The 115,343-nt window shown below is 43.8% G+C and carries 105 protein-coding genes (2 of these 105 cut by a window edge); 28 read left to right on the top strand and 77 right to left on the bottom strand.

Annotated features, from left to right (window positions below):
- Both AC0YN7_RS21400 and map read left to right on the top strand, forming a co-directional pair.
- Nucleotides 1-82, top strand: the 3' portion of a protein-coding gene (locus tag AC0YN7_RS21400) for a TetR/AcrR family transcriptional regulator (RefSeq protein ID WP_475812061.1). The gene continues 464 nt to the left of window position 1, outside the view; the window shows 82 of its 546 coding nt (coding positions 465-546); its start codon lies off the left edge, out of view; its stop codon occupies nt 80-82.
- Nucleotides 83-89: 7 nt separating this feature from the next.
- Nucleotides 90-836, top strand: a complete 747-nt coding sequence (gene map, locus AC0YN7_RS21395; RefSeq protein ID WP_475812060.1) for a type I methionyl aminopeptidase — start codon at nt 90-92, stop codon at nt 834-836.
- A 167-nt stretch (nt 837-1,003) separates the two neighbouring features.
- On the opposite strand, the gene AC0YN7_RS21390 is transcribed toward map, so the two are convergent.
- The 7 genes from AC0YN7_RS21390 to AC0YN7_RS21360 form a co-directional block, all read right to left on the bottom strand.
- Nucleotides 1,004-1,183, bottom strand: coding sequence for a diguanylate cyclase (locus AC0YN7_RS21390; protein WP_475812059.1), 180 nt, complete (start codon nt 1,181-1,183; stop codon nt 1,004-1,006).
- A 232-nt stretch (nt 1,184-1,415) separates the two neighbouring features.
- A complete protein-coding gene (locus AC0YN7_RS21385; RefSeq protein WP_475812058.1) occupies nt 1,416-2,564 on the bottom strand; it encodes an ABC transporter permease in 1,149 nt (382 codons plus the stop codon).
- Nucleotides 2,565-2,566: 2 nt separating this feature from the next.
- Nucleotides 2,567-3,685, bottom strand: a complete 1,119-nt coding sequence (locus AC0YN7_RS21380; protein WP_475812057.1) for an ABC transporter permease — start codon at nt 3,683-3,685, stop codon at nt 2,567-2,569.
- Between the two features lie 32 nt (nt 3,686-3,717).
- On the bottom strand, nt 3,718-4,653 hold the full coding sequence (locus tag AC0YN7_RS21375; protein WP_475812056.1) for an ABC transporter ATP-binding protein: 936 nt from the start codon (nt 4,651-4,653) through the stop codon (nt 3,718-3,720).
- A 125-nt stretch (nt 4,654-4,778) separates the two neighbouring features.
- Nucleotides 4,779-5,912, bottom strand: a complete 1,134-nt coding sequence (locus AC0YN7_RS21370) for a sensor histidine kinase (RefSeq protein ID WP_475812055.1) — start codon at nt 5,910-5,912, stop codon at nt 4,779-4,781.
- Nucleotides 5,913-6,569: a response regulator gene (locus tag AC0YN7_RS21365; RefSeq protein ID WP_475812083.1), complete on the bottom strand. Its 657-nt coding sequence runs from the start codon at nt 6,567-6,569 to the stop codon at nt 5,913-5,915.
- A 918-nt stretch (nt 6,570-7,487) separates the two neighbouring features.
- Nucleotides 7,488-7,658 (bottom strand): hypothetical protein, encoded by a 171-nt coding sequence (locus AC0YN7_RS21360; RefSeq protein WP_475812054.1) that lies wholly within the window; start codon nt 7,656-7,658, stop codon nt 7,488-7,490.
- Nucleotides 7,659-7,921: 263 nt separating this feature from the next.
- Between AC0YN7_RS21360 and AC0YN7_RS21355 the strand changes: the two genes are divergently transcribed.
- Nucleotides 7,922-8,536 (top strand): helicase-related protein, encoded by a 615-nt coding sequence (locus AC0YN7_RS21355; RefSeq protein WP_475812053.1) that lies wholly within the window; start codon nt 7,922-7,924, stop codon nt 8,534-8,536.
- Nucleotides 8,537-9,457: 921 nt separating this feature from the next.
- On the opposite strand, the gene AC0YN7_RS21350 is transcribed toward AC0YN7_RS21355, so the two are convergent.
- From AC0YN7_RS21350 to AC0YN7_RS21330, 5 genes are all read right to left on the bottom strand, one after another.
- Nucleotides 9,458-9,865, bottom strand: a complete 408-nt coding sequence (locus AC0YN7_RS21350) for a hypothetical protein (protein WP_475812052.1) — start codon at nt 9,863-9,865, stop codon at nt 9,458-9,460.
- A gap of 24 nt (nt 9,866-9,889) precedes the next feature.
- The gene (locus tag AC0YN7_RS21345) at nt 9,890-10,948 is read right to left on the bottom strand and encodes a hypothetical protein (RefSeq protein ID WP_475812051.1); all 1,059 of its coding nucleotides are present in this window, start codon (nt 10,946-10,948) and stop codon (nt 9,890-9,892) included.
- Between the two features lie 79 nt (nt 10,949-11,027).
- On the bottom strand, nt 11,028-11,957 hold the full coding sequence (locus AC0YN7_RS21340) for a HAMP domain-containing sensor histidine kinase (protein ID WP_475812050.1): 930 nt from the start codon (nt 11,955-11,957) through the stop codon (nt 11,028-11,030).
- A gap of 64 nt (nt 11,958-12,021) precedes the next feature.
- A complete protein-coding gene (locus AC0YN7_RS21335; RefSeq protein WP_475812049.1) occupies nt 12,022-12,369 on the bottom strand; it encodes a hypothetical protein in 348 nt (115 codons plus the stop codon).
- Nucleotides 12,366-13,040: a response regulator transcription factor gene (locus AC0YN7_RS21330; protein ID WP_475812048.1), complete on the bottom strand. Its 675-nt coding sequence runs from the start codon at nt 13,038-13,040 to the stop codon at nt 12,366-12,368. The genes AC0YN7_RS21335 and AC0YN7_RS21330 overlap by 4 nt, the downstream gene beginning before the upstream one ends.
- A gap of 346 nt (nt 13,041-13,386) precedes the next feature.
- On the opposite strand from AC0YN7_RS21330, the gene AC0YN7_RS21325 reads away from it, so the two are divergent.
- A complete protein-coding gene (locus AC0YN7_RS21325) occupies nt 13,387-13,689 on the top strand; it encodes a DinB family protein (RefSeq protein WP_475812047.1) in 303 nt (100 codons plus the stop codon).
- A 98-nt stretch (nt 13,690-13,787) separates the two neighbouring features.
- On the opposite strand, the gene AC0YN7_RS21320 is transcribed toward AC0YN7_RS21325, so the two are convergent.
- The 3 genes from AC0YN7_RS21320 to AC0YN7_RS21310 form a co-directional block, all read right to left on the bottom strand.
- Complete coding sequence (locus tag AC0YN7_RS21320) at nt 13,788-14,777, bottom strand: phage baseplate protein (RefSeq protein ID WP_475812046.1); 990 nt, start codon at nt 14,775-14,777, stop codon at nt 13,788-13,790.
- A 756-nt stretch (nt 14,778-15,533) separates the two neighbouring features.
- Nucleotides 15,534-16,205: a response regulator transcription factor gene (locus tag AC0YN7_RS21315; protein ID WP_475812045.1), complete on the bottom strand. Its 672-nt coding sequence runs from the start codon at nt 16,203-16,205 to the stop codon at nt 15,534-15,536.
- Nucleotides 16,165-17,379 carry a sensor histidine kinase gene (locus AC0YN7_RS21310; RefSeq protein ID WP_475812044.1) on the bottom strand — a complete coding sequence of 405 codons (1,215 nt, stop codon included), beginning with the start codon at nt 17,377-17,379 and terminating at the stop codon, nt 16,165-16,167. The genes AC0YN7_RS21315 and AC0YN7_RS21310 overlap by 41 nt, the downstream gene beginning before the upstream one ends.
- Before the next feature lie 166 nt (nt 17,380-17,545).
- Between AC0YN7_RS21310 and AC0YN7_RS21305 the strand changes: the two genes are divergently transcribed.
- Both AC0YN7_RS21305 and AC0YN7_RS21300 read left to right on the top strand, forming a co-directional pair.
- Nucleotides 17,546-17,995 carry a hypothetical protein gene (locus AC0YN7_RS21305; protein WP_475812043.1) on the top strand — a complete coding sequence of 150 codons (450 nt, stop codon included), beginning with the start codon at nt 17,546-17,548 and terminating at the stop codon, nt 17,993-17,995.
- A 91-nt stretch (nt 17,996-18,086) separates the two neighbouring features.
- Nucleotides 18,087-18,527 (top strand): FixH family protein, encoded by a 441-nt coding sequence (locus AC0YN7_RS21300; protein ID WP_475812042.1) that lies wholly within the window; start codon nt 18,087-18,089, stop codon nt 18,525-18,527.
- Between the two features lie 607 nt (nt 18,528-19,134).
- Here AC0YN7_RS21300 and AC0YN7_RS21295 read toward each other — a convergent pair.
- The 8 genes from AC0YN7_RS21295 to AC0YN7_RS21260 form a co-directional block, all read right to left on the bottom strand.
- Nucleotides 19,135-19,755 carry a carboxylesterase family protein gene (locus AC0YN7_RS21295; protein ID WP_475812041.1) on the bottom strand — a complete coding sequence of 207 codons (621 nt, stop codon included), beginning with the start codon at nt 19,753-19,755 and terminating at the stop codon, nt 19,135-19,137.
- A gap of 12 nt (nt 19,756-19,767) precedes the next feature.
- Nucleotides 19,768-19,959 carry a hypothetical protein gene (locus tag AC0YN7_RS21290; RefSeq protein ID WP_475812040.1) on the bottom strand — a complete coding sequence of 64 codons (192 nt, stop codon included), beginning with the start codon at nt 19,957-19,959 and terminating at the stop codon, nt 19,768-19,770.
- 235 nt (nt 19,960-20,194) lie between these two features.
- On the bottom strand, nt 20,195-20,710 hold the full coding sequence (locus tag AC0YN7_RS21285; protein WP_475812039.1) for a GrpB family protein: 516 nt from the start codon (nt 20,708-20,710) through the stop codon (nt 20,195-20,197).
- A 230-nt stretch (nt 20,711-20,940) separates the two neighbouring features.
- Entirely contained in the window at nt 20,941-21,726 is a 786-nt protein-coding gene (locus AC0YN7_RS21280) for a carbohydrate ABC transporter permease (RefSeq protein WP_475812082.1), read from the bottom strand.
- Nucleotides 21,727-21,770: 44 nt separating this feature from the next.
- On the bottom strand, nt 21,771-22,646 hold the full coding sequence (locus tag AC0YN7_RS21275; protein WP_475812038.1) for a carbohydrate ABC transporter permease: 876 nt from the start codon (nt 22,644-22,646) through the stop codon (nt 21,771-21,773).
- 90 nt (nt 22,647-22,736) lie between these two features.
- Nucleotides 22,737-24,026 (bottom strand): ABC transporter substrate-binding protein, encoded by a 1,290-nt coding sequence (locus tag AC0YN7_RS21270; RefSeq protein WP_475812037.1) that lies wholly within the window; start codon nt 24,024-24,026, stop codon nt 22,737-22,739.
- A gap of 102 nt (nt 24,027-24,128) precedes the next feature.
- Nucleotides 24,129-25,697, bottom strand: a complete 1,569-nt coding sequence (locus AC0YN7_RS21265; protein ID WP_475812036.1) for a response regulator transcription factor — start codon at nt 25,695-25,697, stop codon at nt 24,129-24,131.
- Between the two features lie 2 nt (nt 25,698-25,699).
- Nucleotides 25,700-27,463 carry a sensor histidine kinase gene (locus AC0YN7_RS21260; RefSeq protein WP_475812035.1) on the bottom strand — a complete coding sequence of 588 codons (1,764 nt, stop codon included), beginning with the start codon at nt 27,461-27,463 and terminating at the stop codon, nt 25,700-25,702.
- 245 nt (nt 27,464-27,708) lie between these two features.
- Here AC0YN7_RS21260 and AC0YN7_RS21255 point away from each other — a divergent pair, with 245 nt between their 5' ends.
- The gene (locus tag AC0YN7_RS21255; protein WP_475812034.1) at nt 27,709-28,086 is read left to right on the top strand and encodes a YmaF family protein; all 378 of its coding nucleotides are present in this window, start codon (nt 27,709-27,711) and stop codon (nt 28,084-28,086) included.
- Between the two features lie 295 nt (nt 28,087-28,381).
- Here AC0YN7_RS21255 and AC0YN7_RS21250 read toward each other — a convergent pair whose 3' ends face one another.
- The 3 genes from AC0YN7_RS21250 to AC0YN7_RS21240 form a co-directional block, all read right to left on the bottom strand.
- Nucleotides 28,382-29,038, bottom strand: a complete 657-nt coding sequence (locus tag AC0YN7_RS21250; protein ID WP_475812033.1) for a hypothetical protein — start codon at nt 29,036-29,038, stop codon at nt 28,382-28,384.
- A gap of 468 nt (nt 29,039-29,506) precedes the next feature.
- Nucleotides 29,507-30,370 (bottom strand): class I SAM-dependent methyltransferase, encoded by an 864-nt coding sequence (locus AC0YN7_RS21245; protein ID WP_475812081.1) that lies wholly within the window; start codon nt 30,368-30,370, stop codon nt 29,507-29,509.
- Between the two features lie 20 nt (nt 30,371-30,390).
- Nucleotides 30,391-30,819: an NUDIX hydrolase gene (locus AC0YN7_RS21240; protein WP_475812080.1), complete on the bottom strand. Its 429-nt coding sequence runs from the start codon at nt 30,817-30,819 to the stop codon at nt 30,391-30,393.
- Nucleotides 30,820-31,139: 320 nt separating this feature from the next.
- Here AC0YN7_RS21240 and trpB point away from each other — a divergent pair, with 320 nt between their 5' ends.
- Nucleotides 31,140-32,303, top strand: a complete 1,164-nt coding sequence (gene trpB / locus AC0YN7_RS21235) for a tryptophan synthase subunit beta (RefSeq protein ID WP_475812032.1) — start codon at nt 31,140-31,142, stop codon at nt 32,301-32,303.
- Between the two features lie 101 nt (nt 32,304-32,404).
- Here the strand turns inward: trpB and AC0YN7_RS21230 are convergent, their stop codons facing one another.
- Nucleotides 32,405-33,550: an MFS transporter gene (locus AC0YN7_RS21230; RefSeq protein WP_475812031.1), complete on the bottom strand. Its 1,146-nt coding sequence runs from the start codon at nt 33,548-33,550 to the stop codon at nt 32,405-32,407.
- Nucleotides 33,551-33,918: 368 nt separating this feature from the next.
- Here AC0YN7_RS21230 and AC0YN7_RS21225 point away from each other — a divergent pair, with 368 nt between their 5' ends.
- The gene (locus AC0YN7_RS21225) at nt 33,919-34,119 is read left to right on the top strand and encodes a hypothetical protein (RefSeq protein WP_475812030.1); all 201 of its coding nucleotides are present in this window, start codon (nt 33,919-33,921) and stop codon (nt 34,117-34,119) included.
- A 24-nt stretch (nt 34,120-34,143) separates the two neighbouring features.
- Nucleotides 34,144-34,638, top strand: a complete 495-nt coding sequence (locus AC0YN7_RS21220; RefSeq protein ID WP_475812029.1) for a hypothetical protein — start codon at nt 34,144-34,146, stop codon at nt 34,636-34,638.
- Nucleotides 34,639-34,729: 91 nt separating this feature from the next.
- Here AC0YN7_RS21220 and AC0YN7_RS21215 read toward each other — a convergent pair whose 3' ends face one another.
- The 5 genes from AC0YN7_RS21215 to AC0YN7_RS21195 all read right to left on the bottom strand — a co-directional run bounded on the left by AC0YN7_RS21215 (nt 34,730) and on the right by AC0YN7_RS21195 (nt 41,403).
- A complete protein-coding gene (locus tag AC0YN7_RS21215) occupies nt 34,730-36,307 on the bottom strand; it encodes a SagB family peptide dehydrogenase (protein WP_475812028.1) in 1,578 nt (525 codons plus the stop codon).
- Between the two features lie 59 nt (nt 36,308-36,366).
- On the bottom strand, nt 36,367-38,307 hold the full coding sequence (locus AC0YN7_RS21210) for a TOMM precursor leader peptide-binding protein (RefSeq protein ID WP_475812027.1): 1,941 nt from the start codon (nt 38,305-38,307) through the stop codon (nt 36,367-36,369).
- Nucleotides 38,304-40,256 (bottom strand): putative thiazole-containing bacteriocin maturation protein, encoded by a 1,953-nt coding sequence (locus tag AC0YN7_RS21205; protein ID WP_475812026.1) that lies wholly within the window; start codon nt 40,254-40,256, stop codon nt 38,304-38,306. The genes AC0YN7_RS21210 and AC0YN7_RS21205 overlap by 4 nt, the downstream gene beginning before the upstream one ends.
- Before the next feature lie 169 nt (nt 40,257-40,425).
- Nucleotides 40,426-40,677, bottom strand: a complete 252-nt coding sequence (locus AC0YN7_RS21200) for a heterocycloanthracin/sonorensin family bacteriocin (RefSeq protein WP_475812025.1) — start codon at nt 40,675-40,677, stop codon at nt 40,426-40,428.
- A gap of 264 nt (nt 40,678-40,941) precedes the next feature.
- Nucleotides 40,942-41,403, bottom strand: coding sequence for a UTRA domain-containing protein (locus AC0YN7_RS21195; RefSeq protein ID WP_475812079.1), 462 nt, complete (start codon nt 41,401-41,403; stop codon nt 40,942-40,944).
- 102 nt (nt 41,404-41,505) lie between these two features.
- Between AC0YN7_RS21195 and AC0YN7_RS21190 the strand changes: the two genes are divergently transcribed.
- Both AC0YN7_RS21190 and AC0YN7_RS21185 read left to right on the top strand, forming a co-directional pair.
- Nucleotides 41,506-42,222, top strand: coding sequence for a GntR family transcriptional regulator (locus tag AC0YN7_RS21190; RefSeq protein WP_475812024.1), 717 nt, complete (start codon nt 41,506-41,508; stop codon nt 42,220-42,222).
- A 165-nt stretch (nt 42,223-42,387) separates the two neighbouring features.
- Nucleotides 42,388-44,799 (top strand): glycoside hydrolase family 38 N-terminal domain-containing protein, encoded by a 2,412-nt coding sequence (locus tag AC0YN7_RS21185; RefSeq protein WP_475812023.1) that lies wholly within the window; start codon nt 42,388-42,390, stop codon nt 44,797-44,799.
- Nucleotides 44,800-45,006: 207 nt separating this feature from the next.
- Here the strand turns inward: AC0YN7_RS21185 and AC0YN7_RS21180 are convergent, their stop codons facing one another.
- From AC0YN7_RS21180 to AC0YN7_RS21170, 3 genes are all read right to left on the bottom strand, one after another.
- Nucleotides 45,007-45,786: a class I SAM-dependent methyltransferase gene (locus AC0YN7_RS21180; protein WP_475812022.1), complete on the bottom strand. Its 780-nt coding sequence runs from the start codon at nt 45,784-45,786 to the stop codon at nt 45,007-45,009.
- Between the two features lie 223 nt (nt 45,787-46,009).
- Nucleotides 46,010-46,717, bottom strand: a complete 708-nt coding sequence (locus AC0YN7_RS21175) for a class I SAM-dependent methyltransferase (protein ID WP_475812021.1) — start codon at nt 46,715-46,717, stop codon at nt 46,010-46,012.
- Between the two features lie 43 nt (nt 46,718-46,760).
- Nucleotides 46,761-47,222 (bottom strand): GNAT family N-acetyltransferase, encoded by a 462-nt coding sequence (locus tag AC0YN7_RS21170; RefSeq protein ID WP_475812020.1) that lies wholly within the window; start codon nt 47,220-47,222, stop codon nt 46,761-46,763.
- A gap of 725 nt (nt 47,223-47,947) precedes the next feature.
- Here AC0YN7_RS21170 and AC0YN7_RS21165 point away from each other — a divergent pair.
- From AC0YN7_RS21165 to AC0YN7_RS21155, 3 genes are read left to right on the top strand one after another with little or no spacing between them, the layout of a single operon-like run.
- A complete protein-coding gene (locus AC0YN7_RS21165) occupies nt 47,948-48,316 on the top strand; it encodes a GntR family transcriptional regulator (protein WP_475812019.1) in 369 nt (122 codons plus the stop codon).
- Nucleotides 48,316-49,209 (top strand): ABC transporter ATP-binding protein, encoded by an 894-nt coding sequence (locus AC0YN7_RS21160; protein ID WP_475812018.1) that lies wholly within the window; start codon nt 48,316-48,318, stop codon nt 49,207-49,209. The genes AC0YN7_RS21165 and AC0YN7_RS21160 overlap by 1 nt, the downstream gene beginning before the upstream one ends.
- The gene (locus AC0YN7_RS21155) at nt 49,209-49,889 is read left to right on the top strand and encodes a hypothetical protein (RefSeq protein WP_475812017.1); all 681 of its coding nucleotides are present in this window, start codon (nt 49,209-49,211) and stop codon (nt 49,887-49,889) included. The genes AC0YN7_RS21160 and AC0YN7_RS21155 overlap by 1 nt, the downstream gene beginning before the upstream one ends.
- 384 nt (nt 49,890-50,273) lie before the next feature.
- Here the strand turns inward: AC0YN7_RS21155 and AC0YN7_RS21150 are convergent, their stop codons facing one another.
- From AC0YN7_RS21150 to AC0YN7_RS21120, 7 genes are all read right to left on the bottom strand, one after another.
- Nucleotides 50,274-50,690, bottom strand: coding sequence for an immunity 22 family protein (locus AC0YN7_RS21150; protein ID WP_475812016.1), 417 nt, complete (start codon nt 50,688-50,690; stop codon nt 50,274-50,276).
- 188 nt (nt 50,691-50,878) lie between these two features.
- Nucleotides 50,879-51,325 (bottom strand): SMI1/KNR4 family protein, encoded by a 447-nt coding sequence (locus AC0YN7_RS21145; protein WP_475812015.1) that lies wholly within the window; start codon nt 51,323-51,325, stop codon nt 50,879-50,881.
- A gap of 241 nt (nt 51,326-51,566) precedes the next feature.
- On the bottom strand, nt 51,567-52,589 hold the full coding sequence (locus AC0YN7_RS21140) for a DUF2332 domain-containing protein (RefSeq protein WP_475812014.1): 1,023 nt from the start codon (nt 52,587-52,589) through the stop codon (nt 51,567-51,569).
- A 649-nt stretch (nt 52,590-53,238) separates the two neighbouring features.
- On the bottom strand, nt 53,239-54,435 hold the full coding sequence (locus tag AC0YN7_RS21135) for an oxalate decarboxylase family bicupin (RefSeq protein WP_475812013.1): 1,197 nt from the start codon (nt 54,433-54,435) through the stop codon (nt 53,239-53,241).
- Nucleotides 54,436-54,579: 144 nt separating this feature from the next.
- Nucleotides 54,580-55,143, bottom strand: a complete 564-nt coding sequence (locus AC0YN7_RS21130) for a manganese efflux pump MntP (protein ID WP_475812012.1) — start codon at nt 55,141-55,143, stop codon at nt 54,580-54,582.
- A gap of 132 nt (nt 55,144-55,275) precedes the next feature.
- Entirely contained in the window at nt 55,276-55,626 is a 351-nt protein-coding gene (locus AC0YN7_RS21125) for a hypothetical protein (RefSeq protein ID WP_475812011.1), read from the bottom strand.
- A 156-nt stretch (nt 55,627-55,782) separates the two neighbouring features.
- Nucleotides 55,783-57,036: an MFS transporter gene (locus AC0YN7_RS21120; RefSeq protein WP_475812010.1), complete on the bottom strand. Its 1,254-nt coding sequence runs from the start codon at nt 57,034-57,036 to the stop codon at nt 55,783-55,785.
- Between the two features lie 566 nt (nt 57,037-57,602).
- On the opposite strand from AC0YN7_RS21120, the gene AC0YN7_RS21115 reads away from it, so the two are divergent.
- Nucleotides 57,603-58,217: a 3'-5' exonuclease gene (locus AC0YN7_RS21115; RefSeq protein ID WP_475812009.1), complete on the top strand. Its 615-nt coding sequence runs from the start codon at nt 57,603-57,605 to the stop codon at nt 58,215-58,217.
- Between the two features lie 51 nt (nt 58,218-58,268).
- On the opposite strand, the gene AC0YN7_RS21110 is transcribed toward AC0YN7_RS21115, so the two are convergent.
- The 6 genes from AC0YN7_RS21110 to AC0YN7_RS21085 all read right to left on the bottom strand — a co-directional run bounded on the left by AC0YN7_RS21110 (nt 58,269) and on the right by AC0YN7_RS21085 (nt 64,542).
- On the bottom strand, nt 58,269-58,991 hold the full coding sequence (locus tag AC0YN7_RS21110) for a nucleoside phosphorylase (RefSeq protein WP_475812008.1): 723 nt from the start codon (nt 58,989-58,991) through the stop codon (nt 58,269-58,271).
- Between the two features lie 4 nt (nt 58,992-58,995).
- Nucleotides 58,996-59,670 carry a sulfite oxidase-like oxidoreductase gene (locus AC0YN7_RS21105; RefSeq protein WP_475812007.1) on the bottom strand — a complete coding sequence of 225 codons (675 nt, stop codon included), beginning with the start codon at nt 59,668-59,670 and terminating at the stop codon, nt 58,996-58,998.
- Between the two features lie 131 nt (nt 59,671-59,801).
- Nucleotides 59,802-60,725: an ABC transporter permease gene (locus AC0YN7_RS21100; RefSeq protein WP_475812006.1), complete on the bottom strand. Its 924-nt coding sequence runs from the start codon at nt 60,723-60,725 to the stop codon at nt 59,802-59,804.
- Nucleotides 60,709-61,776: an ABC transporter permease gene (locus AC0YN7_RS21095; protein WP_475812005.1), complete on the bottom strand. Its 1,068-nt coding sequence runs from the start codon at nt 61,774-61,776 to the stop codon at nt 60,709-60,711. Before AC0YN7_RS21095 ends, AC0YN7_RS21100 begins: the two co-directional genes overlap by 17 nt.
- Nucleotides 61,769-63,268, bottom strand: a complete 1,500-nt coding sequence (locus AC0YN7_RS21090) for an ABC transporter ATP-binding protein (RefSeq protein ID WP_475812004.1) — start codon at nt 63,266-63,268, stop codon at nt 61,769-61,771. Before AC0YN7_RS21090 ends, AC0YN7_RS21095 begins: the two co-directional genes overlap by 8 nt.
- Before the next feature lie 239 nt (nt 63,269-63,507).
- Nucleotides 63,508-64,542 (bottom strand): BMP family lipoprotein, encoded by a 1,035-nt coding sequence (locus AC0YN7_RS21085; RefSeq protein WP_475812003.1) that lies wholly within the window; start codon nt 64,540-64,542, stop codon nt 63,508-63,510.
- Between the two features lie 487 nt (nt 64,543-65,029).
- On the opposite strand from AC0YN7_RS21085, the gene AC0YN7_RS21080 reads away from it, so the two are divergent.
- Nucleotides 65,030-66,253 (top strand): MBOAT family O-acyltransferase, encoded by a 1,224-nt coding sequence (locus AC0YN7_RS21080; RefSeq protein ID WP_475812002.1) that lies wholly within the window; start codon nt 65,030-65,032, stop codon nt 66,251-66,253.
- Between the two features lie 9 nt (nt 66,254-66,262).
- Nucleotides 66,263-68,104, top strand: a complete 1,842-nt coding sequence (locus AC0YN7_RS21075) for a polysaccharide deacetylase family protein (protein ID WP_475812001.1) — start codon at nt 66,263-66,265, stop codon at nt 68,102-68,104.
- 95 nt (nt 68,105-68,199) lie between these two features.
- Here AC0YN7_RS21075 and AC0YN7_RS21070 read toward each other — a convergent pair whose 3' ends face one another.
- Nucleotides 68,200-68,658: a MarR family winged helix-turn-helix transcriptional regulator gene (locus AC0YN7_RS21070; protein ID WP_475812000.1), complete on the bottom strand. Its 459-nt coding sequence runs from the start codon at nt 68,656-68,658 to the stop codon at nt 68,200-68,202.
- Nucleotides 68,659-68,994: 336 nt separating this feature from the next.
- Here AC0YN7_RS21070 and ilvD point away from each other — a divergent pair, with 336 nt between their 5' ends.
- On the top strand, nt 68,995-70,680 hold the full coding sequence (gene ilvD, locus AC0YN7_RS21065; protein WP_475811999.1) for a dihydroxy-acid dehydratase: 1,686 nt from the start codon (nt 68,995-68,997) through the stop codon (nt 70,678-70,680).
- Between the two features lie 105 nt (nt 70,681-70,785).
- On the opposite strand, the gene AC0YN7_RS21060 is transcribed toward ilvD, so the two are convergent.
- Nucleotides 70,786-72,189, bottom strand: coding sequence for a polysaccharide deacetylase family protein (locus AC0YN7_RS21060; protein WP_475811998.1), 1,404 nt, complete (start codon nt 72,187-72,189; stop codon nt 70,786-70,788).
- 194 nt (nt 72,190-72,383) lie between these two features.
- Between AC0YN7_RS21060 and ytvI the strand changes: the two genes are divergently transcribed.
- Nucleotides 72,384-73,532: a sporulation integral membrane protein YtvI gene (ytvI, locus tag AC0YN7_RS21055; protein ID WP_475811997.1), complete on the top strand. Its 1,149-nt coding sequence runs from the start codon at nt 72,384-72,386 to the stop codon at nt 73,530-73,532.
- A 33-nt stretch (nt 73,533-73,565) separates the two neighbouring features.
- Here the strand turns inward: ytvI and AC0YN7_RS21050 are convergent, their stop codons facing one another.
- The 15 genes from AC0YN7_RS21050 to cymR form a co-directional block, all read right to left on the bottom strand.
- On the bottom strand, nt 73,566-75,518 hold the full coding sequence (locus AC0YN7_RS21050; RefSeq protein ID WP_475811996.1) for a peptidoglycan D,D-transpeptidase FtsI family protein: 1,953 nt from the start codon (nt 75,516-75,518) through the stop codon (nt 73,566-73,568).
- A 213-nt stretch (nt 75,519-75,731) separates the two neighbouring features.
- Nucleotides 75,732-77,930, bottom strand: coding sequence for a methyl-accepting chemotaxis protein (locus AC0YN7_RS21045; RefSeq protein WP_475811995.1), 2,199 nt, complete (start codon nt 77,928-77,930; stop codon nt 75,732-75,734).
- A gap of 194 nt (nt 77,931-78,124) precedes the next feature.
- On the bottom strand, nt 78,125-79,390 hold the full coding sequence (locus tag AC0YN7_RS21040; RefSeq protein ID WP_475811994.1) for a peptidase U32 family protein: 1,266 nt from the start codon (nt 79,388-79,390) through the stop codon (nt 78,125-78,127).
- Between the two features lie 97 nt (nt 79,391-79,487).
- Nucleotides 79,488-80,420 carry a peptidase U32 family protein gene (locus AC0YN7_RS21035; RefSeq protein ID WP_475811993.1) on the bottom strand — a complete coding sequence of 311 codons (933 nt, stop codon included), beginning with the start codon at nt 80,418-80,420 and terminating at the stop codon, nt 79,488-79,490.
- 51 nt (nt 80,421-80,471) lie between these two features.
- Nucleotides 80,472-81,563: an endolytic transglycosylase MltG gene (gene mltG, locus AC0YN7_RS21030; RefSeq protein ID WP_475811992.1), complete on the bottom strand. Its 1,092-nt coding sequence runs from the start codon at nt 81,561-81,563 to the stop codon at nt 80,472-80,474.
- Nucleotides 81,564-81,666: 103 nt separating this feature from the next.
- The gene (locus tag AC0YN7_RS21025) at nt 81,667-81,978 is read right to left on the bottom strand and encodes a DUF1292 domain-containing protein (RefSeq protein ID WP_475811991.1); all 312 of its coding nucleotides are present in this window, start codon (nt 81,976-81,978) and stop codon (nt 81,667-81,669) included.
- Nucleotides 81,978-82,274 (bottom strand): DUF1292 domain-containing protein, encoded by a 297-nt coding sequence (locus tag AC0YN7_RS21020; protein WP_475811990.1) that lies wholly within the window; start codon nt 82,272-82,274, stop codon nt 81,978-81,980. Before AC0YN7_RS21020 ends, AC0YN7_RS21025 begins: the two co-directional genes overlap by 1 nt.
- An 8-nt stretch (nt 82,275-82,282) precedes the next feature.
- On the bottom strand, nt 82,283-82,699 hold the full coding sequence (ruvX, locus tag AC0YN7_RS21015; protein ID WP_475811989.1) for a Holliday junction resolvase RuvX: 417 nt from the start codon (nt 82,697-82,699) through the stop codon (nt 82,283-82,285).
- Nucleotides 82,700-82,724: 25 nt separating this feature from the next.
- On the bottom strand, nt 82,725-82,988 hold the full coding sequence (locus tag AC0YN7_RS21010) for an IreB family regulatory phosphoprotein (RefSeq protein WP_475811988.1): 264 nt from the start codon (nt 82,986-82,988) through the stop codon (nt 82,725-82,727).
- Between the two features lie 51 nt (nt 82,989-83,039).
- Entirely contained in the window at nt 83,040-85,673 is a 2,634-nt protein-coding gene (alaS, locus tag AC0YN7_RS21005) for an alanine--tRNA ligase (protein ID WP_475811987.1), read from the bottom strand.
- Between the two features lie 381 nt (nt 85,674-86,054).
- Nucleotides 86,055-87,125 carry an AI-2E family transporter gene (locus AC0YN7_RS21000; RefSeq protein ID WP_475811986.1) on the bottom strand — a complete coding sequence of 357 codons (1,071 nt, stop codon included), beginning with the start codon at nt 87,123-87,125 and terminating at the stop codon, nt 86,055-86,057.
- 156 nt (nt 87,126-87,281) lie between these two features.
- Nucleotides 87,282-87,479 (bottom strand): hypothetical protein, encoded by a 198-nt coding sequence (locus tag AC0YN7_RS20995; protein WP_475811985.1) that lies wholly within the window; start codon nt 87,477-87,479, stop codon nt 87,282-87,284.
- A 13-nt stretch (nt 87,480-87,492) separates the two neighbouring features.
- Complete coding sequence (locus AC0YN7_RS20990) at nt 87,493-88,032, bottom strand: PRC-barrel domain-containing protein (RefSeq protein WP_475811984.1); 540 nt, start codon at nt 88,030-88,032, stop codon at nt 87,493-87,495.
- A 17-nt stretch (nt 88,033-88,049) separates the two neighbouring features.
- Nucleotides 88,050-89,207 (bottom strand): cysteine desulfurase family protein, encoded by a 1,158-nt coding sequence (locus tag AC0YN7_RS20985; protein ID WP_475811983.1) that lies wholly within the window; start codon nt 89,205-89,207, stop codon nt 88,050-88,052.
- Nucleotides 89,208-89,220: 13 nt separating this feature from the next.
- Nucleotides 89,221-89,640: a cysteine metabolism transcriptional regulator CymR gene (gene cymR, locus AC0YN7_RS20980; protein ID WP_475811982.1), complete on the bottom strand. Its 420-nt coding sequence runs from the start codon at nt 89,638-89,640 to the stop codon at nt 89,221-89,223.
- Nucleotides 89,641-89,861: 221 nt separating this feature from the next.
- Between cymR and mnmA the strand changes: the two genes are divergently transcribed.
- Nucleotides 89,862-90,989 carry a tRNA 2-thiouridine(34) synthase MnmA gene (gene mnmA / locus AC0YN7_RS20975; RefSeq protein ID WP_475811981.1) on the top strand — a complete coding sequence of 376 codons (1,128 nt, stop codon included), beginning with the start codon at nt 89,862-89,864 and terminating at the stop codon, nt 90,987-90,989.
- Nucleotides 90,990-91,115: 126 nt separating this feature from the next.
- On the opposite strand, the gene AC0YN7_RS20970 is transcribed toward mnmA, so the two are convergent.
- On the bottom strand, nt 91,116-92,000 hold the full coding sequence (locus AC0YN7_RS20970) for a helix-turn-helix domain-containing protein (RefSeq protein ID WP_475811980.1): 885 nt from the start codon (nt 91,998-92,000) through the stop codon (nt 91,116-91,118).
- Between the two features lie 125 nt (nt 92,001-92,125).
- Here AC0YN7_RS20970 and AC0YN7_RS20965 point away from each other — a divergent pair, with 125 nt between their 5' ends.
- The gene (locus AC0YN7_RS20965) at nt 92,126-92,914 is read left to right on the top strand and encodes a phytanoyl-CoA dioxygenase family protein (protein ID WP_475811979.1); all 789 of its coding nucleotides are present in this window, start codon (nt 92,126-92,128) and stop codon (nt 92,912-92,914) included.
- A 123-nt stretch (nt 92,915-93,037) separates the two neighbouring features.
- Here the strand turns inward: AC0YN7_RS20965 and AC0YN7_RS20960 are convergent, their stop codons facing one another.
- Nucleotides 93,038-94,378, bottom strand: coding sequence for a hemolysin family protein (locus tag AC0YN7_RS20960; RefSeq protein ID WP_475811978.1), 1,341 nt, complete (start codon nt 94,376-94,378; stop codon nt 93,038-93,040).
- Between the two features lie 261 nt (nt 94,379-94,639).
- Between AC0YN7_RS20960 and AC0YN7_RS20955 the strand changes: the two genes are divergently transcribed.
- The 6 genes from AC0YN7_RS20955 (at nt 94,640) to AC0YN7_RS20930 (ending at nt 102,577) form a co-directional block, all read left to right on the top strand.
- Complete coding sequence (locus AC0YN7_RS20955) at nt 94,640-95,215, top strand: copper resistance CopC family protein (RefSeq protein ID WP_475811977.1); 576 nt, start codon at nt 94,640-94,642, stop codon at nt 95,213-95,215.
- The gene (locus AC0YN7_RS20950) at nt 95,212-96,297 is read left to right on the top strand and encodes a copper resistance D family protein (RefSeq protein ID WP_475811976.1); all 1,086 of its coding nucleotides are present in this window, start codon (nt 95,212-95,214) and stop codon (nt 96,295-96,297) included. The genes AC0YN7_RS20955 and AC0YN7_RS20950 overlap by 4 nt, the downstream gene beginning before the upstream one ends.
- 213 nt (nt 96,298-96,510) lie before the next feature.
- A complete protein-coding gene (locus tag AC0YN7_RS20945; RefSeq protein ID WP_475811975.1) occupies nt 96,511-98,739 on the top strand; it encodes an AraC family transcriptional regulator in 2,229 nt (742 codons plus the stop codon).
- A 215-nt stretch (nt 98,740-98,954) separates the two neighbouring features.
- On the top strand, nt 98,955-99,917 hold the full coding sequence (locus AC0YN7_RS20940) for an ABC transporter permease (RefSeq protein WP_475811974.1): 963 nt from the start codon (nt 98,955-98,957) through the stop codon (nt 99,915-99,917).
- Between the two features lie 13 nt (nt 99,918-99,930).
- Entirely contained in the window at nt 99,931-100,827 is an 897-nt protein-coding gene (locus AC0YN7_RS20935; RefSeq protein WP_475811973.1) for a carbohydrate ABC transporter permease, read from the top strand.
- Between the two features lie 97 nt (nt 100,828-100,924).
- On the top strand, nt 100,925-102,577 hold the full coding sequence (locus AC0YN7_RS20930) for an extracellular solute-binding protein (protein ID WP_475811972.1): 1,653 nt from the start codon (nt 100,925-100,927) through the stop codon (nt 102,575-102,577).
- A gap of 204 nt (nt 102,578-102,781) precedes the next feature.
- Here AC0YN7_RS20930 and AC0YN7_RS20925 read toward each other — a convergent pair whose 3' ends face one another.
- From AC0YN7_RS20925 to AC0YN7_RS20880, 10 genes are all read right to left on the bottom strand, one after another.
- Nucleotides 102,782-104,098 carry a replication-associated recombination protein A gene (locus tag AC0YN7_RS20925; RefSeq protein WP_475811971.1) on the bottom strand — a complete coding sequence of 439 codons (1,317 nt, stop codon included), beginning with the start codon at nt 104,096-104,098 and terminating at the stop codon, nt 102,782-102,784.
- 548 nt (nt 104,099-104,646) lie between these two features.
- A complete protein-coding gene (locus AC0YN7_RS20920; RefSeq protein WP_475811970.1) occupies nt 104,647-105,402 on the bottom strand; it encodes a tRNA threonylcarbamoyladenosine dehydratase in 756 nt (251 codons plus the stop codon).
- A gap of 29 nt (nt 105,403-105,431) precedes the next feature.
- Entirely contained in the window at nt 105,432-107,252 is a 1,821-nt protein-coding gene (aspS, locus tag AC0YN7_RS20915; RefSeq protein ID WP_475811969.1) for an aspartate--tRNA ligase, read from the bottom strand.
- 46 nt (nt 107,253-107,298) lie between these two features.
- Nucleotides 107,299-108,546, bottom strand: a complete 1,248-nt coding sequence (gene hisS, locus AC0YN7_RS20910; RefSeq protein ID WP_475811968.1) for a histidine--tRNA ligase — start codon at nt 108,544-108,546, stop codon at nt 107,299-107,301.
- Between the two features lie 685 nt (nt 108,547-109,231).
- Complete coding sequence (locus AC0YN7_RS20905; protein ID WP_475811967.1) at nt 109,232-109,486, bottom strand: hypothetical protein; 255 nt, start codon at nt 109,484-109,486, stop codon at nt 109,232-109,234.
- An 8-nt stretch (nt 109,487-109,494) separates the two neighbouring features.
- Nucleotides 109,495-109,938, bottom strand: coding sequence for a D-aminoacyl-tRNA deacylase (gene dtd, locus AC0YN7_RS20900; RefSeq protein WP_475811966.1), 444 nt, complete (start codon nt 109,936-109,938; stop codon nt 109,495-109,497).
- 56 nt (nt 109,939-109,994) lie between these two features.
- Nucleotides 109,995-112,175, bottom strand: coding sequence for a RelA/SpoT family protein (locus tag AC0YN7_RS20895; RefSeq protein ID WP_475811965.1), 2,181 nt, complete (start codon nt 112,173-112,175; stop codon nt 109,995-109,997).
- Nucleotides 112,176-112,439: 264 nt separating this feature from the next.
- The gene (locus AC0YN7_RS20890; RefSeq protein ID WP_475811964.1) at nt 112,440-112,970 is read right to left on the bottom strand and encodes an adenine phosphoribosyltransferase; all 531 of its coding nucleotides are present in this window, start codon (nt 112,968-112,970) and stop codon (nt 112,440-112,442) included.
- A 35-nt stretch (nt 112,971-113,005) separates the two neighbouring features.
- Entirely contained in the window at nt 113,006-115,033 is a 2,028-nt protein-coding gene (gene recJ / locus AC0YN7_RS20885) for a single-stranded-DNA-specific exonuclease RecJ (RefSeq protein ID WP_475811963.1), read from the bottom strand.
- A gap of 31 nt (nt 115,034-115,064) precedes the next feature.
- A protein-coding gene (locus AC0YN7_RS20880; RefSeq protein WP_475811962.1) for a cation diffusion facilitator family transporter crosses the window boundary here: on the bottom strand, nt 115,065-115,343 show its final stretch. It continues 639 nt past the right edge of the window; only the last 279 of its 918 coding nucleotides appear in the window; the start codon falls outside the window, past its right edge; the stop codon is at nt 115,065-115,067.

Here is a 115,343-nt window from a genome sequence, read left to right as displayed (position 1 = left end):
GCACTATTATGCGAGCACTTCCGAGTTGGACGTCGATCGAATCGCCCAACTCGCGATGCAAGCTATTACGAAGGAGTCCTGATACAAACATGGTCATCTTAAAAAGCAAGCATGAAATCGAGGCCATCCGCAAGGCATGCCAAGTGGTGGCCGAATGCCATCGCACGATCGCCCCGCTCATCAAACCGGGCATCACGACGAACGAGATTGAGCGCATATTCGAGGACATTATTTTGAAGCACGGCGCCAAGCCATACACGAAGGGCTACAAGGGCTATCAATATGCGACCTGTGCCTCCGTCAACGACGTGATCGCACATGGCTTCCCTACTGATAAACCACTTGAGGAAGGCGATATCGTGACGATCGACACGGTCGCGGAGCTCGACGGCTGGCTCGGCGATTCTGCCTGGAGCTATGCGGTCGGGAAGATCTCGCCGACGGCCGAGAAGCTGATGCGCGTCACGAAGGAATGCCTTGACCTCGGCATCGCGCAGGCGCAACCCGGCAATCGGCTCGGCGACGTGACGAGCGCGATTCAGCGGCATGCCGAATCGAACGGCTTTGGCGTCGTGCGCGACCTTCTCGCCCATGGCATCGGTCGGGACCTGCACGAGGCGCCGAACTATATGCATGTCGGCAAGCCCGGCAAAGGCCTCCGCATCAAGGAAGGCATGGTGTTCACGATCGAGCCTATGATCACCGAAGGCACCTACTACATGACAATCGATCCTGACGGCTGGACCGCCCGGACGCTGGACCGCAAGCTCGCCGCCCAATACGAGCATACGATCGCCATCACCGCTGAAGGTCCACAAATCCTGACCGCGCAATAGAATAATTAGAGGCCGACCAACAAGATGGTCGACCTCTTTTTTACGTATTCGGCATAGCATCTTACTTCATCCGATACATGCGTTCATCCGCTCTCTTATAGAGCCCAAAGGAGCTGAAGCAGGTTCGCGGAAAGCGTATCCTCAAGGATCGTGATGAGGCTGTTCGCCTAGGCGCTATCACAAGCCAGTACGACGAATTCATCTCCGGTCAATCGCGCGACAAAATCGGAAACGCCGGCTGACTCGGACAATAACCGGGCCAGATGATGCAATACAAGGTCTCCCGCATGATGGCCATGGGTGTCGTTAATCGAGCAATTCTGTCCTTTATTTCGACTGCGGTCCATTGCGTTATCCTGCTCGTTAGCTTAACGAAGTGTTATGTCTCAGAGAGAGGTTTCCAGTTAGGTTCACGTTGGTCTTTATCTGTTGGTTTGCGTTTAACACGCCCAAGAATAAAGGCTTTTTGATATTGTCTTAATGACTCTGAATTGGCTCACCCCTTTATAATCTGGGTTACTTTCCTACAATATAGTAGACTGGATGTTGATAATTAGAATTTGGGATTAGATTATTTTCTTAAATATAGCTTCGAGTATCATTGTTCCTGCCAAACTTATAGACGGCTATTAAAGATAAGGCCACGAAAAAAGCAATCAAAATGATCAGGTTCAAGGTTAATTCCCCAATAGATACCCCTTGCTGTAGATTGCTAAAGGTATCCAGAAGCCAATACTGGGGAAGAAAGTGTGCGAGCTGCTGCATGGTTTCCGGCATTAATGCAAGCGGGAACATACATCCAGACAGCAAGCTGCTAGGAATAAGGATCATATTCTGCATGCCGCTGGCTCCTGAAGAGCTGCTTGAGAATGCCACGATTACAAGCGATAGACCTATTGCCACCAGAGCAAATAACACAAGAATTAGGAACATGCTCCAATAAGGAACACCCGGATCGACACGAAAAATATTTATCATGATCAAAAGTGTCACTGCAATCTGCAGCATCATCATTGTCAAATTTACGATGATATTAGATAAGACATAAGTTCTAGGATTGATCGGTGAGGACAAAAGGCGATAATAGGTTCTATTCTCTCTTTCCTTAATAAGAATTCCAGATAAATTCGAAGCAGACACCAGCATGAGGACGAGCAAGTAACCTATTGATTGATTCGTTTTGTTGTAATTTACGGACTGATCCTCTACTGACTCAGCTGATAATTCGAAGCCTGTTTTTTGAAATTCCTCATAAAGGGCATAAAATTTAGCCTCATCTCCTTTAGCCACCTTCCCAATCGAAGCCATATTGTTAATATGTTGATCCAAAGATGCCTTGACAGGTCCGGTAACCTGCGCCCCCTTAATGGATACGATCTTAACATTTGCGGGATTGCCGACAATCAAGCTCTGCGTGAAACCTGCGGGAAGGATAATTGCTGCATCTAGCTCACCAGAAGCAATCAGCTCTTTTATCTCATTCTCCTCAATCTCACTTACAAGCATGGAATCCTGTCTGCCCACCGATTCAATAACACTCTTTGTAATCGTCTGACCTCCATCATGATTAACAATGCCCATTCTCAATTCGGTTTCTCCCGAGCTTCCTTGGACTAGAGTCGCGAGCAGAATTCCCATAACAGGAAAGACGAAGTATAGAAATAGATTCAAATAATTCTTAAATGTAGAAATAAATGTTTTCCGGATCAACCATAACGTGTCTCTCATACTTACAACCCTTCCTTTTTGCGCATCATCGTTAATGCGATACTAAGCAAGACGACCGCGAAGCCGATATTTAAAAGCATGGCGTTAACCGTTGCTGAAAGACTATCTGCGTATATAATTTCAAGAAGTGCAGAATTAGACCATTGCAGCGGAGAAAAAGAAGAGAGGGTTGCCATGATTCCCGTAGCCTTCTCGACCGGGAAGTATGAACCGCCAAGAAATGCAGCCAATTGGATAATAATCATAACAACAGTGCCTGATGCATTACCCTTGATGATATAACTGAACCCGAGTCCCAAGCTCACAGCGAAAATGATTTCAGTAAAGAGCGTTAGAAACACTAGACCCAAATTTTCACCCCAATAGGCATTAAACATGTACTTACTGACGAGTACTACGACAATTGTTAGTATAAAATTCAGCACGACAAGCCCTGCTAATTTACCCGCGAAAATTTCGATTTTCGTCACCGGTGAAGCAAGCAATCGGACAACTGTGTTCCTTTTGCGTTCACCGTCTATTAATTGTGCGGCCGTCAAGGCGCTATATAAAATAATCATTGTCGTAATCGCTACAGCGAAATAGTCCATAGCACCAGGTTTTCTTGTCGCATTCAGCGACTCCTCCACCACATAGCTTTCACCGCCGCTTCCGGTCATGATCGCATCCGCTTGCTCCGAGTCTGTACCTGCTACTTCAGCCGCCAATCGGTAACGATCTGCAAAAGCTGTAAGCACACTCTTAGCAATATCGCTTTCAATCAAGCTTTGACTACTGCTGTAATACTTCAGCCCACCGTCCGAAATCTCGACGTAACCCGCATAGCGGTTGTTCTTCACTTCTATCTTCCCATCCGTCTTCTCGTCTGCCTTCTCGAGTTTAATGCCGACTTTATGCATCTGCCCCGTAAAGTCATCCCAATATTTAGAGAACTCACTCGATGTGCTATTATTCTTATAAAGTACGTTGATCTCTCCAACCGTTAAACTGCCGTTAAAAGCATTCGTAAGCGCCGTTCCCATAATAAGCATGGTTAATAGCGGCGAAACCACCAAGAACAAAAGCATCTTGGGATCGCGGATAACCTTTAACTCTTTAAGCATTATTCTGAATGCATTCATTTCCCCTTCTCCTCCTTATCCCTTCTTTCTTGTCAGTCTCGCAGGCTTCTTCCTGTCAATGTCAGGAACACCGTCTCCAAACTAGGCTCATTCTCTTCCACTGAACGTATTTCAATATCGTCCGCCATCAACTGCTGGATGATTCGGTTCAAATTATTGACCTCGGAATCAGAGGTGATCTTAACGATTCGATCCTCCACTTCAACCCGGTTTACACCAGCAATTCCCTCTAGCTTGTTCCTATCCAGATTTTCCGCCGAACGGACCTCGATACCTATATTTTTCTGATTCGTAATGATGGCCTTTAATTGACCTTTCGTTCCTTCCGCGATGATCTTGCCGTGGTCGATAATGGCGATTCTTGTACAGATCTCCTCGACCTCCTCCATGTAATGGCTGGTGTAGATGATCGTACAGCCCAATTCATTCAGTTTCTTCACTGAACCAAGAATATAGTTGCGAGATTGCGGATCAATCCCCACCGTTGGCTCATCCATGATGAGTAGCTTTGGCCGATGGGCGATTGCACAGGCTATGTTCAATCTTCGCTTCATGCCGCCTGAAAAATTTTTGGGATAGCTTTTGTGCTTGTCGCCAAGTCCCACGAATGCTAGTGCTTCAATCACCCGCTCCTTTAACTCTGCCCCTCTGAGTCCGTATAATCCGGCGAAAAAATAAACATTCTCGTAAGCTGTCATATCCTCATAAATAGCCATTTCCTGCGGCACAATCCCGATGTTCATCTTCGCGAATTTGCCATGCTTAGCGATACTCTTGCCAAGAACTTCGATTTCACCCTTGGTAACCCGGAGCAGAGAGGCAATCATGTTGATGGCCGTACTCTTACCTGCTCCATTCGCACCCAGAAATCCGAATATCTCGCCTTCCTTCACGGACATCGTGATATTGTCCACGGCAATAAAATCTCCAAATTTCTTCGTAAGTTGCTTAATTTCAAGTACGTTCATTCGTCACACTCCCGTTTCGTCTTTAGGATAATGTAATTGTAATAAAAAAGGATGCCCATGTGACAGTGCACAAGTTCATCCTTAACCCCTGAGAATCTTCCTATCTAATTAACGCAAATGTCATCTTATCCGTGAGGAATTAATGTAGTGACACTGAAGCCTCTAGAGCCATCGAAGATAATCGTACCATTTACGCTTGCTGCCCGCTCTTCCATGCCGATTATTCCCAAGCCTTTTATCACCTTCTGCTCTCCTTTACCGTTGTCCGATACTTCGACCTTGATCAAGGTTCTCAGTACCTCGATATGGATGGAGATGAAAGTAGCGTTTGAATATTTCATGGCATTGGTCAACGCTTCCTGAGTGTTCTCCTGAATGACCTTCCACTGGATCGGAGTAATGATGTCGACATTACCTTCATGAGTGAGGGAGGTCCTGACCGTATGCTTCGCTGAAAATTCATCAACAAATAATTTCATCCGATTCATTCCGAGCTGTTCTGTCGGCGGCTTCATATTCTTAAGCACAAGGCGGATGCTCTCGATCCCATCCTTGGAGATATGGATTGCATTCTGCAGCAGCTCCGCCGACTTGGTCGGATCGGAGGTGAACAAGCGCTTCGAGGCTTCCATCTGGATCAATGCACCTGTCATCGAATGTCCGATCTTATCATGAATTTCCTGGGACAGTCGGTTACGCTCCTCCAGCTTAATCGTGTAATCGGACTGTCTGATATATTCTTTATTCTCATTTAGACTTTTAGTCAACTGCTGGATATGTTCGTTACTATTTTCTATGTATTCTTTGAGGTCTGCAATTTTGCTAATGTAGGTGTTAAGCAAGAGATAGTAGAGGAAACTTAGCATCGCAACGAGACCATATGTAACCAAAATGGCTTGAGATTCTTGAGACAGCAACAAGAGTGGAACCAGCATAAGAAATAGAATAATTCCGCGTTTACGCAGGTATATAGTGAATAGTTCGTATATGTTCAGAGGAAACAGAAGTAAGAATAAGGGTTGGATGTATGACGAGGACGCTGCGGTAACCAGCATGGACAGCAGAAGCACGATCGTCGTGATACTAACCTTTTTAGCGATATGAATGGAAATATTCAAACACAGGTAGAGGAGGATGGACAGCATATACCATGGTGAAATTGAACCTACCGATACATAGGATTGAATGGCCACATAGCTTAAGAGAATCGCTTTAATGCCCATTGTCCAGAGTTCTACAGGGGTTCCCCGCTCCGTCATTTAATCCACTTCCCCGGTCAGAAAATAAATCGCGATTTGTGTACGATGCGTAAGACCCTTCTTAGCTAGGATAGAAGTAATGTGATTGGCAATGGTACCTTCTGAGATGAACAGATTCTTCGAGATTTCACGATTGGAAAGCCCCTTCGCGATAAGGGACATTATGTCGTGCTCTCTATCAGTAAATAAGCTTCTGTTGATCTTACTCCCTCTATCTTCTTTCTTATCTTTATCCTTATCCTCTAGCAAACTAGATTTCAGCTTATCCAGCACAGCATCCTGCAGAACATTATGTCCGTTGTATACAGTTATAATGGCATCCCGGATCCGCTCCGGTTCGTTATTCTTGAGCAGATATCCCTTCGCCCCGTTGCGGATCGCATCGAGAATAAATGTCTCGTCATCGAAGGTAGTCAGGATTAGCGCTTTGGTTCCTGTCTGCTCGGAGATCAGCTTGGTCGCTTCCACACCATTCATTTTGGGCATCTGCACATCGAGCAGTGCCACGTCTACTACATTCTCCCGGCAGAAATCTACGGCTTCTTGACCATCCTGAACCGTCGCCAATACTTCGAACTCATCGAAAGTGGTCAGTATGATCCTCATTCCTTCCCGGATAAAGGGATTGTCATCGGCAATAATGATCTTTATTTTCAACACTGCTCACTCTCCGTTCACCGCTATTTAGCAATAACCATCACATTGTCATATTTATCTATTAGTATAGCATTCTTCTTTTCGTTCATTAATAAATAAATTTTGACAAGATAATAGCTGGAACAGTTCAAAAAGGCTACCGTTCCATACCGGCAGCCTCGTCCTGGTGATTGTTACGCTATAGGTCGCAATAGGTAAGCGTTTGATGTAATCTCCGGCTTTTCCCCTGCTTCACACCGGACGTGCCAGTTTCCCAGCATCCGGCGTTCCCTCTAACTGAATTTACTAAATCATAAGTTCCTCGTTACTCAAGGATATTGACGGTTTGGCATCCTAGTAGCTTGCACTGTGGCATCCATTGATGTCCCCACGTTCCTACCTGATCGGTGCAATTCACGCTTGGAAAACAATTTTTCTTATTGGGGCTGTTCCTTCACTCCCATTACAGGAGATTCACCAGTCGCGCCCCTGCCCTCACAAGGATTAATGTATTTGGCATATGCCTTATAACAACCGTTTTGGGTAACAGCCCTTGTTGCAACGTCCCTTGCTTTCCAAGTCCCTTACATCCTAGCTATTCTTTCTGGACTTAGGTGCTTCCTCTAAGCCTGTGAGACCAATGCCGCCATTGTTCGGCATAGCGTATTTCATAGGAAAAATTTTTACTTTACGCCGCTCACCCCATCTTTTGATGGTGCATATGTTTCCACATGCTCTAACTTTAGACCTGTACATTCGGAAGTTCGTCAGTTCAGTCTGTTTGAACATTCTCACCATATCCAGTTTTTCAGCCGCGCGGCATATCCATTGGCATACCTTTTCTATTAGAATGGCTCCAGCCTTCGTTCTGCCGAATCTACCTGTACTTCACACCTCATGTTCCTTGTCGTACTTCCCCGTTAGCTCAATGAATACCTATTATAACGTGTTTCCTTCAACGTACCGAAGTATCCGAAAGCCTTCTCTTATGCGGTCGTGTTGTAATGGAGCCGGGTACTGTCGTCCGCGTACTGTACTAATAGCGTAGTGGCTGTTCGATGCGCGGAATGAGGAGACAGTCACACCAGTCTCGCGTATCTCCTGGATCATCCGCAGCCCCTGCCATACAAAACGATTGCGTTCCGGTCCCACACATAACCGGGTGCTTCCTCGACCAAATTCATTTTGAGGGCGTACCATGTGTTCATCAAGTACACCAGCGATGTATATTTTTCATTAGCCAGGTAATATTTCTTGCCGTCGCGTTGTAAAATTCCATTTTATGAAGCTTGCCGTTTCGTCGAGAAAACCGTATCATAAGTTACGTTGCTATTATTCAAAGAATAGGAAGAGCAGGAAGGATGACTGATATCATGAACATTACTGAAAAACAGATCGTCGTATCCTTGGAGCCCGAATATGAAACCGAATACTTGAAGCTTTTGAATAATTACTTTACGGCTTCCGAGCGAAATAGCCGGGCCTCCTCCATTCATGAAAAAAAACAGCTCATGGCGATTAAAGAGCAAATGACGCTTATGTGCAACCAGAATCCGCAAAAAATGAACATGCTGAGGTCCATCATCCGAGATGTGAGTGACAGAAGGGAAAAGGCGATCGTCATCTCCAAATCGAATGCCGTCACCGCCCTGTTATTAGACGAGCTTTCTGCGGACGAGGACATCAAGGGCGTTCTTATTATTACGACACAGCTTTCCATCCATGAGGCCAATGAGATGATTGACAGATTTAATAAAATCCCGGAATCCACCGTTCTGCTTATTACGGATTCCGTAAACACCGGTCTCGACGTTACGACGGCAAATCATCTTGTGCACTATGATTATCCGGCTCGCTACTCTGATATTCTGCAGCGCAACAACCGCATATCGAGACAAACTTCATATCATAAAGAAGCGACTATATATTATCTCCTAACGTCGGGCAAAATCGACGAATTCGAATATCGGGAATGCCGGAACCCATAGTGTAACGCTGCAGCAAGGCTGCCAATCAATTCCGCGGCAGCCTCATGCTGTTGTCTGATCCTACTCAATCTTTGTTTATACTCCTGTAAGGGAATAAGTTGACCTGCTCTCACCAGCTCCAAGGTGAAGCGATCGATATGAATACAAATTATCATTTTATTGTCGATAAGAATCGAGAACGTTTCCTCGTCTTGGTCAGGAATCCATTCAAGAACATACGCAGTCTACATATCACTAAACTGCCTAAAGAGGGATCGCCTCACGAAACGAAAATAATCGTACGCTAAGCAATTCATTGCATGAAAAAACCGGCCCCTTTACTCCTAAAAGGGAATCCGGTTTTCGTAATCGCAGCTTAATTGGAATTTAACTATAAACGAGATTTCCAAGCAAGAGGTATTTAATTATCTTTCTCTTGACTAGCCATTCTTTCGAACGTAACGCCACCCCCATGATAGATTGTACGAGAAACCATATACCCCCAAGTGGTGCTGATTCTAAACCGAAAAAATATTGTAATATCGCCGGAAAATACAACAATCCGAGAACAATGGTTATTGAACCGATACTTCGAAGATAAGTAAACTGTATAACAATCCCCTCCTATCCTTGGCATTGATATTCAACTTAACATTTTGATTTATTTCTCATTATACCCGTTTTAATCTGAACAATAGCCGTTGATGTAATCTGCCCGCTAGCGCAACGAGGTTGCCGACCCATGCCGGCAGCCTCGTTCTGGTTATTTATTGAGCTGTAATGAACCACTAATGGTGCAAGAGTTAATCATTATCATTGAAATGAGATATAATTAACAAAAAGCTGATTATTGGAGGAAAATCGTGGAAAATGAAAAATGTGACTTGATACACCCGAACGGTGTCAAGGAAAAGAAACTGGAAGTGATTGATGGCTGCACGATCAAGTACCACGCAAACGGAAAAACAATTTGGTCACAGCTCTCTGCTTTTCGGATTGACAGTAATCAGATTTGAAGAGAACTGAAATCTGATGACAAGTAAAGTTTCCAAAACTAATAAAACAAACAAAATAATGATATGAGGAGCAAGTGCAAACGTAAATAAGCAGTGAAACCAAAATCGTACACAGTATATTTGCCACATGGCAGACAACAAAAACTTTTGTCTGCCTTTGCTTGATGTTCATCAGAACATAATTTATAAAAGCAAGAAAAATAAGTGCTAAACCGAAACTCGCAAACCAAAGATCATCGATCGTATATCCCTGGTAAGTGATTGGAGTCACAACAATATGCAAGACTCCAATCATAAAAATAACGGTAGCAATTGTTAAAATTAGTTTTCTCATCCGGAAATCCTCCTATCAAAAACTTTAGATTTTATTTATGGATTTGATCTCTCCTCTACCACAGTGACCACATCGACCTCGCCGACGTAAATAGTAAGCGATGGTAGCCAAACCTAACGCAATTCCCCAAGGAATCCAGAAAAGCATCGGTCCAAATGCACCCCATTTTTGGCTCAATAAGATATTATCAGCGGATACAAGATGAAATTCGACCGCGATAAAAGATGAGGTAAAGACAAATCCGGCGCTTGTTACGGCAATGGCAACACAGGTTGCCGGGATCACTGCTAATAAAACGGGCACTCTTTTGCCGCCAATGAATGGAAACCAATAAGGGAATCTTTCGCCCCATTTTTGAATGAGGCCAAGAGTGAGGAGGCCGCCAGCTATACATAAAGATCCAAATATCCATTCGATTATATGGTGAATTGGATTTTCACTCGAAAAATCTTGTAAAAAACTCCTATTAACTCCCAATGGGATATCGAGTGCCCAGGCATATCGGGTAATTGCATAGGGCAGGGGAGCAAGAACGGCAATATAGGTAATCGATTTGCCCCATCGAACGAGAAAAAACGGTTTCTCATTTTCGGTTCGTCCGCAGTATTCGCAAGCATTTCGCATTTTTCTTTGGAAAGCTACGGCGGCAAAACCAAAAGAAAGTGCACCAATGATACATAGGATCTGATTCACCATCTGCCCACTAAAATCAAATTTAAACAGAAATGCATAAGCCATGGAAGCAATCAGACTTGTGTCTGGTACGAAGAGAATCAATGCAACTGCGGTTCCCCATAAATAGGTGAAGATAAACCATCTTGGAATCGCTCTTGTAGGTCTCCTTATTTCCACACCAACTAATAAACCAAGGAAACAAATGATGACTAAAAGGCTGCCTCCAACCTGTTCCGGAAGATAGGTAATCATGGCTTCAAATAAGTTGAGCTCCTTATTTTGAAATGGGTACCCTGTTCCCCTAAGCAACCAGTAAAGATGAAGCGAACCGTAGAGAACAGACCAAGCTATTACCAAATACGCGTTTCGATTCAATTTAGATGGATCATAGGCTTTCTTAGTATTCATCTAACCAACACCCTTCCAATTAAAAATCACCTCAAATCCCACTTTACTCGTTGAATGGGAAATTGAGGTGACCGGAAGTTTAATTTTCGTTTAAATTCTGGCTTAAATAATGGAGTACCCCGTTTGGAGAGCTGGATATCTCCCAATCGATGTCCATTTCTTTCGTCATGAAGGAGACGATTGATAGACCAATACCGGCGCCTTTCGCTTCTGTGTCGTGCTTTATCCCTTCTCCTTTATCTTCAATGAACAGGCGCATTATGCCATTCCGTTCAACAAAACCAATCCCTATGTATTGACCGGATTTGGCATACCTGATCACGTTTTGCACCAGGTTATCCAGAATGCATCGCAACCATAATGGATCAACCTTCCAATTTAACTCTTGATCCGGCAAGTCTACATCCACTCGAAATCCTTCTTTTTCTAGGACAGGATACCATTCAACAGCGGCATGGTGCAATTCCTCTATAACATCGATATTTTCCCGTTTTATTGGGTGTTTACCCGCTGAAAGCAATGTATAGGTAAGCAGGTTTTCAAGTAATTTTCCAACATCATTGAGTTTGTTGATAATGATTTGCATGGACGTTGCTGCTCTGGGTGATGATGGATTACTCTGAACAGTGTAAGCGTGCTGTTGAATGACGGTCAAAGGTGTGCGTAGATCGTGAGATATATTGGCGATCCATTTTTTTCGAAGGTTCTCTTCCTCCTTCTCCCGCGCTCTACTGCTTTTCAATTGTGTCACCATCCGGTTAAAGGCTTTTTCCAACTGTCCCATCTCATCGCTGTTATTGACTGTGACCTCATCCGGTATCCCGTTATTTCCGGTATCTGACATTACAGTTTGAAGTTTTACAAGCCTTTTGCGAATGCTTAAGAAGAACAACAAGGATACCATCACGATCAAAACACCTGCGACAAAAATAATGAGGATTAAGAAGAGATCTCCATTTACCGGCTTAATTGCGAGCGTCGTAGTAGATTTTGGGATATGAAATACCATAAATCCTTGTTTCCCGTCTGTACCCATCACAGCTGTTACAGTGAATAGGTCTTGTTCCTTATTCCTATCGAGATAGTTGATGAGGTTGGAGGGGGGTCCATTGATCGGGAATTTCTGTGATACGCTTATGGATCATATGGGTTTTCCCTGATTTCTCGACCCAAAACAGCTTGGCTTTCGGATATTGTTCTTGTATCCTACACAGCTTTTCATTGATGGTATGCTCATCAGCTTCATTTAGTTGTTCAGCTGCATGTTCCCACATTTTTTCTATTTCCAGTGGCTCATGTATCGCATTTTGTTTAAGCAAAATGCCAGGCAAATAATAGAGGGCCGGCAAAATAGGCCACATGAGTATAGATGCGAGGATCAGTATCAAATATTTGGTGACGAGCGATCTTCGAATATTCATAACTTCAACCTATACCCGATGCCGCGAATCGTCTCGATCATCTGCGGATGACTGGAATCAAGCTCTATTTTTTCACGCAAATGACGGATATGCACCATAAGGGTTCGATCCCCTTTAATATAGGGATCTTCCCACACTGCTTCATATATTTGCCTTTGGGTCAAAATCTGGTTGGGGTGATCGAGAAAAAACATAAAGATATGAAACTGTTTACCGGTCAGGACAATCTCCGTATTCGTTTCTGTATTCAAAATGCGGTTGGCTTTCCGATCTATGTTCAAGTGCCCCAACTGCATACGATCGGTAGAGACAACGCCTGAGCGTCGGAGCAGAATTTGAATCCGCGCTTCTAGTTCGTCGGGATGATACGGCTTTGTCATATAGTCATCTGCAAACGAAAGTCCCTGTAGTTTATCCTCAATGGAGGTTCTGGCTGTCAGCATCATGATTGGTTTTTCAGGGTACTTTTGTTTAAGACGCTGTCCGATGGTATACCCATCTAACCCAGGCAGCATGATGTCTAATATGACGATATCGGCTTGTTCCATATGCTCCATTACATTTTGTCCGGAGTTCAACCATATCACTTCATAACCCCGTTCGGTTAAAAAATCACTGACCCATGATCCAATTTCTTGATCATCCTCAATATGTAAAATCGTCGAGTTCATCTCAAAAGTCCCCTCCTTATAAAGGATGAGTACATCTTACACTAAAATAAGGGTTACCCCAAGAGAGCATCAACATTGAATTGATTATCAAGTCTATGCCATGACGTAGATCCTGAGGTATAATTATAATTAAATATTGAAAAATATAGGAAAAAAAATTGTAATACGCCCCAGCGGTGTTATCACAAAGTTCTCTATGATAATTAAAGTAAATCAAATAAGTCTGGATGATTTAGAAAAGATTAACCCTTCAGACATTACTGCCTTACTTGTTGAAATAAAATAAGCGATCTAAAGTTTGCTATCTTAAGTGATTTCCTTATAAAAAAATTAAAAATCACTCTAGTTGTTGACCCCGCTGCTGAGAAGAAAAACGGGGAATCAGATCTGGCTTCGAGCCCCTATTGAAACTTCGCTGATTCTTCTGGAAGCGCTTCACAGTCGATTTGCAGCCTTGCTCCGTTCCTTGTACAAGTCAGACTTTCAAAGGACATTTACAAGCCCCGCTCACGGTGTAATGAGTCTTGACGTTGCAACGCAAAGGTATGCTTGGCACGGTCGGCATCATTTTCACAAATCACTTCCCTTAAAGAACGTTCGGGGTGGTAAATCCTGTATTTTGACATTGAACTATCATCCCATTCTATGAGATTGTGCCCTGGCTACAACGGAATCAAATCGCGTTTCTCGGCTATATGAGTTGTAGAAAAAAAGCCGCCAACAAACGGCGACTTCTTATACGTACAGTTATTTAAATATAGTATCCGGCACATAGTAAATTTTCTGTGTGTTCTTCTTGTTCTTGGGATCCGTCACAATAGTAAAATAGACTTTCCCGTTCTTGGTCTGAACTCCCTCGATTTCATGCTTTCCCACATTCGTAATTTTCACCAGGCTCTTGTACGCACCCGAGCTAGTCATCATAGCGATTTGAGGGGTTTGTCCTTCGGCGCCCCCTGAAGTGTAAATTTTAGTACTCCCTAGCATATCTGCACCCTGAAAAGATCCATTCGGTCTAATAATACGGCTGCCGGATTGTGTGAAGCTCGCTACGCTCGCTTTTACCGCGGCGACACTGTCCATTCGAACCTGCTTTTTGCTGTCCAAAAGCTTGTTCAAGGCCACTGTGCTGTACATGGACCAAGTGACGGTCTTTTCCTTTGTCTGTATACGGAAAAACGTGTATTTGCTGTTACCGCCGCCGTCTACCCTATAGGTGGTGCCTAATCTTTTGCCAGTCTTATTAGCGTAATTCATATAGGTGAACCGATCAAGCTTCGTATAATCGACCTTTAAGCCGGCTTTATATTGAAGTCTTGCCACCTGGAGCGACCAGTATTGGTCTGTTGAAGGATCTGCTTTAGAACTGAAGTAGAAATAATTTTTTCCTTTGTATGTGTACATATCAAATGTTTGGCAATGGCCGGTATTGGTGACGGTCATTTGGTCTACGTACTTTGCGTCTTTCCCGTTCATGCGCAATCTGGAAAGATAGCAGGTACCCTTAGACCGTTGTGTAACATAGATATACTTGTCTGCGATATATGCTTTTTGTACTGCCACATTGTGCTTGAGCCCTTTTAGGTTATATGCGAGCTTTGCCGATGCGTTTACGGTTTTGCCAGGTGATGCTGCCGCCGCAGGCAGGACTGGCATGATGAATAAAAGAATAGCGAGAAATACAGATGTAAAAATCTTAAAGTTCCTTTCGCTAAGAGCTAAACGCTCCTGAAACATTATAATACCTCCTTTGTACAATGACTCTTCGGGGTAAAAGCGGGAAAATGGCTGATTACAGCTGAACACAATCCTCCTTTCTCTTTGCGCATAAACAGCGCTTTTCCTTGGTGTATTGGGCAAAATGAGTGTTGAAACTATGTATTACCCATTTTCGGAATAAATAAAACACCAATCCGTAATAAACCGGGGGGGAGTGGGCTAAGGACGGATTACATGGTGTACCGATACCGGCAATGCTGGCAGGAGCAGCGTTCGGCGTAGCGTTCTTCGTCCGGCAGCGCCGATTGGACCATCCGCTGCTAGACTTGAAACTGTTGAAAAACCGTCGTATCAGTGTTTCCTTGGGTATGATGTTGCTGCCTCCGCAGCTAACAAGCTGTCACCCGATCTCGCGGACCGACTAATGGACTTCGCCCATACTGCATTTACAGACGCTCTCAACACAATTGCCGCGATCAGTACCGGCTTGGTGCTATTCAAGACAGTCCTGGTTTTTATCGTCTTGCGACGTATACGAAATATTGAATAATTCAGAACGCAGCGACTGATGCAGAAAAAAGGGCACTGGGCAAAAACATCGCCGGTGGCCGTTTCAATAACTTGATTTAAATGTCTGCGCAGACGAAGGCGTTCTTCGACCGCATTTTCTGCTATTACGCAAGCTCCTATCCAGACTTTCCCCCAAGTGATCGAGAGTATGTCCGGCAAGCGAATCGGCTTGGAAAAGATATAGGGTTTCCAATTGTTCCTTATTTATTTCACAAGCTTCATTCGAATTGCAGTGACCACTGCCTGTGTGCGGTCCTGCGCCCCAAGTTTTTGCATGATATGGTGGATGTGCGTTTTTGTTGTGCCTTCAGAAATGCATAAAATCGCAGATATTTCGTGGTTTCTCTTACCGTAAGCAAGCAACTGCAATACTTCCGTTTCACGCTCCGTCAAGGTGCCAAGCAGCCGATAATTGCCGGATGAATCCGGCTCCTCCATGCCCGAAGTCAATATTTGGTCTAGAGCGCGTTTGGCCTTGCTGCTATTGAACAGGGTTGCCCCCCGGTGCATGGCCCGTATACCGCTCAGCAATTCATCGGTTTCTGTATCCTTCAATAAATAGCCGGAAGCCCCGGCACGAATCCCGTCAAACACATACTGTTCAACATCGAATGTCGTTAAGAGGACCACTTTTATGTTAGGCAAAGCTTCAACGATAGACTTTGTTGCCATGATACCCGTTCCGCCCGGCATGCGGATATCCATCAGGACGATATCCGGAACGTTTCGTATAGCAACGTCAACCGCTTCTTCTCCGGTAGAAGCCTCTCCGACCACCTGCATATCTTTTTGAATATCCAATATATAACGCAATCCTTTACGGATGAAAGGCTGGTCATCCGCCAGTACGATTCGAATCATTTTCTCGGTTTGCATGAATCGTCTCCTTATTAGCCGTACTAGATGTAATATTAAGCGGAATAACTGCTTGTATCTTTAAACCATTGGGTGAATTTGTGGAGAAAACGATGCTCCCTCCGGCAGATTTGCATCTTTCGATCATACCGCTTAGGCCAAATCCGAAATTCAAAGGTTTCTGGCTGCTGAAATGACCGTCATCCGTAATGAGAAGCTTTACATGTTCTTTCTCTTCTTCCACTACAATGTTAACCTGGTTCGCATCAGCGTGCTTGAGAATGTTGGTTAACGCTTCTTGCAAGATTCTGTAGAGAATCACGCTGCATTCAGCCGGCCACTCGCCGATAGGTCCGATTTCTTTGTATTGTATCCGTACCCTAGAATTGGCTTCGAATTGAGAGACGAGGCCTTTCAGCGCGATCGGTCCCATGCCCTTCTCGTCGTCCGACCATTCCTTTACTGCAAGCCTTACCTCATCCATCCCTTTCCTAGCAACCTTCAGAATCTCGTCTACGCTGTTTGCCGCCCCAGCCGGATCTTGCGGAATCATCAGCTTCAACGCTTGAAGTTGAACAATCAGCGAGGTCATCTGATGTCCAAACCCGTCATGTATGTCGCGTGCCAATCTCGTACGCTCCGTCAGCGCAGCATAACCCATTGCCTGGACAGATGTTTGCTGCAATTCGGAATACGCTGTATTCAGTTGTTCCAGTTGCTTTCGGTTCGTTCGATGCGCTTCGCGAAGCAGGATTTGATTTCTGACCGCGATGTACATTAGGACAGCTGCAATAAGTGCGCCATATGAAACCTCGTCGAACAGCATCATTGCAAACATGAGGCAAACCGTGACTACGGCGAGAGTAACGGTCGAACGGTTCCATTTCGGATCGGCCACACCCAGCATATACAGCAGCGGCCAGAAAATTCGGTGATCAGGGTAATCGGAATGAACGGTGCGAATAATGAGGGTTATGCCAGCAAGAATGCAAACCGCAAGAACGTACCTCTTAACATTCCACCATCCTTTAGGCGCTGCCGCCATCCATATGTAACAAGCCGCGAAGGCGGCGTAAACGATAAGTATATGGATATGCAGAAACGGGTACTCAGGCAGGATCAATATGAAAAAGGCAACGATAAAGGTAATATGCGCGGCGCGGGCGTCAAAGTGCCGAAATATGTTTTTACTCATTGATCTCCCCTTCAATCGGGTTGGTTTACTTCATCATACCAGATGAATTCGTTTTGCTCATCAATCGATCGATATAGACGCTAAATAAAAATCAACTGCAGATAGACGTAAAAGGAATCGCATTTTGATATCTTTGGTGTGCAAAAGAAAACGAGGAGTGATTGCCATGGAATTAGCCAGAAAAGACGAAGATGTCAAAGTGAAAGGAAGATTGAAGGTAGTAGGCATACAATTGTTGAAACGATGGCCCTCATTGTTGGCGTTAGCTATGGCCGCAACAGGGTTCCCTGCTTCAACGGATCCCATGTCATTTATCCTGGTTCTCATCGCGCTTGTCTACCCGATTGCAGGCGCAATTCGCGGTCATCTCCGCGGGGTTCGTACCATCTTGATACAGGCGGCCGCATTACTGTTTTTCAGCATTATCGCGTTAGTGTCTCTGTATGTCGACAGAGAAACGGGACTGATCCTGCTCGCGGCAGGTTATATCGGCCATGCGGTCTGGGACTTTGCTCATTTCCGGAGCAACAAGATCGTCTGGCGGTGGTATGCGGAATGGTGCACTATTTTGGATTTGTTTATTGCAGCCTTTCTGCTCGCACCGATATTCATGTAACACGTGCAATTGCAAGAGACCATAATCAGCACAGTGACTCGCTCTTCTACCAAGAACTGATGAACTTGAAACAGAAAGGGAATGATCCTAGATGGAATTGAAACGCTTGATGTTCATGCTGCCGTGCCTACTCTTGCTCCTTGCCATAACCGCATGTGGTCAAGATCAACAACACACAGCAGCTCATCTTCCTTCTACACCAGTCGAAGCCACATTCACGCTCGAACCGAGTCAACCTGCTGCCAGAGACAACGTTACTTTTGCGGTAACCGTTACCCAGGATGGTAAACCAGTGGATGACGCGAGCGAAGTCATATTTGAATGGTGGAAAGAGGGGCAAGAGCCTCATATGATGCTACCTGCTACTTTCCAAAAGGATGGACTCTACATCGCCAAGCAGCCCATTATAGAACCGGGATCGTACTTCGTCTATTACCATGTGTCGGCACGTGATTTCCACACCATGAAGAAGATCCCTTTCACGGTTACTGCCACGAAGGAACCATCCGCTTCCGCAACGACACAAGATTAGCCTGTTGAAACGATTGCTGGCAGTCAACATGAGCAGAGTGGCACCCATGATCATGGAACTACCCGCCACTAGGATCTCTCCCTCGCTGCACAATTAAAGCAGGGGCGCCAACCTCCCTTCTCTAGATAGCCTCTCGGCATTCGCCGAGTCTTGCTGCATAAGACTTTATGAGCTGTATCTTATGCCGCTTCCTCCCACCATTAAGTGGGATTTTTTATTTTTGCACACCTTGTGAATTGGAAATTATCATTCACAAAATTGTGCAAAAACACCATAAAACACTTAACTTTCTGAAATCACCCCATAATCGCACGAGAAGGGTGTTCATTTCCCTTACTACCATCATTTGGGGTGTTGCATGAAATCGCTTTCGTTCCTCACCAGTCACCCGCCGCTATGGTATCTTTAGGCCACCGTTTCACCTTTAACGCCGCTTCAATCGGTGAAGTGTAATCTATTATTGATGTTACCCTTGGAAAGCGATTATTTGCAAGTTATTTTGAGCCTTAGAAAAACAATAGCCTAAGCGTTATCACTACTTAAATGACTGAGATAAGACGGATTTAAGAAACTCAACTTGCAAACTCTAATTTTAAACTTTTGTATGTTAGAACCAATCATAGAGCATCGGGTTGTTATAAGTTTCTGACAAGTCATGGCCTGCATCCGGATAGATGGTTAACTTTAAATTTCCTTCACATTGTTTTAAAGCCTCGACCATATTAAGCGTTTCTTGCATAGGTACAACATCATCTTTAGCACCATGAAATGCCCATACTGGGGTATTCTTCAAAATCTGTGTTTCTTCAGGTGTCCCACCACCACAAATTGGCACAAGTGCCGCAAATCTCTCCGGATATTTAATTGCTAAATCCCAAGCACCATATCCACCCATACTTATACCTGTTAAGTACACCCTTTTTTCATCCACAGGGTATGTAGAAGTAATTTCTTCTATTAACATTATTATTGAATTAGTTTCCATATCCCAAGATGAATGGTTAGGACATTGTGGAGAGACTACGATAAAAGGAAAGTCTTTCTTGTTTTCTAAGATTTGCGGAAGGGCAAAATGTTTTAGAAGCTCCACATCATCTCCTCGTTGGTCCACACTATGGAGAAATAGTAGAAATGGAAACTTTTGATTAGTCTCCTTTAGATCCGGTAAATAGAGCAGGTAATTTATTCTTATCCCTTTTTTATCTAACTTGCCATCTATTTGAGTCATAATAATTCCACCCTACTTTTCCTCTATTAGTTCATTAATCCTTGACGTTTCAATGACTCTCTTCATCGCTTCAATAAGTCCTAAATGGATTCCTTCATGCAGTAACATGATGCTCGCGAATTCTCCGATGGATCCAAGTCCCATAAAAGGTTCTTCCAGCCTCTCATTTAACCTTTCAGATGGAATCCGTTGTAAACGAACCAACTGCTCCTTTAGCTGTAAGATAAGCTTATCTACAGAAGGGACATCTCTTTTCCATTCACTTGGTCTTGTACCTGTATCAAATAATTCAATATAATTTGTCGGGAGATGGGTCGTTTATTGGATGGGGATAGCTGATAACCCCTTCTGTTGCCTTCTCGAGTTTAATGCCGACTTTATGCATCTGTCCCGTCAAGTTGATTGTTACACTATAGTGTCCAGTTAGCACAATAATCGGTTAAATTCCTTTAGCCCAATCAGTTGCTTGTTTATCAATTTCTAGCCCTACACTTTCCTTGCCCTTGATATATGACGAAATATCAAAAGGGAATTGTGCTGCCAGTTTCGATTTCAGTTCTCCATAACTATTAGCCACTTCCGTATGTACCCTTAAATAATTTCTAAAGGCAAGGTGTCGTTTTATTTGTGGATTTCCAAAAGCGTAAATGTGAATGTGATGTGAGCGATTGTTTCCACCTTTAGTATAATAACGTCGTCCACTTATTCCATTCTCTCCTTTTGGCTCATACCATTGAAGAATTAGTCTATCATTATATTCATCTATCCGATTGATGTCTTTGACAACAGGCATCACATCAATAATGGGTTTTGCATTTAATCCTGGCACAGCTGTACTTCCTATATGATAAATATCAATAATCTCAGATTCCAAAATCCTTCGAAGATTTTCCGCTTCCTCTTCGTATTGTGAAGCCCATTGAGGATTATAAGGTAGAACCTCAACTTTCCTCATCTTGTTCCCCCCCTCTTTTTAATTGCAATTATGACTCCCTCTGTGGTTGAATATTATATTTCCAATAATAACTGAAGCCTGTGAACTTACAAAGTGAAAGTATTCTTTAAACTAAAATGCCCGTCAACGAGAAAAAAGCAGCCAACAATGATGGCTGCCTTTCCGTGAAAATGAGACTATTTTCTTAAGCGCTGCATGACATCCTCCAAAGATACACCCCTTCGTGGACCTTAGCCTTTCACCGCACCAGACGTAATACCTTGGATAATGTAACGCTGCATGAACAGGAAGAACAGGATGATCGGGACAACTGCCATCGTTAAAGCCGCCATCGCCAGATGCCATTCATTCGTGTATTGGCCGAAATAAATGTTAGCTGCCAGCGGGATCGTTCTGGTACTATCGCTGCTCAGCGTAATTAGTGGAAGCAGGAAGTCGTTCCATATCCAGAGTGAATGTAAAATTGCGATTGTCGTGGTGATTGGCTTGAGAAGCGGAAGCAGGATCCTGAAAAACACACCAAACGTGCCGCTCCCGTCAATATGAGCCGCCTCCTCTAATTCGCGAGGGATTCCTTTGATGAAGCCATGATACAGGAATAACGCAAGCGGAACGCCAAAGCCCCAGTACATAATGATAATTCCGTGGAGTGAATTGATGATGCCCAGCTCCTTAGCTACCTTCACAAGAGGCACCATCAGCGTTTGGAACGGAATAATCAACGAAGCAAGAATGGACATAAAAATCACGTTGCTTACCCTACCTGGGCGGCGAACTAATTGGTAAGCAGCCATCGAGCTGATAAGCAAGATGCCTACTACGGACACGATAGTGACGATGATAGAGTTCATGAACACGCCGAAGAAATTGATCTGCTTCCATACCGTGACAAAATTTTTAAATTGGAATACCTCAGGAAGCGACACGACGGAGGTCACGACCTCGTTGTAGGTTTTGAACCCGTTGATAAACGTCATGTACAGCGGGAAAAAGAATATTAGTGCCAGCGCAACCATGAGCAGCTCGAGTCCGAGAGTTCTTATGTTGTAGCGACCGTTATTCACATCTCTACCTCCTTGCGTTTCATTACCGAGACTTGCATAAGAGTGATACCTGCCAGCACCAGAAAGAACACGACTGCTTTCGCCGAAGCAAGAGTAAACAAGTTCTTCGTGAATGCATCCAAGTAAATGTGATAGGCGATCGATTCCGTCGATCCGAACGGCCCGCCTCTCGTTAGGGCGAAGTTCAAATCAAAAGACTTGAACCCGGAGGAAATCGCCAAAAACAAGTTGATCGTCATCGCCGGGCGAATGAGCGGCAGAACTACGTTTTGCATACGTTTCCATTTCCCGGCACCATCGATTTCCGCAGCCTCCAGCAAATCCTTCGGAACGCCCTGAAGCGCCGCCAGGTAAATAACCATGAAATATCCGACGGAATGCCATACGGTGACAATGACTAACGACCAGAAAGCATAGCCCGGCAAGCTGAGCCAGTTTTTCATAAACATGGACCACTCGGTGACTTTGCCGATTTCCGCGAACAAATTCGTGAAAATGAACTGCCATATGAAGCCGATGATCACAGGTCCGATGACGTAAGGAAGGAAAAAAGCGGTTCGGAGAAGATTTCGGCTTTTCAATGACAAGTTCAGCACCAAAGCAAGCAAAAATCCGAACACGTTCAACAAGATTGTAATGACAAACACAAATTTAAGCGTAAAAGCAAACGACTTATGGAACCCGGTGTCCTTCAAAATCATCGCATAGTTGTCCCAACCGGACCAGGCGATATCGCTGCTGATTCCGTTCCAATCCTGAAATGAATATATAATGGCCCGCAAAAACGGCACCAGGATGATCAGAGTGAAAAAAAATAAAGCAGGAGCGACAAATACCACATACGTCCATAGCTTACGATTTCTCGATTTCATACTGTCCGTCTCCTTTATCTTTCTATAAACCATTCGATGTATGCCCCTACTACGGAAGTCATACATCGAATAGTCACGGTGATATGTGGATTATTTTTTTATGCGGGCATTCCAAATGTTCTGAACTTCGTTGATAGCCTGATCTTTCGTAAATTGTCCGCCGACGTATGCCTGAAGCGGCTTCGCGAACTCTTGGTTCGAACCGGATGGCCATAGCGTGTGCGCCCAAGGAAGTGTTTGGTTTTTCTCTACGTAGCCGCTCAGATCATTCGCCAAAGGTCCGAGCTCCGGAGTCGTCTTCAAATCAGTGAAAGCAGGAATCAGCTTAAAGGAATCAACTAAATACTTTTGGCCGTTTTGATGCAGCCATGTCAGGAACTTTTTCGTTTCGTCCACATGCTTGGAATTTTTGTTAAGGACATAATAACCTGGAACGCCTACTGGCATTTTCGTTTCAGCTGCGTTATCGTTCAAAGGAATCGCGAACATGCCCATTTGGATGTCCGGGTTGATTTTCATGATCGAATCGATGGTCCATACGCCCTGCTGCATCATGGCCGTTTTGCCAGACGCGAAATCGGATACCTGGTTGTCATAGCTGACACCGACGGATTCCGCTCCTTTTCCGTATTTTACGGTTAAGTCAAGAACATCGAAGAACCCGTTAATATTGGCGATATCTTTGACTTTCAGTTGGCCTTTATTAATATTATCAATGGAAGCGACGGGATCTTTTTCAGCTGCAAACGGCAGATTGAACAGATGCTGTCCGAGTATCCACCATTCCTTGTAACCCTCGGCGTAAGACTGTATGCCGGCCTCTTTCAGTTTTTCGTTCATCTGTGTAAGCTCTGTCAGCGTTGTCGGTACCTTATCGATGCCCGCTTTGGCAAAGAGTTCCTTATTGTAGATGAAGCCATATCCCTCGAAGGCAATCGGAAAGCCAAGCTGTTTGCCGTCAACCGTCATACCCGCCACTGCGGAAGGGGATACCTTACTCATCCAGGGTTCATTAGACAAGTCGACAAGCTTACCGGACCAGTCCGTAATGTCGGAGAATGCTTTGGTCATGAAGATATCAGGTTCTTCACCGGAAGCAAAGCGGGTTTTGAGAATCGTTTCGTAATCCTTTGTTACTTGAGCCTCTATGATGACATTCGGATTTTCCTTCATGTAGTCGTCAGCCATCGCCTTTACTTTATCGGTGATTTCGGCTTTGAACTGCAGCAGCTTAAGGGTCACTTTTTCCCCCTCGCCTGATTTGGACGTGCTGTTCGGAGAAGCGGCATTATTTTTCGGGGCATCCCCTCCACCAGCACAGCCCACTAAGGAAACCATAAGCAATGCCATAGTGCAGACCATAGAAATCGACTTTTTCATTTGTGTTTATCCCCCTTGAATTAGAATGAATCCTGTTTACACTCCGATTGTATCTTCTCCGCATGCTCAGGGGCAGGGAATATATTCACCTAAAAAAGGAATCTATGAATCTCGGTGCTGCTTCCGAAACTGAAGAGGCGAGACACCCTGCTGTTTCTTGAATACTTTACCGAAGTAATTCTCATCGTCGTAGCCGAGGGAATTGGCGATTTCCGAGACCGGCTTGTCCGTAAATCGGAGCAAAGACCTCGCTTTATCCATCCGAATCTCGGTTAAATAAGTCATCACGGTCGTATTGTATAGCTCCTTAAATTTCTTGGCGATATACTGCGGACTGAAATGAAATCGTTCCGACAGAACCGATAGTGACAAATCCTCATGAAAATGTCGTTCGATATACTCCTGGATCGCCTTCACGCCGCGGTTACCCAAGCCTTCGCGCCCTTGCTCCTCCATGAGGGTCCACCATTGTTGAACGAACGTCCTCTCCCATTCGTTCAAATCGCTAATCCACAGCGGCATCAGAAGATCAGACGCCTCCTTACTTGCATGCATCAGCCGACTGGCCCGCTCCAAAAGGAGATTGGCCTCGATTGTGCAGGCCTGTAGATCCTTCAGCCGAAAATTCCCTCTCTGCCGGAGGCTTTGAACGAAAGAGTGAATAATCTCGGCCGCATAAGCTTTATTGCCGGTATCAAGAGTGGTTTGCAGTAAAAACTGTTGATCCGTCAACCGCGGGGGCTCTCCTGGGGCGATTTCCGCTCTAGCGGAATATTCCCATATATCGCTATTCAATAAGGCAGAGCGAGCTTCGCCGATCGCACCCGGCAATCCAGCAGTGTCTGCTTCCGAATCGCATATTCCTATAAGCGTGTCAAGCCCCAAAATGTCCCGCCATGCTTTGGTTACCTTCTCCATGCAGCGTCGGTGCTCGGAAGCTGACTGATAACCGGAGGTCAAGGCCGTTAGCAGAATCCACTGATAATCATCGAATCTGCATAAGTAATGAGCGCCGTAGGCTCTAAGCGTTTCATGGGCAATATTATTGATCGCAAAAACAAAGAGCTCCCTATCACCCTTAAAGCGCCGGTCTACAAGATCCATGCGGTTGCATGGCAGTATCAGTGACACCCTTAGACGTTCTGAAGAAAGACCTACTTTATGCAGCATTCCCCGTAACCCCTCATGAAAGACGGATTCCCCCTTTAAATAAGCCGCCAGCTTCTGCTCATGGACTAAAGAGTCGGCCCACTTGATCTTGAAGTCAGTTTCCCGCTCTTCCAGCAGACTCACTTCTCGGTCTTTCCAAGCTATTACAGCTTGTTCGAGAACATGTTCAAGATCCCTTTTGGAAAAAGGTTTAAGCAAATAATCTAGTCCATTCGCCCGAAGGGCAGCACGCGTGTATTGGAAATCGTCATGTCCGCTGACTACAATGACTTGTGTATCAAAACCTTCCTCCCGCAGTTGACGCAAAAGCTCCGTACCGTCCATTCCCGGCATACGCATGTCGCAAAACATAATAGCGGGCTTATGCTTCCGCAAATAGTCGAGTGCTTGTCGGCCATCCTCTGCCTGCAGCCGCTCAGAAATCCCGAATTTCTCCCAATCTATAGCCAAATCAATGCCTTCCCGAACATGCTCTTCATCATCCACGATCAAAACTTTCAAGGTCATTCCCCTCCCGCGATGCTAACTTCAACTGGAAAACGGAGCGTAATAACAGTTGCTTCATAAGGTATGCTGTTTATGTCCCATTCGAAATCCGATCCGTAAGACAAATGCAAACGGTGCAGCACATTGAGGAGCCCGATACCGCCTTCATCTGGTCCTTGCAATTGACGCTTCTCGTAACTCACTCTGATTCGTTCCAGCACTTCAGGCTCGATTCCTTTCCCGTTATCCATAACTCGAATCACGAGACCACGGTCAAGCTCAATGCCGATATGAAGCGTTCCTGTTCCCTTGCCCTTTTCTATACCATGAATAATACTGTTTTCCACCAATGGCTGCAGAATCATCTTTGGAACGTTGATGGACAGCGCCTCACTCGGACAGGAAAGTGTATAGGAGAGCTTATTTTTGAACCTGCCCGTTTGCAGTGACAAATAGTGCTCGATATGCTCGATTTCCTTTTGAAGGTGCACGGATTCCGATTTCAAATCCATGCTGTATCTCATAATTGCGCCGAGCTCGGCGATCTTATCACTGATATCGTCAGCTCGGTGGCGGAGTGCCATCGTTCCGATAGATTGCAAAGTATTATACAAAAAATGCGGATTGATTTGCGCCTGCAGCATTTTGAGCCTTGCAGTCGTAAGCTCCAAGCGGCTGCGGTATTCATTGTTGATCAAGTCGTCCAGCCTGCCGACCATCGTTTGGAAACGCTGTTCCAACACACCGATCTCGTCCATACGCCCGGAAGTCTCACTAACACGGAAATTTCCCGATTCCAATTGCACGATGTTTCGCAGCAGTCTCTTAATCGGAACAATAGTCCGATAAGATAAGATGGAGGCAAATACGATTAGAAAAAAGAGAGCGATGAGTTGAAGAACCAAAGTAAAATTTAAGGTCCGTTTTGCCGACTCATTGATGACATCAGTTGGTACGAATTTGACGAGGGACAACGGTAAATTCTGATACCGGTCCTGAACGTACACAAACACTCCTTTTCGCCCGTTAAATTTTCCATTCACATAACCTCGCGCTCCCCAATGCTCCGGTTGTGACTGAGGTCCGTCAAATTCCACGGCCGGTTCCAGGTCGGTTGCATAAAGCAGCTTGAATTGCTTTTGAATATGAAGAAATACCGCTTCTCCCCTTTGGGCATCGGACAACGGACGAATGATTTCAGATATTTCTTTTTGTCCCACATAAAGGGAAACGAGACCAAGAACATCTGGCTTCGGGTAATCGACGAGCGGTTTATGGAAAGCCAATACCCTCTCCTCGCCAAGCATCAACACTTCATACCCCCGGTTTACATCCCAATTCTCTCCCTCTTTCTTCGGAATTTCCGAATGTGACAGCTGAAGGGATATTTCCAACAGCGCAGAATGCGAGTTCATGTACGTCTGACCGTTTGCCGCGCTAACGTAACGTACCGCTTTTAATTCGGAATAGCTGTTGTATAAGCTTGAGACTTTATCGGTAATGTAAAGCATTTGGAATGGGGCCGTTTCCCTAGAGCGCAAATAATTCATAAGCGTTTGATCATTATAGAACGCAACCGACAGTCTGTTAAGGTTAGTCAAGTAACGTTTCATATTGTCCATGCCGATATCCATCGTATTCTGGTTGAGCGCGATAACCTGCTTTTCTACCGAATCCGATGTGGTTTTATACGAGATCAGATTGGATAGTGCAAATGGTAATACGACAGCAATGAGCATGCCTACCAGCAATTTGAAAAATAAGCTTTTTTTATATAGCATACGGATTCTGTTCCTTTGCAAGTGTAGTTTTTATGATTAAAAATAAAAAACAACATAACTTCGATGAACATAACACGGATCTACAATATAATCCAACAATTAAAAACTCCCAACACCGTAATATGTCAAGCCATGAAGCTCCTATTACAGCGGAAATATCATCGTGTGAGCCAATAATCCAAGAAAACCAGAGGTAATCTACATACTCTAATAATCATAAATGATTTGAAAGGATTGATATTCATATGGTGAAAATAAAGCAAGGAAGCGGTGGTCCCGTACAATTCAAACATCGAATGGAAGGATTGACCACGTTAGTTGACGGGCACAGACATGCATTCGGTAACTTGACTGATTTATTCATCCCTGAGGATGGAAGACACCGTCATAACTTCAGAGGAATTACAACGACCGCTGAAAGTCACCGTCATAACTATTCCGGACGAACAGGCCTCAATATTGGAACTGGCATGAATCATTTTCACCGGTTTCAGATTCAAACGGCTGTCACAAACGGTCACCGCCACATCATTTCCGGCAGAACAACGGGGGTAATTCGCCTCGGAGCTGTGCTCGGCCACAAATTAATTGTTGAGAAAATCGTTCGTCAACGTGTCAAGTAAACAAGCCCCAAAGTTGACCCTCTCCCATCGCCTTTCGAGGTTCTTATAGGTTACACCTAGCTATGAGAGTTTCCAGCATATAGAAGAAGAGTTAACCACAATGCGACTAACCCTCGTAATGTGGTTTTCTTTTTTTGGTTACGACCTTTGTATATTAATAAATACATGAAAAAAGCCCCTAAGGGGGCTTTGAATCAAGCAATAGAAAATCTTGTATCCTGCAGAGCCAACTGCGTGCTCACGGCGTACATTAAATATCAAACTCTGGTTCGTGACATGTACGGCTTGCACCTAATTATTTCCCTTTCACAAAATACGTCACCAATTTTCTCAACGGGTTTCCGATATGAACATTCATTTCTCGCTCAACCCTCTCAGCAGCTTCGACCATTGATAATTGAGTAACTGAAATAGTCTTATTTGGATCAGAGACTAGCAAACCTTTTATATAATTTGATAATTCACTCACATATTGCTCTTTCTTTCCTTGCATGATTAGCTCAAATGTATTTTCTATAACCTGTACTTCAATATTAATAGTTTTTTCAAGTGCATTTGCAAATTCATTAAGTCTTTTCATTGTTCCTTCAACAGTTGCCGGATTAGTAAATAAAAGCAGTTGTGGCTCTGTTATACTGCAAACATGATGGAAAAATGGCTCATCAATTTTTATAATAGGAACTGATATATTAAGTTGTTCTTCATCCAAAATCGCAATGTAGTTAGTACATGTAATTAGAATTGCATCAACCTTGGTATTTGCTATCCATTCAATCTGCTCATTCACTTTTCTTTGAGCTTTTGCTAAATCAAAGGATTCATCTGAAGCAATTCTGCTCATTAAGCCAGGGTCTACAAAATGTACTAACTCCAAATCATTTGAAGCAAATGCTTTTTGAATATACTCTATATTTGAGTAGTGGGCATGCAAACATCCAATCTTCCTTTTCATCCAATAACCACCCTGCTAACTTTCCTCTTACACTATCAGTGTATTGAATTTTTATCCAGAATAAACTGCGTTGCTGCCAATGAGCTGAATAGTTTCATGCCTTTAGACTGAGGATGCAATAAATTAGTTCCACATTGTGAAACTAATGAGAGTCAATATGGAAAAAGAGACGATTTAGTTTCAGAATCTGCAGCTAATTCACCGGAAAGAGGCACCAATCGAGCTAACCCCAGCAATTAAGTTCAACTGCTGACACTAAATCTTAGCTCACAATTTGCGGCTTCATTTAATTTCAAATATTGAAACTACTCAGGCATAGAGCAAATAAGGCAGCGGGGGTTTACAACGCCACAGTGTATCTGATGTTCCTTTAGATAACATACTAAGATTATCCAATTATGACCGATTGGTTCCATACTACGAAACCCTCTTGAAATCCATGTACCAGCTTGATGTCTCGATAGTGTCCTACTTGTTCGAGTGAATAGGTTTTTTACCACAAGCCATTACAAAGTTCATCATCGCATATGCTTCAGGGGAATTGTTAATATTTTCAGATGCCAGTTTTATCTGATCGAATTCTTCTTTATTGATGACTCCATTATTGTAAAACACCGCAAAGCGGTTAATATCAAATTGCCGTTTAAAACCCTCAATTCCATGAAGATCACTATGCTGAATAACGCTATCCATATCTAAATCAATGTAACCTGCTTTTGCTAAGAGTCTTGGCAGACTCCTGCCGATATACCGATTTCCTCCTTTTGAAGCCTGATAATCCGCCAATTTCTGTAACACGGAAGGTAGCAATTTAAGATCTGGATGAACCACTCCGAAAATTCCGTCATCTATATCAATGATAACCAGTTTCCCTCCAGGCTTTAGCACACGATAGATCTCTCTAGCAGCTTCTACTGGATTATGTAAATGAAGAAAGAGTAACCTTGCAATGGCAAAATCATATGAGTTGTCAGGTAGTCCAGTCTCATACACAGATGAAGGTACAAACTTCAATCTAGATGGTGAGATATGATCTAACCTACTTTTAGCTTCGCTCAATAACGTGGAATCAATCTCCAAAGCTGTAATCACGCTATCCTGCAAGCTTTTGACGAGCTGTTCGGTAACGAAACCAGGACCACTGCCGAGCTCTAGCACGCTCATGCCATCCTGCAATCCATACCATTTTAAGTTACGAAATTCTTTATCCCACCCCATCATTGCTTGAACTTTCAATCTCTCAACCTCGGCTTGAAAACCCAGAGTTGCATTGCTAATGTTGTAAGTAGAATTACGCTCTTTCATATGCCGCCTCCTGAGATTACTAAATATTTGATAGTCTGTTTTCTGCTCTATACAGCACCATGAAAATGATAGGGAACAGATACTTTATTTTCACCGCTTTTTATTTTTAGTTGATCAGGTAAGTAGGTCATGAATTCATTTGCAGTTTCAAGGTCCATCCACTGAACTTCTATTACTTCTCCATCTGGATCCGAGATTTTCATTTCGCCACCCACGATGTTTGCTATAATAGTAAAGAGTACTGCATGGTGTCCCCTTTCTGTAAACAGCGCTTCCCTTACCGAGTAAATTCCGGAAATTTCAATTTCAAATCCCGACTCTTCTTTAGTTTCACGTTTTACAGCTTCTTCTAATGTTTCACCTGCTTCGACCGCCCCGCCTGGAATACTCCAATACGATGAGTTCTCGTTTTTATTCAAAACCATTAATATTTTTTTGCTTGAATCATCGAAGATTAATGCGGAAGCCACGTTCACTTTTATCAAAAGAACACAATCCCTTCAAAAATAGTACTAAAATTAGCTTACGCCAAACGATATCTAACTTAATTATAGAATGTGTTACACACTTCTAAAAAGAGAAAGATGTTTCTTTTCTTTTTCCAGTTTTAATCGGATTCTGTTGAGCCTATTTAAAAACCTACGGATTTCTGCAATACAGTAATACTTTCTTCTTGGAGAGCCTTGTTTTTTTCAATTCCAGTTGAGTTATACCATAATCTCCAATTATTTTTTTTCTTCCAATATGATACTATATGAATAGATTTGACTTTCATAGAATGGGGTGTGCTGGATCAATGAGTCATAGCCAGATTGAAGAAGGATACTTTGGTGAATTTGGGGGAAGCTTCATTCCTCCTGAGCTAAAAGAAGTGATGGATTATTTAAGTGAACAGTTTTATAAATATAAGGAAGACCCCGAATTTAATGAAGAACTGCGTTATTATTTGCGCGAATATGTAGGTCGTGAAAATCCGCTAACCTTCGCTAAACAAATAACAGAAGCATGGGGCGGTGCCAAAGTTTACTTGAAGCGTGAGGATCTTAACCATACTGGCGCACATAAAATCAATAACGTTGTTGGCCAAATTCTACTTGCCAAAAGAATGGGTGCAAAACGTATTATCGCCGAGACCGGAGCAGGTCAGCATGGTGTTGCAACCGCCACAGTGTGCGCGATGTTCGACATGCAGTGCGTCATTTATATGGGGGCAGAAGACACAAAGCGTCAGGCATTGAACGTTTTTAGAATGGAATTGCTAGGGGCTACTGTCGTACCTGTACATAAAGGCCAAGGCCGCTTGAAAGATGCGGTAGACGAAGCATTGAATGATTTGGTCCAAAACTACAAAAACACGTTCTACTTACTTGGTTCCGCAGTAGGACCGCATCCTTTCCCGTCCATGGTGAAACATTTCCAATCTATTATTAGTGAGGAATCAAAACGCCAAATATTAGAAAAAGAAGGACGTCTGCCCGATGCAGTCATTGCCTGTGTAGGCGGAGGAAGCAATGCGATTGGTGCTTTCGCTCACTATTTGGACGAGCAATCGGTTCGATTAATCGGTGTAGAGCCGGATCAAGCGCCAACGTTAACACAAGGTGTTCCAGGCGTCATTCACGGCTTCAAATGCTTAGTACTTCTTGATGAGCAAGGTAATCCAAAGCCAACCTACTCCATTGCTGCAGGATTAGACTACCCGGGAATTGGACCAGAGCATAGTCACCTTAAAGTATCTGGACGTGCAGAATACGTTACAATTAGTAACGAAGAAGTATTAGCAGCCTTCCAAGAACTATCCCGCAAAGAAGGAATTATTCCTGCACTAGAAAGCGCGCATGCTGTTGCTTATGCGAAGAAGCTTGCTCCTACTATGAGCAAGGATCAAATTATAATTATTAACCTGTCCGGACGTGGAGACAAGGACGTTGAGCAAGTGTTCCACATGCTTAAGGCATAATATTATCTATAGGGCATTCACCATATAAAACAGAAAACCACGTCCTAAGGACGTGGTTTATTTGTAGCTAAGATATATAGATACCAAAGTAATTGTTAAGACTAGTGGGATCGGAATCTATATACACGATAGAGCAGCAAGCCAAACAGCATTCCCAGGAAAGAGATAGCAGATATGGACAGATAAAGAGTTTGACCGCCGAAAGTTTCATATACGGCTCCTCCTAAATAGGAGGCCAAGATCCCTGAAACTCCGAAAAACAGCAATGCTAGTACCGTTTGACCCGTAGCACGCCATTCCGCTGGTACAATTCGATACAAGTATTGAATTGCTGCCGAGTAAAAAATCGGAAAAGTCAATAGCTGTAAAATTTGCAAATACGCCAAAAGATGAGGATCAGTAATCCATGCTGAAATGAAAAAACGAAGGAAATAAAACACGGCTGCAAAAGAAATCGTAAGCAGCTCTTTCCCTTTACGCATCCACCAAAAACTCAGGGCAAAAACGATTATCTCACTGCCTGCCGCCAGAAAAAAAGCCTGCCCTACTAATTCGGTACTACCACCAAGCTCGCGAATGTAAATTCCAAGGTATGTATCGTTCATTCTCGCTGGAACGGAACAGATAAATACCAGCAGCAAAAACAAAAGTGTCTCTTTATTGCTTATAAAATGCTTAAGGCTGCTTAGCGTAACAGGTTTTCCAGTAACAGGCGCATTAGGCATCTTCCAGCCTATAACCAAACTAAGGAGCCCTATGAGGGCAAAAAGATAAGCCAAGCTGTGTGCACCGTAATAAGAGATCACATAACCAGTAAAAAGCGATGCTACGGCATAACCCAAAGCGCCATAGGTACGAATGGATCCATAGCTGATTCCTGAAGATTCGGAGATCGTAAAATTCAGACTTTCCGTCAATGGATCGATTGGCATTAGAAAAAAGTAAAGTAGCATTGCAAATAAAATAAGCAGCGGATAGCTGCTGGTCTCGTACAACAAATAGCCTATTAGGCTTGAGAACAGTAATAGCACCAGCAATACTTTTCGGCTCGACCTTGTTTTATCGCTAATCATCCCCCAAAGAGGTTGAGCGATCAGGGTAATAAAACCTCCCGTACCGATTATAAAGCCAATTTGTGCCGGACTTAGACCCTGTACATCTAAATAGACCGGAAGGAATGAAATGAAAATAGCCAGTAGAGCAAAATACAAAAAGTTGAAGCCTCGTAATAGATTTGACATACTCATAAAAAAATCTATCCTCCATGTGTTTCTTCTGTCAGTGCCTTCATGTTCGCCGGGGCAGTCGTAGCTCGGCTCCCTCTTGTCCCCTTCGGGTTCTCTTTCACGATGCAGTAGGATTCATTTTTATTACGGCCTGCAGATTTGCTTCACCGCGCAGAGCGCGACTTTTCACTGGACTTCAACCGCTTAATAAAAAGAGAAGGCTACCATAGCGCCTACTCATCAATGTGTATTATTCAACTATAGTTTCCGTTAGCATTCCTATAGAGCGTTAAATTTTTGCTTTTCAAAAGAACGAGCGCCTCGGTACGATGGAAGTACGCAACGGGTCATAGCCCTAAAAATTCCATCATTCAGGAGGACGCTCTACTATGAAGTTTAAACCGCAAGCGAGACAAAATCAACTCATTGAAAAAAATACGATTGCTCAAATTGAATTGGAGCGTTACAACACCAAAGCAGAACCTCTGGTTGAATTAATACCAATCGGTAGTTATAAACAGGGGCTTAGTAAAGAGGTCAGCCCAATTTATAGGGATAAGTGCCCTTTTATCGATTTAGGCATATTGTAAAGTATGATAAAAAGGAGGCACACCATGATTCCTAATCAGCCATATGTGCAACAAACGGCTGCCATGCCGGATTACTACCAGCAAAATCCCATAAGTCCTAATCAAGCGGAAATGAATAAGCCGGCCAAGAGCGAAAATGCTCCGAAAACCCATTGCCATTGCTGCGTGGATTTGAGTCATATGCATGATTTCCATTACATGCACGACTTCCACCATATGGACGACTATCATCATATGCACGATTATCATCCCATGCATGACTTCCACCCGATGGATCATTACCATCCCATGCATGACTTCCATCCTGCAATGCATGAGTCATGGGATCCCCATATGCCTGATGATCACCATCATCCCCATGAAGGATGGGAATTTACATCACTCGATTATCATCATGAATGGTTTCATCCCTATGCTTATCCGCATCATATGTATCATATGCATCATATGCATCATCCTATTTGCTACCCTGTTATCTGTTACCCGGCTGACAAAGATCAACAAGGCCAGCCAAGATAAGCGAGCAGCTCTCCTATTAACAATACGCAGAAACCAAAACGGACAGATGGAATGTCATCGACATTCCATCTGTCCGTTTTTGACTTGATCCCTAATGCGCCAAACTCCCCTCAAGCCGAGAGCGTGACCGGCAGTGACCGACCGGAATTTGAATCAGGCTCGTTAGTCCGCGTGAAACCATGCCATAGAGTTCATCGCTTACGTTTGCATCGAAACCGAGCAGCGGTCGTCCTCCCATACGGGAAGCGGATGCCGCAAGCAGCAACCGGTGGACAAGCATCCCTGCCTCCATTTGCTGGATCCGGTAGCCGCGATAACCGAGCTTCGCATGGTGATAATTCAAATCGCCAGCAATATGGAAGCAAAGCGGCACTTGATGCAAATTTACGTTGTCCAACGACATCCCGTACTGAAGCCATCCCCTATGGTCTCCCGCACGAAGCAGCTGCAAGGCATGCGCCGAGCTATCATAACGATAAGCGCCGTTCGCGATGCCTTCAACGCCGTAAAAGGAGCCAAACAAGGTTATGCGGGACGCTGGACCATTCTGATTACCGTCCAAATCGTTTCGGTATTTAAAGGATAATAGAGCCTCATTCAATAAAGCAGCGAGACTAGATTGGCTAACCTGCAGCAAAATGAATTCATTTTCCGGTGAATATCTCTCTTGAAGCACCGACGCCAAATCATAAGACAGCCTATTTACACTCGGCAACTTATACGCAGCGCTGTTATCAGAGTCCTGCTTTTCGATTCCGATAGGTTGAAATGAATCGGAACAATCCAGCATGGAAGCTTCGTTCAGCTTCAAGAGCATCGGAAATGCCAACACTCTCCGTGAGCGCATATAATGCTCATGCTGCAGCTCCTCAAGTTCCTCGCACAAATCGGCCGCCGTAACGGCATCTCCCTTCTTCTCGTTGGAAAACCAATTAAACCCCGGCTCATTCGAGAGCGGAATGACCGCATAGGCGCTTTCTTCATGCTCGGATAAACCGAGCAGTCGATTAACGGCACGATCGAGAAATTGGAAACAGACTCCCGCCTCAAAGCCGAACCTTTTTGCCGTTTCCAGCAGCTGCCCCATTAACAGACCGGCATCCAGCCCCTGCAGACGATAACAAAAATGATTATATTTAAAGTAATTTTTCCAAAACATCGTCGACACGAAAGCAACGCCAAAAGCTGCGGATAGGTCGCATCGGTTCCCCAGCGCCTTGCTCAAGTAATCGTCAAACGAGCCTTCGCGGAGTAAAATCAATCGATGATGCGCCGCATCGTAATGGTAAACGCCATAAGGCAGCTCCTCCAGCTTCAAATATAAATAAAGCTCACTTGGATACAGCCCGCCACCTGATGGCACAAAGCGTCTGCAAAGCTGTAGCGAGCTTCCCCAATCGTCTCCCGCATCCGGGCCGTAAACGGATTGGCTAAGCTGCGTAAGGCCGAACGTATACCATAGAAAATGGCCAAGCTCCCTAAGCTTCGGCTTCGCCATTTCACGCTCTCCTACCAGCGTGAGCGGAACCTCGGCGCAGAGAGGAAAAAACGGCAAGCCCCGGTAAAGCTTATACGGGAGCGGCGCATCTTCCCAATCGGTCTCCCAATCTTTTGATTTCACCTTATCAGGGTCGAATTGTAATTGGTGCAGAAATACTTTCAGACTCATCCCTTCTCCTCCCAATAGGCTTGCATAGGGAAACGCCACATTGAGCCGTCCAATTATACTTATGGGAACGGATGCGGGTAAGCATTAAGCTGCTCTGGCGAGAGCGGCTTCTTCACATATCCAAGCTCCGAAGGAACCCGCAGTACCCGCTCCAAACCTGTCAAGCGAATCAGATGTTGTCCGAACGTCATAGGCAGCATGCCCGGAATCAGCACCTTCACGCAATGAAGGCCATTGCGCAGCGTCTCAGGCGTAGTCTGGTCCACCACGATCACATCCAGGTTTAACTCGCGTAACACGTGAAGGACGTCTTTTAAATCATCGGTTAAATCCGCATGCTTGCCCTTTGACTTAAACGCCTCCTCGAACGTGCGGCAAGGACGGCCGTTTTGGAGCAAAAAGTGCAGCCGTTCCTCCGACTGCTTCAAGCTGTACAGCATTGAATGATCATCCATCTGCCGGACGAGAAACGGATCATGCAGCATTTGCTCGTACTGCTCCCGATTCTCCTCCAATTTCTCGTTCAATGACAGCATCATGCCCGATAGCTCGTGGATCGCGCCTTTGGCAGCGCGTACCGGATCCGGATGGGCACCTGCCGCGCAAATCAGGTTAACGCCCTTATCCGCCCTATTTTTGGCGATCACCCAAACACTTGGAATGCCATGCTCCATCGTAGAGTTGAATAAATAAACGTCATACAAGGCAACCTCTCGTAAGCGCTCAATCATTAGGTTCAATTCGAGATCGCCGGCCGAATAAGGGTCCAAAGGTGAAAGCTGCAGCTGCGCATACCAAGTCATAAGGAACGAATCGCGTTCTACCACTTCCATTATGCCGTAAAATATAGCTTCCTCCAGACTGCCGCCTAATGCACAGCCATTCGAAGTTTCGTACACGAACCCGTGTCCGCATCCCGAACTATAATAGGCGAGCAGCTCCGGCACAAGAATCGGCCGCTCCTGTAAAAACGAGTACCCCCACACCCAATCTATTGGCCTGGTGGGATCAAACGGGCGGAAAGGGAAGTCGGGCCGCTCATACATTTCCTTCTCATGTACGCCAACCAGAACGGGATTTAGCGCCTGGTCCTTCAAATTGCGGTAGCTGTCATGGACTGCCGTTTGCTTCCCGCGCGGCGACATGCCGCAATATCTTTCCAACCCTTCCAAAATGGCGGTCATCTCACTGTCCGCATAGGAGTGCGTACGCCCAGCGCAGCCCTCATCTCCCGAGAACAAAGGCAAATTTATGCTCGCATCGGCGAATGGAGACAAGAGGTCGATCATTTTCCCGTTCAAAAATCCCGTCCGAGCGTCCAGATAATCATCTGCTAGTAGTCCTTTCAGTTCCGTCATCGAACGGCTGCGGTAGCTGTTTTCACTCACTTTTGGGCTTGGTTGCAATATGATCCGCGATGCTTCCGCAGAATCTTCAGTAACTTGCCCGCAAATTGGACAGAGCGGGTCAGGCAAGAAGAAATGGAGCGAGCTGTTCAGCGTTTGCAGATGGATTAACATTAACCGATTTTCCGCTTGCGCAGCGGAGCCTGCAAGCACTCTTCGAACCTCGGCTGCAATAACGTGAGCCATGTGCAAAAGCCCAATAGGAGATGACCAGATATCGGGCGAGGTCTCTCCATGCATGTAGTGCTGCTGAATTTCCCACATTTCCTTACGGTCATTTCCCGCCATTAAGCGCCGGAGATCGGCGCAGCCGGAGCATCCCTCCGTTCCCGGAACGACCAACGGCCCGATTACACCCTCCCCGAATGAAACAAATCCGCGCAGCCAAGGTACTCCGGACCGTTGAAACATCTCTTCCGCGAGCTGATGGTCTGAAGGGTTATAACCGTCATGTAAAACAAGTGCAAGCTCAGTGAGCTCCGGCACTTCGGTTGAAAAATCCTTTTGCCTTACCAACTGATGGTCTTCGGCTAATTCGCCGCATACAAAGTCTGCGAGCTGACCCTCCCCTATAACGGCCAAAATTACGCTCACGCTTCCTCCTCCTCCCGAAGCAGTACGCCGAACGCGCCAGCCAGCTCCACTTTCAAAAATGCCTCGGTAGTAAAATCAAACACAATTAGTTGCTTGCGGATGCGTTTTAATCGATCTAGAGCGGATTGCAAAGTCTCGTGATGTTTGATTGGTTCAGTTGACGGAATGGCTACGTTCAGTGCAGTCTCATTTGTCACATTTACAGAAGACCTGCTGATCGCATTCGCCGTCGTGCATGCAGCACCATTTTGGATTTCTAGCAAAGCATACTGCAATGCACCACGCAGCGCCCTCGTTTTGTTAAAGCCGACCGCGCCATACCAGCAGCCGTTTGCGCGAACCCATGCAACCGGGAATCCGAATGTTTCCTCGCCGAAACCGATCGCCGGCTCACCCTGCATGGTCGTTAGCGCACTCAAATAAAAGCGGCTGCGCTCATCATCATTTTGGACAAGCTGTGCTAAACGTACCGCTGGCTCTTGTGCTTCAAGCTTCCGAACAAGCGCTGCCGTCAAGCATTTTTGCAATCCGCGGCAAATGCTTTCCGCGATCGACTCCCCCGCTCCAACGCCCACAAATTCACTATGGAGAGCGGTGTCAGAGCTTTCTTTCCCTTCTTTCGCTGGACTTATAAGCCGATGGCCTATTCTCGATACATAGGCTTCAATGCCGGCAAGCCCCGCTTCTCTACGCGCTTCTTCATGATTGATGCCATTGCAGATGATTTCCGGCAGCAAGTCGGCCGGTCCATCCGTCAGCGGGTCAGCAGTTTGCACACGGCACTGGGACAGCGGAAGCTGCCACAATCCCCCTTCCTCCCATACGTGAAATATACCGGTTTCGCTTGATGTTAATCGGCTGAAATATTCAATTAATGATGATTGTGCCTTCTCTTTCGGCTCTCTTTCTAGTAGTAATTCCAATTGTTCAATTCGGCTGATAGAAGGATGACCGCTCGCAAGCGGGTGGGGGAGAAATGGATGCCAATTCCCTTCCAGCGTCTCCAAATCAAGCAGGAACAATTTATTTTTTAGCGCTGATGCCGCAACTTCGGTTGCCGTTTTGAGCCATTCGAAGACGATGACATTCGCAAGCATCGCTTCTGCCGCGGCAGAGACAACATGATGCCGCGGATCTTTGTCAATAGCCTGACGATGGAGCCTTCGCCTTGCGGACTCCCAGCCCCCCTCCGAATCCGGATGGATGAGTGGCCCTGCAATTCCCGCTTGCTTCAGCATCATCGCCGGTAGCAGCACCTTATTCTCTTCCTTGCAAATCTGTTGCAGCACCCGCAGCTCGGGCTCGCCGTCAGCATCCGACACGAACAATACCGCATCAAACGGCTGCACAGCCGTTCGCCAATCCACGTTTCCGTTTGTCAGAATAGCAATCTCGTCCACCTTAACCTCTTGATCCGATCTACGGGCATGCTCTTCCAGCTCCAAAATCCGCTTGCGATTCGTCGTTTCCGGATTCGTAATCCGCATATGAATGCGAGGCAAACCGGACTCCAATAAACATTTCACTAGCGAAACAAAAAAAGAGCCAGATCCGATGGCCAGTACGGTTGACTGTCGATAGAGCTGAAACCGGTACGCGCCCGAGCCTTCAAAGCTGTCCAAAAATTCGATCTGAGATGCATATTTCTTCAGTACGCTCTCTTGCAGCTGATGCGGCAGGTCCCGGCTTACATCCCTGACATAACCGTTGGCATGCAGCACTTCTGCGATTTCATAGACATGCCTTTGGTATTGGTCCGGCAACCCATCCGTCAGTTCATGCATCGAATGTTCGCCGTTAAATACTGGCATTAGTTTTTCAATCCATTGACCGATGGTGCTGCCTTCCATACGAAACGATCCGATATTATTTCGAAAATAGACGCTGCCGTCAGAGCTCGGGAGAAAAAAAGTGTCACCCCTTACTTTAAGCCGCATAGAAGGATCCAAATGCCATTCCTCCTTATTATGAATTCACATAAAACGTTGTAACTATTTAAAGGTATGTATAGTTATTTGTCCGTCATGCCAATTTTTATTGCAGAAAAAAAGCCCTTGTCAGCCGAATCGCTTACAAGGGCGCTTTGAATGGTCCATTCGCTTGATTATTTATAATGCATTAGCGGCAGTGAGCGCAGCTAGCACAACGAGCGCAGCCTCCGCAGCGCGCACAGCCTCCGCACCTTACGCAGTTGCCGCACCCTGCACAGCCCCCGCAGGAACAAAAACCGATACAAAATCCGAAGCAAAATCCGATGCAAAGCCGTGCATTGTTTGGATCAACTTGGCCTTGACCGGCGTTTGGCGTCATTCCACTTGATTTGTAAGGGTCAATATTCAAATTTTGAAGATCGTTTTTAAACTCATTCATCGCTGTAGCCTCCGTTATGTGATCATGATTCTTTCAACGGTTTTGACATTATTGGATATTTGCCATTAGAGCAGTTGAAACTTGCCTATGCCGTTGATTGTTCATGACATATACGTATGAAATTACCTCCGCTAGTGTTACTACTGCATCCGCCTATATGCAGAATTACTAAGTCTATATGAATACAGACAAAGAGGCTGCCTCCAAGGTCATAACTTGAAGACAGCCTCTCTAATTACGAATGATGCTACGATAACTCATTTATTACAGTAATGTCAGTTCAGAAGATTCATATATCAAATTGCACTCTTGTGTATTAACATAGGAATATTGCACACAAAGCATACCCTTGTTATCCTGAATACTCTGCTGCATAAGCAGAAGTGGTATATGCAACCCACATTGCATCATGGAATGAATCACTTGATCGGCTGTGACGATAGAAAGTGATGTGTTTGCAACTTTAAACCGACATTTCAATATTTCTTTAAGATATCTATTTAAAAGGCAGTTCTCTGGAGGCAGGTTATCGGTAATAGCCAGTCGCTTAGCAAAATAGGTTTCGGTATAAACTGGTGTTACTTCTTTACCTTCTGTATGAAAACACCTTTTTACTTTCCATAATTCTGAACCAACAGATATGTCAAATTCATTGGCCAAAGCTTCATTCGCTCTGCTTATCAGCGGGCGCTGCCACTGAACATACAATGTTTCCTTCGTTTTCATCTGATGCAAAAATATCTATCCCCTAACGTTATTGCCGTTTCATTTTTTTGATGATATTCTATCACATGTAATGACATATTGCCATTTAGAGGAGCATACACAATGCCTTTGTACGACCAAATTATAGAGAGCATCATGAAAAAAATAAATAACCATGAATTAAAGGAAGGCGATATGCTTCCTACTGAAATAGAACTAAGTGCACAATTCAAAGTAAGTCGTCCTACTGTTCGTACAGCCATGCTCAAATTGGTTAACGAAGGATACCTGACGCGAGTAAAAGGCCGAGGTACATTTGTAACCAAGCCCAAACTTGCACAAGAATCCTCACAATTTATTGAAAGCTACAATGAAGAAATGTTGAGTAAGGGACTCACTCCACGAACCTTCGTTTTGGATTTTAAAGTGATTACTAAAAATAATTTAGTTTCTGCTAAATTAAATATTTCTCCTAGTGATAAAATTATTCTGTTACGACGCCTACGTTATGTGCAGCCTACTAATGAAGAAAAACCCGTTGTGCTGACTACCGTATTTATTCCTTATGATCTTGTACCAGATTTGTTGAATTATGACCTTGAATCTTTTTCATTATACGAAGTATTAGACAAACATGGTATCACGGTTACTCAGGTGATTCGTGAATTGGAAATCAAGATGCTGTATGGAAAAACAGCACGTCTACTTGAGGCAAAAGAGAATTCTGCGGCTCACTTTATCTCTTCTACCGGCTATGATGCTGATGGGCGAGTAGTTGAATACTCAGAAAGCTTCTATCCCGCTGATCGCAATAAGTTTATTATAAAAGTTTCAAACTAGTATAATATTCTGATCATAGAGCAATCTTAAAGGTTCAATAACCTGAGATTGCTCTTATTTAGTGTGCAGATCATTCTATACGAAATAGCAATTTACAACGGTTTAGAAGGTTGCTACAATACTTATGTTATTACATTTAAATAAAATGACGTCTAGGAGGACACTATGTCAGAACATACTTTCACGATCTATTTGATTCATCACAGCCATACTGACATTGGATACACAGATTATCAGGAAAAAATTGAGATGCATCATGTTCATTTTATTAAAGAAGCTATCCATATTCTAAATGCAGCACATCAAGGAAAAGAAGAATGGCTTGGATTCAAATGGAACTGCGAAAGCTTCTGGTGTGTGGAGAAGTTTTTGGAGTACTCTTCGCAAGAAGAAATCAATGATTTTATCAAATATATTAATTCTGGCGAGATCGGGCTCTCCGGAAATTACTTAAACCTTACAGAACTGGTGGATGAAAGAGTTCTTCGTGATACATTTGCCCGTAACGTAGAGACGATGCGAAACTATAATATTTCTATGAAATCCGGCATGACTGCTGATATTAACGGCTATAGCTGGGGGTATGCTGATGCGCTCGCAGACCATGGAGTCGAGAACTTAATGTCCTGCATCCATGCTCATCATGGCTATCATCCACTATTTAAGAAGCAAACACCATTCTACTGGCAGTCACCAAAAGGAAGTAAAGTGCTAGTGTGGAACGGCGAACATTATTTGGTTGGAAATGAACTTGGCATCACGCAAGTAGGTGAATACGAATATAGCATTCGCGACAATTTCACTTCTGCCAATGTAGATAAATTCACAAAAGCCGAAATGCGAATTGAAGCTTATGTGCGAGTGCTCCAAGAAGAAGAGCATCCTTACCCATTCGTTCCGCTGAGCATATCGGGTAGAATGACAGATAATGCGCCACCCAACACAAAAATTATTGAGTTTGTCAATAAATACAACGCTCTTCACGGTGACCAGATCCGACTGGAAATGGTCACATTAGATGAGTTTTTTGAAGTATTAAGAAATAGCAAAGAAGAGATCCCAACCTACTCAGGCGACTGGGCTGACTGGTGGGCAGATGGTGTAGGTTCTACCCCAACTGTAGTACAGCATTATCGTGAAGCGAGCCGCAAGCTTGATATTGCCCATAAGCTCGATCCAGAATTCCAGTTCTGCAGCAAAGAATTGCTCGATAAAGCAAGCTACAATCTCATGTTCTATGCTGAACATACTTGGGGCTATTCTTCTTCCGTCTCCGAGCCGTGGCATCCAGGGGTAAATAAATTAGATTTGCGCAAAAGTTTATACGCACAGAAAGCTAATGAGTATGCTTCACGCGCCTGTGACCAGATCAGCTTTGCTAATGGGGAGACGCCATTCACTTTTAAAAACGAGCTATCTATGATCGCGATGAACCCACACGATACACGGGTGACGGATGTGATTCAAGCCGAAATGGAAGTTATTTATAACCCGCATTTTGAAGTTGTAGATGATACAACCGGTCAGACTGTTCCATATCAAATTGGGTCTTATTCACGTGGAAAAACATTGAATATCTTGGCTACTCTAGAGCCACACGAGAAGAAGCGCTATTCCATTCGTTTCACGGAAGCTCCACTTCTGTCTTCCTCTGGCCATTTTGAACAAATAGGTATTGATGGCGTAAATGACCTTTCTCCATCCTTTAAGCGTCAACTGGATAAAGGTAGTGTGGTATCCGAATATTACCTGGAAAATTCATTTTTCCGCATCCAATACAACGAAGGCGAAGGAATTAACTCGGTGTTGGATAAACGACGGAACCAGGAATTAGTAAAAAGCGATGCTCCTTACCGAGCTTTTACTCCTATATATGAAGTAACTGATGTTACTACAACGCAGTGCGATGAACGCCGCCTAATGGGACGCAACCGTAAATCAACTTCAACTCGTCGTTATGAGGGTAAGCTGCGGGGAGTAAATGTGCTGGAGGATGGAAACGTTTATTCCAGAATTGAATTACACTATGATCTAGAAGGAACTTCATTGTGCTCACTTCTGGTTACAGCTTACAAGGATATCCCGAGAATTGATGTAGACTTCCGTTGCCACAAGGACAGTGTATGGAATCCTGAAAATTTATATCTGGCGCTTCCCTTCACCACAGGAGAATCCGATGAACAATTGTGGATCGACAAAACCGGAGCTGTTCTGCGTCCACGTATAGACCAAATACCTGGAACCTGTACAGATTTCTATGCCGTACAAAATGGCCTGTGCCTATGTTCCTCTAAAGGTTCCCTTGCAATAGCTACACCTGACACGCCTCTCCTCATGATGGGCGACATCAAGTCGCATGAGATAAAGCTTGCTGGTGAAGCAGGGGTCAATAATCTGGATCATGTATATGCATGGATCATGAATAACTTCTGGGAAACCAATTTCAAAGTGGATCTTGGCGGTTTCCATCAATATCGTTATACACTGCTGCTAAGTGATAGCACTAATGCTGAAGATGTACTGCAGCAGGCTAAAATTGTGAATACTTCTATACTGGGATTCCAATCCTATCAATAGGACGCACCGCAATGTAACTAAGCACAAAGTAAATTTTGACCATAACGTTTACATCAGTATATAAAGACGAAACCACTCCTGACAATGGAGTGGTTTTTAAGTAGAACATCGTCATACCTTTTCAAAGATTATACTTTTTGACAATGAAAATAATAGTAGGAGAAGTGCTGGGTGGGCTTATGACTCGTTGGCTTGGATACACAAGCTTTATTTTTTCACAGCCTGATAGACGAATTTTTGACTTCCGTCAGTAGGTTGTTTCCCATCCTCGAAATCCGCACATACGGTTACTTCTGTAAACCCGATGCTTTGCAAAATGTACCTGAATTCTTCTACCCCATACCACCGTAACGCAAAACGTTGCAATTCAGTTTGGATTAGTTTTCCTTCATGCCATTTTTCATACTTTAAATAGTCGACTCTATACTGGTGAAAGAAAATATCAGCTTCTACACATTTACTTTCCATCGTGATGATGTCACCATTGGGAAAGTGATAGGTTGCTGATCCACCCCACTTATTGAGATGAGATCTGTCGAAATCCTTCTCCGGCAAAAATAAATCAAGTATGAGACGACCACCTGGTTCCAGATGTTCATACAGTCGATTGAGAACCTTTAGCGAAGCTTCACGTTGTTCAATTAACAAAAATGAACCGCCAGGAATTATGATAGCCTCATATTTATGTGGCAAAGAAAGCTCCAGCAAGTCTGCTTGATATAAGTTCGTATTCAGTCCACGTTCGTCAGAGCGTTTTCGACAAGAAGCCAACATTTCGGCTGAATAGTCCACTCCATCAACAGTAAGACCAGCTTCCAGAAGTGGGATAATAACACGTCCTGAACCAACCATTGCTTCGAGAATACGCCCCTTGCAATCTTTAAGCTTGTCTTGATAATATTCAACATCTCCACCAAAAGAATGTCCTATTCTCTTGGTCAGGTCATATACTTCAGTACAAAGTTCTCCATAATTACTAAAAGACATAAATGTGTTTTCCCTCCGTAATTTGCGTTTTAGAAGGGATAACATATGTAATTATCCCTTCCGCACCTCTAGAATAGTTTTATTACCAACGGTTGATTGAATTTTTCTCAAGATAATCACTCACTTTCTATTAGGTTATATTCACTGTAACGCGGAAGTATTGTCTGGACAATGGATAATTTAATTATAATGAACATTACTGCCTGGTATCCCAAATATCCCATTACTTGATTTTCTTCACCATTAAAGTAATACAATCACTACTTAGTAATATGGGTTTTCCGTCTCTTTTAATTTCAAATTCTAAAGGCTTGACCAGACAACTTATTTGTTTCCAATCGCAATATACACGTTTGAGCAAGTCCCAACCTTGGTCAGTAGTCATATTAACCTCAATTAATGGCTCTAGACTTTGGTTTGTTAATAAATTTGTTTCTTTGATGTTAGTGTTCATTATGATGCAGTTTATCCCATCTATTTTTGTTCCATTAGTCATATCTGCTAGGACTTTATTTAGCGTTTCTTTCGACTTAACATGTTCAAGACTTGAAACTGCGATTATTACGTCAAATTGATTTGGGATAATATCGTATTCTCCAATATCACATCTAACAGGCTTAATATATTTTTCTACCCCGTATTCTTTACTATAATCAACCAATTTTGAAAGAGCTGATTCTAATAGGTCAACGCAAATAATCTGGCCTTTTATATCTATTAGTTTTTCCGCCATTGGAATACTGTTTCTTCCAACACCACATCCTAAATCGAGTATCATTAGTTCATCTTTACCGTCTAAATAAGCAAATGAATCCATCACCGTTTTTACAGGCTTATGTAACCACGAACCTTCCTCAAACAATTTATAATGATCATAGCAGTGTTCATGATACCTTTTCTCTTCATCACGAATGTAATCAATTTTATTCATAATCAATTCCCCTTACGTTCCACTGTTCTATCTTCTCCCATGATCACCAATGCTTTTCCATAGCTTCTTCACTTCGAGAGAAGCCATTTCTTGAGTAAAACCGCACACTATCACTACTTGGCCAAAGGATAAGAAACTCGACATTATTCTCTTTTGACCAATTTTCCATAGCATTATGAATGTTGCTGCCGATACCTTGACTTCTAAAAGCAGGACGAGTGTAGACATTGGTCACATAACCGTAATAAGGGTCGGGAGATTTTCCGGGTCTGGGTACCTTATGTATTAATTGCAGGTACATATGTGAGACTATTTTATTATCAACTTCTGCTACCCAAATGAGCCAATCACCTTTATTAATTGCTGTTATCAAAAAATCACTACAAATTTGGTAAAAATCCTCAAATCTAGCTTCATTATTGTTATAGTCCTCTTCCGAGAAGTCCCAGCGCATTTGAACAAGTTCATCCACATCATCTAATGTCGCTAATCGAACATTTACCATAGGTCCACTCCTTCTTATTTGTTAACTAAGAAATTTTCTCATCACGGTACCATTGGTGAGCTAAGAAGCTGATACAACAACCAAAATAATATAAATGGAATACAACAGGCAATTAGAATTAAGATAACGACTGCCCTGCTTTTTAATTGTTTCAATGTCGAAACCCCCGTTAGTTAATGTCAGTAAGCTTTACAGCGATCATATTAATGCCCATCCCATTAGTCGAATTTCAATTGTTGCTTTGACTGTATTTCATACAATCAGATCTACATTCAAAACGACGTTTTCAACCTAGACTGTATTTCATACAATCTAATCATCAATTCTGCGGACAATGAGTGTCTAGTTTCCTATTAGATTGTACATTTTCCATTCAAACACATAGAAACAAGGAAGTAACAGGTGTTTGATTGCACAATTTCCATTCAAATTAACCATCCCTTTTGATTCTTTAAAAATAGAACATTGCTTCCATTGCCCATTCAATTTTACTATATTTCGGTAATAATGAAACTAAAACTTCATGATACAAGGCCCATTAACGTTGCGAAGCGCTGCCTTTCGTCATTGTACTATCTTGTTATCCTACTTATATTCGAAGTCTTGCATACAACTAAATTAAAGAGCTAATACAGCCTATTTTTGTAAAATGCTGTTGACAGCAGCATTATTCAGTTGTATGGTTAGTTACATGAGTAGTTAACCAGTTTGGTGGTGATGAAGAAATGGCATTTTTGATTGACGATAGCCGACCAATATTTGTTCAGATTGCAGAACGGATTGAAGATGACATTATTGAGGGTGTACTGCCCGAAGAATCGCAGGTTCTTTCGACGAACCAGTTTGCAGCCTTTTACAAGATAAATCCGGCTACTGCCGCGAAAGGTGTGAATATGCTTGTTGACGATGGAATTTTGTACAAAAAGCGAGGGATTGGCATGTTTGTGTCAGAGGGTGCTCGTGTGAAAGTGATTGAGAAGCGGAAGGAACAATTTTTTGAAGAGTATGTAGTAACGATGGTGCGGGAAGCGAAGAAGCTTGGCATCTCGGCCGAACAGTTAACGGATATGATCCGGAGAGGGGACCATGCATAATGAGTAAAATAGTCGAGTTGAACGGGCTGATGAAGACGTATGGAGATGTGCAGGCAATCAACAATGTCAGTTTTTCCATTGAAGAAGGGAAAATCTACGGTTTGCTAGGCCGGAACGGGGCAGGGAAGACGACGATCATGCATATGATTACCGCCCAGCTGTTCGCTACAAGCGGAGAGCTTCGCGTATTCGGAGAAAATCCCTACGAAAATAACCGCGTACTCAGTCAGATTTGTTTTATAAAGGAGAGCCAGAAATATCCTGATATCTATCGTATTATTGATGTGCTGAAAATTTCAGCTTCACTCTTTCCCAACTGGGATCACGATTATGCGCTCTCGCTTGCAGAAGATTTTCGACTTCCGTTAAAACGGAGAATGAAGAAGCTCTCCAGAGGGATGCTCTCCTCTGTTGGCATTATTGTTGGTCTTGCGAGCCGAGCGCCGCTCACAATATTCGATGAGCCATACCTGGGGCTTGATGCGGTAGCACGCAGTTTGTTTTATGATCGCTTGATTGAGGATTACTCGCTGCATCCACGAACAGTCATTCTCTCCACGCACCTCATCGATGAAGTAAGCCGCCTCTTGGAGCATGTGATCGTGATCGATAACGGAACCTTAATCATCGATGAGGATGCCGAGGCACTTCGTGACCGGGCGTTTACCCTGATGGGACCAAAAGCTGCAGTTGAATCCTTCACAGCAGACAAGGAGGTCATCCATCATGAACCTTTTGGTAACCTGGTATCAGCAACCGTGATGGGCCATTGGAATGCTATTGAACGCAAACAGGCAGAAGCTTTCGGACTTGAGCTTACCCCCGTATCTCTACAGCAGCTCATTATTTATCTGACAAATGGAAAAACACAAAGAAAGGCGGTTGAAGTCTAATGAACCGAGTCGTAAGTGTCATAAGAATGCACAGCAGGGATAAGTGGTCGTGGTTTTTCGTCCCTTGGCTGGTTATGCTTTCGAGCTTTATTGTTAATTTTGTTATCAGCTTTTTTGTTGATGAACCTCTTACAACAGGTGGTCTTTCCTCGATCTACTGTTATATGTTAGTAGCGGGAATTATTACATTGGCACAGACATTTCCGTTCGCGCTTGGCATGAGTGTAAGCAGAACGGATTATTATCTGGGAACCTCGGCTATGATTATTCTAACAAGCGTTGGATCTGCCATTATACTTTTTCTTCTCGGTCTCATAGAAGGTTGGACGGGGGCATGGGGGAGTGATCTTAATTTCTTTAATCTACCGTATCTCAGTGCTGGTCCTCTCATCAATCAATTCACGGTGCCTCTTGTCATCTTGTTGTTCATGTATTATTTAGGGATTATGATTGCTGCTATACAAAAGCGTACAGGACGTAATGGCATGTTTATCGTCGCAGGCTTTCTGCTAATGGTGTCTACAGTCCTTGGATTCCTAGCTAACTATCTAAATTGGTATCCTTCTATCTTTCATTGGATGGGCGAACAATCCGCTGTTGACTATGCTCTGTGGATGCTTCCTTTCATCGTAATATTCGCGTTAGTGTCTTACCTTCTGCTGCGTCGAGCGACGATATAATTCTTCAGTTTAAATAATTGTGCCCGCTAATAACAGATCGATTCGCCATGATTGAGTCGATAGGCGGAAGCTACAAAGTAACAACTACTAAAGCTAACGAACAAACCATTAAAACAGTAGCAACCGACGGTATTTATTTACTTGTTGAAGAAAATGAACGACAACAGTTAGAAAATCTACATGTACTACCAGGATGAGCAGCAATAAACGAGCTAAATCTTTTGATAGATAACAACTCGGAATAGAGTGTGATCGACTAACGCTCACACTCTATTTTGCATTTATCTACTTGCAAAGGGATCTCAAGCCATCCTCCTTGTCTTTCGAAAAAAACATATTTCGCAGACATAGCTCCTCCACTTGAAAATATCCCTAATTTCTCTATCAGCTTTCGTACTCTACGCTTGCAAGAAGAACGGCCGAAGAACCAGTCGGGAAGCCTGCTTCTACGATTTGAAACATCTCATCGTTTATGGCCCCGTAAGGCGAATCGTTGCCGTACAGGAGGATGATCGAATTATAAGCTCGGATGGTTTCATCGATCGTTGCCGGCAGTTGTTCAACAAACGGCTCGTGCTGCGAATATTCATACCGCAAATACTCGACAAATGCCATACGTTCTTCCTCATTGTTGAAAAAATGCAGCTCAAGAAAATCTTCGTCGATCCAGGAACACCCTGTGCTTGCTAGAAAGGCGGAAGGAAGCGCATCTCCGTCATCGTCGTAAACGATCTCGACAAAACCTCCCAGTTCTTCTTCGGATGAGAAGTTGGCCCCCCATATCGTTACGATATGTTTCATCTTGACTCACCTACCCTGTTGTTCAGCTTTTGAGATACAAACACCAAAATGATCACGTCTGGTTTCCCATAACAAATCACCGTAACAGACCGCAGCCCTAATATAAGTAGTACTATCCCCGGCCGCATCGGCAGCACCTCCATAGTTATATTTCCGTATAATTATCGCCCGTATCGACTGTTCCGCTGCTACCATTCATAGAAGTTATCCTCAATGAGCTCAGTGAACGAACTCGCCACAACGTCCATCTCTCCCGAATCATGGTAGCAGATGAGAACTTCCCCTTTTGAATTGATCATGATGGGATCGCCGGAACCGTTCATCGAAATAACATAACTGTCCTGCAGTTGATCACCAACAGAGGTCCCCATGAACTGTTGTCTAAACTCCAATGTCAATTCGACGATCGTTTCATTTCCCATCACGGAGCCATTAGAGAATGCGTATACGGGCAATCCTGCATACGCTCCACCGAAAGCCTTGATGAATTGGATATAATCCGCATGGATGGTCACATTCAAGCGGAGCTCCGCATCAGCAATTTGTTCGGCACTTGCAGGTATACCGACGAGGGAGGCATTGTCATCTTTGCCTAAAAAATGATGCAGCCGTTTCATCAGTTCTTCTTTCAACATGAAGTCGTCCTCCTCACTTGCGCTTGTCCATCAATGCCAATATGGCTGTGAACAACTGCTTCACATATTGATGCTCCTGATCTACCAGGCTCATCGCAACTATCGTTTATCCTTCCATTGAAAGCAGGGGTTCGTAGGGACGTGCTCATGGGGTATAATGCATTGGCAAGCCCAATACATTCTCCCGGATCATGTCGAGGTTCATATGTCGGGCGAATCAATGATCTCCTGATTTAATAGATTAAATTTTCCACTGAAACCAACGGCCATGTCCATCAGTTGCTGCAATCGTTTCCTTATGTTCCTTGCCATCAAGATAATAATCAAGATGGAGATTTAAATCCCACATATTATTGTAGAGGTGAAACACATCTCTAGTTTTACCCAGTTTTTGAAGACAGTCTACTAACTCATGTTTATCTTCTTCAGGTATTTGATTGGCTACATGTGTGTGAAAAACACAAATAACACAATCCTTAGGAATTGTTGCTGTGATTTCAGTCAGTAGTTTCACACCGTTCCCATCAACTAACTCCAAAGCTTGCTCTTTTAAACAGTTAGCAGCCATCTCAAAATTGTCTAGTCGGTCAGTATGCTCAGGCCATATCAATGACTTTAACCAAAGGTAGTCGTCAGGGTCATTTAGATCATTTACATGTAGATCAATTCCTATTCTTTTGGTCACTGGCGGGCTATTTTTAAGAAGAAATGGTAGTCTATCTCCATGTATTTCCGACTTGATTAACAGTTTGGAATGAGCATTCCCATATACTTCTTTGGAGTTATAAGAGTAACAAAACTTATCCCAAAGAAGCTGCAAACCCGCACTAGTTCCAATTTCAATTAACGCTAATGGCTTTTTTGTTTTTTCATAAATATAGCAAAATGATGGGTATAGATAAGCGCATCGTCTAACCTCGTTTGTTTGTACAAGCTTACTTTTTAAAATTGAAATAATATCATCCCCATGTTGCAGACAAAAATCTTTGAAAGAAGCAAATGACATTGTAGCCTCCCTCACATTGCTTACAATGCTACCATAATACTCTATTAATTCATGGTTCTTCCCTTTCAATAACAAGTAATGGACCGCTCCGAAAAATAGATTTGGGACAGGTTGGCCTTGCCCAACATGAGATGCCATTTGAAGTAATTCGTCGTCATCTGCGATTTTCACTGAAAGGTGTTCGTATAAGTTGCTTGAGTTTCTGCACTCTCTGACTGCAAACACCCTAAAGAGATCGGATATTACTTTCACATCCAATACTATCCCTCCTCATTTCCATCTACCGGAATTGTATCACTTCATCTCGATAAATAATATTCAAAGGCTTTTATAAACTATATAAAAAATACTTATCGATATTTAAATATGAGTGAACCTATTGAAGAATAACCGTTAGGGGAAGTACTAATTGAAATTTAATATGGGACGGGACGGACACCTAGTTACCACACATCTAGTTACCACTGTTCTATTTCAATGAATCTAAGTGGATCGGCGTTTAGAATGGATATCGTACAATCAAACACCTGCTACTTCCATGTTTCTATGTGTTTGAATGGAAAAGATACAATCTAATAGTACGCTAGAGTCTTTTTGTCTACAAAACGTACATTTAGCCTGTACGAAATACAGTCTGGGTCAAAATATATCGTTTTGATATAACTATTATTGAATGAAATACAGTCAAACAATCAAAAAAATGAAGAGTAAGCCTCCCTCACGATCTGCCTGCCGCTGATTTCCGTTATAAGCCTTATTTTGTATTGCCTTTCTGTTCTTTAACCGGAACAGAACCATATCAGATGATTTCACTATGACAATTTCAAATTATAAAAAAGCCGAACGAATCCTTCGTAAAGGTTTCATCGGCTTTCTGCATTAACTTTTAAACATAAACTTGATTGGATCATTCCTTGTTAAGTTTTGAGTCATTTGTGTATTTAACGACAGGCCATTTTTCCTTGCGCAATGCATCCAGCGATTCCGTGTAAACATGCAAATTGTCTCGAACCAGATCGCGAGGGGTAAGTGCCATCCATTGGTTCAACGATACATCGACAAATCGGTCACTCTTAAACATTTCTAAAAACCACAATGTTTGGTTGCCCGTATTCTGAATGTAATGCCCATAAGCAAATGGGACATAGCCAACATCACCAGCCCTATAATCAAAAGTGCGAGCTGCTCCATTACCAGCAAATACCGTCATTCTTCCTTGTCCAGTAAGGTAATATTGCCACTCATCATTATTAGGATGCCAATGAAGCTCTCTCATAGCACCGGGCTCGATCTCAACTAGCGCAGCAGCGATCGTTTTCGCGATAGGAAAGTTGGAGGAATCCACAATTCTTACACTTCCGCCGGGCGTTTTAAGCGGTGCTTGTGCCAGCAGCTGATACTTGAAGCTTTGCGGGATTGTACCAAAAGGGGACTGGACCTTCTGACTTTCCAGCGATCCTGGAACTTCATCTTGAAAAATATAAACCTGTTCTGACGGAATATGATCAAAGGCACTTTCTGGAACACCGAAATTGGCTGCCAGTACATCTTTTGGTGTATGTGCAAACCAATCAGAGATAGATAATGTGTTAAGGTCAGAAAAACTTCCGTTATCAAAAACGAGAAGAAATTCACATCCATCTTCAAGCCCCTGAATCGAATGTGGTATACCTGCGGGAAAGTACCAAAGATCACCTGGCCCGATATCAGCGATGAAATTTCTCCCTTCCTGATCTACCGAAGTAATCCGCGCCCCGCCTAGCAGCATAAAAGCCCATTCTGCTTGCTGATGCCAGTGAAGTTCGCGCACGCCACCCGGCGTTAAGCGCATATTAACGCCTGCAAGTGTTGTCGCTATCGGCAGCTCTCTTACAGTGATCTCCCGCGACCATCCACCGTGGTTTAATTGCATATGAGTATCTGAAAATGAAAATTTCAAGTTAGGAATCAAACCAGCATCAGTAATCGGTGGTACTAACATGTTGGGGTTCTCCAAATCCCGCATGATGTCCCGTGGTCCGAAATCTGTCGCTCCAGCGCCATCATTCCTTATGGGCTGCGGAACATTTTGGTTAGCAGCATGAGTTCCATGTCGGTTTTCCATATGACATACTCCTCTCATTTGAACGGGCACATACAGCATTCTGTAACCTTCATTCAAATAATTTATGCCATAGGTTCCATTCGTAGGACAATAATACGTTGAAACTCAAACTTGCCGATTACTCAATTTTCAATTCAACCACTATCAAACAAAAACTTCATAAAGCCCAATTGCAATTAATATTAATCCTCCAATAGATTTAGAATATTTTCCCAACCAGGTCATCGCAATGCGATGCCCAATACGCTCGCCGATAGCTACAGTTATTAACGAAAACACACCAACTGAGATTGCAGTCAGAATAGGCGAGGCACCGCTAACCCCCGCTCCAAAGCCCATAGCGATACAATTCATTGAAAGTGCAAAGCCTAACGAGATAGATTCTTTCCATGAGATAGTTTTGCTAATATCACTCATAGCAGGTAACGGCCTTGATACATCAGTAGTCGCACCTTTAGGTTTCATACTCCATATCCCGAGCAACATAAGGACAATGCCACCAATTAAATCGGTGTTCTGTTGACTCATATATCCAGATGAGAATTGACCTAGTGTAATCGATAAATAGGCTGCGGTCATTCCAAAAATAGCAATTAATAGGTTTGATAAGATTGGGATTCTTGTTGATCGTGTTCCGAAAGATACACCAATCCCTATATTATCAATATTAGATACGAAACCAATTAATATGATCGAAATCCAGTGCATATCTATTCCCCCCTCCAACTCTTCTATTATGTAGAGTATGCTAGAGGAGGTTTTATAGATTGTGTTGTTTGTTTACTATCTCGCACCACTTACTATTTTGTAACTAACAAGATAGTAATGAGCTGGTGCTTTTTAGTTCGATAGAATGAGCTCCACCATTTCAGAATTTGGTCTAGTTAACATAATTGTAATGACAAAATATTTTGCACCATGTAAAGCATCGACAGACCTTGCTTTATTATCATTATTCTTTACTGTTACTCGCTCATTAATTGAGATAATCCGTTCATCTATAAATTGGGAATACTCTTCTTGATAAATTTCTCTGAGGGAAGACACGATAACGGGATGTAATTGTTGTAATAGTGCCCCTTCAATTAAATCTTCTCTTGGTGCTGAAAATACTATAATGTCAGTGTCATTAGTTGTACCTAATATAAGAAAACAAAAGACCAAAAAGCTAATAACATATTTGCTGATCACATGATCACCCTTACCGTTTTTAGGTTATTATCCCCATAAATGGAATTATAAACCTGATAACATTTTCGGTTCAGCCGCTGAATTCAGGGGTCTAACCACTTGTGCAACTCAATCTAATCTATTTATGCAACTATTCATTCTCTAACCTTATCTCACTTAATGTTCGACAGTCTGCTCTTCCTTAATAAGTAGAACTAATAAATACTGCAAAACAGCCATCGCGAACAATACCACTGGCAACCATGCGGATTGTAGATCTTTAGCCAGCAAAATCAACACCACAATCGATATAACTCGACCCGCGTTAAGGAACAGCTCTCTCATAACAACCGATTCCACCCGCAATTGACCCTTGAGAGGCAGTGTGCCAATTATGCGATAATAATAAGAAGTAAGTGTATTTACCGCCAGTGGATTACAAATCGAGAATACGATCATAAACATCGCAACCGACCATAACTGTACTTGAATAAGCAGCAGCACAGCTCCAATCGCTACACCCGTTGTCGAATAAAACACATATTTACGCACATGCTCCTGCTGTGCTTTCCGAGAAATAACGTAGCCAGTCATTACAGTAAGTGATGAGAAAAACATACCAAAATAACCAACCCAGTCCTCACGTCCGACCGACTGAAAAAGCAATATATTAGGAAGGAACAGCATAATGCCCTGAAACAATCCTAGCACGAAAAAACTGTACAGCGCTTTGACCCAGCGCCGATTCTTACTCATAACAAGCCCCATAAATTTTAAATAATAGGCTTTATGATGGGATTTAATCATTGGAATTCGAAAGCTGCCAAGTGCTGCAAGAAGGAACATAACAAACGCAAGCGTGAATATAAAAATATAGCCTTGAAGCCCTTCATTGTGCTGTATGATAAAGCCTGCAAGTGCCGGGCCTGCTAAGCCCGCCGTACTAAATACGATCATATTTACAGCCAAAAAACGAATCCTATTCGCTTCCGTTGATACATCATATTGGATCACTATGTAACCCGTCCAGTATAGTCCAGCAGCTATTCCATTAAACACAGCAAATAGTAGGTAATATTGCGCAACTTGTTCCTGAGCGATAATAACAAACAGATAAAAAATAGCGATCATCACAATGCCAAGCCGATAGGTGACCATTCTGTCCTTCTGCTTGGAAATCCAGCCTCCTAAAGCGAAAGCAAACGGAGTAATGATGAAGACGACAATGTTGTAAACTCCGTTAACAGCTAAGTCCTCTGTCAGACGCCATAAGTATAGATTGAGAAATAAACCTGACATTGATGCACCGAACTGAAAGCAACTATGAATGATTAATGCAGTAATTGCGTCTTTGCCCAACCTTTGATCAGGGGGCAGCGGCGCAATTTTAAACCTGTTCCATCTCGTTTTAGTCCACAAGCCAGTTCCCAATGCTGCTTCCCCCATTACTGAATATCATTTAGTTGTCTTTGGTTTCATTCTAACACATCCAAATGAGACGTCCTGAGCAATGGAAATCGCTTCCTCTGTCAAAATTGCCTCTCTCCTTGCATATGGAACCATATCGATTGCCTATCCCTTGTTTTTATTGCCAATACGCACTTTTAGATGTACAACCTGAACTTGAAAAACAGGAATAGTCGATTACACTCGTCTAACCTTATAAAAATGATCGAATGAGATCTCACTGCCTATGACAAACTAAAAGCAACAAAACGAAAGGAGGCAACAATAATGGCAAAACAGCAGGGTCACGCAAGAAAGAACACACAATCGAAAACATCAGACAAAAAAAGTAATGGATCCGGCAACAACCATTAACCTCATTTCGAATCAACATAACTAAAATACCTAAACGTAAGTAAACGCCCTATTTACCTGCTCTCCTTGAGCGGTAATGGGGCGTTTTTATGCTTAAAAGCAGGCTTTTCTTATTTTCCATAGAATAATAAATGTAGACAACTTAAACTTTATACTAGAAAAAGTGGTGAATTCGCATGCATAATCCTTCTTATACAATCATTGATTTTGAAACCAGCGGTCTTGATCCAAAAAAAGACCGTGTCATCGAAATGGCGGCCATTCGCTGTGTGAATGGTGAAGTGGCAAGTGAATTTAGCACGCTAGTGCGCTTCGACGGCAAGCTATCAGCCAAAATAACGGAGCTCACCGGGATAACGGATGAGATGACCGCCTACGGCATGGATGAGGATACCGCGTTTCGTATTCTGAATCGCATGCTAGGCGATAATATTTTAATTGCACATAATGCAGCCTTTGATCTGAGCTTCCTGCATCATTCTTTACTTAGAATTGCCGGAAGATCATTTCAGAACGAATTTATTGATACATTAACACTGAGCCGTGAACGACATATTTATCCGCATACGCTGAAGGATATGTCCGATCGATATAATATTCCGCTAATTGGCGGACATCGAGCGCTTAACGATGTTATCGCATGCTGGGAGCTATTCCTCAAAATGGATGCCGAGCAGCCAACTCACGATGCAATAAATAAACTTGGCTACATCAAAAAATACGGCCCCCCTGCTTGGAGCCCGCCTCATGCTAAGCTTGAGCCCATGGAGCTCAAGTATGCACCTCGTTAAACGCAAAAGAAGGGAACGCCCTAAGACGCTCCCTTCTTTCAACACTACTATTTAAGCTGAAGCAAGCTTGACCATTGCACGTAATGCCGTATCGATCTCTCGCTCAATAGCATTGGCAACGATATCCGTATGCGGATCATACTCACCCGCTAGATCAGCATCGGCATAACCGTCTAGTGCAAGGATTGCCCCGGCCCGAGCGCCGCGCAGCGAGGAAATGATGTACAGAGCCGCTATCTCCATCTCGACAGCAATCGCACCTGCTTGCTTATACTGCTTATGAGGAATTTCAACAACACCAGAGAAAAACACATCAAGCGTTACTGTAATCCCCTTTTTGACAATGCCTTCACTCTCAAGCGCTGACTCATAAAGCGCCTCCGTTACAACGCTATCTGCTACTGCTGGAAATCCAGCCGGTACCAATTGATGCGTAAGACCCTCTGCACGAACAGCTGCCGTACTAACGACAAGACTTCCGGCAGGGTGATCCTTCGAATAAGAACCTGCAGTTCCAACTCTAATTAATGTATCGACTCCACCACGAATTAGTTCCTCAAAGCAAACTGCCGCTCCCGGCGAACCTACTCCATGACTGACGACAGCTAGCTGAACGCCTTCATACTCACCTACAAACGTCCGATATTCACGGGCAAAAGCAAGCTCCTTCACATTCGTCAGCTTTCGAGAAATAGCTTCTGCTCGGCGCGGATCACCACAAACAATCGCGCGAGACGGCAAATCTTCTGGATTAACCTGTAAAATTGGCAGCATTTTTCTAATCAAACTCCTTCGTCATCCATTCATCCTCGGGCATTGAATTCTCATCACTTGTGAACCGTTGTTCTTTGAAAGGGTCCGCATAATTGTGGAAACCATTTCGCTCCCAAAAGCCAGGACGGTCCTCTTTCATAAATTCAATACCTGTTACCCATTTCGCACTCTTCCAAAAATACAAATGTGGTACAAGCAAGCGAAGGGGCCAGCCATGCTTGTCCGTTAAAGGTTCACCGTCAAAGCGATGAGCAAGCAGTACATTATCATGCAGCAAATCCTCAAGCGGCAAATTCGTATCATAATCCTCATCCGCATGAATCATCACATAACGGGCATCCGGCTTCACCCCAAGCAAGGATAGAAAGTCTGAAAACTTAACGCCTTCCCATTCTGTATCCAGCTTCGACCAACGTGTTACACAATGTATATCACATTCCGTCTTCGACTGCGGCAACGCCAGCAGGTCATCAAAGCTGAAAGTACGCTCTTGCTCGACTTCTCCGAATATACGCAATGACCAATTATTCAAATCGTAGCGAGGGACTTCCCCTTCATGTAAAATAGGAAATCGATCCGTCACCGTCTGACCTGGCGGAACGCGATGCGCGACCTCTGGCGCAACCACAGCTTGCTTAATTGTCTTAATCTTCTTGAGACGCTCTGCTTTGTTATGCATGATGTATGCCTCCTCCAAGCGTAAACGGTTGTCGCCATCTTTTTCGGCAAAGCTAACGTTTCGCAGTGAATTATGTGCCTATTATAAATGTGAAACTTATAAATCCTTATAATTTTTAAAAACCGTTTTGCTTATCGTGAGCTTTCGTTTGCTTTACGAGCTTCCAGCATATAGCTTTTGTCTCTGAAGACAAGCATGGCCGCTATCGTAACTACATACGGCAGCATCATAGTGAAATGTGTCGGAATTGCAAAGCCTTGAAGCCTAATGCTAAGCGCGTCCATTAGTCCAAACAACAGGCTGGAGCCCGCGACACCGATTGGACTAGACTGACCAAGCATCGTTGCAACCAGAGCAATAAAGCCTCTGCCTGACGTCATTCCCTCAGTAAACATCGTTACATTGCCAAGGGAAAGCTGCGCTCCAGCCAAGCCGCATAACACACCGCACAATAAGACAGCGCCGTATTGTATCCGGGATACTTTGATACCAAGGCTTTTCGCTGCGCTTGGATTTTCCCCTGCCGCGAGTAAACGAAAGCCTGTAACTGTTTTAAATAAGAACAGATGCAGCCCAATTACGATTATAAACGCTAAATAGACAAGTGGAGAATGACCGGATATTACATCACCTAGCCAAGGAATATCTTTGATCAATGGGATTTCCCACTTCGGCAAGCCCAACATATCTTTGTTGTAATAAGCACCTTTCACATCGAATATTGCTCGCAGCAAAAAGGTAGTCAAGCCGAGTGCGAGAAAGTTAAGCGAAATACCGACAACGATGACATTTGCCTTCAAGTTAATACTCATATAGGCGAAGATCATCGAAAAAGCCATCGTACTCAGAACCGCAATCAGAACTGCTGCAACTAGGTTGCCCGTAAAGTGATTACCTACGATTGCGAAGAAAGCTCCCATTAACATGAAACCTTCTAAGCCTACATTAAACAATCCGACACGGGCGCATATGGCACCGCCAAGCGCTGCCAGCAAAATAGGAGCAACCAAACGCAGTGTCGAAGCAAATAGCGACACATCAAACAGCTGGTCCATCGGAAGCCCTCGCTTTCTTGCGTTTAATAAACGAATACGTCAGCTTAGCGGATACGAACAAGATAAGCACCGCTTGAATAATGCTGGATACCTCAAGCGGTACATCCGTGTTGCGCTCCATCCCCATTCCACCTGTTTGCAGGGCAGCGAGCAATATAGCCGCTACCGCTGTTCCAAGTGGGTGAGATCCTGCAAGCAGAGTGGCCATAATACCCGACCATGCGTAACCCGGACTAGTTAAAGCGCCATCCAAATATCGATATTGTGTGCCTAACACTTCCACTGAGCCCGCTAGTCCTGCGAATCCTCCGCTGACGAACATACTAAAAAGCATTAGCTTACCGCGCTTTACGCCGCCATAGCTCGCGAACATCGGATTTCCGCCTAGCATTCTTATTTCATAGCCTTTTACGGTATATTTCATAAACAAAAAGGTTAAAACAGCTCCTACTACTGCAAAAATAAATCCGACATGTACACTCATTCCATCAAATAGCTTTGGCAGCCAAGCCGCCTTATCTATCATTACGGTTTGAGCCATAGCTGCAGATCCACTTCGATCCATCAAAGGGTAAGAGACGATGTATCCCGCGAATAAGGTTGCTATATAATTGAGAAGTAATGTTGTAATTAATAGGTTCATCCGAAATCTAGCATCGAGCCAGCCGGCAAATGCCGACCATATTCCCCCGGAAATAATTCCGGCAATAATAGCTGCTGTGAGTTTAAACCAACCTGGTCCCGGCAAGTAAATAGCCGTTAGTGCAGCACTTAATGCGCCAAGCACCATCTGGCCCTCTGACCCCATATTGAAAAATCCGGCGCGAAAGGCTATCGCCACGCCAAGACCGATTAGAATAATAGGCGTCGCTCTGCTTAATGTGTTCGTAAAGAAATAAAAGTTGCCGAATGCGCCCTTCCACATTTCCGCATATGTTTCTGTAATGGATCCGCCGACGACTGCAATCGCAATAGCCCCGGCTGCTAGCCCTACCACAATGGCCAGAAGAGGCTGCAGCAACGAACGTCCAAATTGTATCAGCTTATCCAACCGCTTTTCCTCCCGCCATCATCAAACTGATCTGGTCCTCCGTTGCCGAATCCGCAGTTAGCTCGCCGACAATCCTTCCTTCGAACATAACTAATATACGATCAGAAAGCTTTAAAATCTCTGTCAATTCCGATGAAACAAGCAAAATGGCACCGCGTTCATCACGTTTCTTGAGAAGCTCGCCATGTATAATTTCCATCGCTCCAACGTCAACCCCGCGAGTCGGTTCCGCTGCTATAAGAAATGGAGTCTTCTGCGCAAGCTCCCTGGCAACGATTAGCTTTTGCAAATTTCCTCCAGATAAAAATTGTGCTTTTGTTGACAATGAGCCTGTTTTTATCCCAAACCGCTGCACCCATTCTGCTACCATGCCGCGAATACTCGAACCGCGCAAAATACCATACTTCTGATGTTTTCCAGTATGTCCCATCAAACCATTCTCTGTAACTGTCGCATCCTTAGCAACACCCCACTGATAGCGATCCTCCGGTATGTGGGCTAAGCCACCTTCACGAATCTTACTCACGGACGCACCTGTCATATCGCTGCCAAGCAGCTTTATTGCTCCGTCATCCGTTTTTATCAGGCCAGAAATCGCTTGCAGCAGCTCCGACTGACCGTTGCCGGAAATACCTGCAATACCTACAATCTCACCCTCGTTTACGCGCAAGCTTACTTGATCGAGCAAGGGCTTCACTTTCGTTCCATGAATGGAGATGTTTGAAACCTCCAGAACCGGCTTGCCGGGTAAAGCTTTGTTACGAGATATATTTACTAATTCACGACCTACCATAAGTTGCGATAACTGTTCCTCATTCGTATCGGCAGCATTAACTGTGCCTGTAACCTTACCATCCCGCAGAACCGTAATACGGTCAGCGACCTCCATAATTTCTTGCAGCTTATGACTGATCAATATAAAGCTTTTCCCTTGACGTGCCAGTTCCTTAATCGCTGCCAAAAGTTCTTTCACTTCTAGCGGAGTCAATACGCCTGTCGGCTCGTCCAATATAATAATTTCCGCTCCTTGATGGAGCACTTTCAATATTTCTACACGCTGCTGAACACCCAGCGAGCATTCCCCAACCTTTTTCCACGGATCTACCGGCATTCCATATTTCTTGCCTAGCTGCACAGTCTCCGCTGCCGCTGCTTTGCGATCAAAACCAATCCCCTTGGAAGGCTCACGGCCAATCACAATGTTTTCAGCAATCGTAAAGGAAGTGAACAGCATAAAGTGCTGATGAACCATACCGATTTTATGCTGAATCGCATCAGTAGGATTGGTGAAGGACACCGACTTGCCATTTAGCTTAATCTCGCCGCTTGTTGGGCTTTCCATCCCATACAAAATGCGCATAAGCGTTGTTTTACCGGCCCCATTCTCGCCAACGAGCGCATGTATTTCTCCTTTGCGCAATGTGAAATCAACGCCGTTATTGGCGATTACATTTCCATATGCTTTCGTAATACTCTCCATTTGCAACAGCATAATGGCGTTCAGCTCCTTTCACTCCCGATTACAATCGCAAACACACGAAAACGACTGTCGCCTGCCTTGACGGCGCAAGCTCGTTTCGCCAAGCGTAAACGGCTGTCGCCGTCCTCTGGCGGCATAAGCTCGTTTCGCGATGAAATCCCTTCCTGAATATCCGAAGGAAGTGTCCACTCAAAGAGCAAGCCGGCTGCAGAGTAGCAGCCGGCATCTCTTACTATAACAACAATCTTTGCTTATTTTTGCTCTAAAGGATTTACTACAACGATTTTACCAGATTTAATGTCATCAGCGATAGCTTTTACTTTATCAACATTTTCTTGACCAATAAAATCGCTAAGTGGTGATTTACTATCACTCGTTACGAAAGTGAGGCCTACGCCATTTTCCTTTAAACCATAATCCGCTACTCCGTATTCAAAAGTTCCTTCTACGAATGTTTTAACCGTTTCATATGCAACAGCATCCGTACCTTTCAATTGCGAAAGAACGATATGCTCTGGATCCTCTTCTGTACGGTCCGTATCTTGGCCGGATGTGTAGAAGCCTTTTTCCTTAGCAGCATCGAAAACACCGTTATCTCCAACGGCTGCCATACCCGCGATAAAGTCAGCTCCTTTTGAATGCTGAAGCAATGCAAGCTCTTTACCTTTAACAGGATCTGCGAAGCCGCCAACGTAGTTTACTAGAAATTTTGCTTCTGGATTTGTACTTTTCAAGCCTTGTTCAAAGCCTGAAGTATATTTTTTAAGAAGTTGAGAATCCATTGCTACTACTGCTCCAACTGTGTTCGTTTTTGTCGACAAGCCAGCTAAAGCGCCCATCAGGTAAGCTGCTTCATGCTCACGGAACATTACGCTGCGTACGTTAGGCTGATCAACAGTAGTATCGATTACCGCGAATGCCTTGTCCGGATTTTCAACAGCTACTTTGTTCAAAGCGTCTTCTGCTTGGAATGTAGCAGTAATAATCAAGTCATAGTTTTCGCTTACTGCTGCGCGAAGGTTTTGTTCAAAGCCAGCAGGATCAGTCGATTCGATTACTTTAACGTCAGCTCCGAACTCTGTGCCCGCTTTCCGGAAGCCTTCATCCATCAATACGAAAAACTTATTCACGCCGATTTTTTCAGGAAGCACGAGTGCTATTTTTTTCTTTTTTGCACCGCCAGCTGTATTATTTGTATTGCCAGCTTCGTTCTTATTTGCTCCACAAGCAGCGAGCATTGCTACCATTAGGAACAACGATAATACTAAAGCAACTGATTTTTTCAAATGAATCTCCCCTAGTCTATGATTGTATTATTCATTTAAATCCTATTGGATTTATCGGAATTTGTCAATTCTAATAATCGACAAATTTCTTGTTTATTTTACAACAAAACAAGTCGACTTACTAAATAAAGTTACTATAGTCACAAATTTGTAACATGCTTCACGTTTACATGATCTAGAAGGGTCAAGATTTCATTTTTTTCGACTTGGTGTTACAATTATAAATTGACGACAGCAGTTTCGGTATCTTTAAGCTACTAGGATGAAAGAAGGTTTTAATGTGATTTTTTCGACTTACGCGTTTATTTTTATGTTTCTTCCGATCACATTTTTAGGATACCGACTCCTGAATGTGTTCAAGCTCAATGACCTAGCTAAAATATGGCTCGTCCTAGCTTCGTTATATTTTTATTCGCAGGGCAGCGGATCGTTTGTGTTCATATTTATAGCCGACATATTCTTCAATCTCTTAATAGGAAGACAAATCTTGAGGGCTGGAAAATCCGGTTCGAATGGTATGAAGCGATTGCTTCTAATCATTGGTCTAACGCAAAACATTTTGTTTCTTGGCTATTATAAATATGCTAACTTTGCAATCGAAAATTTTAATCTCGTTACCGGACAAGCTTACTCTCTCGTCCATATCATTCTCCCGCTCGGTATATCGTTTTATACATTCCAGCTTATCGCCTACTTGGTTGATTGCTACAGAGACAAAGTTGTAAAATCGTCTGTTTTAGATTTTCTTGTGTTTGTTACGTTCTTCCCTCAGCTTATTGTAGGCCCAATTGTTCATAACGCGGATATTATCCCGCAGATTCAAGATAAGACTAGGCCTCTATTTAATAAAGCGAATATGATGCTCGGTATTTTTCTCTTCTCGATCGGCTGTGCCAAAAAGATCATGCTCGCTGACCCATTGACTGGCTATGCGGCAAGCTTTTTTTCTAATATAGGAGCTGGCGACACATTATCAGCTTGGCTTGCATCATTTGGCTACACCTTGTCCTATTATTTCGATTTATCCGGTTATGCCGATATGGCGATTGGGCTTGCGCTCTTCTTTAATATTAGGCTGCCGCAAAACTTTAATTCGCCATATAAAGCAAGGAACTTCCGAGAGTATTGGAATAGATGGCATATGACATTATCTAGATTTTTGTCCGACTACGTCTTCCGGAGCGTATACCGGAAAGGCAAAGGCAGCTTCAACTTTTATCTAGCGGTAATGGTTACTTTCTTCGTTTCCGGATTTTGGCATGGCGCGGGTTGGAAGTTTGTCCTTTGGGGTGTCATAAATGGCGTATTCGTATGCGCCTCCCACGTGATGTACAGACGCAAGTGGCAGATGCCTTTCATAATTGCTTGGGTAATTACTTTCATAGGCGTTGTAGCAACTCGAATTCTATTTGTAGCAAAGGATACTTCGCAAGCAGTAGATGTCATGCGCAAGATGGTCAGTCTTCAAGACTTTAAGGGTATGGATATACATGCATTCGTTACACATTTGCTAACGTTCGGTGCTTATCATCTCTATACAATTCTACTGCTTATTATTGCGATGCTAATTTCTTTCTTTGCTCCAAACACCGGTGAAATAACGAAAGACTTTGTTCCACGCTATCGTCATGCGATAGCCGCAGCGCTGTTGCTTGGCATATCCTTAGCACAAATGACTTCAGTGTCTAATTTTCTATACTTCCAGTTTTGAGGTGATTATATGAAATTTTACAAATGGATCCTAGCATTTATAGCTTCTCTTGCCTTATCGGCACTCCTTCTTGGCGGCTTCAACATGGCAGTTGATCCGTTTGGCGTGTTCGGAGACAAGCTGCTGAAATGGCACTCTTACAATATGGTAAACAATCCTAGGGTAGCTAAGATCGGCTACCTCGACCAGAACCATGAACAATATAATTCTTATATTATCGGCGGCTCTAAATCGAGCTCGATTTCTCCCGCCCTACTAAATAAATATTACGGCGATGACGCCAAATTTTACAGCATGCTTATGTATGGCGGAGATTTCCATGATTATGAGAAAACACTCTATTATATCGTTGATCAGTACAAGCCCAAAAACATCGTCGTTCACATGAGCCTACAGGAGATTAGCCATTATAATGAATCGGCTACTGATTTCAAGCAATCCCTTCATGCTAAGGTGTCTGGTGAATCACGCTTTTCCTTCTACTTGGACTATTTGAAGCTTAATCCTTCCTACGGTTATACGAAGCTGGAAGGATTTGCGAAGCGAGCAATCGATCCGTTCGAATACTCGCAGTTCATACCTGAAACAGGCGTCTACAATAAAGTAAAACGTGACGCCGAGCAAGTTGACAATTTGGAGCAGTACATGAACGCAAATAAAGAAGCCTTTGCTCCTTTTGGTAAGCTAGAGGCTACCGCACTGGACAAAAATGTAGCGTCTTTAGAGCGAATGAAAGCATATACGGAAGAACACGGTGTATCCTTCCGCTTAATTACTGGAGCCACTTCTGAACAAGAGCTGCAAAGCTACGATATGTCGGCTCTTAAGCAATATTGGACTAAGCTTGCAGAGGTAACTGATTTTTGGGACTTCTCAGGCTACACAAACATTAGCGGCGATCCTAGATATTTTTATGATACGATGCATTACAGGAATACAGTTGGTGAAATGATGCTTGGTTACATCTTCAAAGATCCGGACGTGTATGTGCCAGAGAACTTTGGACATCTCACAACCAGCGAGAACGCTGCGGAGTATGCGGAGAAAATTTTCACACCTCCAGCTACACCAGCCAAGACGAAGATAAAGCTTCCCATCCTCGTTTATCATCATATTGATGACAATCCGTTAGAGCCGAATGACCTTATCACTCCTGTAGCAAAGTTTAAGAGCGATATGCTTGCCGTTAAGCAGGCAGGCTATAATACGGTTTCTATGAACGATATAACTGATTTCGTCAATGGCAAAAAAGAGCTCCCAGACAATCCGGTAGCTATCACATTGGATGATGGTTACTTAAGCAACTATGAATACGCATATCCCATTTTAAAAGAATTAGATATGAAGGCGACAATCTCTATAATAGGCTGGTCTGTCGGATTGAATGAGCATCGAATACCAGGCAAAAACTTTTATCCGCATTTTACTTGGGAGCAAGCAAAGGAAATGTATGATTCTGGCTTGATCGAAATTGAAAATCATACAATAGATATGCATGAAACTGTAACTGAGGATTCACCAGCTTCGACCCGATCCGGCATTTTGCAAATGGAAAATGAGACGAACGGAGAATATAGCAGAGCTTTCATGCAGGATATTGGCGGGATGGAAGAGAAAATCGAGAAGCTCATTGGCAATGATGTCAAAGTTTTCACCTATCCATTCGGTTATTACTCGCATCTCTCTGAGCAATTGCTGAAGGATATGGGGTATGATGTAACGCTTACGACCACTTCTGGTATTAATGAGCTTGTACAAGGAGACCCCCGAACTCTATTCGGCTTGAAGAGAATAAACGGCGGTCCTAAGGTTCCAAGCGATGTGTTAGTCAATAAATTATCTGGCAAATAATTCATCTATTCAAAAAGGGTCATTTCTAAAAAGCAGCATACTGCTTTTCAGGAATGGCCCTTTTTTTGAGCGCGTATAGCGTCAACCAGCATGCGCTACTCTTCAGATTCAGAAGCAGCCATGTTGTCTATCATTTGCTCAAACAAACGAATACCTTGCACCATATTAGCCTCTGACATACCATTAAACAGCTTAAGCATAAGCTTATTGCGTACGGTATCGATAAGAATTACAGCCTTCTTACCTTCTTCCGTTATGTCCAGCATGACGATCCGTCGATCCTGCTCGCTACGCTCTCGCTTAATATAGCCAAGATCAATCAGCCGATCAGCAATACCCGTTGCGCCGCCGCTTGTAATCATTAGCCGCTCCGCCAGAACCGACGCCTTTTGAGGGCCGATTTGCGATAATATAGTGAGCATCTTGCCATGGGTGATACCTAATCCATGTACATTATATTTGTTCCACTCAGCCAGTAATAATCTACGTACTTGACGAAATGATTCATCTAGTTGCCTCATTAGCATCAGCTTGTCTACTTCTATTTCCTCCAACTTCTAACACCGCCTTTACATTCCGGCTTAACAGCTGGTTGCTACAAGATTATAGGGAATTGGCGATATTCCGTCAATTATGCATACCCTTACACAAGCTTAACACATTTTGACTATTTACGTCGTTCCATAAACCGAATAACTTGTGAAGGTGAAATGATAGCCGTTTCAAATTGTAGCCAACGCCTGTCCAATGTGATAAAATTGAAGTTATTAATTATTTTATCCAATCATTTAATCGAAGCAGCTTTTGCTTCAGCATACAAAATGAATGAACTCGGAAGTTATCATTCCACTTCTTCCGCAACCATCAATTAACTCTCAGGAGGCTCTATCATGGCTACTAAAAGAATGCGCTCAGACATGATCAAAAAGGGATTCGACCGCGCACCGCATCGCAGCTTACTGCGCGCAGCAGGCGTAAAAGAAGAAGATTTCGGCAAGCCGTTTATCGCGGTCTGCAACTCGTATATTGATATCATTCCAGGTCATATTCATTTGCAGGAATTTGGTAAAATTGTTAAAGACGCTATTCGTGAAGCAGGCGGCGTCCCTTTTGAATTCAATACAATCGGAGTCGATGATGGAATTGCTATGGGCCACATCGGCATGCGTTATTCACTTGCGAGTCGTGAAATCATCGCCGATTCCATTGAGACGGTTGTAAATGCGCATTGGTTCGATGGTATGGTTTGTATTCCGAACTGCGATAAAATAACACCAGGTATGATTATGGGCGCGCTTCGCGTTAATATTCCAACGATGCTTGTCAGCGGCGGACCTATGAAAGCAGGTAAAACATCAGACGGACGTTCAATCTCACTTTCCAGCGTATTCGAAGGTGTAGGCGCTCACCAAGCCGGTCAAATTAACGATGAACAATTGATGGAGCTTGAGCAATTCGGCTGCCCGACCTGCGGTTCCTGCTCTGGTATGTTCACAGCTAATTCAATGAACTGTCTGGCTGAAGGACTTGGACTTGCGCTTCCAGGTAACGGCACAATTCTAGCTGTTGCTCCAGAACGTAAAGAATTTGTTAAAGAAGCTGCTCGTCAGCTTATGAAAATTATTGAATTAGGCATTAAACCGCGTGATATCGTTACAAAAGATACAATCGACAACGCTTTTGCGCTTGATATGGCAATGGGTGGCTCCACAAATACTGTACTTCATACGCTTGCAATCGCACATGAAGCTGGTATTGATTATCCGATTGAACGTATCAACGAAATCGCTGAACGCGTACCACATCTTGCGAAGATCGCACCTGCATCTGACTACCACATTGAGGATGTTCACATTGCAGGCGGTGTCAGCGCGGTTCTTAACGAGCTGTTCAAGAAGGATGGCGCATTACATGGCGACTGCTTGACGGTTACTGGCAAAACATTGCGTGAAAATGTAGTGGGCTGTGAAATTCAAGATACAGACGTTATTCACACCATTGATAATCCACACACCGCACGCGGCGGTTTGGCTGTTCTGTTCGGTAACCTTGCTCCTAACGGCGCAATTATCAAAACAGGCGCAGTAGACAAATCGGTTGGCGGCTATCATAAAGGTCCTGCTATTTGCTTTGATTCACAGGACGAAGCTCTGCATGGTATCGCAAATGGCAAAGTCAAAGAAGGACATGTAGTCGTTATTCGCTATGAAGGACCTCGCGGCGGCCCTGGTATGCCGGAAATGCTTGCTCCTACATCACAAATTGTTGGTATGGGACTTGGCGCTAAAGTTGCACTCGTAACGGACGGACGTTTCTCCGGTGCATCTCGCGGAATAAGTATCGGCCACGCTTCCCCTGAAGCTGCTGAGGGCGGTCCAATTGCTTTTGTTCAAGATGGCGATATCATCGAGATCGATATGAACAACCGTACAATGGATCTTCTAATTAGCGATGAAGAGTTCGCGAAACGCCGCTCCGAATGGAAAGGCTTCGAACTGAAAATCAAACGCGGCTACCTTGCCCGTTATGCTCACCTTGTAACATCCGCCAGCACAGGCGGCGTTATGAAAATGTAATTGAAACAAACAAGCGTAAACGGCTAACGCCATAAATAAAAGGAGTGTCCACTGGAAACAGTGGCACTCCTTTTTTTCATGTGTATATTCGATGAGATTACTCAATCAAATCGCTGTTGTTTTTGTACCTAATTGTGCAGCTTCGTCGGCAGCAGCACCTATGGAACGTTCAACCACATCGCTTAAGCGTTCAGCTTCTTCATGCATTTTGTTTAATTGCACCGTAGCATAACCTCTAATGGTCGCGACTGGCATAAGCAGCATTCTTGGAGAAATCGTTTCTCTACGCTGCTTGTTTTTTGTTGCTTTTTCTGTTTTAGTAAGTACTTTGATGAGGACGCGCAAGTAAATCCGTGTAGAACGTGCAAACCACCCCTCAGGCAGCTGAAAAATTTCGAAGCCTAGACGATCAGCACCCCGATGGATCATCGTTACGCCATAAACCGCTTTGATATCATTCGCGTCATTATCTTGTGCAAGCTGGTTAGCGAGCAGCGGAAGCGCCTGCTCCACCTCTCGAAGCATTCGTATTCCGGTTGCGACAGGCGATCTAGAAGTCGCAGCGATGGAGGAAAGCTTTTTATTATCAAAATGAAGCTCCGCGACACGATCTCCTTTTTTGATATGACCGCCTTCCGCTAAATCCACCGCTTCTCCGTTATACGTAGTAACTCGGTAATGAAACGCTGGAACCTCCGCATCTCCAACTCGTTTCAACCGGAAAGCGATGTGAAATGCTTTCTCCCATAGCAGCCAAAGTGAAATAATCGATTTCTTCCAAATCGGTGTATGAGCAACAGCCATGCGATCTGCCAATTTCATCATTTCTTCAATTCCGACAAAGCGGAATCCTCGTTTTGTTCCTTCTTCTAAATAGGCTTCAAGCGCGATCAGCATATTTTTCGGAGCATGCTTGTCGGCCCCGAACGTCATGCCGCAATCATGCAACAGCAAAACCTCACCTGGCCGGAGCTTCTTCATCATCCGTTTCTTCAGCCGATCTGCCCCAAGTCTGATTCGCCAATCGCCGAACATTGCAGACCATAAAATAATGTGAAGATAACCCAGATTAGCATAATCGAATACATTTACTATTCCCCATGGCGGCCGGTAATACGTCGAACGTGTCCCCGTTGCATTTTCAATGATATCGGCAGTACGCTCGACTTGGCGCTTAACCGCTCGAGGACGCATTATCCAATTCGATTTGTGAACGTAATTATGAATACCGATAATATGTCCCTCAGCCTTCATCCGCTGCAATATTTCCGGATACCCCTCAGCATGTGAACCGACAACAAAAAATGTCGCCTTCGCATCGTAGCGAGCAAGCAAATCGAGCAACAGCGGTGTGTAATGCGGATCAGGTCCATCATCGAACGTAAGGGAAATTTCTTTCTCTACTCGGCCTTTTTTGAAAACACGAAAGCCGAAGGTACGGCTAATTAGGCCGGGGAGAAAAGCATAAAAAGTTGCTACATAAAGTCCCCACAGCATCAAATTTTCCATTTTGTTTTCCCCACCGTTATATGATTTAGTCGACGAATGAATAGCGGTACAAAACAACAACAATAGCTTTAATTGTAGCATATTGCGTTAATAAATAGGCATTTTTTAAAAAACTATAGTACAATCTTTATGGAAATAAGATAATGGAAATAAGCTGCTCGAACTATGATATTAGAAATTAAAGGAGATTGACTATGCTGCCATTTTACAAAAAGTATTGGCGTACCGCTTTTGACATTGCTCTCATTGCCCTTACCGTATACTTGATCATGTATGCTTTCAGCTATCTGTACAAAATCGCAACCCCAATATTCTTTTCTTTTCTCATCTTTTTATGTATTGAGCCTCTTGCAAAACGACTTAATAAGATCGGTATGAAAAAATCAATCGCGTCCGGCATCTCTGTGCTGGTATTTACGCTGGTTATACTAAGCGCCTTCTCAGGAATTGCTTATCTTCTGACTAAGCAGGGTACCGAGCTTGTCACCGATCTGCCAAAATACCAGGAAATGCTTAAGGAGCAAATCGCAACGATAACGGAAGAAGTGCAGGAAAGATTTCCTACGTTTAATCCTAAACTTGATTTGGTCAATAGAGCAACGGATTTAATCGCAGGCGCAACTGCTACTTTGCAAAAATTTGCACAGGCCATATTGCTAAATATAGTCGGCTACGTTTCTTCCGTCTCTAATTTTGTTTTTAATTTTATAATTGGTATTATTTTAGCTTATTTCTTAAGCATTGAAATTACTACTTGGAAAAAAACAGCAGACGATAAAACACCAAATACATTTAAACAAGCTTTTTTCTTTTTACGTAACAACGTCTTTAAAGGTATTGCCCTCTACATAAAAGCACAGGCCAAAATGATCAGCATTACGTTTATCGTTATTCTTATCGCTTTAATTCTGCTCGGTGTAAAGAATGCGTTTGTTATTTCAGTCGTGGCCGCTATTTTCGATATTTTGCCGCTGCTCGGTGTAGGCACTGTATTTATACCTTGGATAGTTTATTTGATTATTGTCGGTAAAATATCACTCGCGATATGGCTGTCTGCACTCTTTCTCGTCGTCGTGCTTACACGTCAAATACTTGAACCGAAAATAACAGGTGACTCCTTAGGTGTATCCGCGTTTACCATGCTCGCCTTTATGATTATTTCATTGAAGCTGTTTGGCATTTCAGGAGTAATCCTTTCGCCGATTCTTATGATATTACTCAAGTCGCTTTACGAGCAAGGTTATTTCCACCGTTGGATCCGTACACCGCAGGGTGAGTTTGACGATGAAGTAAGCAATATACCTAACGATCAGAATCTTTCAGAGCCCGAAGAAGTGAAGTAAACAATGAGCAGGCGAATAAAGAAGGCCCACAGATTAATGTGGGCCTTCTTTGCTGTTAGCGGCGGCGATATCCATAACGCCGCGGAAAAGCTTAGTCGCCTGATGAGTGCTTCCAGGCGACCTATTCTCTGCAAGCACAGCGATAGCATAGCGCGGCGACTTGACCGGGCCGTAGCCGGCAAACCACTGGTGGTTGCGGGCGATTCCGGCCTGCGTCGTTTGGGCGGTGCCGGATTTGCCGGCCACCGCCCATTGCCCGTGGCGGATCGATCGACCGGTTCCATGGTCGACGACCGCCTGCATGCCGCGCAGCAGCGCATAGGCAGTGGCCGGCTTGATCCGGCCGCCGCCCTCCTGCGCGCGCTGCGCGGGCAGCTTCACCATCCGCTGGCCGTTGGCATAGCGGATCTCGCTTACTAGGCGCGGCTCCATCACGCGCCCCTCATTCAGCAGCGTTACAATCAGATTTGCCGCTTGAAGCGGCGACATCCTCACATCACGCTGCCCAATCCCGCTTTGCGCGAGTACGCCGCCGTCTACAGCCGAAAGCGCGGCTGCTCGCTCCGCGTCACCTGCTGCCGCCCCGCCCTTCCTGTGCTTGCCATGCTTCATACTGCTCCCTTGCTCCGACTCAATCGTGCGAGCCCCTCGCTTCGCCAAGCCGCCTTGCTCTTCCCCTACTCCCGCGAATACTCGCCCTGACTCCTCTTCCTCCAACAACCGCAAAGGTACATCAAACGGTCCAAATGAATGGTCGCGATGCCAGCCAGCCTTGTGTCCAATGCCTAAAATGTCCGCTGTACGCTGCAATTGGTCCGCCTTAAGTCGTTCCGCTATTGTCGCGAACACAATATTGCAGGACTGCGCCAGTCCTTCCTGAAGCGTTATAACGCCATGCCCGCCTTCCTTCCAACAGGATAAGCCATATTTCCCATACTCTCCGTTGCAGAAAAACTTCTCATGTTTGCCGACTACCCCTGACTCTAAGGCAGCGGCTTCCGTTACCAGCTTGAACACAGATCCCGGGGCCTCTGCCTTTAGAGCATGGTTAACCCACTCTGACCCATCAGATGATTTGAACTGACCAGGCGCCAGCTTAGGACGAGATACCATAGCCACGATATCGGCATTGTTTGCGTCAAGCACCACAATAGCACCCTGTTGAAGACCTTGCGCATCCGCGTACGCTTCAATTTCATTTTGAAGCTTCAGATCAACAGTCGTCATCACTCGGAGCGGATAATACCGATTGCTCGGCTGCGTGATGCGAACATCCAACCCTTGCAGCGGCGCATCTCGACCGTCTATGAAATAAGAAACAGATGTTCCTCCTACGCCCCGAAGCAGTTTATCAAGCGATTTCTCTAGACCAGCTCCACCAACCTGCTCTGTGAGCTTTCGCTTGCCGCTCCTTAATTCCTTCGCATGTACTGCCTCAAGCCATTCCGGATGCTGACTTGTAAAACCTATCAGATGCTTCGCATCAAACTGCTGCAAATATCGGTTGCGGTAGGGCAGAACTCGTATACCATTCACAGGCAGCTTCGTAATTTGTACTGCCTGTTCATCTGTTAGACGCATCGGCTGCTTCTGCCCGTCAAGCTTCCAGAATAGAGGCTCACGCACCTTATCCCATTTCTGAATTAATTGTTCTATCGTTATTCCTAGCAGCTCTGACAGCTCCTTCAGAGCTTCACTGGACCCGCGCACATCCGCCCTAACAGGAAAGAAAGCAACAGCTGAATAACTCTCCCCCGTAATCGGGGTGCCATAACGATCATAGAAATCACCGCGACCTGTATCCAGTAATAACTGTCGCTGACGCTGCGCTACAGAAAGCCTTTGCCAGTCAGCCTGTTTGGAGCTATTCAAATAGCTGGTAGCTGGAGCACTTCCTGGGATTAACTGCAGCCAAGCCAACCGAACCAAATACACAATTATAAATGAAGTAATTAGCAATCCGATTATCCAAATACGTCTAAGCATGCAGTTGTCCCATCATCGATGTTCCCTTCTTTAAGCATCAATCGCGACCTTTTAAAAAGCTGATCATTCATACGACTATTATTCCCTTTCACGGCTATTTTTCAAACATCCAAAGTCCATTTTGATGTTATAGGCATAAGGAAGAGAGCTGTTCAGCGATTTCCGCTTGAACAGCTCTCTTCCCGTATTAATTATATTCGGCTTTAATCGCCGCTATTGAATTTTGAACTGTGACAACGAATCCTTCAATTCTCGTGAAACGGAATCCAGCTTCTCAGACAGCTGTACCATGTTGTCACTAATATTAAGCTGTTCAGTGCTTAGTGATGCTACTTCCTCAGAGGTAGCGGACGATTCCTCAGCAACCGCACTCACATTTGTCATTGCTTCTGCTAATACGTTTTGTGATTCATCAAGATGGCTGATTGAATTTGTTACAAGGTCAAGATTTTCAACAAATTGACTCATTTGACCTTGGACTGTCAAGAAAATCTGATTCGCTTCTTTAACCGATTCAATTTGCTCTTGGAATAGCGGATATGCATCGGATAGTACATGAACCGTCTCATCGATTTCAAATTGGATTTTCTCCGTTATTTGTCCAACTACATCTATTGATTGACGAGATTGATCAGCAAGCTTACGAATTTCATCAGCTACAACCATAAATCCTTTACCCGCAGCACCTGCGCGAGCAGCCTCAATTGTCGCATTCAGCGATAAAATATTCGTTTGCTTCGTTATATTGTTTAGCACATCCAATATTTTAACAATTGAGCTCGTGCTTTCCTTCAGTGCGTCTACCTTCTCTACCATTGAGCGCGTCATTTCTTCTGTCATGCCCGTTTTTTGAATGAGCACACCCATATATGTTGTACCTTGTTCACTTGCTTTCTCCACATCTGTTGCCGAGCGAACCATTTCCTGATTGGCAACGATCACTTTTTTCATTTGATCATTAATATTGCCGGTTAAATCAGTACCTCTCTCCGCTTCAACAGCTAGGCTTGTTGCTCCGCTCGCGATCTCTTCTGTCGCTACCGCAATTTCCTTGGCCGAAATCGCTGTTTTCTTCGAAGCGTCACTAAGGTCTGTTGCTGTAATAAGAACATCGGCAGCTGAACGGGTCGTTTGCTCTGCCAGTGCTGTAATTTGTATCATCATCTGATTGAAGCTCGCACCAAGCTGACCAATCTCATCCTGACGCTTATTCATATTGGAACGAACGGTCAGATTGCCTCTCGCTCCTTCATTCATCAAGTTTTTAATTTTTACAAGTGGTCTTGAAATATCTATTATAACTACCATACCAATAGCAATCGCTAAGACAGCTGCAATCAATACGGTAATCCAAGTCATAGTTTGAATTGACTTAGCATCTCTAACTAGCTCATTTACCGGTATTGTACCGACAAGTCTCCAATCCATCGAGTCAAACTCTTTATAAGCAGCCAGAACTGATTCGCCGCTTTCAGCTTTCGTTTTCAATGAACCTTCTAACGCTTCCTCTCCTTCAGTAGGGAGAATAATTTGACTCTTCTTTCCGACTAGCTCTGGATTGTCGTTCGTTATATAATTGCCTTCTGCATCCACCATGAACATTTGACTACCTTCACCCAGTACAACATCGCTATAACGCTTGGATAAAGTGTTGACGGGAATTTCCATTAACATAACGTAAGTTGCATTGTTAGAACTACTGTCTCTAATGACTCGACTTAGACCGATCACGGGTTCACCGGCTTGACTAGTTAGACCATCAGGCTGCGGTGGAATCCAGTACGTTTTTCCATTTTGCTCAACAGTCTTCTTATACCAATCAGAATCGATCAGCGTTTGAGCTTTGGATGCCGAGGTTGAACCCGAAGTTACTATACTTAATTTCTTGTCAAGTGGCATTAAAATAATTCCACTGATCGTATTATTGCTCATCATATAAGAATCCAGTTTTTCAGATAGCTTTCGATTGGATTCAAATTTCGCATAGTCTTCCTTACTATTAACTAGTCCTCTCACAACTTCATGAAAATCTTTATCTATTATGAGTTGTAGAGATAAATCTTCATATGTTTTATAAATAATATCCATATTGCTTGCTACTTGATTAACTGTTTGATAGCTAGCCTCTGAAACCTTCTTCTCCACAATCGATTTTGCTTGCGCATATGCTAATAGCCCTACTGATAATACACATGCGATAATGCTGCAAAAAATGATTAAGAACAACTTCATACCTACCGACTTAACCGGATTAGATAATTTCATATCCTTGAAAGAGGATGATGCCATCTTAACTATTTGCGACACCGCCTTTTTACTAGACTGCGCTTTCGATGTAATGTCAGTCTGGCTATCGCTTCCTTTACCTTTCTGCTTTTTACTCTTTTTCTTTTGATCCTCTGGGTTTTTCATCAGAAAAGACACCGCCTCTGAAAATTATATTTTTGTATGTATTTTTAAGCATCTAGAAAATTATTCTAAAAATAGCTGTGTGCATCTACAGTCTATTTTTATATCGGCATTATCATATCAATATGTAATATAAAAAGAATAAAAAAAGAGCCTTATTTCATATAAGAAATAAGGCTTTAGAGCGATTGACTTTTTTATTGCTTATTCTGGATTTTCTTTCGCATCATGTCCATAGGCTTAACTGCTTTAAGCGTTCTAATACGGATATGCTGCAGCGGGTGACGAGCAGCTTCAAGCGCCTGACCCTCTGAATCTGTTAGCTCTGTAACGGTCTGTTTAAAAAATGTGCCTTGAGGACCGACAAACTCAACCTCTTGACCCACTTTAAAATGGTTCCGTTGCTGAATGATAGCAAAACCGCTTTTTTCATCATAGGAGAGAACAACACCGGCAAAATCATAAGGAGCGGATTTTTCTTCCGGCTCGTAAATATGATCCTCCACCCCAGGTGTATCCAAGAAAAAACCTGTATTAAGAGGCCGATTTGCTGCTTTATTGATCTCATGTATCCATTCCGGCTTCAGTACGAATTGTTCAGGATCCGCAAAATAAGCGTCTATCGCTTGCCGATAAACATTAACTACCGTAGCTACGTAATGGATACTTTTCATCCTGCCTTCAATTTTGAAGCTGTCTACACCAACCTCTATCAATTCAGGCAAATACTCAATCATGCATAAATCCTTAGAGCCCATTGTGAACTTATCCTCATCCTCCGGATACAGCGGATTATCGTCAACAAACAAATCGTATTTCCAACGGCACGATTGCGAGCAGCCTCCGCGATTGGAGTCTCGATCCGTAAAATGATTCGATAATACGCAGCGTCCGGAGAAGGAGGAGCACATAGCACCGTGTATAAAAGCTTCGATTTCGATATCGACATGTCTTTTAATTTCAGCTATATCCTCGAAGCTTGTTTCTCGAGCAAGAACTACACGCGGCAAGCCCTCTTCCTTCCAGAACTGTACCGCTTGCCAGTTAAGCGTCGATTGCTGTGTGCTCAAATGAACCTCCAGCTTTGGAGCAACCCGCTGTGCCGTCTCAATTATAGTTGGATCCGCTGCTATAATAGCAGATATTCCCGCGTTTTCTAGACTGCGCAAATAATCCTCAAGACCATCAATATCCTCGTTATGAGCGTAAATGTTAGTAGCGACGAATACCTTTGCTCCATATTGATTAGCGAATTCGACGCCTTCCTTCATTTCCTCAAAGCTAAAATTGTCCGCATTCGATCGCAAGCCATACTTTTGACCGCCGATGTAAACCGCATCCGCGCCGTAATGAATCGCAAATTTTAATTTTTCCAAATTGCCGGCAGGTGCCAGCAGCTCCGGTTTATCAAGCCGATGACGTTTTCCTTGAAATCGCGGTGTCGTCTTCGTAGTTGCACTCATATTCTATTCCACCTTTTAAAAGCTTTGCGACGCAAAACTCATTTCATACGATTTAGCATGTTTGCATTAAACGCCGTCTCTTAAATAATAAATATGGTTAGTACACTTGTTCTTTAAAAAAGAATCCAAAGCTAAGCTCGCGATTAGTATTCTGAATCCTTTGAATAGGTTCCAACCATTCCTCTTGAAAAGAATAGCCCTCAGGGTCCGTCAAGTACGCATCAATCACTTGACGATAGGCCCGCACTACGATCTCATTGTAATCTATCGATTTCATGATGCCTTCTATCTTCAAGCTGTCTACGCCAATCTCCAACAGCTCATGTAGGTTTTCGATCATGCAAAGATCATCAGAGCTCATAATATGAGTGCCGTTTATGTCCTCGTATATAGGGAATCGCTCATCCTGCCGTTCCGCTTCCATGACATACAAGCCTCGGTCTTTATCCTTCTCAGGCAAACGATCCATCTCCGATTGATGCTCCATGTAGCTTCCAACAAGAGACCTTTTCGAATGATAAATATTAGTCATACCATGGACCTGAACCTGTACTTCTAAGTGGGTATTTGCCTTCGTTTCAATAACCTGCTCCATATTAAGCTCACGTGCTAATACAAAACGAGTAGCCCCTCTTCGTCCCCAGTACTCCGCCGTCACATAATTCGTAGACGTCATCTCCGCATTCCAGTGCAGAGGCATTCCCGGCGCATGTGCTCTTGCAGCCATTAGAACAGCAGGATCACCAAAAATAATAGCATCTACACCAGCTCCAGCAATCGTTGAAATATAAGCAGGCAGCGAATCAGCTGTTTCATTGTCCATCAAATTGTTAAGTGCCGCATAAATTCGAACGCCGTGGGGCTTCGCGACTTTCACCGCTTCTGCAATCATATCGGTGGTGAACTCACCCGCCAATCGCATGCCATATCGTGCTTCACCGATAACAAACGCATCAGCTCCTGCAGCTATAAGTCGTTTAAGCTCCTCTATAGATGCGGCGGTAGCCAGCAATTCCGGCTTATACGCCATTGTGTTACCCTCCTTAAAAGTTGCGCAGCAACTTACTTCGTAAGCATCAGCTTAACCAGCTGTTTTATTGCTTTTCTCTATGTTTTTCAAATGCTCCTTATACGTCTTCGCGAACAAATGCGTTTGGCTTCCGTCTTTTTTGGTTACATAAAATAAATAGTCTGATTCCTCTGGGTACAAGGCAGCTTCAATTGAGGCCAAGCTCGGGCTAGCAATCGGCCCAGGCGGCAAGCCTTTCACTTTATACGTATTATAAGGACCCTCTACCTGTAAATCCTTCTCAAACAATCTTTCCTTTGGCTTATCTAATGAGTACTGTACGGTAGCGTCTATTTGCAGCGGCATCCCATCCTCGATGCGGTTATAAATAACACCTGCTACTAATGCCCGCTCTGTATCAACGACAACCTCACGCTCAACCAGCGAGGCAATCGTAAGCAATTCATGAAGTGAAAGCTTCTTCTCCACAAGAACGTCCTGCCAATCCTCTGGGAGCTCAGCTAGCTTGCGATCCAATTCCGAGGCCATTCGTATAATAATGTCCTCTTCGGTACTGCCGATTTTCATCTCATACGTTTCAGGGAACAAGTACCCTTCCAAGCGTTGATGAAGATCGTCTCTCTTTGGAATGGATCTAACTGCCTCAGCATCACCCCATGCCGTTTGTGTCGCAATAAGTCCAATAAATTTCTCCTTGTCAATCAGCTTTTGCTCAGCAAGCTTGTCCGCGATTTGGAGAACTGTAAAACCTTCCGGTATAGTGAATCGAATGGTCTCGGCAGCTACTGTTTCACCCGAGTTAAGCTTAGCAATTATCGCCTCTTTGTCCATCCCAGGATTAAGCTCATATATTCCTGCTTGAAAACGAGAGCCTTCATCTTTGAGCTTCAAATAATATTTGAATATAAATGAGTTCTTAATAATGCCCTGCTCATGGAGCGTATCTGCAACATCATTGGCGGACATCCCTTTGGAGACCTCGATTTTCAATGTATCGCCCTTTGCTGTCGGCTGTAAATTACTCCATACGTATAGCGCTACACTTCCCGCGCCTATAATCATAATGCCGAGCAGGCTTAAAATAACCCACATCGTAATGCGACTGCGTTTTGGACCTGAAAGCGATTCATGATCTTTACCCAACCTAGTAGGACCCCCTATATATTTATTGTTTTGATGTCTGTTATCGAACAAAAGAGCGGCTATAAGCCGCCCTTTTGTCTATTGCATATCCGCTTGCGCCCGATTAAGGCCGCTCATCATCTGCAAATAATAGATCATCATATGCTTCTGAAGCAGCTTCCCATTCTTCATCCTCTTCAATGGTTTCGAGCTGTGGCTCGCCATCCGACTCAATGACTCGGAAAAGCTCAACCTCATCCTCACTTCGCATTGCATCTGACTGCAGGGCAGCATAAACGTTGTCGCCAAGTTGGAATTCCGCTTTAATGTAGAAAAGCTCCGCTTCGCCATTTTCATCAATTAATTCTATATCATTGCCAAACGCGTTTTTCAAGCTGCTTAACGTTTTTGGCACGTATTTCTCTGTGCCAGACATTAGCTCTCTTCCTCCAATTCACCGAGTAACGTATTAAACGTTTCCTCGACCATGTTCCATTCTTCCTCGTCTTCAATCGTATACAGCTTCAAATCATCGCCTTCTTCTTCATAGCGGAAAGCATATACTTCATCTTCTTCTTCATTTTCTCCAGAGAGCGGAACGACCATCATGTATTTCTGATCAGAATCATCAACCTCAAACTTCATGATAACTTCGAATTCTTCTTCGTTTCCGTCCTCATCCGGGATATAAATAATTTCCGGCTCTTCAAACTCTTGATCATTCTTTGTCATCTTTACCCTCACCTTTTCGTTTTAGAATCGAGATAATTTTGCAAAATGAGCGTTGCCGCCATTTTGTCTATAACTAGCTTTCGCTTCTTCCGGCTGACGTCCGCTTCGATGAGCGTTCGTTCGGCAGCTACCGTTGTCAGCCTTTCATCCCAAAGGTGAACAGGTATGTTCAGTTTCTGCTGAATCTGTTCTGCAAATGCAATACTGATCTCGCCTCGTGGACCAATCGTTCCATTCATATTTTTTGGCAGTCCAACAACAATTTCACTAACCTCATGTTCTTTCACTAGGTCGGCTATACGGTCAAGCTCGCCGCCGTCTCGTCTGCGCTCGATGACACAATTACCTTGTGCGGTCCAGCGAAACGCATCGCTGACTGCGACACCAATGTTGCGGTCGCCGTAATCCAATCCCATCAATCTCATCTCTTGGCCGGCTCCTGCCTAATTATTATTGTTTCTTGTGATTCAGATAAAACCGAACGAGCTCTTCAATAAGTTCGTCTCGTTCCTTCTTTCGAATTAAACTTCTGGCGTTGTTATGCCGCGGAATATACGCGGGATCTCCGGACAGCAAATACCCAACGATCTGGTTAATCGGATTGTACTCTTTCTCAAGAAGTGACTCATACACGGTTAGAAGAATGTCTTCGGAAGAAGATTCCATCCCTTCCGCCTTCACGTTAAACTTCATTGTATTGTCCATGGAACTCATCGCCAGCACCTCACTTTCCAAACCGCATTTCAATGAGATATACATTCTTTATTATATCACATTTGTTTGGCTAAGAACTAGTTCTTCTACAAGTTTCAAAGCCTCGTCTAGTTTAGCTACATCTTTTCCGCCAGCCTGTGCCATATCCGGGCGTCCGCCGCCGCTACCGCCACAGTGAACTGCCGCTTCTTTTACGATTTTCCCTGCGTGGAAGCCCTTCTTAACTAGATCAGCGGAAACTGCTGCCGCCAAGTTCACCTTATCGTCCTGAATCGCGCCAAGTACGATAACACTTGACCCTTGCTTCAGCTTTAATTCATCAACGATGCCGCGAAGCGCGTCCATCGTAGGCGCATTAACTTTAGCGCATAATACGGTAATGCCATTAACCGTTTTAGCACTCGCATCAAGAGATCCGGCTTCTATTCTGCTCAGCTTCGCTTGAAGTGATTCATTGTCACGCGACAGGTCCTTTACTTGTCCGAACAAAGCGTCGATACGTTTTGGCACATCGGCAGTATTCGATTTCAATAGAGAAGCTGATTGCTTCAACAGATCAAGCTGACCTTCTAAATAGTTATACGCATGCTTACCTGTTACGGCTTCAATTCTTCGTACGCCAGATCCAATACCGCTCTCGCTTAACAGCTTGAACAATCCTATTTGAGAGGTATTGCCTACATGACAGCCTCCGCATAGCTCTAGGCTGTAGCTGCCTACTTGTACGACGCGAACCTCGTCCCCATACTTTTCTCCGAACAATGCCATTGCGCCCATAGCTTTCGCTTCATTCAACGACTTGCTATCAATCGTGACTGCAGTGCCCAGCCAAATTTGTTCATTAACACGGCGCTCAATTGTAACAAGCTCCTCCGCGGTAATGCTGCCAAAATGTGAAAAGTCAAAACGCAAACGTTCCGCTTCAACAAGGGACCCAGCTTGATTTACATGATCGCCAAGCACCTCTTTGAGCGCTTTATGAAGCAAATGCGTCGCCGTATGATTTTTAATAATATCGTCACGAATGGCTTTTGTGACGGCAGCCTCTACAATTTCTCCTATGCGAACAGTACCCGCCGTTACAACGGCATAATGAACGCTTTGACCGTGCGGCGCCTTAGTTACATCCTCTACCTGAAGAGTAAATCCTTTACCTGTAATCGTTCCGCGGTCTCCAATCTGTCCTCCGCTTTCCGCATAGAAAGGTGTACGATCGAGAATGACGGCTACTTTGCTGCCTTCTCCAGCCAAATCAACCAATGAATCTTCATGAACGATAGCTATAATTTTAGAATCAGTTACCCATTCATTATAGCCAATAAATTCACTTTTAACCGTAAAATCACCTAGTGGTCCGCCTTGCACCTTCATGCTTCCTGTGTCATGACGCGCTGCCCGAGCACGCTCACGCTGCGCTTCCATTGCCGCGTCAAAGCCAGTACGATCGACGGTCATTCCATTCTCTGCAGCAAAATCCTCCGTCAGGTCAAAAGGGAAACCATAGGTGTCATACAAACGGAATGCATCGTCGCCGTTGATTTCTTTGTTGCCCGCTTTACCTGCAGTTGCAACGAGGTCAGACAACATCGCCAAACCATCAGACAGTGTTTCATGGAACCGTTCTTCCTCTGTCCGAATAACACGCTCAATAAATTCACGCTTCTCCACTACCTCTGGATAGTAAACACCCATAACCTCACCGACAACGCCGGTCAGCTCATGCAAGAAAGGACGATCAATTCCGATTGTCTTCCCGTAGCGAACTGCACGGCGAAGAAGTCGGCGTATAATATATCCTCGGCCTTCATTGGATGGCATTACACCGTCACCAACCGCAAACGCTACTGTGCGAATATGATCAGCAATAACTTTAAGCGCGACGTCATGATCCTCATTTACTTTATAGCTGACCTTTGCAATTGCGCATGTACGATCAATAATTGGTCGGAATAGATCAGTATCGAAATTTGAATCCACATCCTGCAAAATCGAAGCAAAACGTTCTAGTCCCGCTCCTGTATCAATATTTTTGATTGGAAGTGGCGTATAGCTGCCATCTTTATTATGATTAAATTGCGAGAATACGACGTTCCATACTTCAAGGAAACGTTCATTTTCTCCACCTGGCCAGCATTCTGGATCAGACAAATCACCGTACTTATCACCGCGGTCATAGAAAATTTCTGTACAAGGCCCACAAGGACCTTCACCGATATCCCAGAAATTTTCCTCTAGCTTATATATGCGTTCGGTAGGCAAACCGATCTTCTTATTCCAGAAATCAAATGCTTCAACATCCTCAGGGTAAACTGTAACGGATAGACGGTTAGGGTCGAAGCCGATCCATTGCGGTTCAGTAAGAAACTCCCAAGCCCAAGTAATAGCTTCATCTTTAAAGTAATCACCAATCGAGAAGTTTCCAAGCATTTCAAAAAAAGTATGATGACGGCGTGTCTTGCCGACATTCTCAATATCATTTGTACGAATACATTTTTGCGAATTCGTAATGCGGGGATTTTCCGGTACAACTCTTCCATCAAAATAAGCTTTCAAGGGCGCCATCCCTGCGTTAATCCAAAGCAATGACGGATCATTATGCGGAACAAGCGATGCACTTGGTTCAATTTTGTGTGCTTTGCTCTCAAAAAAAGCAAGCCACTTCGCGCGAATTTCACTAGCCTTCATTTTGTTGCCTCCTCAAAAGTTTTACTTCGTAAGCATTATTCCTATTATCCCTTAGCCTAAAAAAACAAAAAAACGCCCCTGTCATAGACAGGGACGAATAAATTCGCGGTACCACCCTGGTTATTGCGCCATTGTTAAAGCACGCAATCGCCTTCATTGGACAATAACGGGTCCACCCGGCGAAGTTCATTCACACTCCGAAAAGAGCTTTCGGCCACTCTTCGTCATAAAAGCTCTCTCAACCGACGCTTGTTACTCACAATGGAGCACTAGCGAAGAAGCTCTCTCTCTGGCTAACGGGCATTGGCTTACTTCATTTCGTCAACGTTTTAACTATGCTACAGCATTATGCTAAAATTATAGCTACAGCCGCAGCACCTGTCAAATAATCTTTCTTCTCACATAATAAGCAAACATATGCTGTACGATCACTTTGCAAACTGCAAATATCGGAACAGCTAATATCATCCCGACAATACCTGCAATTTGACCGCCTACTAGCAAAGCAAAAATGATCGATAATGGATGCATATGAAGCGTACGTCCAACGACCTGTGGAGAAATAACATTCCCTTCAAGGATTTGACACGCTGTATTGATAATCGCAACAAACAGAACCATTTTGATCGATACAGTGGATGCCATTAGCAAGGCAGGCGCCGCTCCAAAAAACGGGCCTAAATAAGGAATTACATTTGTTATTGCTACAATACTGGCTAGCAGTAAAGCATAGGGCATTCCAATTAACAAGTAGCCAAAATAGGCCAAAATGCCAACGATAATACAGACGAGAAATTGCCCCCGGATGTAACTGCCGAGCGCCGAATCAATATCCTTTAACAGCCTAACCGTATTTTTGCGATGGGACTTCGGTACATAAGTGATGACCGTTCGCTCGAACACATCAAAGTCCTTTAATATGTAGAAGGCGAGAAACGGAATGATAAATGTTATAAACACCGCATTCAGCATTGAGCCGATATTGTTTACAAAGCTAAACAACGTCTCTGACAGCTTCTTCTCCATACTCATCAACGCTTTATTCATTCCGCCCCGTATGCTGTCAGGCAAGAACGATGTATTGTTTATATCCGTGACCAAATTTTGAGCGCGTATCGACAGCTCAGGCACATGATGGTTTAATTCCTGTACTTGATTTATGAACATTGGAATCAAATTAATGAGAATCACGGTAATAGCTGCGCAAAAAACAGCATAAATAAGCAGCACCGCAATCGTTCGCGGCACCTTCCTTTCATGCAGCATTGTCACGATTGGATTTAATACATATGAAATGATCATCGCTATGAGAAATGGTGCTAATACCGCCTTCAGAAACACATAAACATTTACGATAAGCGGTTTGATGAGCAAGCAAAAGTAAATTGCGACTAAACCTAAAATAATATATACCAACCATACAAACAGACGGTTGTTTGTAAAGCGCTCCACCGTCCTCACCCCCGCATTGTCATATCCCCATCCGACCCGAAAGCTATAGCTGGTCCTAGTTCAGTATATGTACAAGCGTCTCCATTCATCCTTATATAGCAAAAAAAAGACGGCCATTGACCGTCTTTCGATTTTTTATATTTAGTATTCGGTTGATTAGTTAACGTGAATTTCCGGCATTTCATCTTCAAAGAACAAGTCGTCCAACGAGCTTAACGTGCCATCCTCTTCCACTTGGTAGACCGACATTTTGTCGCCGTTAACCGTCAGCTCTATGAAGCAGCCCCAGCAGTAAAACTGATGGGAACCAATCTTACCGATATCTTTCGAATTACAATTCGGACATCTCATCATCTTTCATTTCTCCCTACTTTTTGAAATTGGAAGCTGCGACAGGCTCCAATTCCGCTTCACTGACAGCAGGAACAATGATCGCGTCTTCCCCGAGTAACACGGAATCTGGATCAATAGGCGCCTTTAACCATTTACGTCCTTCCATCAGATCCGAAATAAAACCGTCCGTAAGCTCATAGCCTACTATCTGTGTACCCTGAAATGGATGAAAATAAACATCCGATACGCGTCCAAGTTGTAATCCTTGAACGGTTACGACGGGCACATCCTTTAATTTTACAAGACCTGTGTAGAAAGAACGCAGCAATTTCTTCGTTTTCATCCGAATCAATGCTTCTTCATCATTGGATATAATCACCACATCTTCGCCGCATGTCAATACGTCAGACCATCCTACAACTTTCACAGATGATGCGAACCACTTTGCATCATCGAGTATAAGTCCTTTAAGCTGCCAATGCTCATCGAACCAGGCATCCTTGACGGTTCCGACATGTTTGCCGGAATGGATAACGATAACGGGAAGTCCAATAAGCTGTTGAAGTTTAATCACGCTTAGGCGGAGTCCTCCTAGTAGTTATTACGAATACGCCTCACGATCTTCGCAACTATACATGCGGCATCTTCTAATTCCTCCAAAGTATTCCCCAAACCGAAGCTAAATCTTACAGCAGATTGTAATTGTTCCTGCGATATGTTCATCGCGCGTAGTACATGTGATCTCTCAAGTGCGCCCGAGGTGCACGCAGAACCGCTTGCAGCCGCAATACCTTCCATATCAAGGTTCATTAGCATCGTCTCTGTATCAACGCCAATAAAGCTAATGTTTACGATATGAGGCAAATGATGTTCTTCATCGCCGTTGACTACAATAGGTATTTCTTGGATCTTCTCTCTCAATAAGTCTACCCATCTATTACGAAGCTTGTCCATAAAAGGTTTCTTATTTTCTCGTTCGTTCACACAAATGTCAACTGCTTTGGCGAATCCGATAATCCCTGCCACGTTTTCTGTGCCAGCGCGACGTTTTCTTTCCTGCGAGCCCCCATGTGAAATAGCTTCAAATGACGTTCCGTTAGCTATATAAAGGGCTCCTACACCTTGCGGCCCATTAATTTTATGCGCGGAGAAGCTCATCAAGTCAACAGGCAGCTCATTTAGATTGTAGTTAACCCATCCAAGCGTTTGTACCGCATCAACATGGAACAAAGCACCGCCCGCTTTCACTACAGTGCCAATCTCCTCGATTGGCTGCAAGGTACCGATCTCGTTATTGCCGTGCATGATGCTTACGAGACCCGTTTCCGGCGTCATAGCCGCTTTGACTTGTTCAGCGGTATTTCGTCCGAGGTTATCAAGCGACAGTATTGTAAGATCGAAGCCTTCTTCCTTGCTTAACCATTCACAGGTATGCAGAACAGCATGGTGTTCACCCGCCGATGTAATGATATGATTTCTTCCTGCTTTACGCTGAGCGCGAGCCGCTCCGATTAATGCGGCATTATCGCTCTCTGTACCTCCGGATGTAAATAGCAATTCAGTAGATTTACAATTTAATGCAGCAGAAATACGATCGCGCGAACGACTAAGCTGCTGCTTAGCGGCGCGACCGTATACATGCATACTGGATGAATTGCCGCCTGGCCCTTGCATATGCTCCAGCATTGCTTTTGCTACGTCTTGATGCATTGGTGTTGTTGCGGCATGATCGAAGTAATAGGTTTTCATTAGTCAGCTTCCTTTAAATGTAGAACATGTAGCTATCAGGTTTTCCTTCGTCCTCGAACGATATCAAATCAGCTAGTGTAGTTGAATCAAGCACCTCTGCGATGCTGTCGCGAATTTTTAGCCATAATTGACGTTTTGCAGGATCATCTTCCTCTGTAAAATCAACTGGCGAGATCGGCCCCTCAAGAATACGAATAATGTCTCCTGAAGTTATCGTTTCGGGATCCTTTGACAAGATGTATCCGCCATAAGCTCCTCGGACACTTTTTACTAAGCCAGCATTTCGCAATGGTGCTACTAATTGCTCCAAATAATGCTCAGAAAGCTGATTACGTTCCGCAATACTCTTGAGTGAAGTCGGGCCTTCGCCAAACTTAACTGCAAGCTCCATCATAATGGTTAAGCCATAACGGCCTTTAGTTGATATTTTCAAGGTTGCACCTCTCTCTATTTGTTTATAGGTAACAATTTATAAGTTTTCACATACAAATGTGCTTACCTATCAAATGTCACATTAAATCACTGTATTCCCATATCACTTATATGTTAACATATCCGACGAGTATCGTGTGGAAAAGCTTGTCCACTTCATGAAAAAAAATTGTGACTATGCTACAATAAATAGATGTTTGATTGAACAAGGTGGTGTTTAATATGGATAAACCAAAAGCTTCGACAAGAGTCATTGTCGGAATGTCAGGCGGGGTCGATTCTTCTGTAACCGCCCTGTTGCTTAAGGAGCAAGGCTATGACGTTGTCGGTATTTTTATGAAAAACTGGGATGACACTGATGAATTTGGTCATTGCACTGCGGAAGAGGATTCAGAAGACGTCCGCCGCGTATGTGAGCAGATCGGCATCCCTTATTATACCGTAAATTTTGAACGACAATACTTTGATAAGGTATTCACTTATTTTCTTGATGAGTATAAACGCGGACGTACTCCCAATCCAGACGTGATGTGCAATCGAGAAATTAAGTTCGGTGAGTTTTTGCAGCGTGCTATAGAGCTAGGGGCAGACTATTTAGCAACTGGACATTATGCGAGGGTAGAACGCTCGGAGGAAGGCGTAACCAAGCTTCTGCGAGGCATTGATTCTAACAAGGATCAGACTTATTTTCTAAGTGCTCTGAATCAACAGCAGCTGGAGAAAGCGATGTTCCCAATCGGACATTTGCCCAAGCCTGAGGTTCGCCGTATCGCTGAAGAAGCTGGCTTATATACGGCTAAGAAAAAGGATAGTACCGGGGTCTGCTTCATTGGAGAACGGAATTTCAAAACCTTCCTTAGCGGATATTTACCTGCACAGCAAGGCGACATGATTGACATTCGCACTGGCGAGAAGAAAGGCCGTCATGACGGCTTAATGTATTACACGCTTGGTCAACGTCAAGGACTTGGCATTGGCGGCTCGGGATCAGGTGAGCCATGGTTTGTTACAGATAAAGATTTGGAGCAAAACATTTTGTATGTCGTGCAAGGAGAACAGCATCCTAGCCTCTATTCATCCAGCTTAACAGCCAGCGGTATGAATTGGATCGTCCCTACCGCACATGAGCTTCCAATCCGCTGCACCGCAAAATTCAGGTACCGTCAGCAGGATCAAGGCGTAACGGTAACGATGCAAGCAGATGGATCAGCGTATATCGTATTTGATAGTCCACAGAAAGCTATTACGCCTGGACAAGCAGTCGTTCTCTACGACGGCGAAGTATGTCTAGGCGGTGGAACTATCGATACGGTTCACAAAATCGATGCTGACTCCTTTGTCGCAAAGTAAACAAAATAAAGGATAGACCAAAAAAGCTGTCCAACTGCGTATAGATCTCTGCAGTTGGACAGCTTTATTATTTAGATAACCTCTTCATTCGAAAATACTCTATGTCAAATAAGCCCCCAGCCGCGTTTAATCGACTTCAGCACTTCTCCTGCTTGCCTCGCGGAAAGCGGCAGGAGGAATTCCCTTTATCTGAGCAAACGACCGGGTAAAATAGTGAATGGACGAAAATCCGGTTCGCTCGGCGATCTCCTTAATCGGATACTGTGTATACGTAAGCAATTGTTCAGCGGCGCGGATCCGTTCGGTGCGGACTAAAGAAGAGAAAGACTCATGGATGCTGCTAGCAAACATTCTGGATAGATGACGCTCAGATATGTTTAAGTAGCGCGCGATTTCAGGCAACGACAAGTTCCGGTCTAAATTATCGCGAATATAAAGCTTTGCTCTGTTAATTAGGACTGCTGTATTCGATGAAATCGGTGTATGCTTTGAACTTTGCAGCGTACCAAATAAAGACGGGAACGAAGCAATTAGCTCATAAGCGAGTCGAGGCAGTTGCGATACTGGCAAAGCCCTGCCCATTTCAGTGGGAACGAGCAAAGATTTCCATATTTGAATGGTAGGCCAATCATTTGTATCTTCTAACCAAATAGGCCCTTGACTAAGTGATTCCAAGTAGGGCATGAAAGCCTCTTGCGTTGACTGCTTTTCATCCGGCTCGAATGCTACGTATAATAGATCCAGACCGTCTACATCACTGATCTGATGATAAATGTTTGGTCGTGAACAGAATGCAACACCCTTATATAAAGGATAGACCGTGTCTCCTTCTGAGTAAACACCAGTACCGCCGTTCACGAAGCAAATTTCATAAAAAGAATGTTTATGCACCTCGTTTGCGACCAGATGCTCGACAGCACCCCAGTAATAGATAAGAAATGTGAGACCTTCCCCTTTCAGCAGCCCTGCATAGCGGTTTAGCCGTTCATCGCTTTTCGTCCAGTGGTACATAAGTGAACATAACCCCTTTGGCGTAATATTACAAAAAGATGTCATGAGTATGCAAATACTATTTATCTACACCCCATCTATAATGAAATCATATTTAAAGCAAAAAAGCGAGAAGGAGATTGAACATGATAAATGAAAAGGATGTACAATTTTACAAAGATGAAGGGTATTTGTTAGTAAGGGGAGTTTTCAATCAAGAAGAAATAGACGAGATGAGAGAAGCAACCGAGAAAATTATTCGAAGAGCGGCTCAAGCGAAAGCGGATCATAACGCCGCTTGGCAAGGAGACTTCTTACCTCCAGAGCAGCTCAAGAAGCTGGTGCTTAAAGGCTTCCATGATGTACATTATCATGATGCCGCTTTCATGCGTGCCGTTATTCATCCTAAAATGACTGCTGTGTTAAATGGCATCATAGGCCCTAACGTTCAGCTTCATCATTCCAAAATGCTGGTGAAACCTCCGGCGGTAGGTGCAGCATTTCCAATGCATCAGGATTACCCGTATTTCCCGCACCGTGATCATTCGATGCTTGCCGCAAGCGTACACTTGGATGATGCCGACACGGAGAATGGATGTCTGCGTGTTATTCCCGGATCGCATAAGCAAGGCGCTATACCGCATGTCGGTCAGCACTTCCTTAATCATAAGGAGCATCCGATTTCTTCTGGAACCCTTTGCCCAGCTAAAGCCGGGGACGTGCTGTTCTTCAACTATTTGACCATTCACGGCTCAGACGTGAATCGCAGCGAAAGAACACGCCGAAACATTCTGTTTCAATACCGTGACGCGTCGGATATTCCGACCGCTAATGTCCACTTCGATTGGGGCATGGGTTTAATGGTTAGCGGGGAGAATCCTGATTTCAACAATGTAAAGCCTAATTTTGAGATTATAAACGACAAGCAAGCGTAAACAGCTGTCACCGTCTCCAAAGGAAAAATGAGGACAACGAAGCCAAAACAGCCATGCAGGAACACTATACCTGCACAGCTGTTTTGGCTTTCTGATTGATTAATTGGTTTTTAAAATTATCACTTACCCGAGCTTAAGCTCATCATCGCCTCTTTTTGCTTCACCCAGCCTTCGGACAATAATACGCGTTATTCTCAAATGATCAGTTTCTTCTATGATAAACTCGAATTGCTCAGAATAATCGACGCGCTGATTTGCATTGGGAGGAATTTCAATCCTTGAATAGATCCAGCCTCCAATAGTATCGTAATCATCTGTATCAATATCGAGTCCAAAAAAACTATTTACTTCTTCAATCAGCATAAGTCCGCTTATCGAATAGGATTCGTCGTCCCTTTTTTCTAACTGTTCACGTTCCTCATCGAACTCATCTTGAATTTCTCCTACAATTTCCTCCATGATGTCCTCAAGCGTCACTAGTCCCGATGTTCCTCCGTACTCATCAATTAAAATGGCTATTTGGGATTTCCTCTTCTGCATAAGTTTTAGGAGCGTACTAATCCGCATTGACTCCGGCACTGTTGTAATCGGTCTCGTAATTTGCTTAATATCATGCAGGTTATGCGCTGTATCCTTCAGTAAATCTTTAATATGAACAAATCCAACTATATTATCCTTGTCATTCTCACATACGGGATAACGGGTTAGTAATTGCTCTAATGCTATCTTTTTATTGTCCTCTAGTGAAAGGGTTAAATTTAAACAAATCATTTCCGTTCGAGGAATCATAATTTCTCGCGCGTTGGTATCGGAGAAATCGAAAATATTATCCATTAAGGTAAGCTCCGTATTATCGATAAGACCGCTCTTATGGCTTTCCTTCATCAGTATTCTTATTTCTTCTTCCGTATGCGCCGAATTTTTTAACGTATCCGGTTCAATGCCAATCATTTTCAACAGCTGATTCGCTGTAGCATTCAGCACCCAAATGAAGGGATGCATCAATTTATAAAAAAATATGATCGGTCCTGCCGTCAGCATTGTAATCGATTCTGATTTATGGATCGCTATGGTTTTGGGGGCCAATTCTCCTATTATTATGTGAAGTCCGACAATAAAGATGAAAGCAAGGACGTAGGATACAGTGTGTATGAAGGTCTGATTATCGAATCCTAGCATTACAAGTAAGGGCCCAAGCATCGCAGCTAAAACAGGCCCACCGATCCATCCAAGACCAAGTGAAGCAATTGTAATGCCTAATTGACATGCAGACAAATATGCATCCAGATTGCTAGTCAGATGAGACGCCAGCTTCGCTCGCACATGTCCTTCGGCAACCAGCCTTTCGATTCTGCTTCCTCTTACCTTAACCATTGCAAATTCTGACGCTACAAAAAAACCATTCATACCTGTGAGAAACAAAATAAGAGCTAATGACAAACTTAGCGGTAAAGGATCTTCCAACGATTCCCTGTCAATCGCATTTGCATAGCTTCTCGTGCAATGACAGGTGCACCTCCTTTGGGAAAAGACTATTACTAATGTTTATTCACACTAGGCTGGACTTTATACGCTGTTTGTCATTAAATGTTCATAAAGCCGCTACCAAAAGCTCACTTTATTCTAAGGTATCGCGCTCTGGTATCTGTTATAATTCATGCTGTAACCTTAAAGCGACTACTTTCAAAATGAGTTTTTGCTTAAAATTGTTTAGGAGGCTTCATAATGAAAAGAATATTACTTATCTTCTTAGCTGCTCTATGGCTCTTACCCAACGTGGCTATGGCTCACTCTAAGTTAGAAATAGCGGTCCCTGCTCAGGACGCGGCCGTTACAACATCACCAGAGCTTATTGATTTAACCTTTAATACAAAGATAGAAAAGCTTAGTAATTTCAAGCTTTTCAACGCTGCTGGTGAACAAATGGCGACCGATAAAGCAAAAGTTGATGGCTCGACAATGAGTGGAGCTGTCACCGAGAAATTGACCAACGGGATCTACACGGTAAAATGGGTCATTATTGGAGCTGACGGACATTCTGTTGAAGGCGACTATTCCTTTAGCGTAGACGCTCCTGTAACTTCTGAGGAGCCTTCAACAGCCCCTAGCGAATCGACCGATCCAACTGCAACGGCAAATCCTGTTGAAACAGCAAACCCACTTGAATCGACACCAGCACCTACGCCAGTCGAAAATAACGATAGTAATAATTCCAGCACGAATTATACGGCAGCGATTATAATCGGAGTAATTATTATCGGGGCTGCAGTTATACTGCTCTCGCGGAGGCAGAAAAAATGACCTTTGTAAGTGAAGGGTTGCTTTATATTTGCTTTGCTATAATGACTGGAGCTTTGCTGCTCAAACTAGTACCGGCAAGCAAAAGGCCCGACATACATGTCCCAAATGGCTTACTGCTCGGAATCGCTATTGCGATTCCGATTTTGTCGTATATACCTATACACAATCTAGCGATTTTGTTTGCGCAGGATTTCGACATGTCCTATGGTTCAATTCTTAAAAGCATTATCCTTGACATCAACACCGGTAAAGCTTGGTTATGGACGACGCTTGGATCCATAGGCCTCGCTCTAGTGCTTGGATTAAAATCATTTCAAAATGATAAACATATGCCAAAGGTTGCGCTGTTCGTAACTTTTTTACTTATCGTATGGCTTGGATACGCCGGGCACGCTTCTTCGTTATACGGCTTCAGAGGATTAATAGCACATTCCGCGCACTTCCTCGCGTTTAGTGTCTGGATTGGAATCCTATTTGTCACTAGCTGGTTTTCTAAGGATAACGCGAATTGGTCAGCCTTTTTACGCTGGTTTTCACCCGTTGCTATTGTTTCGGTCTTAGTTACGCTTTTTGCTGGACTTGTGCTCATGTCATTCACTACTCCTGAGTATGTGAACGCATGGATGCTGCCATATGGCCAGATGCTGCTTATTAAGCATTTGCTCATCCTACCGTTGCTGCTGTTTGCTTATACAAATGGCTTTAGCTATAAGAAAATATCAAAGACCGATCCGTCCTTTAATCCAAAGCGTTGGCTGAAGGCTGAAAGTATAATTGCGATGCTCGTCCTGGGAGCAACAGCGGTGCTCGGTCAACAATCACCGCCGCATAAAGTCAGGGAGACGCTTCAAAGTGAATCCCCTTCACCATTATTCACATCTCTATATAAAGGCAGTTTCAGTCCTGATATTAACCTTCAATTCACTTTGCATTTGGAGAGTTTTCTAATGTTTGCCGCTTCCGCGCTAATGGCTGCCGGTATCATTTGGATGTATCGAACGAATCGACTAATTCCAGCCTTTATCATGGGAATTCTTACTGCCGTCTTTGGTTATTTCGGGCTCATGTTCTCCATTGCATAAATCGGATTAGCGCACTTATAGTGAAAAGGCCAACCAGCTGTCCCTCCTCGTTGGCCTTTTCACTAATACTCAGTTAATCTCATCCTTGAGAAAACAATTCATGAAGCTGATTCACGATAAATACAATTTAACCTCACATTATGAATTACTTTCCAGTTAAAACAATTGGAGCTATAATGATTGAAAGTAATCGCTACATAACGGGGGTTGAAATTGAATAAATCATGGTTTTACCGTATGCTCTTATCTTATTTACCAGTATTTTTTATTGTAACGACAATTCTATTTATATTATTTTTCGGGGCGCTAAACGAGACAAATCGGAAGCAGGCGGCTCAAGCAAACGAGTTTGTCGCCAATCAGGCACTGCAATATGTCGATAATACATTAAAGAATATTGAGCATACCGTACTTCGTAAAATTTTAACAGATACCGAAATGAATCGTTTTTTTGTTGCTGGTTCTTCTCAAAATGTGTATGCGAATATCCGAGCTATCAAAATGATGGATGATCTGAAATTTGAGTATCCGATGATCGACTCTATCTATTATGTACGATATAAGGACGAGATCGTATTAAGTGACGCCATGTTTAGCACCATCCAAACTTATCCTGATTCGAAATTTATTCAAGACAATATGAAAGCGGTGTCAAAGCGAAGTGAAAATTGGACAGGACTTCGCAAATTTACACCCTTTCCAAAAGATGAGAATGAAGTGGTCACTTTAGTTAAAACAGTCCCCTATTCTACTTCCAATCCTTCAGGGATGATTGTCGTCAATGTAAACGTGAAGTACATCCAATCCACCATCGAGCAAACATACAATTCAAAAATCAGTTACATTCATTTGTTTGATCTTCAAGGTAATAATTTATTCAGCAAACCGGATGACAATCAAAATGACCAGAAGAGCAATAATGTTTTTGTTTCGTATACCTCAGACTATACTGGCTGGAAAGTTGAAAGCGGCTTAAAGAACGGAGATGCGGTTGGTTGGGTGCTCAATATCTATAACGTGTGGGTTATGTTTTCGGTAGTGCTTGTCCTATTCGGCTTCGCATGGGTCGTATACATAACAAGGAAAAACTACAAACCTATTAAGCAAATTGTATATTTAATTGAATCGTTTACTTCACAGAAGCCTGGAGCAGGCAAAGATACAAACAGTGAGTTCGGGTATATTCTCACATCGCTTGAAATGATGATGGCACAAACAAAACAGTTTCAAGTTCAGCATAACGAAGATATGATTTTACACAAAAAATATTTTTTCCTCGAACTATTAAAAGGTAAAAGGCAAATTAATCAAGAGGAATGGAAATCTGAAATGGGCAAGCTGAGAATGCCGGATTCCTTTAACGAGGCTTATGTTCATATTATAGAAATCGATCATTACGCTGCGTTCTGTAGGAAGTACAATCCGAAGGATCAGATGCTGCTCAAGTATATGTTATCAACCGTTCTGAGTGAAGTAACTTCGGGCACCTCAGTCTGGTCATGGACGGAATGGACGGATAACAACCGAATGGTCGGAATTTTATTTCAGAGTGCAGAGCAGGTAGAACTTCTTGATATCCGAATAATATTGGAACAATATAGAGAATGGATTTGCGCTCACTTGGATCTAACGATTACCGTCGGATTAGGACATCATACCTTTGATATTGGACAGTTAAAGTATTCTTATGCGGCCGCCCAAAGCGCGTTAGAGTATAAGCCGATTCTAGGAACGAATCAGCTGATTCTGTGGAACAATAAGATGGCAGATAAAAAGGAGCTATTTATCCACTTCAAGGCAATCGATTCACTAATGGACCGGTTCCGTGTAGGCATACCGGAATGGCAGCAGGATTATCGCAAAATGTTTACAACCATAGAAGATGCGCTACTCCCAAGAAGTAATATAATATCAATCATCCATTTTCTTTGCGATCATTTAGGTAGAGTAATGATTGAGTCTTCTAGAGAGATTCAGTTCTATTGGGAAGAGCATGCCTTACCCAGAATGAATGCTACTCTCTCCGATTGGGATACGATGAAACAGTTGGAAGAAGATATTCATTTGGTGTTATTAGGTTTGTTCGAGCATATTCAAACGATTCACAAATCAAAACAATACAGTAAATTAATTCACAACATCAGAGAATATATTGAGGGAAATTATTATGATTGTAATTTGTCATTGGATTACTTAAGTGACAGGTTTGATATTAGTCCCAAATATTTAAGCAAATTGTTTAAAGAAGAACTCGGTATTAAATTCGTCGATTTCCTTATAGGTCTGCGAATTAATCAGGCGAAATTTATGCTTAAGGAGACAAACCTTCCGATTCAGGATATTTCCCGGGAAGTTGGCTATCCGAGTTACATTTCATTTAACAGAGTATTTAAAAATGTTGTCGGTACTTCACCAAGTGACTATCGGAAAATGATCAGTTGAAAATGATTAACAAGGCGAAAATAGATATATGAATTCCTAATGGCACCGCGATTTATGCGGTGCTTTGTCTATTTTATAGAGGAATTTCCCGTGCCCCAAAGTCATTAGAAAAACGATAACAAAGATGAATATTACGAATTGCCACTGCTTAAACGAAGCATATATATTGAGTTTGTACACCAGCACACGATAACCAAGCGAAAGGAGTAGTGTTCATGAACAGTTCCCAACTAACCAAACTTACAGGAGTGTCCGGAGCGCAGACCGTCAGAAGAAAAACTGCCATCGATAAAATTAAAAAGCATTGGGAGCTGTACCTGCTAATTTTACTGCCTATGTTGTACATCATTATTTTTAAGTACATACCCATGTTGGGCGTCCAGATTGCTTTTAAAGACTTTAATATCATTAAGGGAATTTGGGGAAGTCCTTGGATAGGGTTCAAACATTTTGAGGCATTTTTCAACTCACCAAACTTCTGGATATTAATTAAGAACACGATAGGTATCAGCTTGTATTCCCTAATCGCCGGTTTTCCAATTCCTATCATCTTCGCTTTGGCTTTAAATGAAATGCGCAATGGTTCGTTCAAGAAATCAGTACAGTTAATTACTTACGCCCCCCATTTTATATCTACGGTAGTTATGGTTTCGATTATCATCTTAATGCTGACACCTCATGTGGGTATAGTGGATCGCATGGCTACGATGTTCGGAGTGATGTCGCCCAATTTTATGGGGGTTCCTGAATATTTCAAATCCATCTATGTGTGGTCAGGCATATGGCAGTCGATGGGGTATTCCGCGATCATCTATATTGCAGCATTGGCTGGTGTGAACACGGATTTATACGAAGCTGCAAGAGTTGATGGCGCCTCTCGTTTCCAGAAGATCATTCACATTGATATTCCAAGTCTTATACCGGTTACAGTCATCCTATTAATCTTAAATTTGGGCAGTGTGATGGGTGTTGGTTTTGAGAAAATATTTCTGATGCAGAATCCGTTGAACATAAGCACATCTGAAGTTATTTCCACTTATGTGTATAAGGTTGGTTTGATAGGAACAAATTTCAGCTTCTCAGCAGCGGTAGGATTGTTTAACTCTGTTATCAACCTCATTCTTCTATTAACAATAAATAATTTCGCCCGTAAAGTTTCACAAACGAGCCTATGGTAGGAGGAGGAAAATCATGCGTAAACACGCCATAAAAGAATCGTTTGGAGATAAAATACTACTTTGTTGCATTTATACTTTAATCATCATCATTACTCTCATCGTTTTGTTTCCACTGTTATACATTCTTAGCTCATCGCTAAGCTCTTCCAGAGCTGTACTAGCTGGGGAGGTTTGGCTGTTTCCCGTGGATATTACGTTCAAAGCATATGCAGCCATTTTACAAAGTACTCAGATCATGTACGGATATATTAACTCGCTTTATTATACAGTTGTTGGAACATTTATTAATGTCGTTATGACCATTTTGCTCGCTTATCCGCTTGCCAAAAAAACGTTTTATGGTCGGAATCTTTTCATGATCATTCTGATGGTGACCATGTTTTTTGATGGCGGATTAATTCCTACTTATTTGCTGGTGAAGGACCTTGATCTCCTTAATACCCGCTGGGCGATGTGGCTGCCAGGAGCTCTTTCTGTGTTCCAGGTTATCGTTGCGAGAACATTCTTCCAAACTTCGATTCCTGAAGAGCTGAATGATGCAGCTGAAATGGATGGCTGCCGGGATTCAAGGTTTCTGTGGAGTGTGGTCCTCCCATTATCCAAGCCCATCATCGCTGTTATGGCCTTAATGTACTCAGTGGGCCACTGGAATGCTTACTTCGACGCCTTGATCTACTTACGTTCGGAGAAGCTGTTCCCGCTGCAATATGTGCTGCGGAATATATTGATTCTCAATTCAGTAGATCCAGAAATGATGGCAAGCAATGCGGCAAAAGCGCGTGATGTTGGGTTCGAGGAAATGCTGAAATATGCGCTGATTGTGGCTGCAAGTCTTCCGATGCTGATTATATATCCTTTTGTTCAGAAGCATTTTACTAAAGGTGTTCTTATTGGTTCTTTAAAAGGCTGACAGGCTGATTCTTTTGAGAGGGGGCGGTTTGTTAGAAGCAGGTTTAGAAAGGAATAATCAGGTCCCATTTCATCCAATATTTCAAGGAGGGTTTCATTTGAAAAAAGTATGGGGTTACGCATTAGCAGCGGTAATGATAGCAACACTTGTATTATCTGGCTGTTCAGGGAATAAAGAAGGTCAACCAATAAATTCCGGTGGATCGAATACAGGATCGAAAGAAGCTCCATCCGGCCCGGTTAATATGACTTTTTTTTCTCCACAAGGGGAAGCAGCGTGGGAAGATAATGAGTTTACGAAGCTTATAGAAGAGAAATTCAATGTTAAGTTGAAATGGGATGTGGCTCCCGCAGACGCGGTGAAAGACCGCAGACAGCTGTTGCTTGCAAGCGGTGATTATCCTGAAGTATTCCTTGAAGGGAAATTTTCACAAACTGATATTTTGAAATATGGACCACAAGGCGTAATGCTGCCATTGAATGATCTTATTGATAAGTATGCACCGAACATTTTAAAAGTATTTGAAGAAAAACCCTATTTGAAAGATTCCGTAACTTCGCCGGATGGTAATATTTATGCACTTCCGCGAATTAATGAATGTTATCACTGCACCTATTCCCAGAAGTACTGGATGAACAAGGAATGGCTGGACAAAGTAGGATTGGCCGTACCAACAACAACGGATGAATTATATGCCGTGTTGAAAGCGTTCAAGGAAAAAGATCCAAACAACAATGGCAAACAAGACGAAATTCCACTGACAGGCGGACCTAACAAAAATATATGGAACGGCAGTATCGATGGCTACTTGATGAATTCATTTATTTATAACGACAATACGAAATACTTAACTATGAAGGATGGCAAAGTCGATTTCGCAGCTAATAAACCGGAGTGGAAAGATGGCTTGGTATTTATGAACAAGCTGTTCAAAGAAGGACTTGTGGACGCAGCATCATTCACCCAGAACGATAAAGCATTAAGTCAATTGGGAAATCGTGAAGGCGATGAGCAAGTTGGTTCTGTGACAGCTTCACTTCTCGGATATTTAGTGGAAACAAGTGATGAGAAACCACGCCACAAGCATTGGGTTATCGTTCCTCCATTAAAAGGACCTAATGGGGTACAGCTGGCTGGTACATCGCAAGGTATTTCCGAATTTCAATTTGCAATTACTAATAAAGCATCTGAGGAGCAGCAAATTGCTGCCATCAAAATCGCTGATTATTTGCATTCTGAAGAAGGTGCCCTATTAAGCGAATATGGTGTTGAAGAAGGTTATGGCTGGAAAATGGCTGAAAGCGGGGAGTTAAACCCTGATGGAAATCCTGCAAAATATTCATTTGAAGGTCTGGCGCCTACAGATAAAACGGCAAAGCCTAGATTCGATCGTTGGACTTTATTGGGACCGAAAAATATGTCCGCGGAGTTCCGTAATTCTTTTGCCTCAAACCAAGACCCGCTATCCGGAAAAGGCTATGAGACACGGTTAGCGAAAGCAACAAAAACATACGAGCCTTATGCGCCTGCTGAAGTGTATCCAAACGGTGTGTTTATCCGTCCTGAAGATACAGACGTAATCGCACAATTAAATCCTGCCATTCAAGACTATGTCACTTCAAATATGGCTCAATTTATTATTGGAAGCAAGGATATTGAGAAAGAATGGGATTCCTATGTGAAAGGGTTCGATGGTTTGAATCTGAAGCAATATATTGAAATCTACCAACGTGCGATTGAAAAAAAATAATCACACAGAATTCGTTTAAAACATGGGATGTCCCAGGATATTTAGCTCTTTGGGACATCCCGTTGTTTTGTTTGTTGATCTATCTTTGTTCATTTCCGTGTTCATTTCTGTTTTCATTTCTATTTTCATTTCTTTGTTGATTTCTTTGTCCTATCCATCAATCTGTCCGTTCTATTATTCCTGCTACTTCTGCTACTTACTGCTTTAAGTGGCACCCTTATCTTTTCGGCGCTGCTGGTTTTGTTTGATTTTATCTTCCATCCCTTGTTCCGTTGCCTTATATAACGTTATACCGCCTAGCGTGTCAGGCAAATACTGCTGTTTCACAAAATGATTCGGATAATCATGCGGATACTTATAGCCCTCATGGCCTAGCTGCTGCGCTCCGCTATAGTGGGTGTCACGAAGATGAAGCGGCACTGAAGCATCTCCAGCCCGTTCAATCGCAGCCTCCGCAGCTCCAATAGCGACAGCTGTGGCGTTCGACTTTGGACTTTCCACAGCGAACAAAATAGCCTGCGAAATATTGTATTTCGCTTCCGGCCAACCAATTTTATGATAAGCATCCATGGCCGTTACCGCTTGAATCATTGCCTGTGGATTAGCCAGCCCGATATCCTCGCTGCACGCGACAATTAGTCTGCGGATAAAGGTCATAGGATCCATGCCAAGCCGCTCTACCGCGTATAAAAACCAGAATAGAGCCGCATCGCTGGAGCCTCTAACACTTTTGTGGAAAGCAGACAATACGTCATACTGAGTTGACAGGTCTGCCCGTATCGTCGGCTTGCGTATAGATTCTTGAGCGACCTCCAGTGTCAGACGCACGGAACCATCCATCTCGGAAGGTGTCGTAACCGCAGCTAGCTCAAGTGCATTAAGCGCCCTCCTAATATCCCCTCCAGCCATTGCAGCAATATGACGCAGCGCCTCTTGATCCGCATGCAAATCCATGAAGCCAAGTCCCCGCTCGCTGTCAGCCAGCGCTCTTCGCATCGCTTCATATGCATGCTCCTCGCCGAGCGCTTCCAATTGAAATAGAGTAGATCGCGACAATAAGGCTCCATTCACATGATGAAACGGATTTTCAGTCGTTGCCCCAATAAATATAATGATGCCTTGTTCAACTGCCGGCAATAAAGCATCCTGTCTTGCCGTATTGAAACGATGAACCTCATCTAAGAAAAGAATCGTCTTCTTCCCGTACATCGTTTTATTCGTACGTGCCATCTCGATAACTTCCCTAACATCCTTGACCGAGGCATCAACCGCGTTAAGCTTTATGAACTCGCCAGCTGTACGCAGCGATATTATATGCGCCAACGTCGTTTTCCCGCAGCCCGGAGGTCCATATAACAAAATTGACGACACCTGATCGCCTTCAATAGCTCTTCTAAGAAGCTTTCCTGCACCTACGATATGTTCTTGTCCAATATATTCATCCAGCGTTTGCGGCCGCATTCGATCAGCTAGCAGCTTGGCACGCGGTTTTTCCTCATTTTGATATGAAAATAAGTCCATTACGTTCCCCAACCTTCTCCTATCAGTTGCCTCGATCATAGCATACAAGCACATTTGTTCGCCACATTCGTCACATGCTATATCTGTTAAGCTAATATATTTTTTGGTAATTTGGCCCTTATCAGACGGTTATTCGTCCAACGGGCTGGAGCAGTTCCTTCAATCTCAATTAGTTCTATATTCTGAAACTAAAGTGCGTCATCCAGCGAAAAGAGTGGGATTAGTTTCAGATTCTGCGGCTAATTCAACGGGAATGGAGGTATGGTCGAGAAAAACTAGCCTCTAATTTCATTTACTGAAACTAAATCGCAACTCACTCCTTTACCTCTTCATTTAATTGCAATAATTGAAACTAAACAGACCTAGCAAATGTGTTAATAGACAAAGAATCATTTATTTATGATCAGTTTCCCTAGATCAGAGTACAGGCAGATGTCGAATACGTTATTTATGCAAAAAAAGAGTTACCGCATCACCAGCTGTTGCTGGGTCGCGATAACCCTTATTTATCAATTTACTAAATAAGGCGGTGTTAAATTAATCATAACTTACAGCTCTACGCCGCCTGTTTCAAGCAATTCACGAACGACAACACTGACCATAATAAGACCCGCAACCGGCGGAACAAAGGCATTGCTCGCTGGAGGCTGCTTCGCCTTGCGGATTTCAGGTGCGTTATCCGGAACGATACGCTTCGTTACATCCTCACGCGGCTTCATCGGAAGCTCGGTAGAGAAAACAACCTTTACACCTTTCTTGATGCCTTCCGCACGGAGCTTCGTGCGAATAACTCTCGCTAGTGGATCCGTATGTGTCTTGGAAATATCGACCACTTGAAACTTTGTTGGGTCCATCTTATTCGCTGCGCCCATACTCGAAATGATCGGAATTTTACGTTCCAAGCATTGCTTGATTAAGTGGATTTTATACGAAATCGTATCCGATGCGTCTACAACATAGTCCAGCGGATACGCAAACAGCTGCTCATACGTTTCTTCTGTGTAGAACATCCTCATAGCAATGACATCACATTCCGGATTAATTAGCTTAATACGGTCGCGCATCAAATCTGCTTTCGGCTGGCCAACTGTTGTTGTAAGCGCATGAACCTGCCGATTGACGTTCGTAATATCGACGACATCCTTATCGATCAAAATAATGCGACCAACCCCGGTGCGCGCCAACGCTTCAGCCGCTATACCACCGACACCGCCGATTCCGAGCACGGCAACCGTGCTCCCCTTCATTAGCGCAAGCCCTTCCGGGCCGATAGCGAGCTCAGTACGTGAAAATTGGTGAAGCATCTGGCTGCCGCCTCCTTTGCATAAAACGATTATTTTTCGTTGTTATCAGTAGCTGCTGTCGCTGGTGCCGCGGCAACTGGCTGCTTAGGCTTAAGCACCGTGCGGATATGCAGCTGTTCAAGCTGAGATAGCTCAACCTCAGACGGCGCATCGCAGAGCAGATCTGTTGCACTCGCTGTTTTCGGGAAAGCAATCGTCTCGCGCAGGTTAGTGCGACCAGTAAGTAGCATTACAAGTCGGTCAAAACCGAATGCGATACCGCCGTGTGGAGGCGTTCCATATTCAAATGCATCCAGCAAGAAGCCAAACTTCTCTTGCGCCTCCTCCATGCTGAAGCCAAGCGCTTTGAACATTTGCTCCTGTACTTCACGTTGATAAATACGCATCGAACCGCCGCCTACTTCATAGCCGTTCAAAACAAGATCGTATGCTTGCGCGCGTATTTGTCCTGGATCAGTATCGAAGAAGTGAAGATCATCATCATTAGGACGCGTGAACGGATGATGCTCAGCTACATAGCGTTTAGCATCCTCATCCCAGCCAAGAAGCGGGAAGTCAACAACCCATGCAAATTTGAATTTGGACTCGTCAATCAAGCCTAGATCTTTACCCAGCTTCGAACGTAGATTGCCGAGTACATCAGAGACAACCTTCTTCTTGTCTGCGGAGAAAGTAAGCAGATCTCCCTCTTCAACTTGCAAACGCTCTGTAAGAGCAGCGATTTCCTCCGGCTTCAGGAATTTCACGATCGGGCCGCGCCATTCGCCTTCCTTCACTGTAATCCATGCAAGTCCTTTGCCTCCGTAACGAGCAGCAAACGGCTGCAGATCATCAAGCTCTTTGCGACTCCAGCTTGCGCACCCTTTTGCATTCAGCGCTTTAACAACACCGCCGCCTGCTGCTACACTTGCGAATACTTTCACATCGCTGCCAGAAACAATATCGGTAATATCTTCAATCTCAAGCCCGAAACGAAGATCAGGCTTATCCGAGCCGTATTTGTTCATTGCATCCGCGTAAGTGATACGTTGGAACGGAAGCTCAAGCTCTACACCAACCGTCTCGCGAAGCAGCTTCGCAGTAAGCTCCTCCATCATAGTAAGCAGCTGATCCTGTGACAGGAATGAAGTTTCAATGTCGACTTGCGTGAATTCCGGCTGACGGTCTGCACGAAGATCCTCATCACGGAAGCAGCGAGCGATTTGATAATAGCGCTCAATGCCGCCAACCATAAGCAATTGTTTGAAAATTTGCGGTGATTGCGGCAATGCGAAAAATTCGCCTTCATGAACACGACTCGGCACCAAATAATCACGCGCGCCTTCTGGCGTGCTCTTCGTAAGAATCGGTGTTTCTACATCGATAAAGCCTTCTCCATCAAGGAAATCACGGAACACCTTCGCTGCTTTCGAGCGAAGAAATAGCGTCTTTTGCATTTCCGGACGGCGTAAATCTAGATAGCGATATTTCAGACGAAGCGACTCATCAACCTCAACACCATCTTCAATCGGGAATGGAGGTGTTTTTGCAGCGTTCATTACTTCGATTTTCGTTACACGCACTTCAATTTCGCCTGTTGCCAGGTTTGCATTGTACGTTTCCGCATCGCGTTCAACAACTGTACCTTGAATAGCCAACACGAACTCGTTACGAGCGCGATCAGCAATAGCTAGCGCATCGCCAGAGAAATCAGGGTTAAATACAGTTTGAACAATACCGGAACGATCGCGCAAATCAATAAATAGTACGCCGCCAAGATCGCGACGACGTTGTACCCAACCGTTCAGGATAACAGATTGGCCAACGTCTGCTTTCGATAGTCGGCCGCAGTGATGAGTTTTTAACAACATAATGTACATGCTCCTCTATTAATTAGTTTAGTTTATAGGGTATTTCTTAACCGCTAATCTCGTCAGCGAGCCGATCAATCGAAACAACACGCTGCTCGCCTTTTACCATGTCCTTCAAAGCTATTTCGCCGCGCACAAGCTCATCGTCACCAAGAATGGCTGTGTAACGAGCTTGAAGGCGGTCAGCAGACTTCATCTGTGCCTTCATCTTACGTCCTAAGTAATCACGCTCAGCTCGAATACCGCGCATTCTCAGCTGATAGACGAGCTTTGTAACCTCTCGGTCAGCTGCTTCGCCAAGCGCTACGAAATAGACATCTACCTGATTAAAATTCGGCAGCTCGGTTTGTTGATGCTCAAGCAGCAGAATTGTTCTCTCTAAACCAAGGCCTACGCCAACACCCGGCTGATCAGGTCCGCCGATTCCGGATACAAGTCCGTTATAGCGTCCACCGCCGCCAATCGTGTCGATAGCGCCAATGCCTTCCGCTTTGTATTCAAACGCAGTATGCGTATAGTAATCCAGTCCGCGAACAAGGCGGTGATTAATGGTGAACGGTATACCCATATCACCCAAATACATAAGCACCTTATCAAAGTGAATACGGCATTCCTCATCCAAGCTGTCAAGTATGGACGGCGCGTCTTCAAAATGAGCCTGGTCAACCTTGCAATCAAGCACGCGCAGCGGATTTCGATCAATACGCGATTGACAGTCCTTGCAAAGCTGCTCACGCTTCGGCTCTAGAAAGGCAAGCAAGCGCTCACGAAAGACTGCTCTCACCGCGGGTGTTCCTACAGAGTTCACTTCTACACGTACGCCTTTCAGACCTACCTCTGTATAAAACGTGTAACCGAGGGCAATAACCTCTGCATCGATTGCTGGATCAGCAGAGCCGATAGCTTCCACGCCAAATTGGTGCAGCTGACGATAACGTCCAGCTTGCGGGCGCTCATAACGAAACATTGGACCGATGTAATAAAGTTTCGATACATCGGGTTCGCCATACAGCTTGTTTTCTACGTAGGATCTAACAACGCCCGCCGTTCCCTCAGGACGCAGCGTGAGGCTCCGATCTCCACGGTCAATAAAGGTATACATCTCTTTCTCTACGATATCGGTTGTTTCACCGACACCGCGTTGAAACAGCTCCGTAGATTCGAAAATCGGTGTGCGAATTTCACGAAAGTTAAACCGCTGGCAAATATCGCGCGCTTTCTGCTCCACGTATTGCCATCTCTCTACGGCGCCAGGCAGAATGTCCTGCGTTCCCGGTGATTTTTGAAATGCCATTTGTATGCCTCCTGACCCTTATTCAATTTCATATTCATAAACACAAAAAACTCCCGTTCCTAACGACTTATGCCGTAAGGGACGAGAGTGTATCTCCCGTGGTACCACCCACATTCCGAGCTCCATGACACGCATAAGCTCGCTTAAAGACGGTTAACGCCCGTCATCCGCAGTCCAGCTACTGTTCATCGTCGCAAGCTATACGCTTACTCCTCCGTTGTTCGCCGTCTGTTCTCCGGGAAGTCTGTTCATTCAACCGATATAAGGACGCTTGCAGCTAAATTGACGTCCCTCTCTGAATATAACGTGTAGAATTACTTTGTCCCATCAACGAATCGATTTCAACAAATACTAATATCTAATTTTACCTGTCGAAGCACTTAAAGTCAATATAGAGCTAGCATGACGTGGCTTACATAGACACCCTCTAAAAATAGACAGAAAAAAACCTACAAAACCAGTTTGTAGGTCCATAAGTAATTTATATTTTAAAAAGGGGGTCGAGATTTATTATAGATTAATGATGTTAAAAGAAAGTTAGAGATTGATTACAAAAATATTACAATTCAGAAAGCGTTTTTACGAAACGCTCTGTCGATGGAGCAATGAGATATTTCTTATATGTCCCCTTGTGTTTTAAAAAACAACCGCCCAGGCAAGAAGCCAAGGCGGTGTCTGTAATTGACTATAAATGATTCGGATTATCTCTGCGCGGATACTGCGGGAAGCCCGCCCACTCTTCGGCAGCTTCAATATCTTCCTCTTGCTTAGCCATAATCTTTGCCTCACGACGATCGGGATGCAGCAGACTTCTAGACGCTCGTTCCATGCTTTGTTCCTTGCGTGATTGATGCATTTGCGGAATTCCTCCAATAGAACATGCAGCGAGCACGCCGACCTGCGTAGACTTGCTTCGCTTATTATCTATTGTTTCCCGCATTCGCTATCTTAAGCACCGCTCTCTAGAATTATAGTAACTGGTCCCGAATTTACAAGCTCGACATCCATCATCGCACCAAATCTTCCAGTCTGAACAACAAGTCCCATCGCGCGCAACGTCTCATTAAATTTATCGTAAAGCACCTCTGCAAGCTCAGGCTTTGCCGCAGCCATAAAGTTCGGACGTCTCCCTTTGCGGCAATCTCCATACAACGTAAATTGCGAAATAGACAATAGCTGACCGCTCAGATCAGCAACAGAAAGATTCATCTTCCCCGTCTCATCCTCAAAGATACGCAAACCTGCTATCTTCTCTGCCATCCAGCGCACATCTGCTTCCGTATCCTCATGCGTGATGCCGACAAGCAGAACAAGACCAGATTCAATAGCTCCTACAATGTCACCGTCAATAACTACCTTTGCCTGCTTGCTACGTTGTACAACTACTTTCACTGCCCAAAAACCTCCGATATACTTTCTTTCTTCTACATATGAACGATCCAAGCAAGCTATTGCATGATGCGCTGTACCGAATAAATATCCTGAATTCTTTTTAATTTATCAACGACAGACGATAAATGGTCAATATTGCGGATAAGCACGGTCATATGGATTAACGCCATTTTATTTTTAACAGAACGCCCTGTAACAGCTGAAATATTCGTCTTGCTTTCAGATACGGCTTGCAGCACTTCATTAAGCAAGCCTCTGCGGTCATGGCCTGTTATTTCGATATCGACACTGTAATTGGCATCTATAGACTCTTCCCACTCGACTTCTATAACGCGTTCGCCTTCTTCACCTTGATCGCCAAATGGTATGTTCGGGCAATCCATACGATGGACGGATACTCCGCGACCACGAGTAATATAGCCGATAATTGTATCACCCGGCACTGGATTGCAGCAACGAGCAAACCGTACAAGTAAATTGTCGATCCCTTTAATCGTTACACCTTGATTCGGTCTATTCTTCCGATTGCCCGGCGATTTAATTTCTTTCGGTTCATTTGTCAGTTCAAGCAAACTTGCTTGTTCTGCTTCCTTACGCAGCTTCTCGGTTAGCTTTGTACATATTTGCGCAGCCGTAATTCCGCCAAAACCGATAGCTGACATCATATCTTCTATATCATTAAAAGCAAATTTCGCCGCTGCTTCTTGCAGTTTATCATCACTTAACCAAGCAGAGGGCTCCAAACCGAGTCGCTTAAGCTCACGCTCAATCAAATCTCTACCTTTAGCAACATTCTCTTCACGCTTTTCTTTCTTGAACCATTGCCTAATTTTACTGCGTGCATGTGACGATTGGGCAATTTTCACCCAGTCCTGGCTTGGTCCGTAAGAATGCTTCGATGTTAAAATTTCAACGATATCGCCCGTTTTGAGCTTATGATCAAGCGGCACGATTCTGCTATTCACCTTCGCGCCTATTGTCCGATTGCCGACTTCAGTATGAATCCGGTAAGCGAAATCAAGCGGTACAGAGCCTGCAGGCAATTCAATCACTTCTCCACTAGGCGTGAATACAAACACCAAATCAGCAAAGAAGTCCATTTTGAGCGATTCCATAAATTCAGACGCGTCTCGAGCTTCCTTCTGAAGCTCTAGAATTTCACGGAACCATGACATTTTATCTTCAAAATTACCACCTGGTACAAGCGAGCCTTCCTTGTACGCCCAGTGTGCCGCGATACCATACTCAGACGTTCTGTGCATATCCCATGTTCTGATTTGCACCTCAGTAGGTTCACCGTTTGGACCAATAACAGTCGTATGAAGCGATTGATACATATTGGTCTTTGGCATGGCGATATAATCCTTGAAACGACCTGGCATCGGTTTCCACAACGTATGAATAATACCTAGGGTCGCGTAACAATCTTTGATGTTATCGACAATGATCCGAATGGCCAGTAAATCATAGATTTCAGTAAACTGCTTATTTTTGTCCGTCATTTTTTTGTAAATGCTATATAAATGCTTCGGGCGTCCTGAAATATCGCCTTCGATGCCCATCTCGCTCAACTTCTCATTAATACGCTCGATAACGTCATCAATAAACCGCTCGCGCTCCGCACGTTTCTTCTTCATCAGATTGGCAATGCGATAATATTGCTGCGGATTTAAATAACGAAGAGCAATATCTTCCATTTCCCATTTGATCGCTGATATTCCAAGACGGTGTGCAAGCGGACAGAAAATTTCCAACGTTTCATATGCGATACGGCGCTGTGCTTCCTCAGATTGGAACTTGAGCGTACGCATATTGTGCAGTCTGTCGGCCAATTTAATTAGAATAACGCGAATATCCTGTGCCATCGCGACAAACATTTTACGATAATTTTCGTTCTGCTGCTCTTCTTTGGAACGGAACTTGATTTTCTCCAGCTTCGTCAAACCGTCCACAAGCATAGCGCAGGTCTCACCAAATTTCGCATGAACAGTTTTCAAATCAACCGTTGTATCTTCTACGACATCATGAAGCAGTGCTGCGATAATCGACAGCACGTCCATTTGCATATCAACAAGTATATCAGCAACCGCAACGGGATGAAGGATATAGGGTTCTCCCGATTTTCGCACTTGACCGTGATGGGCTTGTTCCGCAAAATCATAGGCTTCCTGGATGCGTATAAGGTCCTGCTCTTTCATATAGGCGGATGCCTTCTCGAGTAAATGCTCAATGCCCATGAAACGTCCCTTTCTGAATACACTCCTGGCAGACCCATTCATGCTTTTTCCGAGTTTTCTAATATTATGCCTGTAAAAACGGCAATACGTCAACTGTTGAAGCTATTCTAGCCCTTAAAAACCAAATTCAGTTACCTAAAACAGGAGAAAAACATACCTTTGATTGCTACACTGCAGCCCGCCAAATAAGTAAAACCGCCTCTCCATGTACAACTCGTACACAGGAAAAAGGCGGTTATTATTGGTTAAATTAAGCTAGCTGCTTTATTCGTAAGTCATTAGCGAAAATACGTCAATACCATCGAGCTTCTCACGGCCAGTTAAATAAGCTAACTCGATTAAAAAGGCTGCTCCGACAACTTCGCCGCCGAGTTGGCGCACGAGATTAATCGAAGTGGCAATCGTTCCGCCTGTCGCTAACAGATCATCAGCAATTAGAACCCTTTGGCCAGGGGAGATTGCATCCTTATGCATCGCAAGCTGGTCATTTCCATATTCCAAATCATAGCTTGCAGTAATCGTTTCTCCTGGCAGCTTGCCTGTTTTACGAATAGGAATAAAGCCTACTCCAAGCGCTATCGCGAGAGGCGCACCCACTACAAAGCCGCGAGCTTCAGGACCGGCAATAACATCGATCTTCATCTCTTGAACAGCTGCACGCATTACTTCAATGGCAGCGCGATAAGCGCCTCCATCCTTAAGCAGCGTTGTAATATCCTTGAAACGAATGCCTGGTTGCGGGAAATCGGGAATTACCCGGATGTAATCTTTAAAATTGAATTCTTTATTTGACACGTACTGTCAACCCTTTCCACTCCAGCTTATAGTTGTTACTTGCCGCCGCTAACTGATGCATGAATACCATCGTATTGCTCTTTGGCGGCTTTGTATTTCTGCGAAGTTGTTAAATCTCGTTTCTGCGGCGATAAAGCCACGAGAAGTAGACCATTGCTTCGTTCAATAAACAATAATTCCTCAAAAACATCTAAAATGAGCATGACTGTTTCCACTGACAAGTTATTTTGATGTGCCAGCCGCTCAGTCAGCCCAGATAATGGGACTTGCCCAAGCTTCAACAATTGTTGATAAATGAGTCCAAATTTGTCGCGCTCCGGAAATGTGGATTCTACTATAGGCTCAAAATGAACATCCTGCAGCTGCAGCTGCGGCTTTCGCATTCCGTTCCATTCATTGATGGACAATTCACCTACTGCATCTATGGTATGCCCATGCTTTAGACCATCGGCTATTGAACCCATGTTGAAGCCTATCGCGTCTAACAAACGTTTATTGCTTCCAAGCGATAGCTTCAAATGCTTAGCTTCTTTTCCGATCGTTCTTTTATCAGCTAGCATAGCTCCTTGAAAAAGCAGTCTTGGAGATGGATTGCTCATACCGAAAGGCTCAAGCAATGCCAACTGAGAAATCGTATCGATCGTAGCTTCATTGACGGTGCATACGAAATCAATCGCTGTTTTGGGAATCCAATCATCTGCTGTGAGCCACTCTGTGGCTAGCTCCCCAAGACGCTGTTCAAATGCCCCTAGATGATCCTTGTGCAGGCTCATCCCAGCAGCTGCTTGATGTCCGCCGTAATGATCCAAGAGCTCATCACAGGCTGTCAGTGCCGCATGCAGATCAAAGCCTTCAATTGAGCGCGCAGAGCCCTTACACATGCCTGTCTGCCCATCTATGCCGAGTATAATAACGGGCTTATAATTGCGATCAAGCAGCTTCGATGCAACGATACCGATGACGCCGACGTTCCAGCCTTCTCCAGCCAGGACGATAACTGCTGGTGCTTCCAATCCCGCGGCTTCCGCGGCGGCGCATTTGGCCTGCCATTGCAGCTCCGCTTCCTTCACGATGCTTTCGACAACTCTTTGCCGTTCCTTATTGAGATTATCGAGCCCGGCAGCTTGCAAGATTGCAACGTCGTAATCATCTGTCGTTAACAGCTCGACCGCGCGCTTAGCGTGATCCAGTCTCCCGGCTGCATTAATACGGGGCGCCATTGTGAACGCAACACTAGTAGCTGTTAATGCTCCTAGCGTTATTCCACATGCTTCTGCTAAAGCACGGAAACCAGTACTTTCGTTGCGATTAAGCAGCTCCAGCCCATATCGAACGAAAATTCGATTCTCATCCGCAAGAGGCATGAGATCAGCAATAGTCCCTAAGCATACGATATCCAGCCATTCTAATGGGGGACGATCCAGCAGGGCATGAGCGAGCTTAAAAGCAACTCCGACGCCTGCCAACCCTTTGAACGGGTAGCCGCAGCTCACTTGCTTCGGATTGACGACTGCACAAGCATTAGGTATTTGCTCGGGAGGCTCGTGGTGATCGGTTACAACAATATCTACACCAAGCTGCCTCGCATATTCAATTTCCTCATAGGCGCTAATGCCGGTATCTACGGTTACAATTAATTTTACACCTTCATCAGCAGCCAGTTTAATGGCATTTCGATTAAGACCATAGCCCTCGAGAGCTCGATGAGGTATATAAAAATCATAATCATATTTTAATGTACGAAACAGCTGTACAAGCAACGAAGTACTCGATACACCATCGGCATCATAATCCCCATAAATGCGAATCTTCTCGTTATTAGCTCCTGCCTGCTTGATACGTTCAACTGCTTCCTTCATCCCAAGCAACAAATAGGGATCGTGAAAATATTGCTGATCCCCGTGCAGGAAACGTTTGGCAGCCTCTACATCACCATAACCGCGTTTTACAAGTAAACGAGCTACTAGTGGCGGCAAGCTAAGCATTGCAGCTAAATGCTCTGCTTTTTGCTCGTCTGTTTCGTCCCAAGGCGCGATGGCCCAGCGTGTCTTTCTTTGAATCATTACGCTTTCCCCTTTCCTGCTGTTTGAAATCTTATTGCAGCAGTGTCGGCATCTGCTCCTGATTCGGGTCATGATTAGATTTATATGGATATCCTGGATCATATGGCTCAACATAGATCGATACATCCGTGACATGTATAAATCGTTTGATGACAAGCAGCTTCACCCGCTTGGCAATCTCTTGACCCTCCAAAACAGATATTCTAGGATTTACGCTTATTACAATATCCGCGACAACGTAATGCCCATGCTCTTTAGCACGCAACGATTGCACAGTCACAACACCTTCCACTCGCTGAACAAGCTGCAT

The organism is Paenibacillus sp. J31R122 (genome assembly GCF_056269185.1).
Note: the sequence above shows the minus strand (reverse complement) of the source record. Positions and strands in the feature narration are given on the sequence as shown.

Bases quoted from the DNA above. Each gene is read 5' to 3' on its own strand.
- map (WP_475812060.1), top strand. From the start codon at position 90: ATGGTCATCTTAAAAAGCAAGCATGAAATCGAGGCCATCCGCAAGGCA.
- AC0YN7_RS21390 (WP_475812059.1), bottom strand. From the start codon at position 1,183: ATGGACCGCAGTCGAAATAAAGGACAGAATTGCTCGATTAACGACACC.
- AC0YN7_RS21385 (WP_475812058.1), bottom strand. From the start codon at position 2,564: ATGAGAGACACGTTATGGTTGATCCGGAAAACATTTATTTCTACATTT.
- AC0YN7_RS21380 (WP_475812057.1), bottom strand. From the start codon at position 3,685: ATGAATGCATTCAGAATAATGCTTAAAGAGTTAAAGGTTATCCGCGAT.
- AC0YN7_RS21375 (WP_475812056.1), bottom strand. From the start codon at position 4,653: ATGAACGTACTTGAAATTAAGCAACTTACGAAGAAATTTGGAGATTTT.
- AC0YN7_RS21370 (WP_475812055.1), bottom strand. From the start codon at position 5,912: ATGACGGAGCGGGGAACCCCTGTAGAACTCTGGACAATGGGCATTAAA.
- AC0YN7_RS21360 (WP_475812054.1), bottom strand. From the start codon at position 7,658: ATGATCCAGGAGATACGCGAGACTGGTGTGACTGTCTCCTCATTCCGC.
- AC0YN7_RS21355 (WP_475812053.1), top strand. From the start codon at position 7,922: ATGAACATTACTGAAAAACAGATCGTCGTATCCTTGGAGCCCGAATAT.
- AC0YN7_RS21350 (WP_475812052.1), bottom strand. From the start codon at position 9,865: ATGAGAAAACTAATTTTAACAATTGCTACCGTTATTTTTATGATTGGA.
- AC0YN7_RS21345 (WP_475812051.1), bottom strand. From the start codon at position 10,948: ATGAATACTAAGAAAGCCTATGATCCATCTAAATTGAATCGAAACGCG.
- AC0YN7_RS21340 (WP_475812050.1), bottom strand. From the start codon at position 11,957: ATGGTATTTCATATCCCAAAATCTACTACGACGCTCGCAATTAAGCCG.
- AC0YN7_RS21335 (WP_475812049.1), bottom strand. From the start codon at position 12,369: ATGAATATTCGAAGATCGCTCGTCACCAAATATTTGATACTGATCCTC.
- AC0YN7_RS21330 (WP_475812048.1), bottom strand. From the start codon at position 13,040: ATGAACTCGACGATTTTACATATTGAGGATGATCAAGAAATTGGATCA.
- AC0YN7_RS21320 (WP_475812046.1), bottom strand. From the start codon at position 14,777: ATGTTTCAGGAGCGTTTAGCTCTTAGCGAAAGGAACTTTAAGATTTTT.
- AC0YN7_RS21315 (WP_475812045.1), bottom strand. From the start codon at position 16,205: ATGCAAACCGAGAAAATGATTCGAATCGTACTGGCGGATGACCAGCCT.
- AC0YN7_RS21310 (WP_475812044.1), bottom strand. From the start codon at position 17,379: ATGAGTAAAAACATATTTCGGCACTTTGACGCCCGCGCCGCGCATATT.
- AC0YN7_RS21305 (WP_475812043.1), top strand. From the start codon at position 17,546: ATGGAATTAGCCAGAAAAGACGAAGATGTCAAAGTGAAAGGAAGATTG.
- AC0YN7_RS21300 (WP_475812042.1), top strand. From the start codon at position 18,087: ATGGAATTGAAACGCTTGATGTTCATGCTGCCGTGCCTACTCTTGCTC.
- AC0YN7_RS21295 (WP_475812041.1), bottom strand. From the start codon at position 19,755: ATGACTCAAATAGATGGCAAGTTAGATAAAAAAGGGATAAGAATAAAT.
- AC0YN7_RS21285 (WP_475812039.1), bottom strand. From the start codon at position 20,710: ATGAGGAAAGTTGAGGTTCTACCTTATAATCCTCAATGGGCTTCACAA.
- AC0YN7_RS21280 (WP_475812082.1), bottom strand. From the start codon at position 21,726: ATGGTTGCGCTGGCACTAATATTCTTTTTCCCGCTGTACATGACGTTT.
- AC0YN7_RS21275 (WP_475812038.1), bottom strand. From the start codon at position 22,646: ATGAAATCGAGAAATCGTAAGCTATGGACGTATGTGGTATTTGTCGCT.
- AC0YN7_RS21270 (WP_475812037.1), bottom strand. From the start codon at position 24,026: ATGAAAAAGTCGATTTCTATGGTCTGCACTATGGCATTGCTTATGGTT.
- AC0YN7_RS21260 (WP_475812035.1), bottom strand. From the start codon at position 27,463: ATGCTATATAAAAAAAGCTTATTTTTCAAATTGCTGGTAGGCATGCTC.
- AC0YN7_RS21255 (WP_475812034.1), top strand. From the start codon at position 27,709: ATGGTGAAAATAAAGCAAGGAAGCGGTGGTCCCGTACAATTCAAACAT.
- AC0YN7_RS21250 (WP_475812033.1), bottom strand. From the start codon at position 29,038: ATGAAAAGGAAGATTGGATGTTTGCATGCCCACTACTCAAATATAGAG.
- trpB (WP_475812032.1), top strand. From the start codon at position 31,140: ATGAGTCATAGCCAGATTGAAGAAGGATACTTTGGTGAATTTGGGGGA.
- AC0YN7_RS21230 (WP_475812031.1), bottom strand. From the start codon at position 33,550: ATGAGTATGTCAAATCTATTACGAGGCTTCAACTTTTTGTATTTTGCT.
- AC0YN7_RS21225 (WP_475812030.1), top strand. From the start codon at position 33,919: ATGAAGTTTAAACCGCAAGCGAGACAAAATCAACTCATTGAAAAAAAT.
- AC0YN7_RS21220 (WP_475812029.1), top strand. From the start codon at position 34,144: ATGATTCCTAATCAGCCATATGTGCAACAAACGGCTGCCATGCCGGAT.
- AC0YN7_RS21215 (WP_475812028.1), bottom strand. From the start codon at position 36,307: ATGAGTCTGAAAGTATTTCTGCACCAATTACAATTCGACCCTGATAAG.
- AC0YN7_RS21200 (WP_475812025.1), bottom strand. From the start codon at position 40,677: ATGAATGAGTTTAAAAACGATCTTCAAAATTTGAATATTGACCCTTAC.
- AC0YN7_RS21195 (WP_475812079.1), bottom strand. From the start codon at position 41,403: ATGAAAACGAAGGAAACATTGTATGTTCAGTGGCAGCGCCCGCTGATA.
- AC0YN7_RS21190 (WP_475812024.1), top strand. From the start codon at position 41,506: ATGCCTTTGTACGACCAAATTATAGAGAGCATCATGAAAAAAATAAAT.
- AC0YN7_RS21185 (WP_475812023.1), top strand. From the start codon at position 42,388: ATGTCAGAACATACTTTCACGATCTATTTGATTCATCACAGCCATACT.
- AC0YN7_RS21180 (WP_475812022.1), bottom strand. From the start codon at position 45,786: ATGTCTTTTAGTAATTATGGAGAACTTTGTACTGAAGTATATGACCTG.
- AC0YN7_RS21175 (WP_475812021.1), bottom strand. From the start codon at position 46,717: ATGAATAAAATTGATTACATTCGTGATGAAGAGAAAAGGTATCATGAA.
- AC0YN7_RS21170 (WP_475812020.1), bottom strand. From the start codon at position 47,222: ATGGTAAATGTTCGATTAGCGACATTAGATGATGTGGATGAACTTGTT.
- AC0YN7_RS21165 (WP_475812019.1), top strand. From the start codon at position 47,948: ATGGCATTTTTGATTGACGATAGCCGACCAATATTTGTTCAGATTGCA.
- AC0YN7_RS21160 (WP_475812018.1), top strand. From the start codon at position 48,316: ATGAGTAAAATAGTCGAGTTGAACGGGCTGATGAAGACGTATGGAGAT.
- AC0YN7_RS21155 (WP_475812017.1), top strand. From the start codon at position 49,209: ATGAACCGAGTCGTAAGTGTCATAAGAATGCACAGCAGGGATAAGTGG.
- AC0YN7_RS21150 (WP_475812016.1), bottom strand. From the start codon at position 50,690: ATGAAACATATCGTAACGATATGGGGGGCCAACTTCTCATCCGAAGAA.
- AC0YN7_RS21145 (WP_475812015.1), bottom strand. From the start codon at position 51,325: ATGTTGAAAGAAGAACTGATGAAACGGCTGCATCATTTTTTAGGCAAA.
- AC0YN7_RS21135 (WP_475812013.1), bottom strand. From the start codon at position 54,435: ATGGAAAACCGACATGGAACTCATGCTGCTAACCAAAATGTTCCGCAG.
- AC0YN7_RS21130 (WP_475812012.1), bottom strand. From the start codon at position 55,143: ATGCACTGGATTTCGATCATATTAATTGGTTTCGTATCTAATATTGAT.
- AC0YN7_RS21115 (WP_475812009.1), top strand. From the start codon at position 57,603: ATGCATAATCCTTCTTATACAATCATTGATTTTGAAACCAGCGGTCTT.
- AC0YN7_RS21110 (WP_475812008.1), bottom strand. From the start codon at position 58,991: ATGCTGCCAATTTTACAGGTTAATCCAGAAGATTTGCCGTCTCGCGCG.
- AC0YN7_RS21105 (WP_475812007.1), bottom strand. From the start codon at position 59,670: ATGCATAACAAAGCAGAGCGTCTCAAGAAGATTAAGACAATTAAGCAA.
- AC0YN7_RS21100 (WP_475812006.1), bottom strand. From the start codon at position 60,725: ATGGACCAGCTGTTTGATGTGTCGCTATTTGCTTCGACACTGCGTTTG.
- AC0YN7_RS21090 (WP_475812004.1), bottom strand. From the start codon at position 63,268: ATGCTGTTGCAAATGGAGAGTATTACGAAAGCATATGGAAATGTAATC.
- AC0YN7_RS21075 (WP_475812001.1), top strand. From the start codon at position 66,263: ATGAAATTTTACAAATGGATCCTAGCATTTATAGCTTCTCTTGCCTTA.
- ilvD (WP_475811999.1), top strand. From the start codon at position 68,995: ATGGCTACTAAAAGAATGCGCTCAGACATGATCAAAAAGGGATTCGAC.
- AC0YN7_RS21060 (WP_475811998.1), bottom strand. From the start codon at position 72,189: ATGGAAAATTTGATGCTGTGGGGACTTTATGTAGCAACTTTTTATGCT.
- ytvI (WP_475811997.1), top strand. From the start codon at position 72,384: ATGCTGCCATTTTACAAAAAGTATTGGCGTACCGCTTTTGACATTGCT.
- AC0YN7_RS21050 (WP_475811996.1), bottom strand. From the start codon at position 75,518: ATGCTTAGACGTATTTGGATAATCGGATTGCTAATTACTTCATTTATA.
- AC0YN7_RS21045 (WP_475811995.1), bottom strand. From the start codon at position 77,930: ATGAAAAACCCAGAGGATCAAAAGAAAAAGAGTAAAAAGCAGAAAGGT.
- AC0YN7_RS21040 (WP_475811994.1), bottom strand. From the start codon at position 79,390: ATGAGTGCAACTACGAAGACGACACCGCGATTTCAAGGAAAACGTCAT.
- AC0YN7_RS21035 (WP_475811993.1), bottom strand. From the start codon at position 80,420: ATGGCGTATAAGCCGGAATTGCTGGCTACCGCCGCATCTATAGAGGAG.
- AC0YN7_RS21025 (WP_475811991.1), bottom strand. From the start codon at position 81,978: ATGTCTGGCACAGAGAAATACGTGCCAAAAACGTTAAGCAGCTTGAAA.
- AC0YN7_RS21020 (WP_475811990.1), bottom strand. From the start codon at position 82,274: ATGACAAAGAATGATCAAGAGTTTGAAGAGCCGGAAATTATTTATATC.
- ruvX (WP_475811989.1), bottom strand. From the start codon at position 82,699: ATGAGATTGATGGGATTGGATTACGGCGACCGCAACATTGGTGTCGCA.
- AC0YN7_RS21010 (WP_475811988.1), bottom strand. From the start codon at position 82,988: ATGAGTTCCATGGACAATACAATGAAGTTTAACGTGAAGGCGGAAGGG.
- alaS (WP_475811987.1), bottom strand. From the start codon at position 85,673: ATGAAGGCTAGTGAAATTCGCGCGAAGTGGCTTGCTTTTTTTGAGAGC.
- AC0YN7_RS20995 (WP_475811985.1), bottom strand. From the start codon at position 87,479: ATGATGAGATGTCCGAATTGTAATTCGAAAGATATCGGTAAGATTGGT.
- AC0YN7_RS20985 (WP_475811983.1), bottom strand. From the start codon at position 89,207: ATGAAAACCTATTACTTCGATCATGCCGCAACAACACCAATGCATCAA.
- mnmA (WP_475811981.1), top strand. From the start codon at position 89,862: ATGGATAAACCAAAAGCTTCGACAAGAGTCATTGTCGGAATGTCAGGC.
- AC0YN7_RS20970 (WP_475811980.1), bottom strand. From the start codon at position 92,000: ATGTACCACTGGACGAAAAGCGATGAACGGCTAAACCGCTATGCAGGG.
- AC0YN7_RS20965 (WP_475811979.1), top strand. From the start codon at position 92,126: ATGATAAATGAAAAGGATGTACAATTTTACAAAGATGAAGGGTATTTG.
- AC0YN7_RS20955 (WP_475811977.1), top strand. From the start codon at position 94,640: ATGAAAAGAATATTACTTATCTTCTTAGCTGCTCTATGGCTCTTACCC.
- AC0YN7_RS20950 (WP_475811976.1), top strand. From the start codon at position 95,212: ATGACCTTTGTAAGTGAAGGGTTGCTTTATATTTGCTTTGCTATAATG.
- AC0YN7_RS20940 (WP_475811974.1), top strand. From the start codon at position 98,955: ATGAACAGTTCCCAACTAACCAAACTTACAGGAGTGTCCGGAGCGCAG.
- AC0YN7_RS20935 (WP_475811973.1), top strand. From the start codon at position 99,931: ATGCGTAAACACGCCATAAAAGAATCGTTTGGAGATAAAATACTACTT.
- AC0YN7_RS20925 (WP_475811971.1), bottom strand. From the start codon at position 104,098: ATGGACTTATTTTCATATCAAAATGAGGAAAAACCGCGTGCCAAGCTG.
- AC0YN7_RS20920 (WP_475811970.1), bottom strand. From the start codon at position 105,402: ATGCTTCACCAATTTTCACGTACTGAGCTCGCTATCGGCCCGGAAGGG.
- aspS (WP_475811969.1), bottom strand. From the start codon at position 107,252: ATGTTGTTAAAAACTCATCACTGCGGCCGACTATCGAAAGCAGACGTT.
- hisS (WP_475811968.1), bottom strand. From the start codon at position 108,546: ATGGCATTTCAAAAATCACCGGGAACGCAGGACATTCTGCCTGGCGCC.
- AC0YN7_RS20905 (WP_475811967.1), bottom strand. From the start codon at position 109,486: ATGCGGGAAACAATAGATAATAAGCGAAGCAAGTCTACGCAGGTCGGC.
- AC0YN7_RS20895 (WP_475811965.1), bottom strand. From the start codon at position 112,175: ATGGGCATTGAGCATTTACTCGAGAAGGCATCCGCCTATATGAAAGAG.
- recJ (WP_475811963.1), bottom strand. From the start codon at position 115,033: ATGATTCAAAGAAAGACACGCTGGGCCATCGCGCCTTGGGACGAAACA.